The organism is Paenibacillus sp. BC26 (genome assembly GCF_900116125.1).
Lineage (GTDB): Bacteria > Bacillota > Bacilli > Paenibacillales > Paenibacillaceae > Paenibacillus_Z > Paenibacillus_Z lignilyticus.
The window spans coordinates 403700-519042 of sequence record NZ_FPAD01000001.1 but is presented as its reverse complement, the minus strand read 5'-3'; the positions used below and the strand labels follow the sequence as shown (position 1 = coordinate 519042).

83 protein-coding genes and 1 riboswitch (2 of these 84 running past the window's edge) are annotated in these 115343 nt (G+C 51.9%); of the genes, 13 read left to right on the top strand and 70 right to left on the bottom strand.

Annotated features, from left to right (window positions below; all coding sequences use genetic code 11):
- Positions 1-1087, bottom strand: the 5' portion of a protein-coding gene (locus tag BM412_RS02195; RefSeq protein WP_091213304.1) for a sn-glycerol-1-phosphate dehydrogenase. The gene continues 59 nt to the left of window position 1, outside the view; the window shows 1087 of its 1146 coding nt (coding positions 1-1087); the start codon lies at positions 1085-1087; its stop codon lies beyond the left edge, outside the window.
- A 180-nt stretch (positions 1088-1267) separates the two neighbouring features.
- Here BM412_RS02195 and BM412_RS02190 point away from each other — a divergent pair, with 180 nt between their 5' ends.
- Together BM412_RS02190 and BM412_RS02185 are read left to right on the top strand one after the other, a co-directional pair.
- Positions 1268-2356: a glycosyltransferase family 4 protein gene (locus tag BM412_RS02190; protein WP_091213302.1), complete on the top strand. Its 1089-nt coding sequence runs from the start codon at positions 1268-1270 to the stop codon at positions 2354-2356.
- A gap of 104 nt (positions 2357-2460) precedes the next feature.
- Positions 2461-3177, top strand: coding sequence for a glycosyltransferase (locus tag BM412_RS02185; RefSeq protein WP_091213299.1), 717 nt, complete (start codon positions 2461-2463; stop codon positions 3175-3177).
- An 80-nt stretch (positions 3178-3257) separates the two neighbouring features.
- Here BM412_RS02185 and BM412_RS02180 read toward each other — a convergent pair whose 3' ends face one another.
- The gene (locus BM412_RS02180) at positions 3258-3989 is read right to left on the bottom strand and encodes a Stf0 family sulfotransferase (RefSeq protein WP_091213297.1); all 732 of its coding nucleotides are present in this window, start codon (positions 3987-3989) and stop codon (positions 3258-3260) included.
- Positions 3990-4449: 460 nt separating this feature from the next.
- Here BM412_RS02180 and BM412_RS02175 point away from each other — a divergent pair, with 460 nt between their 5' ends.
- A complete protein-coding gene (locus BM412_RS02175) occupies positions 4450-5337 on the top strand; it encodes a helix-turn-helix domain-containing protein (RefSeq protein ID WP_177245616.1) in 888 nt (295 codons plus the stop codon).
- A gap of 394 nt (positions 5338-5731) precedes the next feature.
- On the opposite strand, the gene BM412_RS02170 is transcribed toward BM412_RS02175, so the two are convergent.
- A complete protein-coding gene (locus BM412_RS02170; RefSeq protein ID WP_091213290.1) occupies positions 5732-8362 on the bottom strand; it encodes a GH116 family glycosyl-hydrolase in 2631 nt (876 codons plus the stop codon).
- A 187-nt stretch (positions 8363-8549) separates the two neighbouring features.
- Here BM412_RS02170 and BM412_RS02165 point away from each other — a divergent pair, with 187 nt between their 5' ends.
- On the top strand, positions 8550-8999 hold the full coding sequence (locus BM412_RS02165) for a hypothetical protein (protein WP_091213287.1): 450 nt from the start codon (positions 8550-8552) through the stop codon (positions 8997-8999).
- 87 nt (positions 9000-9086) lie between these two features.
- On the opposite strand, the gene BM412_RS02160 is transcribed toward BM412_RS02165, so the two are convergent.
- The 12 genes from BM412_RS02160 to BM412_RS02105 all read right to left on the bottom strand — a co-directional run bounded on the left by BM412_RS02160 (position 9087) and on the right by BM412_RS02105 (position 31059).
- Positions 9087-11054 (bottom strand): D-apionate lactonase family protein, encoded by a 1968-nt coding sequence (locus tag BM412_RS02160; protein ID WP_091213285.1) that lies wholly within the window; start codon positions 11052-11054, stop codon positions 9087-9089.
- A 19-nt stretch (positions 11055-11073) separates the two neighbouring features.
- Entirely contained in the window at positions 11074-12702 is a 1629-nt protein-coding gene (locus BM412_RS02155; protein WP_091213281.1) for a DUF5060 domain-containing protein, read from the bottom strand.
- A gap of 96 nt (positions 12703-12798) precedes the next feature.
- Positions 12799-14370, bottom strand: a complete 1572-nt coding sequence (locus BM412_RS02150; protein ID WP_091213278.1) for an ABC transporter substrate-binding protein — start codon at positions 14368-14370, stop codon at positions 12799-12801.
- 13 nt (positions 14371-14383) lie between these two features.
- Positions 14384-15319 carry a carbohydrate ABC transporter permease gene (locus tag BM412_RS02145; protein WP_091213275.1) on the bottom strand — a complete coding sequence of 312 codons (936 nt, stop codon included), beginning with the start codon at positions 15317-15319 and terminating at the stop codon, positions 14384-14386.
- Positions 15320-15332: 13 nt separating this feature from the next.
- Complete coding sequence (locus BM412_RS02140; RefSeq protein WP_091213272.1) at positions 15333-16286, bottom strand: ABC transporter permease; 954 nt, start codon at positions 16284-16286, stop codon at positions 15333-15335.
- Between the two features lie 711 nt (positions 16287-16997).
- A complete protein-coding gene (locus BM412_RS02135; RefSeq protein ID WP_091213271.1) occupies positions 16998-18593 on the bottom strand; it encodes a response regulator in 1596 nt (531 codons plus the stop codon).
- 1 nt (position 18594) lies between these two features.
- Positions 18595-20313 (bottom strand): sensor histidine kinase, encoded by a 1719-nt coding sequence (locus tag BM412_RS02130; protein ID WP_091213268.1) that lies wholly within the window; start codon positions 20311-20313, stop codon positions 18595-18597.
- Between the two features lie 79 nt (positions 20314-20392).
- Entirely contained in the window at positions 20393-26110 is a 5718-nt protein-coding gene (locus BM412_RS02125) for an S-layer homology domain-containing protein (RefSeq protein WP_177245615.1), read from the bottom strand.
- Between the two features lie 120 nt (positions 26111-26230).
- Positions 26231-27391, bottom strand: a complete 1161-nt coding sequence (locus BM412_RS02120; RefSeq protein WP_091213262.1) for a peptidyl-prolyl cis-trans isomerase — start codon at positions 27389-27391, stop codon at positions 26231-26233.
- An 81-nt stretch (positions 27392-27472) separates the two neighbouring features.
- Positions 27473-29920, bottom strand: a complete 2448-nt coding sequence (locus BM412_RS02115) for a right-handed parallel beta-helix repeat-containing protein (RefSeq protein WP_091213260.1) — start codon at positions 29918-29920, stop codon at positions 27473-27475.
- A 182-nt stretch (positions 29921-30102) separates the two neighbouring features.
- The gene (gene pcp, locus BM412_RS02110) at positions 30103-30753 is read right to left on the bottom strand and encodes a pyroglutamyl-peptidase I (RefSeq protein WP_091213257.1); all 651 of its coding nucleotides are present in this window, start codon (positions 30751-30753) and stop codon (positions 30103-30105) included.
- Between the two features lie 36 nt (positions 30754-30789).
- Complete coding sequence (locus tag BM412_RS02105) at positions 30790-31059, bottom strand: zinc ribbon domain-containing protein (RefSeq protein WP_177245614.1); 270 nt, start codon at positions 31057-31059, stop codon at positions 30790-30792.
- 231 nt (positions 31060-31290) lie between these two features.
- On the opposite strand from BM412_RS02105, the gene BM412_RS02100 reads away from it, so the two are divergent.
- Positions 31291-31770 (top strand): hypothetical protein, encoded by a 480-nt coding sequence (locus BM412_RS02100; RefSeq protein ID WP_091213252.1) that lies wholly within the window; start codon positions 31291-31293, stop codon positions 31768-31770.
- 75 nt (positions 31771-31845) lie between these two features.
- Here the strand turns inward: BM412_RS02100 and BM412_RS02095 are convergent, their stop codons facing one another.
- The 9 genes from BM412_RS02095 to BM412_RS32825 all read right to left on the bottom strand — a co-directional run bounded on the left by BM412_RS02095 (position 31846) and on the right by BM412_RS32825 (position 43629).
- A complete protein-coding gene (locus BM412_RS02095) occupies positions 31846-33327 on the bottom strand; it encodes an aldehyde dehydrogenase family protein (RefSeq protein ID WP_091213249.1) in 1482 nt (493 codons plus the stop codon).
- Between the two features lie 163 nt (positions 33328-33490).
- Positions 33491-34354, bottom strand: coding sequence for a formylglycine-generating enzyme family protein (locus BM412_RS02090; protein ID WP_091213247.1), 864 nt, complete (start codon positions 34352-34354; stop codon positions 33491-33493).
- A 101-nt stretch (positions 34355-34455) separates the two neighbouring features.
- Positions 34456-35094 (bottom strand): glycoside hydrolase family 11 protein, encoded by a 639-nt coding sequence (locus tag BM412_RS02085; RefSeq protein WP_091213245.1) that lies wholly within the window; start codon positions 35092-35094, stop codon positions 34456-34458.
- A gap of 394 nt (positions 35095-35488) precedes the next feature.
- A complete protein-coding gene (locus BM412_RS02080) occupies positions 35489-36997 on the bottom strand; it encodes an ABC transporter substrate-binding protein (RefSeq protein WP_091213242.1) in 1509 nt (502 codons plus the stop codon).
- Positions 36998-37093: 96 nt separating this feature from the next.
- Entirely contained in the window at positions 37094-38023 is a 930-nt protein-coding gene (locus tag BM412_RS02075) for a carbohydrate ABC transporter permease (protein WP_256256084.1), read from the bottom strand.
- 15 nt (positions 38024-38038) lie between these two features.
- Positions 38039-39031, bottom strand: coding sequence for an ABC transporter permease (locus tag BM412_RS02070; RefSeq protein WP_256256083.1), 993 nt, complete (start codon positions 39029-39031; stop codon positions 38039-38041).
- Positions 39032-39159: 128 nt separating this feature from the next.
- Positions 39160-40779 carry a response regulator gene (locus BM412_RS02065; RefSeq protein ID WP_091213240.1) on the bottom strand — a complete coding sequence of 540 codons (1620 nt, stop codon included), beginning with the start codon at positions 40777-40779 and terminating at the stop codon, positions 39160-39162.
- 30 nt (positions 40780-40809) lie between these two features.
- Complete coding sequence (locus BM412_RS02060; RefSeq protein WP_091213237.1) at positions 40810-42582, bottom strand: cache domain-containing sensor histidine kinase; 1773 nt, start codon at positions 42580-42582, stop codon at positions 40810-40812.
- Positions 42583-42714: 132 nt separating this feature from the next.
- On the bottom strand, positions 42715-43629 hold the full coding sequence (locus BM412_RS32825; protein ID WP_091213234.1) for a YfiT family bacillithiol transferase: 915 nt from the start codon (positions 43627-43629) through the stop codon (positions 42715-42717).
- Between the two features lie 183 nt (positions 43630-43812).
- On the opposite strand from BM412_RS32825, the gene BM412_RS02050 reads away from it, so the two are divergent.
- Positions 43813-44241, top strand: coding sequence for a hypothetical protein (locus tag BM412_RS02050; RefSeq protein WP_091213232.1), 429 nt, complete (start codon positions 43813-43815; stop codon positions 44239-44241).
- A 79-nt stretch (positions 44242-44320) separates the two neighbouring features.
- Here BM412_RS02050 and BM412_RS32740 read toward each other — a convergent pair whose 3' ends face one another.
- The 12 genes from BM412_RS32740 to BM412_RS01990 all read right to left on the bottom strand — a co-directional run bounded on the left by BM412_RS32740 (position 44321) and on the right by BM412_RS01990 (position 59121).
- A complete protein-coding gene (locus BM412_RS32740; RefSeq protein WP_091213229.1) occupies positions 44321-46801 on the bottom strand; it encodes a carbohydrate-binding protein in 2481 nt (826 codons plus the stop codon).
- 343 nt (positions 46802-47144) lie between these two features.
- Positions 47145-47567: a GNAT family N-acetyltransferase gene (locus BM412_RS02040; RefSeq protein ID WP_091213226.1), complete on the bottom strand. Its 423-nt coding sequence runs from the start codon at positions 47565-47567 to the stop codon at positions 47145-47147.
- 66 nt (positions 47568-47633) lie between these two features.
- On the bottom strand, positions 47634-49205 hold the full coding sequence (locus tag BM412_RS02035) for an ABC-F family ATP-binding cassette domain-containing protein (RefSeq protein ID WP_091213224.1): 1572 nt from the start codon (positions 49203-49205) through the stop codon (positions 47634-47636).
- A 59-nt stretch (positions 49206-49264) separates the two neighbouring features.
- On the bottom strand, positions 49265-49594 hold the full coding sequence (locus tag BM412_RS02030) for a hypothetical protein (protein WP_091213221.1): 330 nt from the start codon (positions 49592-49594) through the stop codon (positions 49265-49267).
- Between the two features lie 776 nt (positions 49595-50370).
- The gene (locus tag BM412_RS02025) at positions 50371-51168 is read right to left on the bottom strand and encodes a glycosyltransferase family 2 protein (protein WP_091213219.1); all 798 of its coding nucleotides are present in this window, start codon (positions 51166-51168) and stop codon (positions 50371-50373) included.
- A 97-nt stretch (positions 51169-51265) separates the two neighbouring features.
- On the bottom strand, positions 51266-52216 hold the full coding sequence (locus BM412_RS02020; RefSeq protein WP_091213217.1) for an NAD-dependent epimerase/dehydratase family protein: 951 nt from the start codon (positions 52214-52216) through the stop codon (positions 51266-51268).
- Positions 52213-53055, bottom strand: coding sequence for a dTDP-4-dehydrorhamnose reductase family protein (locus BM412_RS02015; protein WP_091213214.1), 843 nt, complete (start codon positions 53053-53055; stop codon positions 52213-52215). Before BM412_RS02015 ends, BM412_RS02020 begins: the two co-directional genes overlap by 4 nt.
- Positions 53052-54035 carry a polysaccharide biosynthesis protein gene (locus BM412_RS02010; RefSeq protein WP_091213212.1) on the bottom strand — a complete coding sequence of 328 codons (984 nt, stop codon included), beginning with the start codon at positions 54033-54035 and terminating at the stop codon, positions 53052-53054. Before BM412_RS02010 ends, BM412_RS02015 begins: the two co-directional genes overlap by 4 nt.
- Complete coding sequence (gene wecB, locus BM412_RS02005) at positions 54025-55122, bottom strand: non-hydrolyzing UDP-N-acetylglucosamine 2-epimerase (protein WP_091213210.1); 1098 nt, start codon at positions 55120-55122, stop codon at positions 54025-54027. The genes BM412_RS02010 and wecB overlap by 11 nt, the downstream gene beginning before the upstream one ends.
- A gap of 39 nt (positions 55123-55161) precedes the next feature.
- Positions 55162-56682, bottom strand: a complete 1521-nt coding sequence (locus tag BM412_RS02000; RefSeq protein ID WP_091213207.1) for a glycosyltransferase family 4 protein — start codon at positions 56680-56682, stop codon at positions 55162-55164.
- A gap of 163 nt (positions 56683-56845) precedes the next feature.
- A complete protein-coding gene (locus BM412_RS01995) occupies positions 56846-57991 on the bottom strand; it encodes a CgeB family protein (RefSeq protein WP_091213205.1) in 1146 nt (381 codons plus the stop codon).
- Positions 57992-58026: 35 nt separating this feature from the next.
- Positions 58027-59121 (bottom strand): CgeB family protein, encoded by a 1095-nt coding sequence (locus BM412_RS01990; protein ID WP_256256082.1) that lies wholly within the window; start codon positions 59119-59121, stop codon positions 58027-58029.
- 202 nt (positions 59122-59323) lie between these two features.
- Here BM412_RS01990 and BM412_RS01985 point away from each other — a divergent pair, with 202 nt between their 5' ends.
- Positions 59324-59530, top strand: coding sequence for a cold-shock protein (locus tag BM412_RS01985; RefSeq protein WP_091220103.1), 207 nt, complete (start codon positions 59324-59326; stop codon positions 59528-59530).
- A 676-nt stretch (positions 59531-60206) separates the two neighbouring features.
- Here BM412_RS01985 and BM412_RS01980 read toward each other — a convergent pair.
- From BM412_RS01980 to BM412_RS01955, 6 genes are all read right to left on the bottom strand, one after another.
- Complete coding sequence (locus BM412_RS01980) at positions 60207-62195, bottom strand: methyl-accepting chemotaxis protein (protein ID WP_091213202.1); 1989 nt, start codon at positions 62193-62195, stop codon at positions 60207-60209.
- Between the two features lie 230 nt (positions 62196-62425).
- Complete coding sequence (locus BM412_RS01975) at positions 62426-64012, bottom strand: DUF3502 domain-containing protein (RefSeq protein WP_091213199.1); 1587 nt, start codon at positions 64010-64012, stop codon at positions 62426-62428.
- Between the two features lie 98 nt (positions 64013-64110).
- Positions 64111-65001 (bottom strand): carbohydrate ABC transporter permease, encoded by an 891-nt coding sequence (locus tag BM412_RS01970; protein WP_091213196.1) that lies wholly within the window; start codon positions 64999-65001, stop codon positions 64111-64113.
- Positions 65002-65016: 15 nt separating this feature from the next.
- The gene (locus BM412_RS01965) at positions 65017-65952 is read right to left on the bottom strand and encodes an ABC transporter permease (protein WP_091213193.1); all 936 of its coding nucleotides are present in this window, start codon (positions 65950-65952) and stop codon (positions 65017-65019) included.
- Between the two features lie 242 nt (positions 65953-66194).
- On the bottom strand, positions 66195-68543 hold the full coding sequence (locus BM412_RS01960) for an AraC family transcriptional regulator (protein ID WP_091213190.1): 2349 nt from the start codon (positions 68541-68543) through the stop codon (positions 66195-66197).
- Positions 68544-68561: 18 nt separating this feature from the next.
- Positions 68562-69722, bottom strand: a complete 1161-nt coding sequence (locus BM412_RS01955) for a GntR family transcriptional regulator (RefSeq protein WP_256256081.1) — start codon at positions 69720-69722, stop codon at positions 68562-68564.
- 226 nt (positions 69723-69948) lie between these two features.
- A riboswitch (cyclic di-GMP riboswitch) is annotated at positions 69949-70049 on the top strand.
- On the opposite strand from BM412_RS01955, the gene BM412_RS31750 reads away from it, so the two are divergent.
- Positions 70023-72389, top strand: a complete 2367-nt coding sequence (locus tag BM412_RS31750) for a putative bifunctional diguanylate cyclase/phosphodiesterase (protein ID WP_177245613.1) — start codon at positions 70023-70025, stop codon at positions 72387-72389. Its footprint overlaps the riboswitch before it by 27 nt.
- 57 nt (positions 72390-72446) lie before the next feature.
- Here the strand turns inward: BM412_RS31750 and BM412_RS01940 are convergent, their stop codons facing one another.
- The 10 genes from BM412_RS01940 to BM412_RS32820 form a co-directional block, all read right to left on the bottom strand.
- Positions 72447-72755, bottom strand: a complete 309-nt coding sequence (locus tag BM412_RS01940) for a hypothetical protein (RefSeq protein ID WP_091213184.1) — start codon at positions 72753-72755, stop codon at positions 72447-72449.
- On the bottom strand, positions 72752-73072 hold the full coding sequence (locus BM412_RS01935) for a hypothetical protein (RefSeq protein WP_091213183.1): 321 nt from the start codon (positions 73070-73072) through the stop codon (positions 72752-72754). The genes BM412_RS01940 and BM412_RS01935 overlap by 4 nt, the downstream gene beginning before the upstream one ends.
- Positions 73069-73425 carry an alpha-helical endospore appendage domain-containing protein gene (locus BM412_RS01930; protein ID WP_091220098.1) on the bottom strand — a complete coding sequence of 119 codons (357 nt, stop codon included), beginning with the start codon at positions 73423-73425 and terminating at the stop codon, positions 73069-73071. Before BM412_RS01930 ends, BM412_RS01935 begins: the two co-directional genes overlap by 4 nt.
- A 25-nt stretch (positions 73426-73450) precedes the next feature.
- On the bottom strand, positions 73451-73738 hold the full coding sequence (locus tag BM412_RS01925; RefSeq protein WP_091213180.1) for a nucleoside-diphosphate sugar epimerase: 288 nt from the start codon (positions 73736-73738) through the stop codon (positions 73451-73453).
- A 100-nt stretch (positions 73739-73838) separates the two neighbouring features.
- Positions 73839-75200: a glycosyltransferase family 2 protein gene (locus BM412_RS01920; RefSeq protein ID WP_091213177.1), complete on the bottom strand. Its 1362-nt coding sequence runs from the start codon at positions 75198-75200 to the stop codon at positions 73839-73841.
- 21 nt (positions 75201-75221) lie between these two features.
- On the bottom strand, positions 75222-76436 hold the full coding sequence (locus BM412_RS01915) for a GT-D fold domain-containing protein (RefSeq protein ID WP_256256080.1): 1215 nt from the start codon (positions 76434-76436) through the stop codon (positions 75222-75224).
- Complete coding sequence (locus BM412_RS01910; protein ID WP_091213174.1) at positions 76433-77158, bottom strand: sugar phosphate nucleotidyltransferase; 726 nt, start codon at positions 77156-77158, stop codon at positions 76433-76435. The genes BM412_RS01915 and BM412_RS01910 overlap by 4 nt, the downstream gene beginning before the upstream one ends.
- A gap of 31 nt (positions 77159-77189) precedes the next feature.
- Positions 77190-77942 (bottom strand): glycosyltransferase family 2 protein, encoded by a 753-nt coding sequence (locus tag BM412_RS01905; protein ID WP_091213171.1) that lies wholly within the window; start codon positions 77940-77942, stop codon positions 77190-77192.
- Positions 77939-79036, bottom strand: coding sequence for a glycosyltransferase family 2 protein (locus BM412_RS01900; RefSeq protein WP_091213169.1), 1098 nt, complete (start codon positions 79034-79036; stop codon positions 77939-77941). The genes BM412_RS01905 and BM412_RS01900 overlap by 4 nt, the downstream gene beginning before the upstream one ends.
- A gap of 4 nt (positions 79037-79040) precedes the next feature.
- Positions 79041-80342 carry a glycosyltransferase family 2 protein gene (locus tag BM412_RS32820; protein ID WP_371264695.1) on the bottom strand — a complete coding sequence of 434 codons (1302 nt, stop codon included), beginning with the start codon at positions 80340-80342 and terminating at the stop codon, positions 79041-79043.
- 170 nt (positions 80343-80512) lie between these two features.
- Between BM412_RS32820 and BM412_RS01890 the strand changes: the two genes are divergently transcribed.
- Together BM412_RS01890 and BM412_RS32015 are read left to right on the top strand one after the other, a co-directional pair.
- A complete protein-coding gene (locus tag BM412_RS01890; RefSeq protein ID WP_177245612.1) occupies positions 80513-80986 on the top strand; it encodes a DL-endopeptidase inhibitor IseA family protein in 474 nt (157 codons plus the stop codon).
- A gap of 128 nt (positions 80987-81114) precedes the next feature.
- Positions 81115-81279 (top strand): hypothetical protein, encoded by a 165-nt coding sequence (locus BM412_RS32015; RefSeq protein ID WP_177245611.1) that lies wholly within the window; start codon positions 81115-81117, stop codon positions 81277-81279.
- A gap of 727 nt (positions 81280-82006) precedes the next feature.
- On the opposite strand, the gene BM412_RS01885 is transcribed toward BM412_RS32015, so the two are convergent.
- From BM412_RS01885 to BM412_RS01840, 10 genes are all read right to left on the bottom strand, one after another.
- The gene (locus tag BM412_RS01885) at positions 82007-83182 is read right to left on the bottom strand and encodes a trans-sulfuration enzyme family protein (protein ID WP_091213163.1); all 1176 of its coding nucleotides are present in this window, start codon (positions 83180-83182) and stop codon (positions 82007-82009) included.
- Complete coding sequence (locus tag BM412_RS01880; protein WP_091213160.1) at positions 83179-84006, bottom strand: carbohydrate ABC transporter permease; 828 nt, start codon at positions 84004-84006, stop codon at positions 83179-83181. Before BM412_RS01880 ends, BM412_RS01885 begins: the two co-directional genes overlap by 4 nt.
- On the bottom strand, positions 84006-84887 hold the full coding sequence (locus tag BM412_RS01875; RefSeq protein WP_091213158.1) for a carbohydrate ABC transporter permease: 882 nt from the start codon (positions 84885-84887) through the stop codon (positions 84006-84008). Before BM412_RS01875 ends, BM412_RS01880 begins: the two co-directional genes overlap by 1 nt.
- Positions 84888-84949: 62 nt before the next feature.
- Complete coding sequence (locus BM412_RS01870; protein ID WP_256256079.1) at positions 84950-86137, bottom strand: ABC transporter substrate-binding protein; 1188 nt, start codon at positions 86135-86137, stop codon at positions 84950-84952.
- 266 nt (positions 86138-86403) lie between these two features.
- Positions 86404-87084, bottom strand: a complete 681-nt coding sequence (locus tag BM412_RS01865) for a FadR/GntR family transcriptional regulator (RefSeq protein WP_091213152.1) — start codon at positions 87082-87084, stop codon at positions 86404-86406.
- A 144-nt stretch (positions 87085-87228) separates the two neighbouring features.
- Positions 87229-93069 carry a WIAG-tail domain gene (locus tag BM412_RS01860; RefSeq protein WP_177245610.1) on the bottom strand — a complete coding sequence of 1947 codons (5841 nt, stop codon included), beginning with the start codon at positions 93067-93069 and terminating at the stop codon, positions 87229-87231.
- A gap of 280 nt (positions 93070-93349) precedes the next feature.
- Entirely contained in the window at positions 93350-99388 is a 6039-nt protein-coding gene (locus BM412_RS01855; protein WP_143111547.1) for a hypothetical protein, read from the bottom strand.
- Positions 99389-99985: 597 nt separating this feature from the next.
- Positions 99986-100909, bottom strand: a complete 924-nt coding sequence (locus BM412_RS01850; RefSeq protein WP_091213145.1) for a copper amine oxidase N-terminal domain-containing protein — start codon at positions 100907-100909, stop codon at positions 99986-99988.
- A 487-nt stretch (positions 100910-101396) separates the two neighbouring features.
- The gene (locus BM412_RS01845) at positions 101397-102587 is read right to left on the bottom strand and encodes a glycosyltransferase family 4 protein (RefSeq protein ID WP_091220090.1); all 1191 of its coding nucleotides are present in this window, start codon (positions 102585-102587) and stop codon (positions 101397-101399) included.
- A 108-nt stretch (positions 102588-102695) separates the two neighbouring features.
- On the bottom strand, positions 102696-102986 hold the full coding sequence (locus BM412_RS01840; protein ID WP_091213143.1) for a hypothetical protein: 291 nt from the start codon (positions 102984-102986) through the stop codon (positions 102696-102698).
- Positions 102987-103140: 154 nt separating this feature from the next.
- On the opposite strand from BM412_RS01840, the gene asd reads away from it, so the two are divergent.
- On the top strand, positions 103141-103929 hold the full coding sequence (gene asd / locus BM412_RS01835; protein ID WP_091213140.1) for an archaetidylserine decarboxylase: 789 nt from the start codon (positions 103141-103143) through the stop codon (positions 103927-103929).
- 294 nt (positions 103930-104223) lie between these two features.
- Here the strand turns inward: asd and BM412_RS01830 are convergent, their stop codons facing one another.
- A complete protein-coding gene (locus BM412_RS01830) occupies positions 104224-105726 on the bottom strand; it encodes a MocR-like pyridoxine biosynthesis transcription factor PdxR (protein ID WP_091213137.1) in 1503 nt (500 codons plus the stop codon).
- 163 nt (positions 105727-105889) lie between these two features.
- On the opposite strand from BM412_RS01830, the gene BM412_RS01825 reads away from it, so the two are divergent.
- Positions 105890-106528, top strand: a complete 639-nt coding sequence (locus BM412_RS01825) for a pyridoxamine 5'-phosphate oxidase family protein (RefSeq protein WP_091213134.1) — start codon at positions 105890-105892, stop codon at positions 106526-106528.
- Between the two features lie 21 nt (positions 106529-106549).
- Here the strand turns inward: BM412_RS01825 and BM412_RS01820 are convergent, their stop codons facing one another.
- A complete protein-coding gene (locus tag BM412_RS01820) occupies positions 106550-107335 on the bottom strand; it encodes a helix-turn-helix domain-containing protein (RefSeq protein ID WP_091213131.1) in 786 nt (261 codons plus the stop codon).
- A 226-nt stretch (positions 107336-107561) separates the two neighbouring features.
- On the opposite strand from BM412_RS01820, the gene BM412_RS01815 reads away from it, so the two are divergent.
- Positions 107562-108866 (top strand): aminotransferase class I/II-fold pyridoxal phosphate-dependent enzyme, encoded by a 1305-nt coding sequence (locus tag BM412_RS01815; protein ID WP_091213128.1) that lies wholly within the window; start codon positions 107562-107564, stop codon positions 108864-108866.
- Positions 108867-108974: 108 nt separating this feature from the next.
- Here BM412_RS01815 and glgD read toward each other — a convergent pair whose 3' ends face one another.
- The 6 genes from glgD to BM412_RS01785 form a co-directional block, all read right to left on the bottom strand.
- Positions 108975-110045 carry a glucose-1-phosphate adenylyltransferase subunit GlgD gene (glgD, locus tag BM412_RS01810; protein WP_091213126.1) on the bottom strand — a complete coding sequence of 357 codons (1071 nt, stop codon included), beginning with the start codon at positions 110043-110045 and terminating at the stop codon, positions 108975-108977.
- Complete coding sequence (locus tag BM412_RS01805) at positions 110021-111184, bottom strand: glucose-1-phosphate adenylyltransferase (RefSeq protein WP_091213123.1); 1164 nt, start codon at positions 111182-111184, stop codon at positions 110021-110023. Before BM412_RS01805 ends, glgD begins: the two co-directional genes overlap by 25 nt.
- A 644-nt stretch (positions 111185-111828) precedes the next feature.
- Entirely contained in the window at positions 111829-113073 is a 1245-nt protein-coding gene (locus BM412_RS01800; protein ID WP_177245608.1) for an ABC transporter permease, read from the bottom strand.
- Entirely contained in the window at positions 113057-113833 is a 777-nt protein-coding gene (locus BM412_RS01795; RefSeq protein WP_091220088.1) for an ABC transporter ATP-binding protein, read from the bottom strand. The genes BM412_RS01800 and BM412_RS01795 overlap by 17 nt, the downstream gene beginning before the upstream one ends.
- Positions 113834-113949: 116 nt before the next feature.
- On the bottom strand, positions 113950-115170 hold the full coding sequence (locus BM412_RS01790) for an S-layer homology domain-containing protein (protein WP_091213118.1): 1221 nt from the start codon (positions 115168-115170) through the stop codon (positions 113950-113952).
- A 152-nt stretch (positions 115171-115322) separates the two neighbouring features.
- Positions 115323-115343: the 3' portion of a phytanoyl-CoA dioxygenase family protein gene (locus BM412_RS01785; protein WP_091213115.1), read on the bottom strand. It continues 819 nt past the right edge of the window; only the last 21 of its 840 coding nucleotides appear in the window; its start codon lies beyond the right edge, outside the window; its stop codon occupies positions 115323-115325.

Genomic DNA, 115343 nt, shown 5'->3' with positions numbered 1-115343 from the left:
GCAGCTTGTGCGCTTCCTGCATCGCTTCGGCGATGAGCGCCTCGGACAGGCCGATCTCGTCCGGATCGGCAGGTCCGCCGGCTGCGCGGAGCCAGTCCCGCAGCTGATCGGCATGCGGGAGCGCGCCGTAGATGGCGGGGTACTCCACCGCCAACTGCTCGCGGTACAGATCGGCGAGCAGCACCGACGCTACGCCGACTTTGGCCCCATGCAGCAGCTGTCTGCGACCTTCGCGAATGTACGCCATCTCAAAGTGATGCGACAAATGATGCTCGCCCCCGGAAGCCGGGCGGGAATGACCTACAAGCAGCATCGACCAGCCGGACAGCAGCAGCGCCTCCATCAGCACGCCAACGCCCGTGAGCGAACCTGTCGCGATCTCATTCACATTCTCGATGCACTTCATGAGCGCTTGCTCGGTGAGCTCATAAGCCAGCGGGCAGAACGGCTCGCCAGCCAGCTCATGCGAGAAGCGCCAATCGGCAAGCGACGTAAACTTGCCGAGCATGTCGGCGAAGCCCGCTGCCGTCAGACGCTGCGGTGCAGCGGCAAGGACATCCAGATCCGCGAAGACGGCGCATGGAGCAACTGCCGGAACCGTTATTTTCACGCCATCGACAATGATCGGCGCGCCAACGGAGGTAAACCCATCCACTGACGCCGCTGTTGGAACCGACACGAAATCGCGCCCCGTCTGATAACACACGAACCGCACGATATCATGGATCGTGCCTGAACCAACGGCTAGAATCGCCTGCACATGAGGCGGTGTTTCCAGCATCAATTGCACAATGGTCCGCTCATCCGCAATCACATCCCCTTGGACATTCGGCTTCAGCACGCAAACCCGATAGGCCGCCCCTGCTTCCTTCAGATGCGCAGCAAGCGCTTGTCCCGCTGCTTCCCACGTATTCGCATCGACGACAAGTACAACCTCGCCATATCCTCGCTCTCGCACAAAAGGAGCCACTTGCCGCAAAGCGCCCGAATCCAGCACACCTTCCATCACGATCGGGGCAAACACAACCCCTTCCGATTTCACGTTGGCTGCCGCGTTTACTTCATCTAAGGCCAATTGGATATTCATACTCACCGTTCCTCTCGCATTCATTCCTGCATCTGCCTTGAAACTTCGTCCTCTTCAGTATACATCGTTGCATGCCAAACGCACCAAAAGGTTCTCGATGAGCAACAATACCCACACGCGCCTCTACTCTTCCACATATTGTAATCATAAGTGTTTGCTAGATGGGGAGGTTCGCAAGTAATGAAGCTGCTGTTCACGTATTTTATTCCTAGCGGCGGGATCGAAACGCTGAATCGGCTGCGTTATCATGCGCTTCGCGCGGTCGGCATCGAGGCGCACGCACTCTATTTGTGGGATGGCGCTGGTAGGCAGAATATGATAGGTATTCCTCATTATATAACCAACAGTAATGAGGAAATTCAAGCGATTCTGGCTGCACAACAGTTTGATGCCATTATTGTAACCTGTGACCATCTGATGCTGGAGCGCCTATACGGACTTGGTTACCGAGGTACCATGATCTATGAAGCGCAAGGACTTGGCACGAAAGAGCAGGCGCTGGCTACGTTCGCTTTTGCCTCGGGGTACATTCGCACTTATGCCAGAGCGGCCATCAGTCCGCCAACCTCGCATCTAATGGGGCTTTTTCAAACCTACCTTGGCGACCTCCCCCGGTTCTATGTGCAAAATATGATCGATACGAACAGCTTCATCCATCATCATGTGCCTCTATTGAATCCTACCGGTACGCCGATTCTCGGCTGGATCGGGCGTCTGGAGCACAACAAAAACTGGCCGCTTTACTTGTCCATCAGCGGTGAATTGGTCAAGCAACGACCGAATGTGCAGCTATGGATGTTTGAGGATGCTACGATTTCGGAGCCCGGCGAGCGGGAGAAATTCTATGCCAAACTGTATGAACTCAATCTGCAGAACAATATTACGATACGCTCCAACATGCCGCACAGCCACATGCCCCATTACTTATCCGCAATCGGAGATTCCGGCGGCATGCTGCTTTCCACCTCCACTACCGAAGGCTTTGGTTATGCTGTCGCTGAAGCGATGAGCTGCCGCTGTCCCGTGCTTTCCACCGATTCCGACGGCGTCCGCTGCTTCATTATGCACAATCAGACAGGAAAGTTTTTCACAAGCCATACCCTAGAAGAGGCTGTTCACGAAGCAAAGGATCTGATGGACAACAGGCCGCTCAGGGAGCTTATCATCGGGAACGCTCAGGACCATGTCCAAACTGCCTTCTCCCCAAACCGATATGTGGCTGATTTGATCAATATCTTTATTGCACTCCGGTTAATGCTGCATGCCTGATCCGCAAAAATGGTTTTCTGCCTAAGAACACCTGCTGTGTCTGCATTCGCCCTGTCCCCATATAGTAAGGATAGATATGAAACTGTCGAGGTGAAAGAAAGAACATGCTGCCAAAAGTGTCGATCATCATCCCCTTCTATAACGATCCTTATGTTGATCAAGCCATCGTCAGTGCGCTCTATCAAACCTATCCGAATATCGAAATCATCGTCGTTGATGACGGCTCGACCCGGCATCAGAACATGATAGCCCCCTATCGCAGCCGTATTCATTATCTTGGCAAAAGAAACGGCGGAACGGGCAGTGCGCTGAACTACGGCATTACGATGGCCACCGGTAAATACGTCGCGTGGCTCAGTTCCGACGATCGATTCACACCTGATAAAGTAGAGCGGCAAGTGGCCTATATGGAACAAACGCAGGCGCGCATCTGCCATACCGATTACCATGTCATAAATGAACACGGCACGATAACGGAATATACGGCCGCGGTCAAATATCCATCAGCCAAAGCGTTCATTAACGGCATTCGGCATGGTTGTCCGGTCAACGGATGTACGATTATGATGACCAAAGAGCTGTTCCAGGGTTTAGGAGGCTTTAACGAGGGTCTGCCATATACCCATGACTACGACATGTGGATCCGCGTATTGCTTTCTCGAGTTGATTTTCATTATCTCAATGAGCCGCTTACGTTGTACCGCCGCCATTCCCAGATGGGAACCGTCCGAAACTTCAATACGGTCATGCACGAAGCCAACGGTGTCAATGCCAAATACGCTCATTTGCTCGATCAATTGCTCGTCACGCTGCCCGGTTAACGGATTTCGCGCAAAAAGAGAATGCCTGCTGATCCTGTTGTCAGCGCCTGGGCATTCTCTTTTTTTTGACGGTCTCCTACTTACCAAGCGCGATTCGTCCAACCATTCTGTCTTTCCTCACGGAAGCGCTGCACCCACTGCTCGGCAATGTCATCTGCAATCGGATCGAAATGTGGAGGAGCAACAACAACACCTTCCGTTGCAATGCCGAGATAGGTCAGGATCTCCAGTACGGTTCCCTCGTAATTCCGGATAAAATCCTCATAAACGATGGTCATCGGGGTGATTCCGCCTTCAACGAAGAACTCTTCCATCGCTGCTTCGCGCAGAACCGATTCCGCTACCAAGTGATTAATCGCATCGAAGTTAAATTCGTTGGAAATATCGACATCGCTAGGTTTTTCCCCATGCCCGCGGTGCCATTCATCCGATACGATCGCACGCCACCAGGATACGGCAAGGCGCACTTTGTTCCGCCTTGTCATGTAGATATATTTGCAGTTTGGAAAAGCGCTCTCCCACACTGCCGGCCGCGGTACATCGTCTGCCAGATTATAGGCTTTCCTGAAACACGTCATCCACTTGTCGAATTGAGGGAAGCAAATGGAATCTTTGAGGCCGAAAACACCGTTTGGGGTGGTCCCTTCCTTCAGCTTCTGCTCGATCTCTTGCAGTCCTGTCGTATCGGGATCGTTAAAATGCATCCATTCTCTGGGGACTCCGGCTACTCCTGTCGATTCCAGTGCTTTTGCTAGCAGAGTACTTCCGGTTCGTTGGGAGAAAAAGATCGTATACGATTGAGTTGGTTTCATAAACGTTTCCTGCTTTCGTGATAGATTATTTGTAGGGATGAAGTAATTTGCACGCAAAAAAGCCGCAGATGAACGAATGTCCATCTACGGCTTCAGGCAGCACGAGTACGCAGCTGGGGCTGCGCGTCCGATAAGGCCAAGCGTTTATGATGAATGTTCATGACAGGGTGCATGGCAGCTGGGCCGGCAACACAAACAGACCGCTGACGAGCAGCTGTACGTTCGCGTGTGGTAGCTATCATGCCTATTCAGATATCGATTAACCGATAACTGCTGTCAAGAACTGGGTCATCTTTGCACGCTCCATCCTCTTCCAAATTTATCTCAGTGTAATCTCTGTTTGATGTGACCGTCAAGAAAAATTTTACTTATCAAGAAACTAAACCCAACGAAGAGGATTCTGTCTGCCGGAACTGCTATGATAGAGTGGACGGACTATTTTACACTAGGCAGGTTTCCTATGAATTCAACTCAGCTTGATCTTGTTCCCTATATACGCTCTGCGTCGAATGCCATACGCAAGCCCTTCATCCTCGGCGAGCGCACCTTGCTGGACTACGCGATTCTTTATGTGCAAGAAGGAACGATGCGCGTGACCCTTACTCGTGAGAAGAAGGTGTATACGATAACAAACGGGCAGTTCTGCATGCTGCAGCCCGGTGATCTTCATATTCTCGAGGGGACTACGGATACCATTTCCCCTTATGTCCACATGGACCTGTTCTATAACCCGCATCGCGAACGCAGCTTCGTGACGATGCCCGGTCAAATTCAATTGGCGGGGCAAGAGGAGCTGATGCAGCCGCGGATTTCCGAATTGGAGGGCTTTAAGCAGGTACCGTTCCTCTTCACTCCCAAAAATAAATCGGCGTTCGTCGAAACGATGCTTGCGCTCATCGAAGCTTGGAATGACGGAGCTTGCGGCCTGCATAATCGCATGAAGGCGCATGGTGCTGCCTTGCAATTGATTTTTCAGCTGCTTGAGCCTTATGTCGAGGAGGAGCGGGCGCCGAACAAGAGCCATTCGCTGCTCGGCTGGGTCACATCCTATTTTGCGCTGCATATTTCTGAGCCGCTGCGTGTAGCCGACATGGCCAAAAGGGCGAACCTATCCGTGCCGCGCTTCAACGTCGTATTCCGCGAGACATTCGGCGTTTCGCCCTATCACTATTTTCTAACGCTCCGGCTCAAGCACGCGAAGGAGCTGCTTCGCACCAGCATGCTGACTATGCACGAAATCGCCGATTATTGCGGCTTTACGGACAATCACCATTTTGCCAATACGTTCAAGCGCACGACGGGACTAACTCCCGGCCAATACCGGGCCGGGATGAACGAGAGCGAGTAGAGTCGGCGGCTAATGTGGGGGCGGGTTAGTGCGTGGCGCATGGAGATGCGCCACGAAGAAACAGCAAAAGAGAGGTACTTCGTACCTCTCTTTTGCTGTTTCGACCGTAACTCAGCTCATGTAGATCCCCGGGTACTCTTCTTTCGTGGAATCCACAGGAGTTCAGCTCATGTAGATCCCTGGGAGCTACTCTTGCGCCGAAATCAACTGTTTCCCACCAATGTGTTGCTCCATGAGCTACTCATCCGCCAAATCCATCGATATCCCACCACTGTATTGCCCTCAGAGCTACTCTCGCGCAGAAGTCATCAGTTTCCGACTAATGTGTTACTCCCAGGGCTACTCATCCGCCGAATTCAACTGTTTTCCACCAATGTGCGGCTCCCAGCATCACTTATTCTGCTTTGCTTAATACCACTCGGATCGAGCGATCAGGCGAGAGCACTGCGCTGCCGTTAATTAGGCTAAGCTGTTCTCCGCTGCGCTCGAATTGCAGCTCTTCGTTGCCGAGATGAAGGGCTTGGACTCGGCTTAGGAGTGCTTCGCCCAGCTGCAGGCGCAGCAATGCGAATTCTCCGTAGAGCACGTTGATCTCAAGCGTATCTTCGCCGAGTTTTACCGTTCCCCATGCGCCGTCGAGCGCCCAGAACGCTTGATAATTTTCCGCACTTAATCCCGCCACCGCTCCACCCACAACCTTCGGCTCGAAACCAAGCAGCCCCTGTCCTTTGTGGTAATGGAATCCGCTGTACGCATGCAGCAGCGAATAGCTGGCCATCGAGCGGGCGTAGTTGCTGCCGCATTCGATTTCGTTCCACGGATTACGGCGATTCCCGTCGTAGCGGCGGCGAATGGCTTCGACTATGGATAAGCCTTCCTCGTACAAGCCCTCTTGAATCATGTGCACCGCAGCTTGATATTCGAAGCCGGTCATCGTCTCCGAATTATAAGTAAGCGGAACGGCTGGTTTCAGCCTGCCCTCCGGCCAGGTGCAAATGAGCAATCCACCTTCATCACCAAGTGAATACAACCGCCACGGATTGGCTTCTTTTCTCATCTCGCTCTTGAAGTTATAGCGATAGAGCGATTCCAGCGCTGTTCGTGTCTGCGCCGCATCAAAGATCTCCCCTAGTCCGCACAAGTTAGCATGCCACTGCGCAACAACCTGATCGATGCTGCAGCCTTCGCCGATTTGGTATTTGATCTCGCCTGCCTCTGCATTCCAGTAGGCGTTCTCTACGCCAAACTGCGATTTCCCTTCGGAATAGCGCGTAAGGAGCGACAAATCTTGTAATTGGACCTGCTGCGTATAATATTCTCCGTTGAACAGCTCGCGGTCGGTATATGCTTTTCCACGTTCGAACAGCCCGCGGTAGAGCTCCGCCGTTTCCGGCTCGCCCAGATAATCCGCGATCTCCGCTCCCGCCTTCAATGCGGCCAGATAGAATCCGTTCAGCCATGAATTCGGCCCGAACAGCTCCATATCGAGCGTATGATGCTGCCGCCCTTCGAGTACGCCATCTTGATTGGCATCCCATTTGTCCTCGTTGGAGTCGGACCACGCGAACGAAATCATCGATTTCGCCGCTTCCCAATGGCCTTTCAGCCACTCGTCGTCCCCACTAATCTTCCAATCCCGGTAAAGTTTAATGATCCCGCCGAATTGACCGTCAGCGCATGCGTGAAAATTCGAGCGCTCGCGGCCCACCGGCAGCATAAGCCGGAACTGCATCCGGCCGTCCTCGCGGCGATTATAGGTAAAGTCCAGATCGCGCATGCTGCGCTCCAGCTGCGGGAACAAATACGGCAGCGCGTAAGCGTAATTCCAAACATGCGTACAGGAGCCTTCGCAGCAGCCAACATCCTCGATGCAGCCCTCGAAGCCGTAGAAAGAACCGTCCTCAAGCCGCAGACAGGTAGGCGATTTCAGCACGGATAAATTCGCCGCGACCGCATCCATTACAGCCTGCGGAAGTGTGGATCCATACAGCGCATCACGGAAAAGCCGCGTTTCCCGCTCCAGACGATCCCACTCTGCGAACGCGTATGCGCTGCTGGCGAGCGAGTCTTCGAATCGAACGGCGTAGTGATTTTTCCAGATCGTGCGTTTGCCGTCTTTCTCCGGATTCCAATGGTTGAACATAAACGGGCTGCTCCACGCGAGCATGAACCTCACACTGCGCGACTCGCCTGCCGGAACGTGGATCGAAGCTGCCAACGAAGCCATATCTTGATTGCGGAATTTCTCATCCGGCTCATATTCGCGATTGTTGAAAGGTCCAAATGTAGTGAAGTCCCGCCAAAACATTTCCAGCGAGTCGCACCATCCGCCGCGATACCAGTACAGTTGATAGCTGCCATCCGCTTGATCCGTAGCCATTGTCAGTTCGCCATACTCCGGATTGTCGTGCTTCTCCGTTTGTGTAGCCATATGTATTCGCTTTAAGCCTTTGTCGTTCACATAACGATGTAGACTTGGCGAGGTTTTCATCATATTGGCCGACGATAAGTTGACGGTATAAGTTAACGCCTGCTCGGTCGTATTCGATACGGTAATTGTAAAGAACGCCGCAGGTAAGCTTGAGTCGTCTTCGTTCGAAGGAATAAACGGATTATAAGCGCTCATTCGCACCTGCCCTGGGAACGCCGGATCCTGAAACTCGATATCCGCCATCGGGAACGTACCCGTGAAAACAGTCTTCTCAAAATGCGGCATTCCCCCAAGCGTCCCTGCATGCGGACCGAATCCATATCCGGAATGCAGCGCGCCTCCGCGAACCGGTTCCCCCATATAGGGAGGATGCAGCTCCCCTTGTAAAATCCGAGCGTCAAGCACGCGCTCGCCGTCCTCCGCTTTGATTGCAAAATGGCTCAGCGCATTCATGCTGCGCTTGTTAGGCCGATTGAGAATCTCCCAATCCATCAATCTACCATTGCCTGCTACGCCGATGCAGCCTGTACCAATGCCGCCAATCGGAAATGAAATCGCATTCAGTCGTTCGTCCTCATATACAAATGAATTCACTATTATCGCTCCCTTCTACTTCACATTGTAGTACGAAGCCGGTGAGGAAGCATTGTAAAAGGGCTTTCTTTTATTGTAAATTCCGATTGTTTATTTACTTACGCATCGTCCCTCAACAACAACCAATCAACTGTTATAATGGTTATAACTGGAAACCAAAGGAGTGAGGAAAATCGCACGTTGGTTCTTGAGCGCGCTTATCATTGTGTGCAGCGTTGTCGTTCTTAGTGGATGTACGAAGCCGTCAGCTATTTATGGGGGTATCGACAAAACAGACTTCCCCGAATTGACCGAGGCCAATCTCGAATATGTCCATGAGTATAGAGGGCATGGCGATAATTGGAGTGCTGTTCTGTTCGTTTACAAGCAAAAAGGCGCAGTTAAATTCAAGATGAAAGAGGTACTCGTGTACAACGGAGAAGCTCCGAGACCTACCGGCCAGCTATCTACTGAATATACATTCGGTGATGCTGTCGGCGGCTCCGGGACAATCATCTCCGAGGCGCCGGAGAAGGGGATTTATGTGATGCTTCCTTCAATGGGGACGGCAGCGTTCGCACCAAATACATCCGCCAAACTGCTGGTCAAATGGAGCACTCATTCCGAGTATTTCGAGTTAAAGCCTGTGTCCGATTAGCACTGGCAGCACATAATTATCCCTATAACAAAAACAAGGATGCAGCCCCTGGCTTGCATCCTTGTTTTCATACCTTGATTACATAACCTACCGCACCACGACAACCGCGAACGGCAGCAGCTCGAGCTCCAAAGATCCGTCATCCTGCACCACCGGCGCCGGATACACTACCGGTGCAAGCGGCCGGACTGCTCGTTCATCCAGCGCGAGCAGTTCTGTCGGCTGTAAAGTAACAGCCGACTCCACACGCACGCGTATGGTTTCGTTTGTATAATTCGCCGCGAGCAGCGTCACGGCGCCGTCACTCGCTCTTACTGCGAGTGCGTCACAGCTTAATCGGTCAGCTACTGTGCAATCCAGCACTTCTTCGCCTTGCAGCTTGGCCGAAGCTGCCAATACGTGATAGAGCGGATACTTCTCTTCCCCGCCATCGCACATAACCCCAAGCGGGCCAGCCGTCTCCAGGTAGCAAACGCGCTCCGCACCGGCTTCCGATAAGCTCCGCAAACTGCCGAGCGTCCACGCCGCGCCGAACAACGACCATTGACGGGCATCGGTATGATTAGTGCGGTCCTCCGACCTGCGCCTGCCTTCCTCGCTGGTCGTGTTCGGGTTCAAACGCGGCTTAAATGTAATGGGGCCGATGCTAAGCGGTACATCGGGTACAATGCTTCGCGCACTGCGAACCGTATCCGCCTGTGCGGAAACCGTTTCGGCGAGCGAAGCGATATCGAAGGCATGCACCTGCGGATTAATCGTGTACATGGCCGCTTCCATCGGAGCAAGCGGCAGCTCCGCGCGGTTCAGCTCCGTAAAGTAAGCACGAGTACCTCCGCCCACGCGAAAGGACAGCCCCGCCGAATCGCGCATCTTCATCAGCTCATCGGACAGCTCATGTTGGCTCACGAATCCGGCCTCCGGGAATACAAATACCGTATCCACGGCAGCCCCCACTTGGGCAATCGCTTGAACCAGCACCTTCAGCAAACGCTGCCCATTGATAGGGCTCTGGCCTTCCCATTCCCCCGGTACGATCACTTCCAGCTCTACCCCTGCACCTAGCGCACTTGCAGCCGCCGCCGTATTCACGAGCTCCCGCTCCCACCCCGGATCAGCCAATCGAATAACTGCTCGCAGGAAGCTGAGCGCAAGCGGGCGAAGCGCCTCGATCTCAGACATCGCAAGCGGGCGGCCAGGCGTCATCCCTAAACCGATACCCGGAACCTGCCCGACCTCATGATCACGGAGTTCCACTCTTATCGCTTGTACATCTGATATCTCCGCTGAATTTTGCTTCGAACCCTCTACCAAATTCCCGCCAATCTCGTCCGCTCTATCGCCAATCAACCTAAGCGTCACAGATTGCTGAACCCGCTCTCCACTTACCACTTCCACGGGGTAGGGGATGCTAAGCGGCGTGCAGTATGTTTTGTAAGAAGCATCCGTCCAATTGCGCTGATCTTCCATTTCGAACAAATCGCCGCTAAATTGCAGCTCTGCGACCAGCTTTGGCGCTAGCTCATGGCGAATCGCCGTCATGCCGAGGAATGGCTGATGCGGCGAAATCCGATCCGGGAACACGCCTGCAATGATCCGCGACCCCGTCCCATCTTCCGTCTCTACCTCCACCTTACAGCCCGCCAGGTCGGAAGGATGCAAGATACAGAAGCCAATCCGGTTGCGCAAGAAATTCGAACGCGCCTCGCCGTCGAACGTAAAGCGAATGGTTCCATCCTCCGAGCCGGTGATGGCCCCCTCCCACGCAAAATCGATCTCGCCTTGCCGATGCTCTGCCACGAAACGCACCTCAAACTCATCGATGCGATCCGTAACCACACGAAACTCCCGAAAAACCGGCTTAATCGTCCCCCAGTTCCGATCCCGGACGGCGGCGTAGATGCCGCGTACGACTTCCTGCTCGCCATAGCGAATATAACGCAGTCCGCCTTCTTCCAGCACAGCGGTCAGCGGACCTGCCTGGAGCAGCCGCCGCTCCGGCAGCGGTTCACCAGAGCCGTACCGCAAAGTTGCTAAATCTCTTGCCTGACTTACCATAACTCATGCTCCCCCGTTGTTAGACTTGCTTCTTCAGACACAGCACCCAATCACTGTCGTGCTCATCACTCGTATTCGTCGCATCCACTGCAGGCGTTGCAAAATAAAACGTATCGCAGTTCGCCGGCTCCGAACGCTGGCCTGTACGAGGATTTAACCAATAGAAGCTGTAACGGCTAGGCTCATCAAGCGCCAGCTCACAGCTTCCTGCCACCGGGAAGTAGACTGCCGCCACGGCAAGATCGCCATTCGCCATGCTGAGCGGCGCTGTTCCCATATCGTCATCCCCGGAACGACTCCGCAGCAGCTCCGGCTGCCGAACCATTTCCGTATATCGGACATCCTCCGTCATAAACGTACGATAGATCGGCAAGTACGCCGAACCGATCGAATCCGTCTCCAGCGTCATGTTCGGCCCCCACGTGTTATTGAACCCATGCACAACCGGGAAACCGCTAAACCCGGCCCTCCATTGCCCCCGCCGCGTATGGTGATGATCGAACAGCTCATGCACGTCGATCGTGAATGCGCTTCCCGATTTCTCATAACCAAACTCGCTGCACATGACCGCCTTCGCCGACGAACCGGCATGGAAGCGAATCTGTTGATCAATCCACATACAGAGCGCCGGATTGTGATTGAATTTCTGCACTTCCAAGATCCAATCCGACTGCACGAGATACACGTCAAGCTCCTCGCAATCCCCCAGCCGCTCATGCAGCGCTACCTTCTGATACCATTGATGGGCGCCGATCGGATGCTTATAGGGGTCGCTGGATTTAATTAGCTTCGCCAGCTTCTTGAACCAGCGATCTGCTTCTTTATGATAAGCGGCTTTGCCCGGATAGAACTCATATTCATTGGACGGACACCATACGAAGAGCGACGGATATGCCGCATATCGCGCGATGAGATAGTTGACCCACAGCTCCTCATGCTCCGGCAGAAACTGCCCGCGATCGTTAAACGGAAATTCCAGCATCCACGCTTCCAAAATAAACTCCGTACCTATTCCCCGTTCCGCAAGCATCGCCATAACCTCATCGACAGCCTGAAAATAGCCCACATTCAGCTTCGTGAAATCCGGCCACTGCGCACTGCCGCCCCAAGGCCAGCAGTCTCGTGTCTGCCACGTATTGCGAATGTCGGGATGGTGAGGACTGACCTGCGCTCTGGCACGTATATAATTCACGCCTTGCGCTTGTCTGTGATCCAAGATCGCCGCCACATCAACACCGTTGTAGTGGGCTCCAAACAAATTATATTGGGTATCCCCAAGAAGGAAGGCAGGCTCATCATTATCGAAGACAAACTTCCAGTCCCGCTCCGGCGCCGTACGCAGAAAGCCGCGGATAGACTCCGGCGATTCTTCTATCTGAACATCGAACCTCTGATTAAGCCCTTCATGTTGAGGGTGCGAGTTCGCCTCGCACGTCCAGCTTCCGGCAAGCTGGGGCATCCAGCGAACCTTATAGCGATGCTGTCCTTGTTCATTTCGTCCATCATAGAAGCCTTCCACGACCTGCTCCGATTGCCCGCTTTCATGCACGAAACGAGCCGAAACATTGCAGTCCCAGAACGGATTGCCAATGGTCTCCCCGGTTTCCAAGCTAATCTCGAGCAGCCGACCTGTCTGACCTGTTCTCATCGCGACTACCTGCCTTCTCTAGTATTCTACGATTTTCCAATCGTGCATGTATTCGTGTTTCATGCCCATAATCCTGCTGCGCGCCTGCCTCTTTCCCTATTTCCCATGCGCCACCCACACATTAAGCTGTCTCTGCTTCTCCGCGATAATTTTGTCCAGTCCGTTTGCTTTCAGCTTCTTCACGAGCTCCGGCACATATTTGTCCGGATCCAGCGAACCGGAGCTGAGGCCAATGAAATATTGGTTCATTGTCGTCAAACAGGCGCTGATTTCATTCTGTACCGGCGTTGGGTCGAAGCTGAAGCCAAGCGCTTTGGATATAATCGCACTTTCGTTAAACGATATCAGCTTCTTCCATTTGTCCGGATCCTCCGATTTGAACAGATAGCTGTTGAACTGATTGCCGAAGATCCACTGATCGCCCTGCGCGCTGTAACCGACCGTTGTGGCATCCACCCCTTGCGGAAAATCGATGACGTTATCGGAAACCTTCACGTAATGCTTGCCTTCCACGCCCCAGTCGATCAAGTTCAGCAAATACTTGTCGGAGTACAGCAGATTGAGGAACATCATGACCCGCTCCGGATCAGCGGAAGTATTAGGAATTGTGAGTAATGCACCCGTTACATCCCCTGTGGATGTGTACGGTTTGCTGAAGTCGATTTGCACGAGATCGCGGCCTGTCATGATGGTTTTCTCTTTGTCGATGCCCGGCTTAGCGCCATTCATCATCGTCGCCACTTTGCCGTTCTTCATCAGCTCTTCCCGCGTCACTTGGGTGGTTGCCGCATCCTTCACGATGTAGCCGGCGGTATACCATTCTCTGGCTTGCTTGACGATCTCGAGGTACTTCGGGCTTTGGAACATGTCGATGACTTTCAAATCATTCGCTTCTTTATCCAGCACGCCAAAATAGTTCCCAATCGGCTCGAACTTCGACAGAATCGCCCATTCCATATCATTAATCCCGGCAAAAGGGACAAGCTCCCGTTCATTCTCCTTGATGATTTTGAACCAGCGGCCAAAATCATGATAGGTCTGAATTTCATTCGCATTAAATCCGTATTTGTCCATGATGTCCTTGCGAATAAGGAGCGCTTGGTTCGATGCATATTCCTTGTTCGAAGGGACCCCGTACAGCTTGCCGTTTACTTTGGCTCCGGTTTGATACACCATGTTTAAATTCGGCTTGATCGCTTGCCCGTATTTCTCGATCAGATCATCGACAGGCAGCAGCATCCCCTTCACGGCAGCATCGGGATAACCAAGCCAGTTGGCCATGTAGAAAAGATCGAACTTCTCGCCGGAGGTGATCATCAGGTTGGTTTTATTCTGGTAGTTGTTCCAATCGATGAAATTCAGCTTAACCGTTGCATTGATTTTGTCCTTCAAGTAGGCGTTGATCGCTTCCTCCACAACCGGAATATCCTCCGTTGTCGCACCCGGCACATAGATACTAATCTCGTAGGGATCAAGCTCGATCGCGCCAGGCGCTGCCCGATCCACTTCAGCCGCAGAGCCGGATGAGCTGTTCTTAGCCCTATTGCTCGCTCCCTCTGAGGACGACATACTCCCGCCGCTGCCGCTGGTACAAGCAGACAACAACACGACAACCGCGGCAATCATCGAGAGAACTAAGCTTGCTTTTCTCCTTAAACGCCCCTTCATGATTGAGCCCTCCTTAACCTTTCACTGCCCCAACCGTGAGCCCTTTCACGAGATACTTCTGGAAAAATGGATAGGCAAATAGGATGGGTCCGATGCCTGCTATGGCCATCGCCATTCGAACGGATTCACCCGGAAAATCCACCTGAGCTTGAGCAGCAGCCTGATTGTTTTGAAGCAAATACTGCAAATTAAGCAAGGTGCGATTCATTAAATATTGCAGACTGATAAACTGATCCCGGCTCTGAAAGATCATGCTGTTATTCCAATCGTTCCAATAGGCCAGCGTATAAAATAACCCGATGGTCGTCAGCACGGGCAGCGAGAGCGGAATGACAATTTGGACAAACACACGAATCTCGTTCGCACCGTCGATCTGAGCGGATTCATAGATTTCAACCGGAATAGAAGACTGATAGAACGTACGGATAAGCATGACATAGAAGGCATTCATGAGCAGTCCCGGCAGGATGAGCGCCCAGATCGTATTGCCAAGCTTGAGGTATTTCGAGAATACGATGTACCACGGCACCAAACCGCCGTTAAAGAGGAGCGTGAAGAATGCATAGAATGCGAATATATTGCGGTACTTGAAATCAGGTTTAGACAGCGGGAATGCGAAGCTTGCCGTCATGAGCAGGCCGACAGCCGTGCCCAATACCGTGGCCGTAATCGTCGCCCCGTATGCCCGCGCAATGGTAATCCCGTCACGGAACAAATAGAGATAGGCTTCCACGCTCCACCTGCTCGGATAGAACGAATAGCCATGCAGCGTAATCGACTGTTCATCCGAGAAGGATACGATTAGTACTAGCAACACCGGTATCAGACAAAGCAGCGAATACCCGGCGAAAAGAATAACGATCAACAGGTTCGTCCACTGAGAAACGCTGTTCGCGTGGTAGGATTTTCTCGAAATCGTATGAACAGCTGCCGATGTCACGACCTTCATCGGACACTCCCCCTTAGAATAACGCGTTCTCTTTGCTCACCTTACGGATGATTGTATTCGACAGCAGTACAAGCAAGAAACCAATCGCGGCTTGATAGAGTCCGACCGCAGCAGCCATTCCGATATCGTTGTGCAGCCTCAGCACATTGTAAACCTGCGTATCAATGACGAGTGTGGTCGGGTAAAGCGGGCCTGATGCCAGCGGGACTAAGTAGAACAGACCAAAGTCTGCGAAGAAGATTTTGCCGATGCCGAGTACGGTTAGGATGATGATTACGGGTTTAAGAAGAGGCAGTGTGATGGATGTGAACTGCTGCCATTTGCTTGCGCCTTCCATAACCGCAGCCTCGTAGTAACTGGTTTCGATGCCAATGATGGCGGCCATGTAGATGATCGTGCTGTAGCCAAGATTTTTCCAGAGGTAGACGAGGGTTAGGATATACGGCCAATATCGAGGGTCGTTATACCATTCGATCGCATCGAAGCCGAGCGGTTTCAGCAGGTGATTGTTGATGAAGCCATGCTCGATGCTGAGGAAAGCAAAACCCAGATAGCTGACCACGACAAACGAAAGCACATAGGGGAAGAACATCATGCTTTGAAACAGCGTGACGAGGAACCTTCGCCGAAGCTCACCCAGCAATGCAGCGAACGCGATGGCAATGACGGTGCCAAGTACGATAAAGAGCAGATTATACAGCACGGTGTTTCTCGTAATCAGGAAGGTATCGGTGGAGCTGAACAAATAGTCGAAGTTTTTGAAGCCGTTCCATGGACTGTTCCAGATGCCTTTTGTGAAATTGACCTGCTTGAAGGCGATCACGATCCCGAACATGGGGAGGTAATTGTTGATGAACAGATAAAGTGTGCCGGGCAGCAGCAGCAGGAAAAGCAGCTTATTTCGGCGCCACTCATGACGGAGGGCTCGTCTGCGACTGCTCCACGCCGTTGCACCTCGTCCACTCATCGCAATCCGCTCCATTCCCTTGTCCTTGCTATTAATTATAGCCACGCATGAAGGAGCAACAATGGAATAAACCGATCGAAATTACAGTATGACGACCAGACTCACACCTATAGTTCTTCCAAAAACTAATGCGGTGTTTATGCTGACCACTCGCTTTACCGTACACTCAGCCGCAGCATGCTGGGCGTTCGATTTTGATGCTGAGAGTTTCATTTCCGTACTCTCAGCCCTCACTAAGCCGCTCAGGTTGGTTCTTCCGATGCTGAGCGTTCGATTTCAGTACTCTCAGCTCTCACCGAGCCGCTCAGATTGGCGCTTTCGATGCTGAGCGTTCAATTTTCGTACTCTCAGCCCTCACTAAGCCGCTCAGGTTGGCGTTTCCAATGCTGAGCGTTCGTTTTCCGTACTCTCAGCCCCATTCTGGTTCTGTATTGCTGCTGAGAGTTTCATTTCCGTACTCTGAGTCCTCTCTAAGCCGCTCAGATTGGCGTTTCCGATGCTGAGCGTTCGATTTCAGTACTCTCAGCTTTCTTTTCGGTTCGGCTTTACTGTTGAGAGTTTCATTTCCATACTCTCAGCCCTCACCAAGCCTCCTAATAAGCTGCTCTCGAAGCTGAGAGACGGATTTTCCGTCTTTTAACTTCGTTTCTGCTCCGTTTTCCGGCTGAAAGTCGGTTTTCCCGACTCTCAGCTTCCACTTTACCGCACGGGTCATACCTGATACTTCTTCCGAAACTCTTGCGGCGATAGGCCGACCACTCGCTTGAATAAGCTGGTGAAGTAGGGGATGTTCGAATAGCCTACTTTGTAGCCGACATCGCTGATCTTCGTGTTCGTGGAGATGAGCAGGCTGCGGGCATGAGCGATTTTCTGCTGGATGATGTAGTCCTGCAGCGACTGGCCGGTTTCCTTGCGGAACATGCGAGAGACGTAGTCGGAATTGAGATACACGTATGCGGCGATATCCTCGCGCATAAACTCCTTGTCGACATTGTCCGCGACGAACTGCTTCACCTTCTCGATGACCGCCGAATGATCGCCGCCATGGTTGCGCACCGCGCGGACTGCTTCCGGGATGACGCGATTGACCCATACGCGGAACTGCGCCAGCGTCCTGGTCGCCTGCGGCAGATCGAGCCCTTGCTGCCACTCGAACGAATTATGTACGGATAAGCCAAGCTTGTGAAAAAGATGATAGATCATGTTCACAACCGAATGATAGATGGCGTGGAGCGTCTCCGCGGACAATCGTTTCTCGGCGCCAAGCCCGCTAATATAGTGTTCCACCCGCTGCAGCAATTCCTCCGACTTGCCGGTTTCTAGCAGCACGCGCCAGGAATCGATCGGCGGCGGCGTGTTTTTGCCGAAATCCTCGAATGGCTCCTCCTGGACGCGCAAGCAAGCACGCGATTGTGTCACATTGCTGCGGAAGGCACGCATCAGTGTCAAATAGAGGTAGGGCAGCGCCGTGAGCGTTGTTGGCCTGCCGATATAACACGATAAACTGCAGAATAGATAATGATCGCAAGCTTCAATGAAGCTGCGGCAGCGCTCCTCCAATGCTTCAAACGGATGCTCTGAACCGTAGAACAGCACCAGCGTGTTCCGATGGCGATCCCGAAATACGATCCCATTCCGATCGGTCAGCAGCATTTCCTCGGCCGCATTGCGCAGTGCATAGTTCATAATCTCCTCGTCTTTGCCACTAAGCTCCTTATACCATTCCTCCACGCCTATTAGCAGCGGCAGCACCTGATTGCCGGGTTGCAGCGGAATGTCATAGGCGCTCATCAGCTCCTGCGTCTCTTCGGCGGAAGGGAAGAACCGCTCCTCCACAAGATTTTGCCAGAACCGCTCGACCAGAACCGGCTTCTGCTCTTCCCATAATCGATAGTATTTCTTGTAAGCTTCGTTGTAGCGTTTGGTCTCCAGATCGAGGGTCAGCTTCTCTACCAGCTTCCTTATCACCTGATAGAGCTCCGCATAATCGACCGGCTTCAGCAAATATTGTGCCAGTCCATAGTGCAAGCCCTGCCGGACATATTGAAAATCCGAGTGGCAGGTCAGGAAAACCGTCTCGATCTCCGGATGCGTACTTCTCACCCATTCAAGCAAATCAATGCCTGAAGCACCCGGCATCTCAATATCGCTGATCAGCACCTTTACTTCCTTCGACTCGATGATCCGCTTGGCCTCCGACACAGAGTACGCCTCATAAACGCCGCTGAACCCGAGCTCCGTCCAAGCGAGATTGGACACAAGCGCTTTGACCGCATACATTTCGTCATCCACGATGAGTACATCCATGTCACTTGGCCTCCTTAAGCATCATCTCCGCAGCCGGAAGCAGCAGCCGCACCAGCGCGCCGCCCTCAGCCGCATTCTCGAACGCGACTTCCGCGCCCGTACTATACTTAATGGCAATACGCTCCATCATATTGCGGATACCGATATGCGCTCCAGGCAATTCCTCTCCTCGCTGCCAGCTGTCGACTTGCGCAGTCGTGAAGCCGATGCCGTTGTCCTGCACCGTTATCTCAAGCCGCTGATCCTCTCGCATGGCCACTTTAATTCGAATGATAAACATGCCGGACTCCATCTTGAAGCCATGAATGACCGCATTCTCCACCACAGGCTGCACAATTAACGGAGGAATGAGCAATCTTCCGCATCGATCATCGATGATGTATTCATAATCAAGCCGATTAGGGAAACGCAGCTTCTGAATTTCCAAATAGTGCCGGATATGGCCAAGCTCCTGATCAATGGTGACCAGTTCCCCGTTATTGCGGGTAATGAAACGCAGAAAATCCACGATGTGCGCAAGCAGCTTCTGCACAAGTTGATACTCTCGCAGCCCCGCCAGACTGTACGAGATATTCAGGGCATTCATGAAGAAATGCGGGTTAATCTGCGCCTGTAAATGCTTGAACCGTGCTTCCTGCGCCTGCAGCTGCTTCTCGTACGCCTCCATTTTCAGCGCATGGATTTCCTCTGCCATCTGATTAAAGGTCACATTAAGAGTAGCGAATTCACGCGTCCTCGGATCTTCCGGCAGCCGGATCGCCCAGTCTCCTTTCTTGATTTTGTGCATGCCTTTGATGAGCTGTTTCATCGGCTTAAGCAGAATTTGTTGAATGAACAGCACGTAGAAGACGGTGATAAGCACGGTTACCCACGGAATCAAATTAATCAATCGCTGAAAATTAGGCAGGTTCGCAAGCAGCCGTTTCTCCGGTATCGTATACACCACGGATAACGCCGCCTGATTCAAATGCTTCCCAACCAGTTGAAAAGGAGCGCTGCCTCGCTTCGTCCCCTGAACCGTTTGGAACATGTTGCTCTGGATGCCGACATCACGGATCGCACGCAGATCGTCTTGAGCGAAGCCAGTCTTAACCAGCAACCCCCAATCATCGGTAAGCAAATTAATGCCCTGCTTCTGCACCTCGTTCCACACCGGCATATTCTCCACCAAGCTGCCTGCGCTCATCGCCGCGCCAACCGTCACCTGCGAATTGTATTTCACGTAACGGAACATATAGCGTTCTTGCCCAACCTGATAGGGGAACCATTTCCTCATATCCGGTACTCCATTTTGCGCAAGCTTCACGATAGTATCGTTGATTTGCGACTGCGGCTTACCCTGCGCGGCAATGCATATCAGTCCCTCGTCGGCGGCCGAATACACGAACAGCGCATCAACACCATGCATAATGTTGAGCTGCACCTTTAGTTTGGTAATAATCCGTTGTTTGGCAAAATAAGTTTCTTCCGTCTCGTTCATCAGCGAGAGCACCTGAATATCCGGATCCTGTAACACAAGTCCATATAAGTAATTGTTGGCTTCCTCGAACTGATTCTCGAGATCCGCCACATACTTCGTTAGCAGATTTCGATTGGCATCCGCGATTTGAGAGCGAACGACATCGATCGCATAGTTATTATTAGTGATGAGCAGTAATGTCAGCAGCATGGCCACGACGACAAATCCGGATAAAATTTGGAAACTGAGCGACTTGACCAACGTTACTCACTCCCTTGTGATATGGAAAATCGCCCGCCCTCCGAATCAGAGGACGGGCGAGCCCAATTACGCCGACATGCTAGCGCTGCATACGAAGCAGCAAATTATAGATTGCTTGTGCCGCCTCGGCTCGTTTCGTCAACAGCTCCGGCGCGAACTTCCCTGCCCCGACCCCCGACATCAAGCCTTCATGGATCGCGCCTTTCACGGCATCCATCGCCCAAGGCGAGACAGCGCCTTCATCGGTCAAAACAGTATCGCCGCCTGCTGCTGCATCGCCCGATATATATTGGAATGCACGGACAAGCATTATTGCGATTTCTTCTCTGTTAATCGGTGCATCCGGCGCAAAGGTATCGCTCGTTCGGCCATTGATAAGTCCTGCACCGTAGGCGGCTGACACAGCCTCTGCATACCATGCATCGGCCGGTACATCGCTGAACGGCTCCGATTCCGCTGCCGCTTTAAGTCCGAGAGCACGAATGAGCATGCCTGCGAACTCCGCTCTGGTCACCTGCTGATTCGGCGCGAAGCTCGAATCGGTGATCCCCTTCACGATATGCTTCGCCGCCAATTGCCGAATCGCTTCGAATGCCCAGTGGCCGGCTGCCACATCGTTGAATGTCTTCGCATATTCCAGCACTGCGTATGTGCTGAAATGAGGCAGCTCGGCTATGATTCGTTTGCTTTGTTTGTCTACTTGGCCGCTTACATATTCCCACGCTTTCGTAGCTGTGTTGAAAGTATATACACCAAGCAGATTTGCATCCGTGCCTTCACCATAAGGAAGCGCAACTTGAATCGGCGTATCGAATGCCGTGAGTGTATGCGGCTGCCCATCCTTCGTCACAAGCGCAAGCTCGAAGCGAACAAACTGTCCTGCAGCCTTCAGCACGCCGGATTCGTTGTTCCCGCTGTTAAGCAGTGCTTTGCTGTCTTCCTCGGATACCGATTTGATGGTCAGGGAAATATGAGCATCCTTCAGCGAGTCCGCATCCACAAGCGCCGACAGCTGCTTCAGGACATCCGGGCTAATCGTCATCGATACGCCTCCGGCATCCAGCACCAATTCATTGCCATCCAACAGCATTGCAGCGTTCCCCGGAAGCTGTACCTCGCTTTTGCCTGCAGGAAGCTTCACTTCAACGAGACCATTTGCGTCCGGCTTAAAGGAAGCAGCATCCAGCTTCAGCACTTCGTTAGGAACAACTACCGTGAAGCCGGGAGATGTTGGCGGGTTATCGGTTTGTTGCGACAAATCGTAGAGCAAATGTCTGTTGCCTGCGAGTGCAAGCTCCCCGCTCGCCGGTTTCGACATACTGATCAGCTCCGTCTTAGGCGTCACGTTCACTCCGTTCACCTTGATATAGACGGTTTTGTCCTCATTGCTGTAGTTGACGATGCTCAGCAGCTGCTTGCCGCTTAGTTCCGTCGTTCTCCATTCCACTTCATTTACCGGCTGATCTGTAGCTGCATCGTAGACGATGACATCAGCGAGACCCAGCTGATCCTGAAGCCCGAAGAATGTTCCGCGCAGATCCTCCAGCTTCGGATTCGCAGCGATAATCGTCGTGTTGACGCTGTTCAGCACCGCATCGCGGTCATCTGCCGGCAGCGGCTGATTATGCTCATCGCCTTTAATCAGATTTTCCTCAGTACCAATCAAGACTACATGCCCGCCGCCGGCTTCCCAGCTCTTGATGTTGGCCAGCGTTTCCGCGGACAGATTATTGACTTCCGGCAGCACGATGAGCTTGTAGCCGTCCAGTCCGCCCATTGCGCCGGTATTGATTTGATTCTCCGTCACATAGCCGACCTTCTGTCCGTTATAGCTCAGCGCGGAGTATGCTTTGGTCAGATTGCTGTAATACTCGCTGTTATACAGTCTTGGCGTCATGGAATAGAGCACGCCGACCTTCGCTTTCTCGTTCTGGAATGCCGTTACTTCATGGACGAGACGGTTGAGGTCCAGTGACGCATGGCCAACCTCGGCAATCGCATCCGGGCGGTTCAAAATGCTGCCCTGCAGGTAATCCGTCGTATAGCTGCGCTGCCAAACCCAGATCACGGAGGCTCCCGTTCCGTGAAGTCCGCCATCCCAGATCCAATTGGATACCCATTTAGCCAGATCAGCATCGTATTTGGTTTCGCCGTCGCTAATGATATGGTTCTCGGAGTTGAAGGTTGGCTGCTCCTTCATTGACGTAATCATATCGAGCATCCCCGTTGCTTCGGCGAATTTGCTCGGGCCTGAGCCGTATTCCGGTCCGCCGTCTATTCCCGTATAGCCGGAGAACTGCGCCATTTGCTCAAGATCCTTGCCGCCGCGCAGCATGAGATCATTGTTCATGACGCCAAAACCCATCAGCTTCACATGAACAGGCAGGTCCGGCGCGTATTTGTGTACCTCGTCCGCAAGCATTTGGTGGAATGCGGTCAATCGCCCTGTTTTGTACGTTAAGTAATCGAAGTAATAGGCGTTGCCCGTCACGCTGTTCATATTCGGAATTGGCACTTCATCGAAGCTGGCATAGTCCGTTCCATAGCTCGCGTTCAATGCCTCAACCGATGCATAGATCGTAGGCAGATACGTATGCCACTTCACTAAGTTATAAGGACCGTTGTTGGTGATATACTCCGACTCATTCGAGAGATTAATCGCCTGCAGCGCCGGAGAATCTTTGATTTTGCCCATAAGAATGTCGACATGCGCCTTATAGAGCTCTTGAACGCGCGGGTTCTCGATATCGGCTTTCAAGAATCCATAGTTATCAGGAAGTTTCGTATCCGGGTAATCTTGATAGATCCAATCCGGGAAGCCTTGCAGACCAAGCTCCACGTTCACTGCGATGTTATGGTCTGCTGCTCTTTGGAGCGCCGGTACTACCGTATTGTCGAGGTACGTCTCATCGACAATATAATAGTTGTCGCCTTGGACGCCTTCTTCAAGTCCGTTGTTGACCATCAGGTTCGTGTCGGTCCCGTCTTTGACAAGGGTATAGTCGTCGATCCATACCGTGCCCGGCGAGTGAGCGAATATGCCGACTTGAAGCTGGTGTTCATCCGACCCGGTGGTGAAGCTGAACTCGTTGAGTGTCCAGTCTTCTGAATTCGCAATGGATGATGTCGTCCAGCCGTTATGATTTGAGAATATATTGGCACCCGGATTCCCGGCAGTCTTGACCCAAGCAGAGATATGATAGGTCGTATTCGGCTCCAGAATCGGGTTTTGGAAGACTATGCTATCATTAGCTTCTCCAAGCTGCATTTTGATCGACTTACTTCCGCTGTGAGCAGTAGTGTTGTCGGGCTCAAATGTCGTTGGGCTGCCATTTGGCGAATACGTCGACCAGCCAAACAACCCGGGTTTCTTGAAGATTTCGAGCGGGTAAACGTTAAAATCGATCATATTCGTGCCAAGATCCTGAAAGATCGGCACGTCCTCCACCGCTTGCTCGAACATCCCGTATCCGCTGAAGATCAGCGGCTTATTCGCGCCTTGCGTCGTATTGCCGAGAATGGAGTAGCCGTCGATGGACGTACGCCCTGTTTGATAACGGGATACCGGTCCCTTCGGCGTTGCCGTGCCTGCGATATAAGCATCTAAGCTGCTCTCTGCCTGAGCATCCAGCGCATAAAGGGTATCCGCGATATATTCCGCTCTTGCGAGACTATCATTGTCGAGATCTTCCAAGCCGTAAGCAACCGTCTTCTCGATCGTCGCCAGATTTACTCTCTCATAATCGGTTGAGAAGCCCTGCCCTGCTGCCTGCTCCAGTTTCGCTCTCAACCTTGGAATGACGACACTCTCGATATCCCCGAGCATTGCCCTTACTTGCTCTGCCGACTTCAAAGCTTTGACGCTCAGCTTCGGCGTTTGGGTTAGATTATCGTCATGAAGAGCGGCGGCAATATCTATGGAATTCTCGATGGTTACCGTGAAGGTTTTCTTATACAGATGGTGTGCCGGAATGCGAACGGATTGACCGCTTAAATTTGCCGCAGGCAGATCCAGAGTGAGTGTACGCTCCGTATTGCCTGTGTTCATGGCATAAAGCGTGTATTGCGCGGCTTCGCCTGAAATGACCTTCGTATTACCGGAAAGCCAGGACGTCCACGTTTGATTTTGCGGCAGCAGCTCCAGCTTTCCGAACTGCGTGACGTCTTTGCCCGAACCTATTCCTCCCGTCCATTCCAGGTAACCGTCTCGTCCGCCAAGGTCTCTATCATTTACAAGCATCGTGAATGGCACTTGGTTGCCGGCAGTCGGCGGGCTCGAGAGAACAGCTCCCCATGGGATGGCAAACTCATAATAGGTATGATTTTCGTTTCTCTCCGTATCTTCATCTTGCACGCGACCGGCATTCATCTGAATCGAGCTTGCCGGAAGAATGGCCAATCCATCCGAGTATCGCTGAATATCTGTCGTGCCGTCCTTACCCAGCGCTGCGCCGTATTCGACGCGTGAAGCACCTTCGCCAAAGGCGAACTGCACGCCATCGGCATCCCAATTGCTTCCGCCCGGCAGCGGGCTGTGAATATCATCTGTTACATCAACTGCAAGAAAAAAGGTCGTGTCATTGTAAGCATAGTAAGCTTTGGCCGATACATCCTTGCTGCCCGTCCAGTCCTTCACTTTGTTCTGGGCGGCATTACTGGGAAGCACAATGCCCGTATAGCTCTGCCATTTGTTGAAATCGCCGTCAAGCGAAGGCCTTGCCGCATATTGCACCGGAACAAGTTTGCCATCGGAGAGCGCACGCGAAAGCTCATCTCCTGAGAGAGTCGCATCCGCGTCCGGTTTCGGAACCCGGAAGCCCGCACTCACAACAGGCGTACCTTGCGCAGTGCCTGCTGCCGCAACCGGTGTAACCTCGAAGAAAATATAGGTATCGCTATCCGAAGCAACCGGTGTGTATGTTTTCCCCGTTGCTCCCTCGATAACCGCTTTATCCGAACCGTCCGCAGCTGCGCCACGATACCACTTATAGACCGACGCACCTTCTGCATCCAGCTCAGGATCGGTATAGGTGTAAACGCCGGTCAGCACCTGTGCTCCGCCAACGACGCTGAGGCCTGTCGCAACCGGAGCCATATTTTCCGGCGTGCTGACGTTAATCGTATCGATGCGGAATGTGCCTGCCTCATTCTTGTACGTGGCAATCTCCAGCTGCTTGATATCCGTGCTCGGGGCCAAGAACGCAACGTCCGTCCCCTTATCGATACCCGCCCCATCGACGGTTACCGAAAATTCCTGCGTCAGCACATTGACCAGCACATGAATGCTGTACCATTGACCGGCCTCGTATTCCTGCAGATTGTTCCAGCCCGAAGCGGTGCGCACGGCAAGGAATTTACTTCCGTTATTCTCCCAATCATCCGCGAACAACAGCCCTAGCAGCTGTTCGCCCTTACTATCTTTCAAAACCAGAAAATCAGACGGCTTGCCCGTTTGCTCCGCCATCACGTTCATATCAATGGAGATGAGACCTTTAAGCGGTGTTTCGAATGTATACGAAGCCGTCTGATCCTCTTCGCCGCTGCCTTCTTGCGTGAGCGTTAAGCTTTTGCCGGAATCGGTTTCTTTGACACCAATCGTACTGCCTAAATCAACACCGGACAGAGACCAGCCTGAGGGCGCGCTATCAACGGCCGTGCTTTCAAAATTCTCTGCATACAGCACCTTATCCGCTGCATAAGCAACGGGCGCCAGCACAGAAGGGAGCATCGCGAAAAGCATGGCCGACAGCGTCATCAACGTGAAGCTCTTTCTTAGCTTGCCAAATCGAATGTTCACCAGCGTAATACCTCTCCTCATAAATGGATTTGCTTTTATTGTAGAGTGGCTGTCCAATATTCCTCTATATGTTAAACCGACCTTATTTATGGAAAAGCCGACTTCACGGGGCGAATCGCCCTATTCATCCATCGTGACCTGCTTCATATTGTCTTCGTTGATGTCGATCTGAGCCGATTGCAGCCATTTGGCCATCCACTCGTCATAGCGCTGCTCCATCAAGCTGTTCATGACCTGCCCTTTCACCTCGTTAAGCGGCGCATAACCGAGCGACTTCATTTCCGTACATGCGTAGATCCCCACCGACGGCTCATCCTCAATAATGCCAGTCACCTCTCCACTGCCAAGCTGATTGATGGATTCGAACAAATTGGGATGGAGGATACTGTCGGTTCGCGGTGTTCGATAGTCGTACACGGTCTCCGAAACGACAAGGATATCATCCTTCGCTGCCGCAAGCTCGTTGTAGATGGTATCGAAATCGGTGCCGGAGTGGAGCCTCTTCTGAATCGCCTCAAGCTTCGCAAGTGCAGCTTCGCCGTTCTTCTTCCGTTCTTCCTGATTGGCAAAATGAGCTTCGATCGCTCTAACCGTCCTCGAATCATGCAGCGAGAACAGCGCTTTGTTCTGCTCGTAATAGACTTCCGCATCCTGATCCGTAAGCTTAAACGCCGCCGCCAGCTTCTCTTTCAAATCTCTTCTCAGCACCTGCGACCGTTCATCGATATAACGCTGCTCGTCATACGTAATAGGCCCGTAAATAACCTCGTTCCTCTTCACCTTCTCTTGACGCTCCGCATTCGTTTCGTCCAATTCCCGCAGCAATCCGCGATAGCTGATAACTTTCAGGATCCCGTATTGCACGGCTGCCAGCTCCTGCGCCTTGCGCTTGATGCTGCCCTCCAACGCTTGTTGCTTCAGCTTCTCAATCGGCACTTCCCCGCCATAATTTGTCGTCCAGAAGTTCTCATTGTCCTCGGCACCATACTTATCCAGAAAATAGTTATGAACCACGCTGCGCCCGGCTTCGAGGTCATGCTTCAACTCGCCGTATGCGATCGGTTCGCCATTGACCGTTGCAATCGGATCATAGAGACGAAGTCCGCCGTTGGCCGGAGAGACTCTCCAGATTACGATCGCTGCCATAATCACTACCGCGACGGAAACCGCAGCCATCAGGATAGGCATTCTTCTGAAGCTGCTTTGAGTTCGAGCCGGCATCGATTTCCTTACAGGTGCAGGGGTAGGAGTAGGTATTGGCTTGCGCATGGGCTTTGACATGATTGGCCTCCGTTCACATCAGGTTAAAGCGTAAAGAATAAGAGGCCGTTGGCGGCAGCCTCTTATTCCTCCGTGCCAATACTAAGGCTGAACGATCGTGTACGGACCCGTCAGCGACCACGTCGTACTGCCGCTCTCAAAGCCGGCATTGCCTACTTTGTTCGTTCCGCCCGATATACCGAGAAACGCATCGTCGATATACGTCGTGCCGGCAACCGTGCCGAGATCAATAAACTGCACGATCAAGGAAGTGTTGGCTCCCGTATTGAACGAAGGCGTGCTGATTTCCGTCCACGTTCCGCTGGAGACGTATTCGGAGGATTCGGCTAGCACGGTCCACGAGCTGTTGTAGACGACGATTTTGCCATGCTGGCCTGCTCCTTTTACCCATGCCTTAAATACATAGGAGCTGCTCGTTGCTACACCGGAAACCGTCTGATATGCACCTGTCCCTGCTTGCGTGCCTGTATTCAGCTGCTTCATCGCCCAAGTTCCCGCATGTGTATTGGCAGGACTGGAGGTCGTGCCTTGTACGATGGTGTACGGACTTGCCATCGTCCACGTCGTATTGCCGCTTTCAAAGCCGGGATTCACCAGCTTGTTAGTACCGCCCGAAATACCGAGGAACGTATCGTCGATATAGGTTGATCCCGAAGCGGAGCCCAGATCAATGAACTGTACGATCAGAGAGGTGTTCGTGCCCGTGTTGAACGACGGCGTGCTGATTTCCGTCCATGTTCCGTTCGATACATATTCCGTTGACTCTGCGACAACGGTCCAAGAGCTGTTATAAACCACCAGCTTGCCGTGCTGCCCCGCACCTTTTACCCACGCTTTCGCTACGTATGTGCTGCTTGTTGCCACACCGGTAACGGTTTGGTAAGCACCGGTTCCCGATTGCGTACCCGTATTCTGCTGCTTCAGTGCCCAGGTTCCGCTGTGCGTGTCTCCGCCTGTAGGCGGCTGCGTTGTCGTCGGTGCTTCATAAGCTCCGATATCCGGTGCCCCGTTGTAGAGCGAATTGCCCCAATAATCCTTGCCGCCATTGTTCGAGATGACGGTACCGGCATTGATGAGCGGCGAAGCGGCTTGCAGCTTGAAGCCATCCACCGATGTAATGGTTGTACCTGCGCTGCTCGGATTCACGAAGAGCGGATCGCCCGTGACGGAATTGGTTCCTTTGTTGAGCGCGTTCTGCGTACCGCCGTAGCTGTTATTGCTGAATGTGAGTCCGGTCGTTTGGTAGTTGGTGTAGCTAGTATTCGTGGCATTGGTGTAGAAGACGTTATTCTTGAAAGAACCGCTCGTCAGCTTCGATTTGCTAAAGCCTGCGCCGTTGGTCTGGTAGAAGATGTTGTTGTAGTAATCGGAGTTGGCATTGAAGAAACCTTGATCAGCGTAAGCTTGGTTGCCGCCGTCGTTGTAGCTGATGTTGTAGCAAAGTGTTTGTCCTGAGGAGCCGCCGAGCACGAAGCCGCCTTCATTATCCCGGCTGTAATTGTATTGATAGACGCCGCCTACCGTTTGATTATCGAAATCCCACGGCTGGCCGTCCCATGTGATGCGATTCGTGTTCGCTGCGTAGTTGTACTGGACAACCTGGTCGATGTCCACAATCCCCCAGATCGCGCAAACGGCCAAACCATGATACCCGAGTACGCCCGTGCCCCTCGTTGCAGCGCCGCTGTTGTTCCCAATGTTCGTCACCGAGTTGTATTCAATCAATGGCGAAGTCGCATTCCAATATTCGATACCATCGGTACCGATATTATTGACGCTGTTATTGCGGATAACAAGATTACTGCCGACTTGCGTGGTCAGAATCCCGTTGACGGTGCTGTCGTGGATGTAGTTGTTCTCGATTGTCACATTGTTCGAGGGCGTGCCGGTCTGATAGATTGCGCCTACCATATATTGATTGTTCGCGGCCGCATCCAGTGAGGTTCCTCTTGGCGATCCGACATTCTGATGATTGCTAAAGCCTTCGATGTAGTAGATTTCGTTGTTCTTGATGTTGATGTTGCTGGAGGAGCCCGTCAGCTTAATGCCGTCCCGATTGCCTTCAACGCCATCAAAAATCGTCGATCCATCATAGTTCGTAATCGCAAGGCCATCGATTGTGACGTAGTTGGAGCCGTTGATGAGCAGTGTGGCATCAATTCCGCCGCCGTTAAGAAGCGGCTTGCTGCCTGTGCCGTAAGCACCGAACTTAATCGGATTGCCGCTTGCTCCGGAGTTGTGCGCGATTAGCTGGCCCGACCAGGTATCACCTGATTTGAACAGGATTTGATCGCCTGCTCCGAAGTTGGTGCCGTTAACTTTAGCCAGCGTTTTCCATGGTGTTGTGCTGCTTGTGCCGTTGTTGGAGTCGCTGCCTGACGAGCTGACGTAGTACGTTGTGTTGGCAGCGCTTACAATCGTGGCGGCGCCAAACATGCCAAAGGTGAGTGAGGAGAATAGGGTGAGAGAAGCGACAGTAGAGATGAACTTCTTGCTTCTGCTGATCGGCGGGGTAGTCAATTTGGACATTGTTACCTTCCTCTCGAGTGGTAGTCGACTTGGAACACGAATCGTGCGGCCGCCTCACCCCTTTCGCTTTAGAGCTATGTTGTTTTTCCCTTTCGTCTGTATTCTAGGCTTTTGCAGAAACGTGGACAATATAAAAAAACGACCGTTTTTTCGATTTTGCTATAGAAATCTTGATTGTTTCGTCAGTGCAGCTGACCCTCAGACGCAACGATATCGCGATCATGCTGAACACTGGCAATTACGGCGATTTCGATCGCTTCTACCATGGTTTCCAGGCTCATGCTCGGCAGCTGTGGTTTCTGCGCGGTTTGGATGGGTAGGTATGGAATATGAATGAAGCCGCCTCTTATCCCCGGAAATTCCGTCGCAATCATATGCTGAAGCCCATAGAAGAGATGATTGCATACGAATGTTCCCGCGGTATGGGATACGGAAGCCGGAATGCCTGCTTTGCGCAGTTGCGCGGTAATGGTCTTAATCGGCAGAGAGGACCAATACGCTGCCGGACCCTGTTCGAAGATCGGCTCATCCATTGGCTGATTTCCCTCATTATCCGGGATACGGGCATCGTTCAAGTTAATTGCCACTCGCTCTAAGGCGATGTCGCTGCGGCCGCCGGCTTGCCCGACACAGATGACCACTTCCGGCTGCACCTCTAGGATCGCCTGCCTTAGCACTTCTATGGATGTTGTGAACACCGTCGGAATCTGTCTGGCCTCCACTTGGAGTTCTGAAAAAGCCTTTCGTCGGTGAACGTCGCTGACCACCTCCCAAGCGGGATTGATCGTTTCTCCGCCAAACGGGTCAAAGCCGGTTAACAGTATTTTGTTCATGTCGTTTCGCTCCTCCCACGGGATGCTGAATAGCCGTTAATCCTTCAGTCTCAAGCCGCAGCTTGGACATTCCGGCTCATGCTGGATGATCTTCTCGCCGCAAGCGGGGCATTCCTCGTAAAGGTCTTGCGGTGCGCCCGGCTGAGTCGATAGAAGCTGCTCGGCAACAGCGCGTTTGTTAGTTTTTCCTTCTCTCTTCGTATCATATAAGTAGTCTCGAATATCCTGAATGTTCTTCGCCATGTTCGACGAATCCAGTGCGGACTGAATGACCGCGTGTAGGATGAAAAATAAAAAGGCTATCATAATGATCCATAATATAATCGCTCCAACCATTGTAATTCTCCTTTTCGCTTCTCATCGCATTAATAGTAGTTCCCTTCCCTTTCTTCTCTATCGCCAGCACGATTACCTCCCTGGCTTTTCCAATTGAGTCTTTCGTCCTTTAACCGGATTCCAGGCACGATAAATGCGCCATAGACTAGTCCAATTCCTATCAAAACTCATAGAATAATAGTGTGGATTGGAGGTGATTACATGCCCATTCAATTTCTGGATTCTCGTATTTCCGTTCACAGTAACGATTTTGGCGGATCAGAGCCATTAGACAATTTGCCTATTTTGATCGGAGACATCGGCCTGCAAGTTTTGGGCGCAATACCCTTAAACACGTCCAACGTCCGCGTCGCATTGACAGGGACGGCAGTCATCGATTTCGCACCGGCAGTAGAACCTGAAGAGGGAATTCTAGATCCAACTGTCGTGACTCTTACCATAGAACGCGGCGGCGATGGCACTGCCGGAACAGGTGTCATGATCCTCAATCAGCAGTTTAATATTTATCGTTGGAGTACCTTGTTCCCGATCAGCGTATCTGCTGGCGACTTCCCCCCGGCTGCCGACGTTTTAGGCCAACAAATTCGTTACACGCTGTTTATTGCGACGGACGGTTATTTCTCTCTCGTTCTCGCCGGCCCTGCCGTATTCAACGGCATCGCTTCGGCTGGATCGACTTAGAGCTCTTCAAATGAAGAAAAGGCCAATGATCGGAAGCGATGCTTCGCGTTCATTGGCCCTTTTTTCAGTTTATTGTTATTGCATATTAATCCAAACGCTTTTGACTTCGGTGTAGTTGCGAAGCGCGTAGTCGCCCATTTCGCGCCCGATGCCAGACTGCTTATAGCCGCCGAAGGGAGAAGCGGCGTCAAACATATTGTAGCAATTCACCCACACCGTGCCTGCACGAAGCCGGTTGGCTACATAGTGCGCGTTTTTAAGGTTCTCCGTCCACAGGCCAGCGGCAAGTCCGTATTCGCTGTTATTGGCGCGATCGATCACATCATCGATGGATTCAAACGGAATCGCACACACGACCGGACCAAAGATCTCTTCGCGGGCAATGGTCATCGATTCGTCAACGTCGGCAAAGATCGTCGGTTTGACGTAATAGCCGGCATCAAATCGGTCCTCCCCACCGCAAACAAGTTCCGCGCCTTCAACACGTCCTTGACGAATATAGCCGAGCACTTTTTGCTGCTGCTCCAGCGACACAAGCGGACCCATTTCCGTGTCAGAATGAATACCGGGTCCCTGTTTAATTTTGGCTGCATAGGACGCCATGTCCGCAACCACGTTGTCATACGCTTTTTTCTGAACGTACACGCGGCTTCCGGCGCAGCACACCTGTCCTTGGTTAAACATCACGCCAGCGAGCGCACCGGGGATCGCGCGGGAGAGATCCGCATCCGGCAATATAATGTTCGGTGATTTGCCCCCAAGCTCAAGGGTTACACGTTTAACGTGGTCCGCCGCTTGACGCGCGATGAGTTTGCCGACTTCCGTCGATCCGGTAAAGGCAATTTTATTCACATCGGGGTGATTGACAAGCGCCTGGCCTGCCGTTTCACCAAAGCCCGGGACAATGTTAACGACACCATCCGGAAAGCCGGCTTCTTGAATGAGCCTTGCCAAATAAAGCGCGGACAGCGGTGTTTGTTCTGCGGGCTTTAACACGACGGTACAGCCTGTGGCAAGGGCGGGACCCAGTTTCCATGCCGCCATTAATAACGGGAAGTTCCACGGAATGATTTGTCCGACAACGCCGACAGGCTCGTGCCTGGTGTAGTTGAAATACTCACCGGCAACGGGAATAGTTTGTCCGGTAATTTTGGTTGCCCATCCGCCGTAGTAGCGGAAATGATCTATTGCAAGCGGAAGATCGGCTGCTCGCGTTTCGCGGATCGGTTTACCGTTATCGAGCGACTCGAGCTGCGCAATCTCTTCGCGGTTTGCTTCAATTAAATCGGCGAGTTTAAATAAGAGACGACCGCGCTCAGAGGCGCTCATTGTACGCCAAGGACCACTTTCAAAGGCGTTTCTTGCTGCGGCAACGGCGCGGTTAATATCCTCTTCTTTGCCTTCGTGCACCTGCGCAAGCGGCTTTCCGGTTGCCGGATTATAGCTTACGAACGTTTTGCCTTCAGCTGAAGGTATAAATTGACCATTGATAAACAGCTGCTGCGGCTTCTTGAGTTGATTTTCAATCGATTGGTTTACTTTAACTTCCTGTGCCATTCGTTGACATCCCTCCATTATGATTGTTTTATTTTCGCTACAATTCCTAATATATGGGGGAATGTCCAATTTAATAACTGCGCATATATTGCGGCCTGCGAACCAGGAAAGCACAGCAACCGTCGCCTACTTATTAGAAAAAGCTAAAGGAATCCAAACTCGCTTACGATTTCGCAGGCGACTCGCTGCGAATGACTCGGAACCCTTGATCGGGGCCGAAGCCGTTCGCCTCGAACTTGCCGCGAAAAGATACCGCATTGTTGCTGACGTCGCCGATCCAGCCTCCGCCCTTTACTACCCGATAAGAGCCGCTTTCAACATTCGAGTCCGCGTACCACTCCCAGCACCATTCCCTTACATTCCCTGACATATCGTACAGTTCCAGCTCATTGGGCTGCTTGGTGCCGATCGTCTTCGTTTGATTATGATTGTTTTCTATGGCTGGCCAGTTCCAGTCCCCGGATAGAATTTTATCTCCGGCATTCATCCAATTCCAGGCTACTTCATTTGCTTGGTTGCTTCCGCTGTAGGCGTAGCTCTTGCTCAACTGGCCTCCTCCCGCGGCATATTCCCATTCCGCTTCTGTCGGCAACCGGTACCCGTTGGCACCTTCATTGATTGTTACAGTCCATTTGACAACATCGTGTTCATTCGAATTATGCGGGTCTTTATTGCTCTTATCTATCGTGTAATACTCTTGTAAGCCCTCTTGGAAACTCCTTTTATTACAATACGCGACAGCGTCATACCAGCTGACCGTTTCGACAGGCAGCTCGTTGCTTTTGAATTGCGAAGGATTGCCTCCCATAATTTCGATCCATTCTCGCTGCGTGACCTCATATTTGCTCATATAAAAACTTGGAATAGTCATTCCTTTGTTGTAGAAGCTGGATGTTGAGTTTATAAACGCTCCGCCTTTGACTAGCACAAAGCGATCAGGCTTTTCTTGCATATCCGCCTTTTCTTGCGTACAAGCGCTGACGACAACCATGATTGCCATGTGCAGGATCACTACTGGCTTTCTCATTGATAGTTCCCCTTTAGGTTTGAAATAGATAAGGCCGCCGGTTACGAGACCGGGGGCCTTAAACAATATCAATGATTCATTCGGATACGGTTAAGCGACTGTTACCACACCGTTACGTTAGAGCTTCCACTGCTTTGATAGCCCTCTGTCGCCAACACCTGGTACGACCAGCTGCTGCCCAGATTCATGCCTTTACTCTTCCATGCGTTAACGTGATTGCCAAACGTGATCGAGACGTTGCTGCCGGTCGCTCTCTTCGACTGCCTTACGCTCCAGTACTGAGTGAACGTTGCAGTGCCGTCGATGGAAGGCGCGTTGACCCGCTGCGTCGTGTAGATGTCGTACGTTCCGCCATCGCTAGTGACGGTGCCTTTGAACGTTCCGGTAGGTCTATATGTGCCCCACGAATCGACGACGTAGTATTCGATGAGCGAGTTCCTCGTCCATCCGTAAAGCGTCAAATACGCATTGCCCGATGGCGAGAATACGCCGGCATTGTAGCTGATCGTCCGCGTCGGCGAACCGGTATTCCAGCCTTTTCCGACAACGAAGTTGCCGGTATTTGACCAGTTGACGCTGTAATTGCCGCCGGATCCGTTCGTGGCATTAACCGTCCCGCCGCCGTCAGTCCAGTTCTGCCAATAGTCCGTCGCCGCCGCATTCGAGGTTGCCGCAAACATGCCGAAGCCCATGGAAGCCGCTAGTACTGCCGTAAACAATTTCTTTTTGGATTTAAACATCATATACCTCCTGAAATTAGTAAATTTGTAACTACTTGTTCAAGCGTTACGGATTCATTCCTTTCTGCAAAAGCTTCAGATCCCACCTCCTTCTTGCTAAATTATAGAATGTAAGCGTATTCACAAACAACTTGGGAAACTATAGATAAACCCCTGTATTTTTAACTTATTTTTACATGCTAGCGAGGCTTCACCAGGCTAAAGTCGACAAAAAAAACCAGCTACTCGCTCCATAGATACGGAACGTAAGTGCCAGTGCCCCCGATATCGATACGTGTATAATGTTCGTTCCCATGCTGGACGATAGGACACGGCGTAATAAGTTCACGACATAGAACCTAAACAGAAACCCGCCAAGCCGAAGGCCTAGCGGGTTTCAACTCCAGCAACTCTCTTACTTCGCAGCAAGGAATGCGTTCAATTGCTTTTGCTTCTCTTTGAGCACTTTATCGAGCCCGTTCGCTTTCTCTTTCTTCTGGAACTCGGCCGCTTTCGAAGGATCGATCGCGCCTGTTTCCAGACCGGCGATGTATTTGCTGCGTACGGTAACGAGGGCCGCTACTTGCGATTTCACCGGCTGCGCATTAAAGGTGAATCCTAGCGCCGGCGACAGTTTCGCGCCTTTGTTGAACGTTTTGAACTGTGCCCATTTGTCCGGAGCTTCCGTATTCCAAACATAGTTCAAGAATTGGTTACCGAACATCCAAGTCGCACCCGGATTGTAGTTCGCCGCATTCGGACCTGGCTTAATGATTTCGCTCGATACTTTCTCGTAATGCTCGCCTTGAATACCGAAGTTGAGCAGGTTATTCAAGTATTTGTCGGAGTGAAGCAGGTTGATGAACATCATCGCACGTGCCGGATTCTTGGAAGTCGTGGAAATCCCCAGCATGGAGCCCGCGGTTTCGCCCGTCGATACGGTGCGCTCCGTCATGTTGATCTGCTGCAGTTTACCTGCCAGATTCGCTGCAATCGCCATCTCGGCATCTTTGCCCGGCTTCAAGGAAGCAACGATCATGAACACATTGCCCTTCTTCAACGCATCCTGTCCGGACAATTGCGTTGTTGCCGCATCTTTGTTGATGTAGCCTTTCTTGTAGAAGCTGCGGGTCAAGCTCAACTGATCCATATACTTCTTATCGTCGAAGCGCGTAATCACCTTCGTGCTTGTGCCGTCTTTGCGAATCAGACCTTCAATTGTCGTATCGCCGAGGTAATCCTGCTGAATGAAATAGTGCGAGTTGAAGGTTTCGCCGTCACGCAGGAACAGCGGCGTCATGCTTGGCTTTTTCGCTTTCACTTTCGCCAAGATCGGAGCAAGGTCATTTACCGTTTTCACTGCATTCAGCTGAGCGGTCAAGCCGAGCTGACTCGCAATATCTTTACGGTAGATAACGCCGCCTTGCGCAGCCAGCTCTTTGTTAGTCGGCACGCCATAGTTATGACCGTTCACTTTGGCTCCTGCCAGGAATGCCGGATCGAGCGACTTCGTGATGTCTTTTCCGTATTTGCTAAGCAAATTGCCGGCCGGACCTTTCGCATCGTCGAGCGCAAGGAACACTTTCTTCGCCACGTCGTTCGCATGGCCGTTCCATTGTGCCGTGAAGATGACGTCCATCGGCTCGCGGCTTGCTTTCAGCAGATTCATCTTGCTGTCCCATTGGCCCCAGTCGATCGGAATGAGATCAATCGTCGCATTGATTTTGTCTGTCAGATACCTGCTCATTTTCGCTTCGATCTGGGCCTCATCTTTGGCAGGGGAACCCGGATAATACAAGGTAAGCTTGTAAGGTGCCAGCGTGCTGCTACCAGCGGCGCTGGCAACCGGTACCACGGATAAAACAAGGCTTCCGCCCAAAATCAGAGAGATGCTTTTTCCCAGCTTGCTTTTTTCTTTGAACATGCGGTAGTGCCTCCCTTTATAAGATGATGTGCGCTGTATACTCAACCGGTTGAACCGGAACGAGCCAAATTAATAGAACCGCCTGCTCCCATTTCCCTATCCCTTAATCGCACCAACGGTCAATCCCTTGATGAAGTAACGCTGGAAGAACGGGTAAGCAAACACGATCGGACCGATACCGACAACCGCCATCGCCATCGTCACCGTTTCTGTGGGCAATTGGTAATCCGGATTCTGAGCCAAAATCGCCGAGTACGCCGACGAGTTGGCACTTAAGAAGGTGATATCAAGCAGCGCCTGATACATACGGAACTGAATCGTGTACAACGTGTCATGATTGATGAACAATAAGCTTAGGAACCAATCATTCCAATAGCTCAGCGTACAGAACAAGCCAACCGTCGCCAATACGGGCAAGGAAAGCGGGAGTACGATTTGAGCGAAAATCCGCCATTCGCCTGAACCGTCAATCTTCGCTGATTCGAGCAGGGCAGGCGGAACTGAGTTCGTAAAGAAGGTGCGCAGCACGAGTACGAAGAACGGCTGAACGAACATCGGAATCATGAGCGCCCAGATGTTATCCCGCATGTGAAGCCCTTGAGCGTACAGTAAATAGAAAGGTACCAATCCGCTATTGAAGAGCAGCGTGAAGAACATGATGAAGGAAAATATTTTTCTATGCTTGAAGTCCGGTCTGGAAATCGGATACGCGAACAGCGACATCATCGTGAGCGCAATTAAAGTGCCGACCACCGTAACGAACAACGAAGTGCCATACGATCTTACGATGCTCTGCCAATCGCTCAGCAGAAAATCATAGGCGGATGCACTGAACTTCTCCGGCCAGAACTTATAGCCGTTAACGAGAACCAGATTCTCGTCGGAGAAGGAAACGGCAATGACGAGCAGCAGCGGCAGAACGCATAACAGCGTGTAAATCCAGAAGAATCCGTTGATAAAGAAATTCGAAAGGTTCGATATTTCATGAAGTCCCTTTTTCCGTTTGGTCACCATCGTCATCGCCATGCGTATGAATCCTCCTTAGAACAAGGCATCGTCTCTGCTGATCCGACGAATGACCAGATTTGATAGCAGCACCAGTACGAATCCGACCACTGCTTGGTACAAGCCCGCCGCAGAGGACATCCCGATATCCCCGCTTACGATAAAGCCTTGATACACGTAAGTATCAATGACGAGCGTCGTGTCGTAGAGAATGCCTGAATTCCGAGTCACTTGGAAGAACAACCCGAAATCCGAGTAGAAAATACGACCGATCTGGAGAAAGGTGAGGATGATAATGACCGGCCGGATCAGCGGCAGCGTAATACTGAAAATTTGGCGCCATTTGGAAGCTCCGTCGATCGTCGCCGCTTCATAATACTCGTTGTCGATCCCGATAATGGCCGCGAGGAAGATGACCGCATAATAGCCGATCCCTTTCCAAGTATTAATGATGGGCAGAATGAACGGCCACCACTTGGACTCCGTATACCAATCGATTGGCTCGATCCCAAGCGCAGGAAGCACGATTTTGTTAAAGATACCGATATCCGGATTCAAGAAAGCGTATACAAGATAGGAAATAACAACCATCGACAGAAAGTAAGGCAGGAACATCGCCGTTTGGTGGAGCTTCGCCAACCGTCGGTTTCGCATGGCGTTGAAGAGAAGCGCGAGCGTTACGCCGATTACCAGGTTCAAGACGATAAAGACCGCGTTATAGGCTAGGGTGTTTCGGGTGATGGTCCAAGCATCGGTCGTACTAAACAGATAATTGAAGTTTTCCCACCCTACCCACTTGCTCTCCAGAAAACTTCGAATGAAGCTCGTCGACGTATACTCGATTTGTTTAAAAGCGATTAAAGAGCCGATCATCGGAAGGTAATTGTTCATCAACAACACGAGCAGCGCGGGAGCCATCATAATATAGAAAGCTCCGAATCTTTTCCAGTAGCCGATATTTTGCTTGGTTCGTGTTTTAGGCGCCTTCGCCTTCGCTACGACTTCCGCGGCTTCCGTTGAAGGAGTCATCCCCATAACCATCCTTTCGTTCTCTTGTACATTCATTGTAAGGGCTGGGAACCGACTCCATCTATCTACTGTGATGACGCACATAGCACTCTAGTGACATTTGGGGGAATAGAATGCGAGGTGGGGAACTAGCGGAGGTTCTGATGCTTCTTGCGATAATCTTGAGGGGATAATCCGGTCATCTTCTTGAACAGCTTGGCAAAATAAGAAAAGTGAACATAGCCGACTTCCTCTGCGATGTTGCTGACTTTATCATTCGTCTCCACCAGGAAATGCTTCGCTCGTTCGATGCGCAGCTCCGTCATATAGTCCGACAGGGAGACCCCCGTTTCCTTGCGGAATAAGCGTGACAAATAAGCCGGATTGCGATAGACATGCGCAGCGATGTCGTCACGCGTCAGTTCGGTATGAACATGCTCCTGAATGAATCCCTTCACCTTCGCAATGACGGCTGATGCATCGCGAGGACGCTCTGCCAGCGCTTGTCCCATCTTGGTTACCATTCTCCCGGAACATATCATCAGCTGCTGCGAATTCCGCGCGGCTTGAATGTCCTTCAATTCATGAACCGTATACACATCGTAGATCGAGAACCCTTTGAGATAAGCTGAGCGATACAGCATATTCAGGAACCCATAGTGAAACAGCTCCAGCGCTTCACGGCTTGCTTGCTCAACCTGCCAGCGCTTTAACGTCTCTTCCAATTGGATGACGAGCTGTTCATGTCCGCCATTATCGAGGAGTGCCCCCCAGTCGGTGAAAGAAGGAATGGGAATCCCCGTATCCGTACCGACAGCTTCATTTCCCGCTTGTGTTGTCGCATCCTGCACGGATTGCGGCGCGGATACATTGGCTCGTTCCAAGTGCTGCAATCGTTCAAGCGCGCCTGCCAGTCCGCCGATAGCTGCCGCCTCTCCCACATAACAGGAAACTCTGCAGTGAAAATAGTTCTGGCATGCCCGCACGTACTCGGCGCATCGCTGAAGCAACAGATCGCGATCGGCGATTTCGCTGTCGTCCAAATAAAGAAGGGTTATATTGAGTTCATTTCGATCCTGCAGCACCGTGCCCGGCCAGTTCCCTAAGATGATCTCCGCGGCAGATTTGCGCAGCGCATACTCCATGATGCTCTCATCCCGCGCATCCAGCTCAATATCCCATTGCTCGATGCTGAGCAGGACCGGCAGAACTTTGCTGCTTGCAGTCAGCGGGATTTGATAGGATTCCAACTGCCGATGGAGCCGTTCCGGGGACAGCCTCACTCGGCCTGCCAGCAGCTCTTGCCAGAAACGCTCCACCAATATCGGAAGCTGGCTCGTCCACTGTCTGCGGTTCGCATCCACCAATTGTTCGATTTGCTGTCTCTCTCTTCGCATCCCGATCTCGGTGATTGCCCGTTTCACAATCGCCTTCAGATCATCGTGATCGACCGGCTTTAATATGTAGTCAAAGCAGCCGTTATGCATAGCCTCCTGCGCATAATCGAATCTGGCATGTCCCGTGAGGAATATCGTCAGCGTCTGCGGCTTGTTGTCCCGAATCCAGCGCAGAAGCTCAAGTCCGTTCATGCCGGGCATTTCGATATCCGAGATGACCAAGTCCACAGGCTGCTCCTGCAGCACCCGAATGGATTGAGTCACATCCTCTGCTTCCCATATGGACTGGATCGGTAAGTCACTCCAGTCGATCCCTTGTGCGATTCCTTTCAGCGCATAGATTTCATCATCCACAACAAGCATGCTGACCATTATTTTCGCCCTCCTTCATATGTCTGACCGTTAATCATGGCCTTCGAACGTATTAGGCCTCTCTATGGGGAGACGCATTTGCACGATAGCCCCTCCGGGCTTCCCGTTCATGAACGTAATGCCGCCTTCATGGCCGTATAACATTCGGAAGCGGCGCAGAATGTTCCAGATTCCCAAGTGATGCTCGCCGGAACCTTCAAGCTCAACGCCGGTTTGCAGCCCCTCGAGAACGGCTTCCGGAAACCCCGGACCATTGTCAATGATGGTTAGTTTAATGAACCTGCTAGCGTCCTCTTCATCCTGCTCCGAGTAAATGCCGATGCGGAAAGGCATGCCGTCTTGAACCTTCTTATTAAACCCGTGAATGACCGAGTTCTCGACAAAAGGCTGCAGCAATAAAGGGGCAATCGGCACCGTTGCATGCTCCGGAATCATTTGGATTTCGTACTCCAGCTTCGCCACATAGCGGATTTTCTGGATCTCCAGATAATGCTCGATATGCCGAATCTCATCTTCAAGCGAAACTACGGCGCGATGGCCGAGCATGACGAAACGGAAGTAGTCCGCTAGGTGCAAGCTCATTTTCTGAACCAGCTTGTAATCCTTCAAGGCGGCCAAATTATAAATAATGTTCAAGCTGTTCATGTAGAAATGAGGATTAATCTGGATCTGCAGATGCTTGTACTCCGCCTTCTGAACACGGATCTGCTCCTCGTAGACGTCAATCTTAAGCTTCTCGATTTGCTCGGCCATCTGGTTGAATGTCCCTGACATAAAGGCGAATTCACTGTTATCGGTGTTAACCGGCATCCTGACGTTGAACTGGCCTTGGCCCAGCTTCCGCATCCCCCGTACCAGTGCAACTAGCGGCTTAAACATGACGCGCTGGAGGAATAGCAAATAGAAGGATAAGACGATGGCCACGGTTAGCGGAATCCAGATATAGAGCATTTTTTGGAAATAGGGGAGATTTTTCAAAATATACGTTTCCGGAATTACGATCATATAGTGGATATCCGATATGGCCGAAGGCTGCGTGATGACGAGAAAATGATTCTGATTCCAAGTCGTTCTGTTTTGCTTGGTCATCTCCACAATATCCATCTGCACGATGGATTCCTTTACTACAGGCAACGGGGAGTTCGTTAAAGGGTTGCCCGCAGGATCGACGACGAACGCAGCGCCATCGGGTCCAACGTCAAATTTGCTTAAGACCTCGTTTAATCGATCGACCTGCACGAGTGCGCCAATGTAAACGCCTGAGCCCAGATCGACGGTTTTGATGAGATAATTGGTGTCGTTCGGAATGGAGAAACGCTCCCAGCGCTGCGTTTCTTCCGGTAAATCCTTGGAGGCTAGTTTCGTGGTATAGTCCTGTAGGGCGGACTGCACTTCCGCGAAATGGAAGCTGTATTGCGTAGCGAAGAACATATCGTCGTCCTTGCGGGAATAAACGAAGAACGTGTCCACTTTATTGTAGTAGCCGGTATCGAGCAGGAACCGTCTCGTCAGCTCCATCTTCACCATCGTATAGTCCGAGTCTTCTTCGGCCAGAGACAGCTCCTGCAGCGATTGAATGTTGGGGTCGCCCTGCATGCGATACAAATAACGCATCGTTTCCTGCAGGATCGCGTCGTTATTTTGCACCTGCTGCTCCATTAAATTGTTGTAGTGCAGCGAGATTTGATCACGCACGACTTTAGTCGCATAGATATTATTGTAGACAAGGAAGAGCACCATCGGCGCGGTCATGAGGAGAAAGCCGAATACGATCTTGAAACGAACGGATTGCCAAAATGGCATAGGATTCCACCCTCGCTTGATAGCATTCAATCCACTATCAGCATACCTTACACGAATGAAAGCGGCAACAAAATATCCCGATTTTCGCGGTGTACTCCCATTCTATATACCCAGTGTTAGGATAGTCCGTTTCTAGGTCTCGTTTCCTGCACCGCCGCGTTCCTCTATGAATCGAATAAGCAGCTCTCGATCTTCTTCAAAACATAACGCCAGCTCCCTGATCTCATCCGCCGACTTCCAAGCGATATCATAGATCAGTCCGTCGGGATCTTGGATACAACGATCGCCTCCAACAATGTCGCCTCGGAAGTAGGCGATTCTATCATGTTTCAATAGGAGTTGATCCCCCAATCGAATGCGATAGCCCGTTTCCTCGAACACCTCGCGGATGCAGCAGTCCTCATAGGATTCGTTCGTTTCCCGTCCTCCTGACGGCACGGACCATCTTTTCTCCTCATGCGGTTTCCCTTGCAGCACCATGAGAAGCTCGCCGGATGCATTGAAACAGATCGCGGCTGACCCGCTCCAGCTCAAGCGAAACCACAGCGATTCGATCTGCGCCGCATGATGGCGGTTATGCCAAACAAACCGCTGCAGCGCTGTATCCAGCGTGATGCTCCCAAGCGCCAGCGTTCGTAGCTTTCTGCTGAATTGCTCTGGTTTCAACCCTTGAAGCAACGTCACAAAACGCCGATGCAGCAGCTCCAATAAATCAAGCGCATCCTCGATCGGCGCCTCTCTATAATCATGCAGCTCCGCCCATAAATCCTCCCGATACGTCGCGCCGAGCGGCTCTTCCTCCGTTAATGCGCGCTTGAACCTCAAATACGCATTCATATCATTGTCGGCCAGATGATGCACGATTTGCCTTGCGGACCAGCCGCCTTCGCGGTATGGAGTGTCCAGTAGTTCCGAGCCGAGGCTTCGAACCAGCTTCCTCAATGCCTTGGTAATATTGGGAATCTCCTTGATGAGGGCTGCTCGTTCTTCATGTGTAGTAATCGGCGCCGCTTGAAACGGTCCGATTGGGAAGCGAATGTCGTCCATGGGTTTGGTTACCGCCTTTCCTGAGGATTACGATTCTATCACCGTCACAATCATCTCAACTATATTCGAGCAATTATAATCGAGCAACGATAAAATGAATCCTTTTCACGCTCCTGCAGGCATGCATCCCGACCCTTTTCTAGCAATGCCGCATATTTTAGTAGAAAAGGAATAGGTGATACTGTGGGACAACTTATCGATGCACGAACATCCAGCAATATTCCCGTCGTTCTCACGGAGTTTGATACTTTCCCGCTCGATACCCCCGTCGTCGTCGGACAGGTAGGACTGAACATTCCACACAATACCCCGGGAATTATCCGGGTTCAGTTGACGGGGATGGCGGGCGTCGCGCTTCCGACGGATTTTCCGCAAGGTTTCCTACTGGAGCTTTACATGGTACGAGGTCTTACGATCGTCGATTCGCTTATCTACAAATCCCAGCACTCGTTCGATTCCGGCATACACACGGTCGGATTCTCTGCTTCCGATTACAATATTCCTGCTCCTGTATCAGGGCTGCAACTCTACACGTTATTCGCAATCGCTCGCTCAGAAGGAATCGCTCGCGTCGGTCCGGAGAACTTGAACGCTTCCGCTTATTTCGGATAACCAACGGCAAAGGAAAGGCAGTCGATCGGTGTTGATCGACTGCCTTCGCATTACATATCGTTGCAAGGTCCTCCGATTGCTAGAACCCTGTATTCCCGTTTAACACCGGCACGACCAACGGATTTGCATTCGTGTAGTTCGCCAGCGCATTGCCGGAAGCAACGTTGAAGTTGAATTGCGTTCGACCGCCGCTGTCCCCATAGGACGTGTTGTCGATATGAATGCCTTCGGTCTCACCATTGGTTATATTGTTGAGCTCGATTCGTACATTAAGCATCGGGTTCACGTAGAGCCAGAACTGAATCCCTGCATGATTGTGGCCGGTATGACCCGCTTTGTTAATCGTATTCCGTTGGAATTTGAGGCCGTTGATCGTATACGAAGGCTTCGTCGGTTCAACCGGCTCCGTCGTGACGATCATGCCTGCATTAAACGTACTGTCGATGTAGTTATCGCGATAGATCAAGCTGTTGCCGCCAACGTCGGACATCCCGCGTCCCCAGTAGCTGGCGATAATCGTGTTGAATTGCGCGATGTTGTTGTTTGCGACGCCCGGGAAGTTCATCAGGTTCACCTGCGCAACTCCATCATCGCCAAGTCCACGCATGAAGTTATTCTGCGCTACGTTGCCGGCGTTCCCGTCATCGCCCCAATGGATCCCGTCGAAGTACGTATTATACAGCCGCACATTCTGAATGGTGGAGTTCGACCAATCCGTCCAGCCCTCCAAGCAGCCCATATGCTCTGCCCACAGATTTTGCAGCACATTGTTAGAACCCGTACCCGGATTAGTGAGCACGATAATGCCATAATGCGCATCCCGCTGCGTATCCACGCTGCTGATACGAAGATCGGAGATCGTCGTATTATTGTTAAGCGTGAATCCTACCTCGCCGCCCCAAATTCCATTGGTAACCGTGCTATGCAAATGGGAATACCAGATGCCGGCACCTTTCAGGCTAACACCTGAAGGGACGGCGATTTTATCGCTTTGGTTATAGGTTCCGGGAGGGAACCAGACGTTCTTGCCAGCGGAAGCAGCGGCGTTAACCGCACTTTGAATCGCTGCCGTATCATCCGCGACCCCATTGCCGACCGCATTGTATGGCGCCGATTTGACGGAGATATAATTCGCCGGCATCGCAATCGGAGCCGCCGCCGTTTCCAGATCAATCAGATCGATCCCATACCAAGCGAGGCCGTTGCCGGAATCCTTTTGCAGCTTGATCGTATCCCCGGCATTGATATCAATGGCGAAATCCTTATCGTCAAAGCTCCGTACATACGAGTTTCCCGGCGCTGTATCATAATTGAACGTAGAGGTGAGCGATAAATCTTGACGTTTCACGCCGTTGACATAGAGGGCCAGCGTCCCGCTCGTATTCTGCGGAATGCTGTACCGCACTATCATCCGATTCGCATCGCGAACATTCGTCCACTGGACAGACTCTCCCGTTGCATCGAGGTGTACATAGCTTTTGCCCGAAGCGGCTAACTTTTTCTTAGCTGTATCATTATTCGTAGTCGCGCCGCCGCCAAGTGTAGCACTTTCCGCCTCATAGGTTGTAAAAGGCATCGTTGCACCGCGCGAATTATTGTTCGTCAAGCGAATCCAATTGATATTCGCGATACCGGAGCCCGACACCCCTTTCACATATAGATTATGCGTGCCTGTTGCTGAGCCCGCGATCGGCCAGGTTTGCGTCTCGAACGTATTCCAGCTGTCCGTATTGGCCACTGTAAATGTGCTGATTACCGGACCGGTCAGGCTGTCGAGACGAACCTCGAACTTATTGCCCGTCGCTGTTGCCGCAACGCGAGCCTCAAGCGTCTTGTAACCGCCGCTTAAATTCACATTGTTATACACCATATAATCGTTCGTATCCAAGCTGCCCACCTGCTGGCCGCCGCCGGTATCTGTCGTTGTTGCCGCCGTTACCCCGGACATCGAGTTATAGCTCTCCGCCTCGATCTTGATGGCCGTTGTCATCGTCACGACCGGCGACCAATTCGTTTCATCAAAGTTCATATTGCCGTTCGCATTGATGACAAAATACAGCGCATCCCCAGCCTCGACATGAATATTCGATACCCCGCTTGGCGTGACATCGGCTGCCGACGTCACGGTAGCGCTCCAGAGCTGCGTCGTATTTTTGAAAATCTTCGCGACAACGCCGTTACTGCTGGCATTCACTTTAAGCACATTGCCCGTAATATCAACGTTGCCTGCCTGCGGCGCAACCCATTTCTTCACCGCATCATAGGTGCTCTCCGGGTGAAAGAAGGAATCCCTTACATACGGATAACCGGAAGTTTCCTTCCACTTGGCCGGGGCCGTCGCATCATAGACGCTGAGATAGGAATACGTGCTTCCTGTCTTCTTCATATTGAACCAATTGCCCGCGCCTTGCGTTGTACCAAAGGAGGAAAATGCGCTGTACGCAACCGTTTCGGGAATCGGGGCCGCTTCGGATTTCCCCTCATTCACAAGCAAACTGCCGGCAATGAGCGCAAATGCCATGGCACCATAGACGCCTTGCTTCAACTTTCTTCTGAACATCGCTGCATGTCTCCTTTTCACATGGTTTCGTAAGCCAACGATTCGTTACGTTCATCAAAGCCGATCACATTTCTCCACACCACCTCCATCTCAAACGGATTAGGCAAGATGAATCTGGATGTCGATGACTGCAAAACTGAAGCGCTTTCACGAAACTGCGAGAGGAAATCAGGTCTACTTAAGACCAGCATCTTAAAGGTACCATAATGGACTAAGCAATTTTTAAACATGTTATTAGCAAAATATGGACTTTCTATCGAGCACAGAATGGATGGACAGAAGAAGACCGGGTGCTCCTCTTGAGAGGTACCCGGTCTTTGTTATGCTGGACGTTGGCTATTAGCTAGCTTAGGTCCTTCTTCAAATAATAATGCTCGAAACCGCCGGCATTGGGGATCACGCCATAGGTTTCGTAGCCCTGCTTCTTATAGAAGTCCAGCGCTTGGAAGCTGAGTGTATCCAGTTTGCTGAAATCGCACTTTTTCTCCCTGGCAATCCGCTCCGCTTCATCAAGCAGCTTCGTTCCGTAGCCGCCATGACGCAGCTGCTCATCTACATACAGGTAGTGGATCTCCAACCAATTCCAGCATATCTCACCGACTAAGCCGCCATGGATATGACCGTCAGCATCCTTCAAGAACACGTTCACCTCTTGATACCTGCCTCGCAATTCCTGCGGAAAATGCTTCTGATTAAATGCGGCCATCTGGTTTCTTACATAGCTTTTGTCATCTGCATTCGACTCTGTTGAGATGGATAATTCCATTGTGATGCGATCCCCTTAATTAGAAGGCCGGAATCACTTCATGGAGTGTCCGGCCCTCTCATATGGTTATAGATTCTGCATGCTGATTCCTGCTGACGGATCGAACGTTAGCATCTTCGTACCGATCTTATCGATAAAGAACCGGTCATGGCTGACTGTAATGACCGCCCCCGGGAAATGGATCAATGCCTGTTCCATCACCTGAATGCTCGTGAGGTCCAGATGGTTCGTCGGCTCATCCAAGATGATGACGGCCGCTCCGGAGAGCAGGCATTTGGCCAGTGCAACGCGGGCTTTCTGTCCGCCGGATAGATTGCCGATGAACTTGCTTAGATCCATCTCCGAGAACTGCAGCATCGAGAGGAATTTGTTGACCTTCTTGCGCGGAGCATCCAAGCCCAATCCGTAAGTGTTCACGGCGTGGCTGACCGTATCCTTCGGATCGAGTTCTTCCCACATTCGGTTGAAGTACGCGTAGCTGACGCCCTTCTCCCACGTTACCTCGCCGGATTCAGGTTTCTCCTGACCTGTGAGCACCTTAATCATCGTGGACTTCCCGCTGCCGTTCGGACCCACGATGACCAACCGATCTTCTTTCTGTATATCGAAGCTGACATGCTCGAAAATCTGCCGTCCCTCGTAGGATTGGCCAATATTTTTCACTTCGCACAGCTTGTCCGGAAAACGCAGCTTCTCGTAAATATCCGTAATCAGCACGTTAACCGGATGCGGCTCGATCCGTTTCTTGTTATCCGCCAGCTGACGGGAGAGGCGGTCCTTCGACGATTTGCGGCTTGCCCGGCTGTCGATCGCTTCGGATTCCATCAGGAGCAGCTCTTCCTCCCACTCGAACTGCCGGTCGAGCTCCTTCTTGCGCATCTTTTTCTTGCGAATATAATCCGTGTAGTTGCCTTCGTATTCTTGGAAATGATAGTTTTCGATCTCAATCGTACGCGTTACCACTTTATCGATAAATTGCCGATCATGCGAGATGAGGATCATGGCGCCTTTGAAGCGATACAACCACTGCTCCAGCCACGTAATTCCTTCTATATCCAAGTAGTTTGTCGGTTCGTCGAGCAGTACGACATCGGGCTGCTCTATGAGCATCTTGGCAAGTGCCGCACGGTTGCGCCAGCCTCCGGACAGTTCATCAACCGGCTGATGGCGCGACCTGTCGTTGAAGCCAAGCTTCGTCAGCACCGTGTTAATTTCAACAGACACATTCCAGCCGTCCAGATGCTCCATTTGTTCGAACAGCTCCGCCTGTCTCGCAAGCAGCTGCTCCATTTCGCCATCATCGGTGACAAAACCAAGCTTCTCCCCGACCTCCTGCAGCTCACGCTCGATCAGAGCGACCTGCTCGAAGCAATTTTCGAGCTCCTGTTGAACGGACAAGCTGCCATGCATTTCGGAGAATTGCGAGAAATAGCCGATTCGCACCCGCGGATCAATTTCCACATTTCCGAATGAAGGCTCTTCTTGTCCCATAATGAGCTTGAATACCGTCGACTTCCCCGCACCATTGCGCCCAATTAGGCCGATTCGTTCTCCTTGCGTGACTTTAAAATAAATATTACGAAAGATCAGCGTCTCTTCATATTTCTTCGTTACATCTTCCAGTCGTATTACGCTCATGACAATACCCCTTCTGATTCAGACAGTCTTAGGTGATTATAACACTTGTTGGCACAGAATTAACCCGAAACCCGCACAACAGTCGCGCCCGCATGACCTACCAGTTGAATGAGCCACAAGGTCACGCCCACATGAACCATACACAGGCACCAGAATATAGCTTTGCTCTTGCGATAAATCAGAAACACGCTAAAGCATATGGCCAATGAAATGAAGACCGCAATTATATACGAAATCACAATGAATAGAATTGGGCTAATTTCAATATGTATACTCTCCATAAACCGGGCATAGCTGAGCGAGGCGAACACACCCGCAAACAACCAATAGAGTAGAAACAGATACATGTAGAACACGATGGCAGCAGGGATTAGCACCAGCTTCTTCATAACGCTCTCCTCATTTTCGACCTGACTCCTCTCCAATACTATCATAGAGCTGTGATTACTAGGCTGCAGTTCTTTCCCTTTATTACAAAAAAAACAAAAGACAGCGGCAAAGTCACGCTTCTGACTTCATCGCGGCCTCTGTTTTAGCGCTGCTGAAGAGAATGTTGCTGAATCGGCAACATCTGCTAGTTTTAGCCCTCAATCCTGGAGAAATGTTGCGCGTTATGCAGCATTTCCCCCCGCAAGAGGCGGTAACGCCTTGTTTGGCTGGCAAATGTTGCATTTACGGCAACATTTGCTCGATTCGGATCGATTCCACCGGAAAATGCTGCGCTTCGTGCAGCATTTTCCGGACGCCGAGTCACATTCAGCACGTGGAAGGATGAACGGTAGCACCGAGCTGGAGCGACTTTCCCGTTGATATACGGGCGGCCCGTAGACACTTTGCCTTCATCGCTGTTTTCGACTAAACACGCTAACGAATCGTAAAAGCCTTATTTAGCGAAATATAGCCCGAAATTTATTCTAACGAATCGTAGAGACGTTATTTCGGGTATTTGGAGCAAATGAGGGCATGAAAACATGAAATAAGACCTGTAGGATTCGTTAGATGTTCAAATCGTCTCATTTCGCTCAAATAAGACCTCTGGGATTCGTTAGCGCTGAAAACCAAGCTGCTGTGGAATTATTCGGCGGCGGCAAAAGTTACAACGAGTGTCGATAACGGCAGTTTCATTAAGATTGGGGATCCGCCAATGTCCACTGGCCGAAAAGCTCTAGCCGCGAGCCGACTTCCGTTTCTGATTCGCCCGCGTACGATCAACCGCTGTCGGCGTTTTCGCCTTCCGAGGAGGGCCGAAGCCGAGCTGCGTAATATACGCGCGCCAACGTTTCTCGTATTGGGCGAACGTTGACTTCACCTCTACCGCAATCGCATCACGGTGGCGGACGGTTCCCATTTCCTCGTGACGGCGGTAGGCGCTGAGCGGCTCCGGGATGAGCAGAAACGGAATACCGGTCAGCAGCACGCGGTACCAGTAATCCAGATCATGCGTATACTTCAGCCCTTCATGAAACGGGCCGGTAATCCGGTAGAGCGCCTTGCTCATCATGACCGTGCAGCCGTTGATGGGGTTGCTCGTTTGCAGCGCGCGATAGAACGCGCCTTTCTCGTAGCCCGGCGGGATAAGGTCGAGCTCCGTCATCTTGCCGCGGCCGTCGATGATGTCGAAGCCGGTGTGGCTGATGAGCGCTTCCTGCTCTTCCATCGCCTCGACTTGACGTCTGATTTTGTCCGGATAGAAGCGGTCGTCGGAGCTCAGCCAGGCTACATATTTACCGCTGGCAAGACGGAACCCCGCGTTCAGCGCGCTCGCCGTGCCGCCGTTCACCTTACCGGCATAATGAATTCGTCCCTCATACGGACGCAGCTTCTCTGCATGTTTCGTCGAGCCGTCATCCACGACAATAATTTCGATATTGTCATAGGTCTGCGCGAGTGCACTCTCGATGGCTTCCGTCACATAGGGGTCGTTATAAAAGGGGATGACGATACTCACCCTCGGGTTTCCCATCCTACCTGCCTCCTGCTGCTTCTTCTCTATTGTTGTACTTCAGCTCAAGCCCCAGCTTCAGTTTCAGTTTCAGTTCAAGCTTCGGCTCCGGCTTGCTTCAGCGCTGCCGCGCCGCTTCCAGCGTTTCGCGCAGCGACTGCTCCAGCGTAATAAGTGGCGTCCAGCCAAGGGCGATGATGCCTTCGCAATTCACGGGATCCGGCGAGGCGGCTTGCGACTCGCCAATCTCCCACTGCAGCGGATGCTGCGCCAGCGCATCGAACGCATCCGCGATCTCGCCGAGCGTGCGCATCACGCCGGACGCAACCGGATAGATGCGGCCGCTCTCTCCGGCGCGCAGCAGCAGCTCATACGCGCGAATCGCATCGCGCACATCGAGCAGATCGCGCTGCTCGCTGCGCGATGATAGCCGGAACGGCGCCGGCGCAGCAGCGCCGCTCGCTGCTGCTTGCTCCGCCTTGGCCGCGTAGCGCGCGAGCAGTGCGCACAAGCCGCCGGATCGGCCGGGACCGATCAGATTCGACGGCTCGGCGATCACGACCTCCATGCCGTAGAGCGATGTCCAGCTCTGCGCAATCAGCACCTGCATCGTCTTGCTCAAGCTGTACGGGTGCTGCGGCTGCGGCCGCTCAGCACCACCCTGGCCCGCTGCAACGAGCGGGAACCGCAGCATCGAGCCGGCTACTACGACCCGGCAAGGAGTCCCTGCCCGCCGCACGCCTTCAAGCACATGTACGGTGCCCATCACATTACTTTGCAGCACGGCTGTGGGGTCATTCCATGAGGCACCAACCGCATTGGCGCCTGCCAAATGCAGCACATATTCCGGCTTGGCTTGCTCGATAAGCGCAAGCACCTCAGATTGCGCTGCCAGATCACAAGCCAGAGCCGCATGGACGGCGTTCAGCCACGCCCGCTCTTCTGCATCTTGCTGCGGCAGACGGCGAACAACCGCCGTCACCTCCCAGCCCGCCGCGCTGAAGTACCGGCAGGCATGCTCGCCGCAGAAGCCGCCGGCCCCTGTTACCAGCAGGCGCGGGCGGCTCAACCTTCACTCATCCAGTTCGCAAGCTCCTCCAGCATCGGTACATAACTAGGTGCAACGTAACCCCAATCACTGCGCGTGGCTGCAAGCGTCCGGTCTAGATACAGCCGGTCATCCGGTACGATTTTGATCCCGCTTACCTGGAGAGTGGATTGAAACAAATGCAGCAGCGTGAGCTTGCTTATCGTTTCGGCAGCTGTCAAATGAACCAATCCCCCAATCGTCGGATTTGCAATGGCATAATCCACTGCTTTGGCCAGCTCAAGCGTGGTGACCCCGTTCCACCACACTCTCGCATAGCCGCTGACGGTTCCCTTTTGCTCGAGAAACCATTTGAGCAGTCCGATCCCATTCGGCCTGATCTCAGGCCCGATAATGGAAGTCCGAATCGTGAGATGGCGGGAGCCAGGCGCTTCGCCGAGCGCCTTGGATCTCCCATACACGGAGGTGCCGTCCGGCACATCCTGCTCCGTATAACCGCCTCTCGATCCGCTGAACACGCAATCGGAGCTAATATGAATGACGCGCGCAGGTGTGTCCAGATGGTCCGCCAGATGCCGCAGCCAGTGAGGCAGAAACCCATTCACCTGATAAGCGGCAAGCGGATGCTGCTCAGCATCCTGATTCAGCACGCCTACCGCATTGACGATAACATCCGGCTGGACGGCATGCACAAGTGCAGCCACAGCCTCACTGTCCGAAGCATCAAGGCGCAGCCCGTTAGTTCCCTCCTCTGCCGCTCGAGTCGTGTACACGACATCCATTTCAGGATGCAGCTGTGCAAAATACCGGATCAGAACATGACCTGCCATGCCGCTTCCTCCGATAATGAGCAGCTTCATGACAGAAACCCGCCCCGGTTCAGCATGGAACGAATTTCTTCCTTGGTCAGCAAGGACTGGCTGGAGCTGTAGCTCTCGAAATCGACGCTCGGATAGCTGCTGTAATGCTGACGAAGCCCCGGAATATCAAGCGTTGGCAGAATGACCAAATACTCTTCGTCATACACGACCGTAGTCGTGCTTTCATGGTCAGTCAGCAGAATCTCATGTATTTTCTCCCCTGGCCGAATCCCCGTTGTCACCATCGTCGCGGGAATACCCAAATCCTCGATCAGTACGGCAGCCAAGTCTACAATCCGGCAGGTTGGCATCGTCATCACGAAGATTTCCCCGCCAATGCTTTCCTCCGAAGCTTTGAACAATAGCGTGATTGCATCCTGCAAGGTCAGGAAGAATCGCGTCATGTTCATATCCGTAATCCGCACTTGCCCCTTTTCTCTGATCTGATTCATAAACAGATGCACAACGCTTCCGTTCGTGCCGAGTACATTCCCGCCGCGTACGCAGACAAATGTCGTTTTGGAATGCAGCAGATTCGCGTACACGATCAACTTCTCGCCAATCGCTTTGGTCATTCCATAGAAATTCGACGGGTTCGCCGCCTTGTCCGTGGAGATGTAGACCACTCGTTTTACCCCGTTTGCGATGGCGGCTTCGATGACATTCTGCGTTCCGATCACGTTCGTTTTGAGCGCCTCATACGGCTGATCCTCACAAACGGGCACATGCTTCAGCGCTGCCAAATGAAACACATAATCGACCCGCTCGCACGCACGCATCAACGCTTCTTTATCCCGAATATCTCCGATGCAGAAGGACAGACGCGAATCCTCAAACGCGCGGCTCATCGCCACCTGGCTGGACTCGTTACGGGAAAACACAATAATTTGTTTGGGCTGCTGAGGCAGCAGCTGGCGGATCAGTTCGTAGCCCCAGGACCCTGTTCCCCCGGTGACCAGTATGCGCTGATTAGTAAACATTCCATTTCCCTCCAAGCACAAATTTAACCACTTTATCCGACACATCTTTGGCCAAGTACCCGTCCGGACACTCCCAAGCCGCAGGCAGCGAAGTCATGATGACCGCAGCCTCTTCGATTCGCTCCGCCTTTAAGCCGCACACCACGTTGCTGCCGCAATCAACGGTTTCCGGACGCTCCGTCGTTTGCCGGATGGTGATGGTTGGCACTCCGAACAGGCAGCATTCTTCCTGCACGGTACCGCTGTCCGTGATGGCGCAGAAGGCATGCTGCTCCAGCCGAACAAAGTCGAAGAACCCCAGCGGCTCATAGAACACGACCCGCTCATCCATCTCCACGCTCACCGAACCGCTGTCGATCCGCGATCTCGTCCGTGGATGAACACTGCAGATGACACGCTTGTCAAAGCGCGCCGCTACGCGATTAAGCCCCTCCAATATGCCGGTCAGCCGCTCCGGCACATCGACGTTTTCCGCGCGGTGCGCTGTCACGAGCACGTAACTGCCAGCCTGCAGACTGAAGCGTTCCAGCACATCGCTGGCATCAATCTGCGGCTTATAGTGCTCAATCACCTCATGGATCGGATTGCCTGTCAGCACGATTCGATTGCTGGGAAACCCTTCTCTCAGCAAGTTGTTCTTGCTGTAAGACGTGTACGGCATGTTAATACTTGCGATGGCATCGATAATCCGGCGGTTCTTCTCCTCCGGGACCGACAGATCGTAACAGCGATTTCCCGCTTCCATGTGTACAACCGGAATGCCCATCCGTTCCGCGATAATTGCGCAGAGTGCGCTGTTCGTATCGCCAAGCAGCAGCACCACATCCGGTTCATGGGCGATCAGAATGCGTTCCACCTCCGCAAACATGACGGACAATTGCCCGCCGAGCGTCTGCCGTGTCTCCGTGAACAGATAGTCCGGCTGCCTGAGTCCCATTTCCTGAAAGAACACATCGCTAAGCGACGGCGAAAAGTTCTGTCTTGTATGCACGAGCACATGCTTCTCGGCCAGCGCATCCAGCTTCTGAATGATAAGACTCAGTCGTATAATTTCCGGGCGCGTGCCCAAAATCGTTACAACGCGCATGAAACGTCCCTCCTTCGTCGTTCAACCTCGGGCGAGCGGCTACCGTTTCTTCTTAGCGCCTCTTGCCCGGTTCCTCTGGCGCCCCGGCTGCCTTCGGCGCTTCAAGCTGCCTTGCTTGTGAATGCCGCGACCTCGCCGGTTCTTCCCGACGCGGCCGGACAGCCGTTTGCGGCCCTTTCTTCTGCTTCTGTACGCCGTGCCAATCGGCGCGCCTTTCGGCCATGCGGCAATGTAAACATCCGGAACCTCGCGAATCTCTTCCATTCGATGACCTGCTCTGTGGAAGGAGCGCGTCGATCGAAAAGGCCGGAGAACGCCATTGTCAAACTTGTAGATCGTCGGGGCACTCCCTTTGAGCACCGTCGGCGGGTAATATCCGCGAAGGGCCAGCGTAGCAATAAACCTGCGCAGCCGATCGCGATACGCGTTAACCCCGTACACTTCATGCGCGACTTGCACATTGCGTGCGCCGATCGCTTGCATCATGGCTTCATTCGCTAGCAGCGATGACACACGTTGCGTCAGCCCTTCCGTATCGCCCATCGGCACCACATAGGCTTCATTTCCGGTAGCTCGGCCTATTTCAGAGAGTCCGCCGGAACCGTACACGACGACCGGCTTTCCGAACACCATGCCCTCGAGCGCCGTCATGCCGAACCCTTCCACCGTCAAACTGGGTACAACGAGTACGTCCATGGCCGGATAAACCGTCTCTACCTGCTCCTCGAACCGAATCCAGCGAAATCGCTCCATCAATCCGCGGTCTCTGGCAATCCCGATGCATTTGTCAAAATAGCCCTGATCTACGGGGTTACCGACGATGAGATACATCGCATGAGGATGCTGCTCGGCCGAGTTGACGGCCATTTGCATGAAATGCTCGAGTCCCTTCAATTCGAAGATCGACGATGAAATGTAGCCGACCAATCGCTGTTCGTCCGCAATCGCCAGCTGCCTGCGCCGATTGATCCGATGCTGCTGCCAGCTCTCCGGATTCAGCTCGCTTTGGTGCCAGGAAGGCGGTATCAGCGTTGATTTGGGAATCATGCCCGGGGTTCGAAGCGGTGCCAGTGTCGTCTCCGAGATGCCGACGATGTAGTCGGAATACTGCTCGATTATGGAAGCTGCGAGCGCTGTGTGAGGCGTTTCACGAATGGCTTCCATCACCGTCCAGACGACCGGAATACCCAGCATCTTGCCGGCGATGGCAGGCATCGGATGAACGCACGTATTGGCAATGATGATACTCGGCCGTTCATGGTGGATAAGCTGGATCAACTGCAGCCATAGCGGGTCCTGTTGGTGTGTGCCTATCTCATTGGTCATATGAGAGAGTCCTAGATACAGAGGCACGATGAGTGGAATTTGATGCACGATGACCGTAATTCCGAGCTTGCGAGCATTTACGGCAATAATGCCCTCATTGGGAACGACGAGCGTGCAGGCGAAGGAGGGCAACAGCTCCCTGACCATAAACAGCAGCAGTTTCTCAGCGCCTGTGACGTATTGAGGGCTGCAAATATGCGAGAATACTAGCATTTTTGGTTTGCTAAGCTTCAATTGGTTGACTCCCCTCCACCTGTTTCATCGCAGCTATCAAAACCCTAGTTGTACAATATATTGTGACGGCTACTTGCGCGGCACGACATTTAGACCTTTCCAAACGCACAAAAAACGTCGATTCTATCTCCGCTGCTTACTGTGATGGACAGCTGTCCCCCTCTTAACCGGGAAACAATATCGCAAGCAGCCTCTCAATCCGTTTGCCATACGTATGCTCTCGCATCGTCCGGTACATGCCGCGCATGGCGATCGCTTTCCGTTCTTCCTCGTGCGCCAAATAATATTGAATTTTGTCTATCATCTCTTGCGGCGAAGAGTAGGTGACGATGTCTACATCCGGGGTATAAAAGGATACGAGATCGCTGCGCACATCCGTCAGCTGCAGTGCTGCACAGGCAGCAATCTCAAAGGTCCGCGGGTTCGGGGAAATCGCGCCAATGCCCGCACTGTTGTTGTTGAACGTTTCATCATCGTGGGCACGGTGCATGTTAATGACGATTTTGGCGCCGTTGTACATATTTGCGGTTTCATCGGGACCCATCCAACGGCCAAGCTCGATCTTGCTCTTCATCAGTTGAAAATCCTTCAACCGCTCCCACCAGATGCCGGAAATATGCGTATCCTTCGTAGCAAGAAATTTCGTCACTTCGTTAAAAAACTCAACGCGCCGCCAATAAGCCGAGCCGATGAAGCAAATGTCATGACGCTGCGACCTCAAGGGATTGCGCGGTCTGAATGAAGCCGGATCCGCTCCGAGCGGCAAATAGTAGACGTTCGGACAGCCTAAGCGGCGGTAATAATCGACGCAAACCAGCTCCAGCGTGAACACTTCATCATAATGAGGCGCAATGCCTGAGGTGATGTCCGTATAGTACGGATCATCCGTGAACCAAATGGCGGTACGAATGCCGGCTGCCCGCATGGCATCGGCTTGCGCGACATTGAATTGCAGACCATCGAGGACAATGACAATATCCGGTCTGATCCGCATTGCAATATCTGCTACCGGCTGTAAGGTGTCGGTAATCGTCAGTTGGGTCACCTGCGCTCGAAGTGCATTCGCAATCGCTTCATCAAGCGGCGAATACGGAAAACCTTTGCCGGTCGCGACAAACAGCACATGCGCCTGTCTAACCGCGAAAGTCTGGGTTTGTGCCGTATTTTGCAAGACCGACTCGCATTGACCGTACCAATGGCCATGCTGCCAGCCAAGCCGGAACCCGTCTACTCTGCCTCGCGCTTCACCCCTAAGGCCCCGAGCCACTTTCCCTTTGCGAATTCGGCGTCTTCGTCTTTTGGTCGCCATTTCATTCACTCCTCTCTGCCTTCTTCTGCTCCGTATCACCACATCAACACCTCGGCAACCCGCTGCAAACGTTGAACGAAGGTATGGTCCTTCAAGGTCCGGTACAATCCTCGTATCGCCATTTGCCTGCGCTGTTCTTCATGTTTTAAGTAGTAGTCCAGCTTCATAATCAGCTCCTCCGGTGAGCTGAATGTGTCGAGTTCAACGCCGGGCACATAGTAGTTAGGCAAGTCTTCCCGTACATCCGTCAGCTGCAGCGTCCCGCATGCCGCAATCTCGTACGTGCGCGGATTAATGGATCTTCCCGGCAAGTTCAGCTCGTTCTTATTGTCCTTGCCCCGCTCCGTAGTCCGGTGCATATTAATGACAATCTTGGCACCGTTGTAGTAGCGGATCGATTCATCGACCGGCAGCCAGCCCATGCGGATGAATTTCTGCAGCTGCTTATAGTGGCGCAGCCGATCCCAAAGACCGCCTGCGATAAACACTTTGCGGTTCTTCAAGTAGGGAGCGATGGCATCAAAGAGCTCCACGCGGTTCCAGAATGCTTGCCCGATAAAACAAATATCGCTGCGATGTACCGCCTCCACTTTCATAGGCTTAAACCAATTGGGATCGACAGCCAGCGGCATGTAGGCCACCTCCGCGCAGCCAAGTCCTCTGTACAACTCCACCGTGCTCAGCTCGTGCGTAAGGACAACATCGTAATGAGGCGCGATCGTCACCGTATCTGCCGTCACATAGGGATCATCCGCGAACCATATGGCCGTACGAATGCCCATTGCCCGCACCGCATCGACCTGCTGCAAATGATCGTCCGGGAACACATGCAGTCCGTTCAGCACCAGCATCCAATCCGGCCTAATGAAAGAAGCTTGCTCCGCCATGAACTTGGCATCTGCCACATGCACCTCGCGCACAGTATGGCGAAGCGCTTCAACGATGCCCTGGTCGATTGCTTCGAAGCCCTGCGGAATATACAGCACGCAGACATTCCGTTTGGGGAATGCTGCGGCCGGATGCATTCGCTTGTAAATGAAGTCGCAAGCGCCATCCCGCTGGCCATTGCTGTATCCAGCGGCGAATCCTTTTCTTGCTGCTTGGGCGTAAATTTTTCGCTTCGCCTGCACGCGCTCCACCCCTGATTTTCGAGTATTCTGTCTCCATATATATGCGAATGACAGGCAAGGCTCTTGGTCACTTGTCCGCTTGGCTTACAAAATTGGCGTTTGACCCCTAAGGCAGATTGCCTTGAAAAAAGTAGTATATTTCTGCCAGTACAGTCACATATTAAAAGAGGTTACGGCATGAACAATGAAGGAGGGCTTGATTATTCATTTCTCAAAGAAAGTGGTTGAACCGATTCCGGAAGAGCAAACGTCCATTTGGACATGCAGTAACGACGACTGCAGCTGCTGGATGCGAAATGATTTCTCATTCGGCGAATTCCCCAGCTGCCCCATCTGTCACTCCAGCATGACCAGCGAAATCAAATGCCTGCCCGTCCTCACCAACGGCACGAAACGCAGCTTCCAGTAGATGAATGGTTTGAGGTGACCTCTGGTCAACTCAGCATTCATCTCATTCAGAAAGCTGCTGGACCTATGGGGCAGCAACAGATAAACAGCATGAAGAGGCTGACTCTTAATCATCCAAGATGATTAAAGGTCAGCCTCTTCATGTTGCAGTTTCGACGGATGAGGATGTGCGGGGTTAGTGCCATCGCCGAAACACCAGTAATCTCGTCTTTCCGGGGAGCTGTTGGCGGATATGCCGCTTTACCAGGTCGGACTAATAGTGTGGTTTCAGCGCTGAGAGTTCAGTTTCCGCACTCTCAGCCTCCAACGCAGCAGGAAAGGGGTTAGTTTGACCGCTGAAAGTCGGTTTTACCGACTCTCAGCTTCATTTCGGCGCGGTTTCGGCGATGAGAGTCGGATTTCCCTACTCTAAGCGTCCGACACAGCAGGAAAGAGGTTTGTTGGACCGCTGAGGGTTCGATTTTTGAACTCTCAGCTTCATTTCGGCGTGATTTCGACGGTGAGAGTTCAATTTCCGTACTCTCAGCATCCGACGCACAGGAAAGGGGTTAGTTTGATCGCTGAGAGTTCGATTTTAGAACTCTCAGTTTCATTTCGGCGCTTTTTCAGCCAGCCCCCTCATAAATAAAAGAGTGCCAATAAAGCCCCCCACGGGGGCTTTATTGGCACTCTCCATCCTAAACCGTAAACCTCGCCGCCGACTTGGATAACTGCTGCGACAGACCGGAGAGGCTTTGCGAGCTCATGGCCGTCTGCTCGGAGCTGGCCGAAGCTTCTTCGCTGACTGCCGCGATGTTCTCGATGGCTTCCAGCACTTCTCTTGTTTGGCGCGACTGCTCCTCGCTGGCAGCGGCGATATCGGTCACCTGCGACGTAACCTCGCCTACTTTCTGCGTGATGTGCACCAGCGACTCGCCGGTTTGTTTCGCGAACAGAACCGAATCGAGCGCCGCTTGCGAGCTCTCCGAGGTAAAGGTTTGCATCTCTTCGATGATGCAGGTAATTTGCTTGGCTGCCTCGCTGCTGCGCTCGGCCAGCTTGCGAACTTCCTCCGCCACAACGGAGAATCCTTTGCCGTTCTCTCCGGCTCGAGCCGCTTCGATCGCCGCATTCAAAGCGAGCAAATTGGTTTGCTGCGCAATCTCATCAATAACGCCGATAATTTCACCGATCTTCGACGACGCTTCCTGCAAGGTGCTCATTTTGTCGCTGAGCACATCCATGCTTTGAATCGAGAGCTGCACGATTCGATCGCTCTCCTCCGCTACATTTCGCGTATCGCCGCACAGATTCGCTGCACCTTCGGCACTAATGGCAACGGTATCGATTGCGACCGACAGCTCCTGCATCAGCTCATTAATCGATTGGGCCGATTTCGCCTGTTCGCTGCTGCCTCTGGCGATCTCATCCGTGCTTTTCGTAATATCGATGGAAGCGACGGAAACGGAATTTGCCGACTCCTTCATATGAGCAATGACGCTGCGCAGGCTCGCTACCATATCGTTAAACGAACGGGAGAACTGGCCTACCTCGTCCCTTGAATTAAACTCACTGTTTACGGTCAAATCCCCTCTTGCCACCTTAGCCGAAATATCCGCCAACTGACGGAGCGAGCCGCGTGTGGAAATACAGAATCCGATGGTCAGATACGTCGCAAGCAGCAGGAGCAGCGAAATAAAGAGCATGCTCTGCAACCGTTCGGACGTGAATCCGTCCACCCGCTTATGGAGCAAGTCATCAAGCACTGCCGAGGAGGTCTCGTACAGCGAGAAAGCCGCCGAAATCGCTTCATCGCTCAAATCATCCTTACTGCCGGCACCCACGGGTACCCGATCCGCTTCCATAAACCGTTCATTCATCTGCTCCACGAATTTGTTGAAAGAGGCTGCCGATTCCGTTGCTACGCGGGTCATATCTTCCCTCAAGCCGGGATTGTAGGCGTAAACCGTCTGCAAATTTTTCTCGATTTCCGCCAGATTGCTCTCGATCTGAGTCAAATTGCGATCCAATCGCCGCTTTGTCGCTTGCGACATCACACCGTCATAAATGGCCCGGTTCGCAATGACAGCCGAGGAGCTAAGCAAATCGGTCATATACGGAAGCTTCACTAAGCTAATATCCATGATATAGTAGGAATCCAAATCCGGGTCCAAGACCAAATTCGAATGATCGCCCACCAGCGTAATTAAGTCCAAATGATCCTGTACCAGCACGTCATATTGCTTATACTTGTCATCCAAGATACCCGCTTTAGGCAAGGTGCTCTTGAAATGCTGCCAGTCGGCCAGAAGCTTCTTCCAACTCGCTTCCGTGCCCAGTTTCGACCCATATTTGTCTTCGAGCGTCTGCTGCTGCTTCATCGCCATCGCCATCAAGTTCTGGCTCTCCGCAATCGCCGCCTCACTTCCGATTTCCCCTAATTGCAGGGAAGTCGTCTGCTCGCGCAAGCTCAGTGCAATCCGAAGCATGTTCTTCATGCCTGCATTGTACTGATTCCCGATTAATTCCTTCTTGCCGAATTCAATGCCGACTTTCTTCTCCGAAATGTAGAAGTACATCAATAATGCGACAGGGATGATGAGAACGACGCCAATAATGATAAATTTCTGTGCGTAGTTCAGCCGATTCATCAGTTTAATAGCAGGATTAAAGATAGTGGTAATCATGGTGTTTCCTCCCCGTTAATCGTAGTCATCCCAAGCGAGCACTTCATTAGTACGATACATTTTCGACAAAATTCAGCATTTACCTCCTCGTTTCGACACTAAACTACGTAAATTTTCCATAAATTCGGCCGGATTTTCCATGCTGCCTGCAAAGAAACGCGTTCCGTTTCGAAGAAACATAAAGAGCCGCCGATTCCTTCCCTTCAGGAAAGAACCGCCGGCTCCATCAATTATTTCGATGCTTTCCAGGCATCGATCTGGGTTTGCATCTCCGCCAAAATCTTATCCAAGCCTGCCTTCTTCAGCTTCTCGTTCATCTTCGTAAGCGTCGTATCCGGATCGGCAATACCGGTGATGAGTCCGGCATAGAACTCATCCACTACGGAAGCCGTTTGCGCAAGCTCGCTCTTCACATTGCTCGGGTCAAAGGAGAAGCCAAGCAGCTTGGAAGGAATCGCGGCTGCATTCTTGTCCGGGCCGGCAGGGAACCACTTCGGCTGCGTCGGGCTGGTGCGGTAGGAGTTGAACATATTGCCGTACTCCCAGCCGGAATCCATCCAATAGCCGGTGTTGTCGATCTTCTGAATCAGATCATCCTCAACCTTCGTATAGTGTTTGCCTTCGATACCGAAGCTCATCAGATTGAACAGCTGCGGATCGGAATAAAGCAGGTTGTAGAACATCATCGCTCTGGCCGGGTCCTTGGACGTACGGGAGATTGCCGTCATTGTAGCAATGATGGAGCCTGTGCTCATATAAGGCTTGGAGAACTCAACAGCCGCCACGTTCGCCGCATCCCCGCCGCCGAATTTGGCCGCTTGGTTAGCCGCCGTATCCGGGTTGATAACGGTGAATGTGGAAGTCACATATTTACCCGCCAACTCATCGGAGTTCGTATCTTTCAATGTGGACGCATCTTTACGGATGATGCCTTTCTCAAACCACTCGTGCATGAGCTTCAAGAAGTTCGTGAATTCAGGCGTTTCATATAGGTTCACCACTTTGGTGCTGTCACCGTTAATATAGACGACGCCCGGGTTTTTCTGCGAGAAATATTCAATGCCAAGCGCGCTGCCGTAGTTACCCATGACATCGGTGTCGCCTTTCAAGCTGAACGGGAATTTATCCGGCTCGCCGGCTTTGACCTTCTCGAAGAACGGTGTTAAATCCTGAAGGGTTTTGAATTGATCCGCTGTAAAGCCATATTTATCGAGGAACGTCTTGTTAATCAGAACGCCCGGTGTTCTTGCCAGTACTTGCGTATTGATGATGGCATAAAGCTTGCCTTTTACTTTGGCCGCATCCCATGCAGCTTCCGGCACCTGCTTCAGAATGTCCGGTCCGTACTGCGGAAGCAGATCCGTAATGTCGAGGAACGCGCCTTTATTCACATTTTGCAAATAATCATTCGTCCAGTTGGAGGTGAAGATCAGATCGGCTTTCTCACCGGAAGCGGCAATCGCCTGCATTTTCTGATCATAAGTCCCCCAATCGACAAGCTGAATGTTCAGCGTCGCATTGATTTTCTCCTGCGTAATCTTGCTCATTTCATCCTGGACGAGCTTCGCATCCGGGAAAACGCTTTGCGGCAAATACCATGTAATCTCGTAGGGATCGAGCTTGGATGCATCCGTTGCACCCGTGTTCTCCGCCGCATTGTTCGCCGCTGCGGTGTTGTCTGCCTTGGTATTTCCGTTATTCGCGGACGAGTTCGCCTCGTTCTCTGTGTTACCGCTGCCGCAGCCGCTGAGCAGCATGCTAACGGAAAGAACCGCTGTCAGCGTTGCCGTAACAAACTTGAACCCTCTTCTTCTCATTGAAATAACCCTCCTATGATTACTATTTATTATCATCCGAGAACGGACCGATAATCCAGTACAACTTTTCAAGCCGAGCCTGAAACATTCATGAGCTGTTAGCCTTTCACTGCACCAACCGTTAACCCCTTGACCAAATATTTCTGGAAGAACGGAAACGCGAACAGCATCGGCCCAGCCGCGAGAATCGCAATTGCCATGCGGGATGATTCCGTCGGAATCGCGCTCAGATCAACGCTGATGCCGGCCTGCACGTTCTTAGTCAGAAACTCGATATTGGTCATGATGCGGTTCAAGAAGAACTGCAGCGGGATCAGCTTCTCGTTCTGAATGTAGAGCATGGCCAGCCACCAATCATTCCAGAACGCCAGCGCGTAGAACAACCCGATCGTCGCAAGCGCCGGCTTCGATAATGGAAGTATGATTCGCACGAAAATGCTCAGCTCCGTTGCGCCGTCGATCTTCGCGGATTCGATGATTTCAAAAGGCAGTCCCTGCATAAAACCCTTCATCAGCATCGCGAACCAAGCACTGACGCCATACGGTAGAATTAAAGCCCAGATCGTATCCTGCAGATGCAGCACATTCGTCATGATCATGTAGGAGGGGACAAGTCCCGCATTGAAGAGCAGCGTGAAGAACACGAAGAAGGTCGTTGCCTTGCTGTACCTGTAATCCTTACGCGTCATGACGTATGCAATCGAGGACGTAAGGAGCAGGGCGATTGCGGTTCCGACCACCGTGACGACAATCGTAATGAAATACGATTGCAGCAGCAGCTTCGGATTCTGAAGCAAATAAGAGTAGGCGGTAAACGTCAACCGCTTCGGAATGAGCTGGTAACCGTACCTGGCAATGTCGGCGTCATAGGAGAGCGAGACCGATACCACGTACAGCAATGGAAAAATAATCAGAATCGACAGCAGGGTCAGAACCAGTACGATCAGTACATGATTGCCGCCCGGCCTGCCCGCTCTAGCTGCGTGCATTTGCGCTCACCTCCATTAGAACAACGCGTTGTCCTTGCTGTATTTTCGAACGAGCAGATTCGTTGTCAGCACTAAGATGAGTCCGACAACCGCTTGATACAAACTTGCCGCCGAGGCCATTCCGAGATCCCCGACGACGCGCAGCGACCGATACACGTACGTGTCCATTACATCAGTGGTCGAGTAGAGCATCCCTGCGTCCCTCGGTATGAAGTAGAACAAGCCGAAGTCAGAGTAGAAAATACGTCCGATGTTCAACATGGTCAGCATCGTGATGAGCGGCGTAATTAATGGAATCGAGATGTTGCGAATCTGCTGCAAGCGGGAGGCTCCGTCAATCGAAGCAGCTTCATAATAGCTCGAATCAATCGCGAGCAAGCCGGTGAAGAAAATAATCGCGGTGTAGCCGACGTTCTTCCACAGGTAAGTCAGCGTCAGAATGAGCGGCCAATAAGACGGATTGCCGTACCAATCTACAGCCGTGCCATGGAATTGCTCCACTACCTTATTGATGACGCCGTAAGTTGGGTTAAGCAGAATGTAGGTGACAAACCCGACGACGACCCACGAGAGAAAGTAAGGGAAGAACAGGATCGTTTGAAAAATTTTCACGAGCCTTCTGCCCATTTCCGCCATCAGCAGTCCTACAATAACGGAGCAGATCGTCCCGACGACGATGAATACCCCATTCAACAGGAGCGTATTACGCGTGATCCGCATCGCATCCTGGGAGTTGAAGAAGAACTTAAAATTGTTTAAGCCCGACCAGGCGCTGCCCCAAATGCCGTCGGCATAATTGATGTCTTTAAATGCGATCACGATGCCAAAGAGCGGCAGGTAATAGAAAATAAAGACGACGATGATCGCGGGCAGGCTGATCATTAATAAGCTTCTGCCTTTCGTGAAATGCTTCCATTCCTTCTTTAATGCCGAAGTGATTCCTCTGCTCATGTGCTCCTCCTTTGTGCCGTTTTGCGACTTCGTTGTTTACGATTCTGAGCATACGGCGCAATGGGTCATCGGCGAAACTGCTCATTTTTGCAGCGTCAAAAAAGCACTGTACGATAATAAAATGCGCCGAAAATCCACTGTACAAAATCAAAAAAAGACCGCCGATACTGGGATCGGCGGCCTTTTGACATCTCAACTTCCACAACGGCGGGGGCAGCATCCCAGACAGCGGGGAAATGGTTTCACCCTTTCCCTCGCCCGGCGATATACTCCCGCGGCGTCAAGCCAAACTTCGCTTTGAACAATTTATAGAAATAGCTTTCATTCTCGATGCCGACCCTGCGCATAATTTCTTGAATGCTCAGCTTCGAGTTCTCCATCCACTCCACCGCTTTCGCAAGTCGGACCTGATTGATGTATTCCGGTATCGACATGCCGAAATGCTCCTTCGATATCTTGCTCAGCTTATAAGCGGAGAGCCGCATCATGCCTGAAATATCGGTCGCCGAGAGAGAGGAGTCAAAATAATTCGAATCGATGAACGCTTTGATCGTATCAGCCGCCACCTGATTGCCTTCCTCAGCAGCCGATTTGCGCTCACTCGTCATCGTCAGAACCGCTTCAAGCAGCTGCTCCTCGAACTGTTCCGCCGTCTCCTCCTCATACAGCTCCCGATTTAGCAGCTTCGCATGGATATGAATCGGCTCCTTGAGCGTGCGGTTCATTTCGTATACAGCCTTCTTCAAATGATGCACGACCTGCATGCTGGCAAGCATAATGTCGCTGTACTCCAGCTTGCGGATATTCCGGAACAGCTCGCGGAACTTCTCTTCCGTTCGCATGGGATCGCCTTTCTTGACGACCTCGATGAACTTGCCCGTAAGCTCCATCACCTGCTCCATAGCGATACTGCTCGCCTGTTCATCGATTTCCGCTTGCGTGATGACCGCCATATGGCCTTGCACATAACGATAGGAGCTGTTCGTGAACGTGTGGCTGTACGCCGCCGCAATCGCTTGATAATGTTCAATCGGCTCGCTGATCGCGACAGAGAAGGAAATTTTGTAATGTTCCTTAATGTAGCGCTGCGCTTCCACCAACAATTCCTCGACTGATGCAGCCTGCAGGGCGGAATCGATATTGAGCAGGATCGTAAACGAATCATCCTTCATATCTACCGTTTGATGTGCGAATGAACGGCTAATGACCTCCGTCGTTATATTGGCTATCGCAAAACGCAGAAGCTCCCGCTCCACCAAGCTTTTCGTCATGAAGAGCTTGTAGTTGTCGATACGCAGCACGCAGATTACAAACGGCTTCTCTTGCGACAAAGCAGGATGGAGGGAATGAAGCGCCTCCCCGAATGCCGTGCCGCTCATACTGAAGCTGTCGACAAGCAACCGCTTGAGGAAATAAAGCTTCATAATGCCCGTATTATTGTTTTTCTCCAAATGGTACTCGTACAGCTGCTCTCTTGATTTCCGATACACCTCGGTTAAATAGGAGAATTCATCCTTTGCCCCCGGAGTTACGGAGCCGCCAAGGGAGGTCTGTTCCATCAGCCTTCTCACCGGCTTGTAGATCCCTCTAGAAACAGACAAGGTCAGCAGCAGCGCGCCGGCAAAGATGGCCATCGTAATGAGCAGAATCGTATCGAGCAGCTGCTTCAAGTTCGCGTATGCTTCTTTGTACGGTTTCGCATCCAGCAGTGTCCAGCCGGTCTTCTCCAGACGAATATAGGAGATGATATATTTCTCGCCGCCAATGCTCTGATCGAAGAAACCCGACGGCTGCGCAGACTGGGCTTCTGTGCCGCTCGCTTGGTCCACATAAGCTTGCCTGATCGTATTCGCGAAGGTCGAGCCTTGCACCGGATTACCCGGATCGGTCTCGATCAGCCCATTGCCGCTGTCCAAGATGTAGAGCTCGCTTCGCGCGCCGGCCTCAATCCGGTTAATGGCACGAATGTTATCGACGAGCCAATCCAGCTTAATGTTCAGAATGATGGCGCCATCCATTCGGTTATCGCGATCCGTCGTCTCATACATCACATAGCTTAATACCGTATTCGCAGCAGTTCCTCCTGCGCCTAGGTCATCGGATTCCGCACTGCGGCGCACAATTGCACGGAGCACCGGAATGGTCGTATAGCTTTGCAGCACCTTATCGAGCTCTGCGTCCTTATGATACAAATCGCCATATGTCGAGTAATAGAGCTTCTTATGATTGTTATAGATGTAGATGGACTGAATGAACGGATTGTTCGCCACAATGGTCGCGTTTAGTTTATTGATGACATTCAAATGCTCGTACGTTTCCTCATCGTTCAAATACATAAGCGCCTTCACGTCATTGCTGCCATAGGTGGAAAGGGTAATATTGCGAATCATCGTATCGAGATAATCGATGTTGTATTTCATCTGCGAGAGTACCTTCTGGCTGTTCTCGTATTCGCTCTTGAACACCTTCTTCTCTACATTCACATAGACCAGGGCTGAGAATGAAACGACGATTAGCAAAATAATGCCTGCAATCCATAAGAAGATGCGCAGCAAATATTTCTTTTCTTGAAACAGACGAATGAGGCTCATAAGCAAGTACCACCCTTGTTATTCAATCTTTGCTTCCCTAACCGAGCTGCCGTAATGAATGTCCGCTTTGCAAATATGTCCGGCAACCGCGATCGGCTGCTTGCCTTCTGCCGCATGCAATAATTGAAGGGCAGCGCTGCGTCCCATCTCATAGAAAGGCTGGTTCGCACCTGTGATATCCAGTCGAAGTTTCCCGTTCAACCCCTGCGCATCATAAGTAACCAGGGACATGTCGTCCGGGACGCGCCTGCCAAGCCGCTCAAGTGCAGCAAGCGCAGCTTCGGCAATCTGATCATTCGCCGCAAAAACAGCCGTATACCGCATCGTCCCCAGCGCATACGCAAGCCGAGAAACAAACGCTTCGATTTCACTCTCGAAATTCTCGAACCGAGTTGGGATGCTCAAGTCGTAATCCGCTTCGAAAGGAACACCTGCTTCGATGAAAGCTTGTCTCATGCCAAGCAGCCGTTCATAGAACGTGCTGAGATCCGAATTGCGTACGAACGCAATCCGCCGATGCCCCTTGGCAAGCAGCAACTTCGTGAGCGAATAAGCGCCCGCAGCGTTATCGCTCGTCACAAAGGGGATATCGCTGTCCCAAACCCGCCGATCTAAGAAAATAACCGGGATCCCGCTTGCCGATAACCGCTCGTAGAGCTGCCGACTGCGCAGCTCGTCCTGTCCCCCGTGGATCGGACTGAGAATAATCCCCTCCACTTGCCTTTCAATCGCGCTCGCAACGAACGACTCCAGCTTATCAAAGCTGCGGTTATCGCTGCTGCTCATCAGCTGATAGCCCTTCGGCTGCAGCGCATCCTCGATCCCGCGCAGGGCGGCTCCCCATAACGGGTTGTCGATGCCGATAACAGATGCGGCGATTAGCCCGCTCCCGCTCATCGATTGAGACACGGAACTCAGCCCGCCATCTGCGAGATAAGTACCTCGGCGGTTGTCCCGTGTTAGAAGTCCTTCCCCGCAGAGCTCCTTAATTGCCTTCTCGATCGTATTAACGCTGGATTGATAGGACTCCGCCAAATTGCGGCTGGACGGCAATCGCGAAGATCCCTGCCACTCGCCTATATGTATGCGCTTTCGAATATCTTCCTTAATACGGTGATACGGGTAGGTAGACAACCAATTCACCTTCATCTCTGCTAGATTAGCTTGACTATATGACATGTGTATCATCTGTGTCAATCCATAGCCTGCTCTTGAATTCCATTGTGATTATAGTCCTAATTATATAAGTCTTTAGTCCTTTATTTAATAACACCGCTCACCGCACAGGCTCATAAATACCAACTCTATCCTTTTAAATAGGTTCCATAGACCCATTCACGCGACTGAGATATTATGGAAAATAAGATTAGAACTATATTCCTACATATTTCGTCAAAATTGAATCGTTTCTCATAGGCAAACCCTTCGAAAGCAGGGGGCGCAAAGTCATTGGGTCTAAGTCTTTTCTCCTAACAAGGAATGGGATACGACAGCCAGACTGCCGAAGTTAATCTGCTGACCTTGGTGCCTCCAAGCGGGAAGATGCGTATCGGTCTATTGCCGCCATCTTGCTCTGAAGGGCCGGTTTTTTTTTTTGTATACCAATATGGACACAGAAAGGATGTGATCGGCTTGGCCACCTCATACGAGCAGTTTAGTTCGAAGCTACTGACCTACACGTTAATGTTTCTTATCCTGTCCTCGCTCCCTATCTATGTAACCGTTCTCTCGCTTGAGCTGATAACCTTTCAAGTTTTCATACGATTCGTCTCTTCCGTCATTCCGCTTGGTTTTGTGCTCTATTTCGTTTACCGGCAGACCTACAAGACGCTGAAAGGGAAATTAATTATTTCCGCCTATTCATTCCTGCTCTGCTCCATCGTCATGTGCTTTATACCCACGCCGAATTCCGGTACCGTGGTCTTCCTCTTCGCGCTTCTCTCCCTCATCTATCTGGACCGCTATGTAACGCTGTTGGCAAGCGGATATGGCATTGTGCTACTCATCGTCCATCAATTGTTTAACCCCTATATGCTCAAAATGGACCTGATCTCCCGAGTCGTACAGTTCACCCTGTTCACCATGTGCTGCATCACTTGTGTCAGCGTATGCATCATCGGACGCCGAATCATCGCGCATGCACAGCGAAGCGAGAAGAAAGCGCTGGATAATGAGAACCGGTACCGGCAAATTTTCGAGCTGTCTCCCGAAGCCAATATCGTTCAAATCGATAATAAGATTGTTCATATGAATCGGTCGGGGCTGGCGATGCTCGGCGCGAAGCATCTGGATGAATTAATCGGCGTTGATGTATTTGACTTGGCTCTGCCGGAGTATCACGACCTGATCCGCGCGAAAGCGGCTGACCTTATTGCAGGCAAAACCATCTTGGATTATACGGAGCTTCGTATTTACAAGGTCAATGGAGAAGTGATCGAGGTGGAAACCAATTCGATATCGACTTTGTTCAATAATCGCCCGGCCATCCTCTCGAACTTCCGTAATATTTCGGAAACGAAGAACGCCCGTGAAACCATTAATTATATGGCTTATCACGATCAATTGACCGATCTGCCGAATCGCTATCAATTCATTATGAAGATAGAAGCAGAGCTTCGGAATGCCGCTAATCATCCATGCAGCTTCGCGGTCTTGTTTCTTGATATGGACCGATTCAAATCCATCAACGATACGTTCGGGCACCCCCATGGGGACCGTCTGCTTAAGAACTTCGCGAAGCGGCTTCAGGCATCGCTGGAGCCTTCATCCTTTGCGGCCAGACTTGCCGGTGACGAGTTTGTCATCCTGCTTCCGAATAGCAGCGCAGAAACGTTAGGGGCGCTGATTGAGCCCCTGCTGGAACGGCTCTCGGAGCCTTTCATCCTCAAAGGGCAAGAGATTAGCGTTACGACGAGCATCGGGATTGCAATGTATCCCAAAGACGGTCAGGATGCCGATACGCTGCTGATTCACGCGGATGCGGCTATGTATGCGGCTAAGAGGCAGGGGAGAAACAACTACGCCTTCTACAGCACGGAGATGAACGAGGTTAATTTGCGGAAAATGATGCTGGAGCAGGACTTGCGCAAAGCACTCCAGCAAGACGAACTTCATTTGGTCTATCAGGGCAAGAAGGATTTGTCAGCCGACCGCTTGAGCGGCTTCGAGGCTCTCCTGCGTTGGACGCATCCGAAGTTCGGTGCCGTTTCTCCGGCGGAATTCATACCGCTTGCCGAAGAAACCGGGCTTATCGTTCCGATAGGCGAGTGGGTAGTGCGGCAGGTGTGCGATCAAATCAATTCTTGGAAGCAAGCGGGCTTGTCCCCCTTGCCGGTGTCCGTCAACTTATCGGTGCGCCAATTCAAGCAGGACAACCTGATTGAGATGCTGAAGACGATCCTGCTGTCCACCGGGATCGAGCCGCGCCTCATTGATCTGGAAATTACAGAAAGCGTTGCTTCATCGAATTTCGAAGCCCCGCTTATAGACAAGCTGCACGAAATGAAGGCGCTCGGTGTTTCCATTTCCATTGATGATTTCGGGACCGGATACTCGTCGCTTAGCTATCTGCGCCTTTTCCCGGTAGATACCCTTAAGATGGACAAATGCTTCATTCGCAACATCGATCACAATCAAGATGATTTGGCGATCGTCACGGCGATTATCGGCATGGCTCATAGTCTCAAGCTTCAAGTGCTCGCCGAAGGGGTCGAGAACGAGACTCAGCTGGCCCTCTTGAAGGAACAGCGCTGCGACGGGGCACAAGGCTATCTCATCGGCTATCCCGTTGCGGCATCCGAAGTAGCCCTGCTGCTTGCTCCGGCCCATGCGCTTAGCAATTCGTAGGGGAGTACAAGCCCGATCCTATGATGGCCCGAACTCCCTCCAAGCTGCTGATCGCCATTAGGTTTGCTGTTCATAGGCAAGCTGATGGCCATCCTCGAAACCTTTGGCAAAGCCGAGATTATAGCCTTGATTATAAGCATTATCGAAGGCTCGATTATAACCCGGACTGCTTAATCCCCGCTTCCTTCCACGCTTCTGCTTGCGCACGGAAGACTTGCCGGTCCCAGACTTTGTCCGTTTACGCTTCGTTGTAGAGGCGACCTTCTTCAAGCTGCCTGCTGCATGGCTTGAAGTCTTGTTCGGCGTGACCCGTGGTGCGATTGGCAATTTACTGCTTTTCTTCCCGCTTATTCCCGCTACAATCACTTTCCGGTTCCTCCTTTACCTTCCCGTATTGGATGCGAACCAACCTGTACGACTGCACTCAGCCATGGCATAGCAGAGCGGTTGGCTCTGCTTCGTCTTTGGCTTTGACTGCTCTCCATGGCGCTTACCATCGTCGTAAGCGTCAACTGCATCGCCTCGAGCCGCTTCATGTTGCGCTGTATGGCTTCCGCCAGCCCCGGCGCCCGCTCGGCTTCTGCGGCGACGCTGTTCAGAATGCGAGCGACGGCTTGTTGGCTGCGGGAGAGAGACGCGAGCAGCTCAATCCGTACCTCCCGCTCCTTCAAGCTCCAATTCATCGCTGTTTATCTCCCATATCGAACGGTCCGCCCAGCATATTCTCGATGCCGTTCATCGGTCCCGCCCCCATTCCCATATCATCCACCTGGCGCAGCGCCGCTTTCAGTACATTGGTCATCCCATGATTGAGCTTCGCGAGTCCGTCAATCACTTCCACAAGCTGATCGTGGACCATCATCGAGGATTTCCATTGGTCTTGATGCTCTGTAAATGCGTCCGGCGTGATATGATTGCACAGCCAAGCGCGAACCTTCTCCGCTTCGACGGCCTTTGCCTCCAGAATCATCGCCACATTCCATTGCAGCTTAGCGGAGGCATCCAGCATTCGGATATATGCGGTTTCACGACTCATAACCAGCACGCTTCCTTTCCTCCGCCTATTCTTCGTCCTCGACGTCCATCTCTTTCATCACGACCGAAATCGTCAGGGCAAGCGACTCCTGCAGCTCTGCAATGCTGTTCAAATAAGCCACTACACTCCTGGTCATCACTTGGGAATTATCCATCAGCTCGCTGACCCCGCCGAAGCTTGGGTGCGTATCCGGCAATGCGTGCACAATCTGTGCCATCCGGACTGCGACATGACGCTTCGCCTCCAAGACGCGCGCCAGCTGCTCATGGGAATGTGACATATGCTCAATCATTTCCGTTACGATATGCTGCAAGGCGCAGTCCCTCCTTTACCTATCGCAATATCAGGAATCGGTCTCTTTGTTAACATATGCGGCGCCCTCTCCGCTTGGCACAGCCAAGACAGCCAAGGCGCTACAACTGATCGGCAACCTGAACGGGCGCGATAATCGGCAAGCCCTCCGGGAGCATGCCGAGCTGCTCCTCCGTCACCAGTCCTGCAGGCTTCAACTGCAAGCACCACGCCTCTGCTGCTTTCGCGCTGGCCACGCGCCGCCGAACGCCGTTCTCGACCACATAGAAGCTGCCGTCCACGCCTGCAGCCGTAACCCCTTGCAACGTCGGCGCGCCATCGAGGCTTCTACCGAGCCAGCCTGCTTCCACCGCTTCGGCCGCAATGCTCTCCCCAATCGGCCAGCGGCGCAAATCCACTTGCGAGAGCCGAACAACAGGCAGTGAAACTTGGCCTACTATTGGACGGCGCATCCCGCCTTCCACCCAGAAGAGCGCGCCCGTCACACCGCGAACGACGACGTATTGAGGAAATAAAGCCGACTCCCCTTGCGCCAAATTCACCGAAGCATGCACAGCCTGAACTTGATGGACAAGGTCATGAGGGTTGCCCCATTTCTCCACATATACCTGCAGATTATGGTCGTTGACCTCAACGAACTTCTCTCCAAGCGCCTTCATGCTTACGCTGCCGAAATGATGGATGAACGAATCGCGCGCGATAGCGAGCGCATACCCTTGCAAACGAACGCGGATATTGTAATCGTCATCCTCATAGTTGCCGATTCGGTAGCCCTCGTCCAGATAGCCGGTTCGATCCCACAGCTCGCGTCGAAACAGCAGACAGAAGCCCGTTAATCGGTCGGTTCGCTGCCATTTAGCCGGGTTTGGAATATTATATAGTCTTGCGAATGGAGCAATCCCCTTCACGCTTCTGTAGGGAACTTCAATACGCTGATCACCGCTGATGTAGTTCGTCACGGGCCCAACCATGCCGATTGCGGGATCACTGTTTAAGCAAGCCATCATATTGTCGAGCCAACGCTCCGTCACGATCGTATCGTTGTTGAGCATCATCAAATATGAGCCTTTTGCCATCATCATGCCGATATTTGTCGCGCCGGCGAACCCGCGATTGGTCTCCAGCAGCCGATACCGCACCCGGTTGCCGAGCCCGCGCAGATAAGCAGCCGTGCCGTCCGTCGACGCATTGTCCACGATGATGATTTCATAGGCGCTGCCCGTGTGATGCTCGATGCTGGTTATGCATTTCTTCAAGAAATCCACTTTGTTGTAGCTTGGAATGATGATGCTGGTGCCTTCAAAATAAGTACCGAAGCCAAAGTACCCCGTGCGGACGCCTTCCTGATAGCCGGCTTCCATTCCGATTGGAAACCGGCTGGATTTCTTCGTCTTGCGAGCCGCAGAGGTACTCGTAGCCGTCGATTTCTTCCGCTTGCGATGCGCATGCGCTTGCCTTCTCATTCGCTCTGCCCTCTCCTGTCTTTAATGCGTAAGCGCGATTTGACCCTTCACAAGGGCATCTGCCATATGGCCAAAATCAAGCGCTGTCTTGCCCCGCTCGTGCGCGATCCGAGTGCAGATCATCACGGCTGCAATTCCCGCGGATACGAGCGCCAAATCAAATACCACATGCCGACTCTCCAAGATGACGCGTTCCACATCGCGCACTCCCCGTACCGGGCTGATGAGCCCCGACACGATGAATCCCCGTTCCGAGAGCATATGCGCCAGCGCCGGAGCTGCATTGCCGATGACGAGCAGCTGCTTGCCGGCGAGCAGGCTGCCGAGCAAGCCGGTTTGGGAAAGCCCGTAATTGACCGTCGAGTTCGTCATCCGAAGCGTCCCGGGGTCAAGATGATGCGCGCGAAACACCGGATGCAGCAGCGGGTGAAAATGTTTCCTGCGCGCCAGCGGCACACCGACGATATGCGCATGGCGTATGGCGTGCAAGAGCTGATCGCGCGCCAGCAGATCCGGCGGATTCACGCCGGCGTAAGGCAGAAAGGTGCCTTCCCGCTGGATCGTAGCGGTGTCGTAGACGACATCCTGCGCCAGCGTAAGCAGCTCTCCGTCACCAAGCCTAACGACCGCGCACGGTCTGCGATCATGAATGGCCTGTTCCATCTCGGCATACACCTCGTGAACATCCATTAGAGGCAGACATCTCGGCCGCAATTGCTCGGCACCGAGGGCAATGACGTCTTGTAGACGTACCTCGGGGAGAAGCAGATTCATCGGCAGCACTTGCTCCAGCAGCAGCTCGCCCCCCTCATACTTGCCAAGCTCATAGCCAGCCGTAAAAGCATTGTCATGGAATTGCCCATGCTCCATGCCAGGTTGCAGCGCGCTGTCACGCTGTCTCCGGCGGCGACCCCGCTTCTTGACCAAGGACGACTTCCGCCCTCTTGTCCTTTTCTTCGGTCCGCTCGCGCTTGATTTTCTCGACTGCCCGGCATTTGCGGCTCCGCCCCTGCCTCCGGTTGCCGCCGGAGCCGCCCGTTGCTTCACACTCTTCGGCGGCGCAACGCCTCCCGATGTCTTAGCCGCTGCGAGAGCATGGACCTGCTGCGGCTGTGGTTGCGGCTTCTGTGCCGGCACGCTCCGTTTGGCGGCGACCCGCCCCTGATCTTGCCGACTGCTGCTTGTGAGCATCACGCTCTTGTGGGTCCCCTCCACCTTACGCGGCAACGCCTTCATGGCCCATCATCCCCGCTGAACTTTATCGAAGCTTCAAGAAGCGATTGAAAGGTACCGGCATCTGTCCACCAACCGGTAATATACCGGTGCGCCAGCTTCCCCATGCTCGCGTAAACGTTGTTCACATCGGTAATTTCCAGTTCCCCGCGCAGCGATGGCGTCTGTGCCGCAATGAAATGAAAGACCTCGCCGTCAAACATATAGATCCCGGTTACGCAGCTGTCGGTTAAAGGCTTCTTCGGCTTCTCATCGATGTGTATAATCCGCCCATCCTCATCGAATACCGGTACTCCGTAGCGTTCAGGGTCAGGCACTTGCTTAAGCAGCACCATCGCACCTTCAGCCTGCTGCATGAACGCTTCCAGATGAGGGGCCAGCGACTCTTCGAACAAATTGTCACCGAGCAGCACGATAAATTTGGCATCCTCGCCTACGAAGGAGCGCGCCAGCTCAAGCGCCTGGGCAATGCCTCCGGCTTCTTCCTGGATGCGGTAAGTAAGCGACACTCCGTACTCTACACCGCTTCCGAGAAAAGACGTAAACATCCCGGCAGAGGCTCGGCTGGTAATGAGCAAAATATCCGTAATTCCGGCTTCTTGCAGACTGTTAATGCTATAGCAAATCATCGGGAGCCTTCCGACCGGCAGCAAATGTTTGTTTAAGAGCTTCGTCAGCGGCATAAGGCGCGTTCCCGTACCACCGGCCAAGATAACAGCTTTCAAATAAATAACCTCCTTTGCTTTGCCTTTGCGCTCAAAACATGAACTTAGCGGGGTCTACTTTCCACTTGGAGATAAAATGCTGCCGATTGCGCTCGACGAGCTGCTGCAACTCTTGGGGATTGCTGCGTTTGAAGCTCGCGCTCCCGCGATGATGAACGAACACATCCCTGCACATGAGCAGACAGTACCCGTGCATGCGAGCCCGGAAGCAATAATCATCGTCCTCGTAGTGACCCGGCGTGAACCTCTCGTCAAGCTCGCCGATCCGTTCATAGAGCGAACGCTTGAACAGCATACAGAAGCCGACCAGCCGCATAATGGGCTCACTGCGCTTCGCTTCCTGCAGGAGCGCGGTTGCAGCTTGCCCGTGAAACTCTTCCATGGAGCTGAACGGATAATCAACCTGCTGTCTGCCGCTGATGTAATTCGTTACCGGGCCAACCATGCCGATATCTGCGCGTGCCGTCAGCGCCCTGATCAGTGCAGGCAGCCATCCGGCTGAGACGGTCACATCGTTGTTTAGCAGCATCAGATATTCGCCGCGTGCCATACGCAATCCACGGTTGCAGGCAAAGGGAAATCCGGTGTTTCTGGCCAGTGACAGGCAGGGAATCCCTTCGCGGATACACCATTTGCATGTGCCGTCCGCAGAGCCGTTGTCGACGACAATGATTTCATAAGGCGTCTCATTCGAGTCGGTATACCGGCGTATGGCTTCAATGGCATCCTGCAGAAGCGATAAACCGTTATAGCTCGGTATAATAATGCTCGTCATGCCTTTCATGTAGCTGTTCCTCCCGCAGCGGCACGCCGCCGAACCTGATCTGGAAATGTCAGTCTTGGACCTTTCGATCTCATTGCTGTCTGCAGTGCTTCGATGTGGTCGCCAACGGACAGCTCCTTGGAGACTACCGCAACCGGTCCTCTTACGGAGGCCGTTTTGTTCTTGCGCGACTTATTCAGCGAGCAGCTTCGGAATAACAGCTTGTGCTGAATGGCGGCCATGTGCGCCATTGGCGGGACCGCAAGCGTCGATACGCCGACGGTTTCCATCCCATGCCGCGACCAAGCATGCGGCAGCAGTTCAACCGAGTTTGCCAGCAGCTCAGAGCGGCCGAGCGACCAGTTCATGAACGCCCGAACCCGCGCAGCTTCCTCCCAAGTCTTGAACACCCCAAGTGAAGGCGTCTGATCCTCCACTACAATGTCCGCGCCGGTCTCAGCAATGGAGAGCATGAGCGCCAGCTGCTCTGCTGCGATTAACGATTGTCCGTCAGCAAACAGGACAATATCGGACCTTGTCATTCGCGCTCCGATCGCCCGCCCGACATCCGCGCCGAGCGTCTCTCCGATTTGCATAATCGTAATCTCCGGTAGCGCGCGAAGCTCGGCAAACTCGCCTTCGCTGCCCCCCTCCAGCACGACGATCACTTCCTGGAGCGGCAGCCGCAGCAGCTGCTTGATCGCGGACGGATTCATTCCCGGGACGGCGAGGACGACGGCCGCGACAGACTTGCTCATTGCGATCGGCTGCCACATGCCCCGCGGCAAATCCAGGGCAGCGGCGAAACCGTCGGCATACGCTCTGCCTTCGGCTAGCCGTTTAACTCGCAGCGCATCGGTGTGGTTTCGGCCTGCGCAGCGCATCGTCCAGCGCTCATTCATTCGCAGCTTCGCTTCCGTGGTGCCGGCCAGCGTGATATGCCCGTTCTTACGGAGAAGCGCAGCTTCGGCATAGCCGGCATTAAAGGCGTTCCTCAGCTTGCCGGTATAGCTTCCGGCAGCGCGCTCTTGGCCTGTTCGAGCCGCACGCGAGCGATGCGTGCGGGTCCTAGTAGTCGCTCTTTTGCCCGAGCGGCCTGACTTCCTGGATTGCATACGTTCACCTCGCCAAATAACGTTTTCGCTCCAAATCCGTGTATCCGCCGCGATCGTTGGTCTGCTTCGTCAGCCAATCGATGGCCTCCAAGTGATCGCCTACAATAAGCAGCTCAAGCGGATTCGTCCGTTCTCTCTGTTTGCGGGGCAAGTTGAGTTTCCCCACATTAATGCGTTTTACTGCTTGCACGATTAGTCCGTGCTGGACCGCCCTGGCATGCGCAAGCGGCGGTATGGCGAGTGCATCGGCCCCGATTCTCGATAGGGCGGCGCGGCTTATGGCATGGGGGACGGCTGTCATCGAGGTGCCTTTCAGATCCGGGCGCCTCAGAATCGTATTCAATGCATGTTTCGCAAGGACGACGCTGTGGACGGATGATTTGTTCGTTGGGCCGGAGTAATCGTTTAGTGCTACATCCACTCCGCCGTGCAGGACCGATTGGACGAAGGCTCTCAGCCCCGACGCCTTGATGATCATATCCCCGTCGAGAAAGAGCAGCACCTGTCCGCTGGCGGCAGCAGCCCCGACACTTCGCCCGACGTCATGGCCAAGCGGCTCCGCAAACGTAATAACCTTTGCTCCCTTGCGCCTTGCGATCGCTGCCGAGCCGTCAGTTGATCCGTTGATGACGACGATCACTTCCACGCTGGAATGTACCTTCTTCGCTTCTTGAATCACTTTGCCAATGGTACGACGCTCATTCATGACCGGGATGATGACCGACACGACCGGATTGGCCGGTGTTGCAGATACCGTCAATATGGGCTCGAGCTTTGGTTGTGGCAGTGGAGGTGGATAGGATTGCATTTGTGGCTGCGAGTATGCGTGCAGTTGAGGCTGTAGCTGTGGCTGGAGAACCGGCATTGGCTGCGGGTCAGTTATTCGGAATGCCTGCTCCCTGACGGCTTCAACTGCCGGAGACTGCTTCTGTTTCTGCTTCTGCGGGGCCGCTTTCGAGACGATCATTCTGGACTTAGTCGTCAACGCCGTGACTTTCGCAGGGGCCGCATGTTGAACGATCACCTGCTGCTTCGCTGCCCGTTTATCCGGTACGGCTTTCTTCGCTCTTGGCTTCCTGCTTGCACGCGGGACGGATTTTGCTTCGATGGCTGGTTTTCTTTTTCGGGAAGGCGCCGGTTGGCTTGGAGGTGATGCTGCTGCGATTGGAGGTGCGGCGGAGGTCTCGCTCCACACTGTGCGATTGGCGCGGCTCGCGGCTGCCTTCGATAACCCGGCATAAACTCTATCATTTAGGAGCGGCTGCTTCCGAATCTGCTGGACGACTCTTCCGCTGCTAGGCTTCATGAACTCGTTCACCTCCATATCCGTCTTTTTACCAGTTAGTTTATGGACGATAGAGTGCAAGAGGAACGGCTGTTGTACGTTAAGGCAGGAGCCTCGCTGATTTTACGCGTTTTTCACGTCACTGAATCTACCTAATTACATATGCTGTTGGCATAGAGGAGGTGATGCCAATGGTAGAAAGCTTACAGCTTCGACAAGCGCTTCGTGTCTTCCTAAACAAAGCCGAAGCGGCTTGGTTTGATGTGTACGGCTCCAGTTTTGATAGAAGAGAGATTAACGTCGGCGGAACTGAATATATCCAGCTGCCCTTGCGCTACAGTACCAGGGCCAAAATTTACGCCTATTTTCGCAAGTATTGGGGCATAACCTTCAGCCGTATTCAGCTGCGCAGCTTGAAGTCCATCGTCCATAACGGAAGGGTATATGTTATATTGGGCGATCCCGGTCCCATCCCGAACTTCGTCGAATCCGTGCGCATTCTGAGCATTACGAAGACAAGGATCCGGGTCCGTGCCATGTTATCCGGTGATCCTGACGGCAATGTGCCCATTTACTACACCATTGCCCGTACTTCTAGCGGGTACAAGATCATCAGCCGTTCCGGCAAACGCTATGATTACCGGTTCACAATCAACAAGCTGTAATCGGGCGCCGGGCAGCCGCACAAAAAAAAGGGACTGTCCGCTAGTCATCGGTTGATGACGGGATAGCCCCTTTTTGCTGTGGGTTATTACAAAGACAGACGCGAGTCCGCCGGTTCTTGGAGGGCTGTATGCTCTTGGTGAGCCGGATTCTTGGTGAGACGACTGCTCAAGGCGAACCGCCCACACTTGGCGAGCCGACTGCTCTTGGCGGGCCGACTGCTCTTGGCGGGCCTCCCGCACTTGGCGAGCCGGACTTCAGGTCCGAGACAGCCGCGCTGTCGCCATTTTTTTAACGAATCGTGGAGGTCTTATTTAAGCGAAAACAGCCGCTTTTCAATTCTAACGAATCGTAGAAGCCTTATTTAGGGTAAATTGAGCCGAAAATGGCAGTCTAACACGAAATAAGGCCTGTACGATTCGTTAGATTTTCAAAACCCGTAAATTGGTTCAAATAAGACCTCTACGATTCGTTAGCGGTTGGCGAGGTGCTTGAGTTGGTTGGTTGGTTGGTTGGCAGTTAGCATGACTTGGGTGCCGGGTTGGTTCGTTGGTGGTTGGCGAGACTCAAGGGCTGGGAAGGTTGATTCGCGATTGGCGAGACTCGGGAGCTGGGATGGTTGGTTGGCAGTTGGCGAAACTTGGGAGCTAGGATTGTTGGTTGGCAGTTGGCGAAACTTGGGAGCTAGGATTGTTGGTTGGCAGTTGGCGGGACTCGGGAGCCGAGGTGGTTAGTTGGCCGTTAACCGGACTCGAGAGCCGGGGGTCGTTAGTTGGCCTCCGGTAGCGCGTCTCATGAGCTAGGGTGGTTCATTAGCGGATGGCGAAGAGCGTGAGGTGGTTGGTTCTTTGGCGTTTGACGGGACTCGAGGGCCGAGGTGATTTGTTAGCTAGTAGCAGTTAGCGCGTGAGTTTGGCGAGGAACGCGAGCTGGCGCGGTTGGTGTTGTGGTGGCAAAGTCGTAAAAAAGGCTGAGCATCGGAAACTCCGATGCTCAGCCCTTTTTTGCAGTGTTGCAAACGCCTATAGGGAATTCCAGGCGAGATCAATATCCGCCATCAGATCCTTCGGATCCTCCATCCCCACATACAGTCTAACGACTGTAGCGGATTGTCCATCCTTGCCAGGTGGAAGTGGATTCACCGTCACGAGGCTTTCGAAACCGCCCCAGCTGACCGCGATCTTGAAATATTGCAGCTTGGTAGCCCAAGCTCTCATCTTCGCAAGCGGCTCATCCGTCACGAAGGAGAATAAGCTGCTGTAGCCTTTCATCTGGCTTTTGCCCAGCTCATATTGCGGATGCGAAGACAAGCCCGGATGATTGACGTGGTTTACATACGCTTTGCGGCTCATATACTCCGCCAGCAGCAATCCGCTCTCCTCGTGCCTTTGCATACGCAGCGGAAGGGTACGCAGCCCCTTGGAAACGAGCGCAGCCGTCTGCGGCGTCATAAGACCGCCAAGCAGCATATATTCGCCATATCCGACCTTGTCGATCAGTTCATTCGAGCCAAGTATGACGCCGCCGACACAGTCGCTATGACCGCTAATGTACTTCGTAATGGAATGGACGACCAGATCCACCCCAAGGTCAAGCGGATTCTGGAAGCAAGGTGAAGCCCACGTATTATCAATAATGGTCCGTGCACCAATGAGCTTGGCATAAGCCGCGCATTCACGCAGATTTTGCAGCTCGAACAGTCCTGAGGTTGGACTCTCCAGATAAAGCAGCTTCGTATTCGGACGAACCGCCGCTCTGAAGCTGTCAATGGAGGTTCCATCCACAAACGTCGTTTCTACGCCGAATTTCACCATGTAGCTGCCCAGAAATTCTCTGGTTGGGCCGTAAGCTTGGTCCACACAGATAACGTGATCACCTTGCTGAACCGAAGACAAAATGGCCGATGAAATGGCAGCCATGCCGGATGCGAAGCATTTCGCTTTGTCCGCGCCTTCGAGTTCCGCAAGCTTTTGCTCCAGGTATGTTACCGTCGGATTGTTGCCGCGTGAATAGATATGATTGTCGAGCAGTGCTTGAAAAGCAGTATCGAATTCTTCGTACGTCTCGAAAGCAAACAAGCTGTTCTGGTAAATCGGCATATGGATCGCGCCATGATGCCTCGAATCGAGTTGATCGTAAGAGACTTGAGTAAATTGTTTTTCTCTCGCTGTAACGGCATCTTGCCCCGGTTTACTCATCCTTTTTCTGCTCCTTGTGTTAAACCTTCAACGATGAACCGCTGTGCAAAGGCGAAAATCAAAATCGTTGGAATGATCGACAACACCACTCCTGCGGACATTGAGCCCCAATCCACGTCGAATTTAAGAATAAATGAATTCATGGCGACCGGAATCGTCTTGAGTGAATCGTTATCAATAAACAAAGCCGCCAGGAACAACTCGTTCCAGTTCTGTACGAAGGCGAAAATAAAAGTAGATGCAATCCCCGGCAGCATGACCGGAATAATAATCCGAATCAATGCCGACCAGCGCGAGCAGCCATCAATCATAGCCGCTTCTTCAAGACTGCCGGGAATACGTTGGAAGAAGCCGCGCAACATAATGGTCGAGAACGGGATAAGCCCGACCGTATACATCAAGACCAGCGCAATCCGGTGGTTGAGCAGGTTCATCTGGCTCATCATCAGATAAAGCGGTGCAAGCGCGATAAATCCGGGCAGCATCTGTGTGATGAAGAACGCAAGCATAATTTGGCGATGACCTCTAAAGGTAAAACGGGCAAGCACGTATGCGCTCAATACCGCAATAACCAATACAACCAATGCAGCCGAGATTGCAATCAGAAAGCTGTTGCCGATGTAGATATGGAACTTGGATATTTTAAAAATATTAATAAAGTTATCCAGCGTAAACGTAGTCGGCCAATATTTAATCGGATAAGAGAAAATATCCTTCTGTGGTTTGAGTGACGTGATGACGATCCAATAAAGCGGGAAAACCATCACGATTAAGTAAAGGGATAAGTAGACGAATCGGAATAGGCTCAGAAGGCGCTGCTTCATTAGAAATCACCTACTTTCTCAGCCTTTGTGACTGTTAGGAAGAAGATTGTGTAAAGCAACAGGATAATTATCATAATAATACCGATCGCCGATGCGGCACCGTAGTCTCCGCCATAGAGAATTTTGTCCAGCATAAGCGAGGACAGAATATGTGTAGTTCCTGCAGGACCACCGTTGGTTAAACCGTAAATAATCGTCGGATCATTAAATATCCAAATCGCACGCAGCAGCGTTGTCGCGATAATTGTCGGCATAATGTAAGGCAATGTTACGTTCAGCAGCTTCCGCATACCCGTGGCACCGTCCATATCCGCGGCTTCGTAAAGTTCACCGGGAACGGATTGCAGGGCAGCCAGCAGCATGATTGCGAAGAAAGCTACACCGTACCAGACGTTGGCGACAATAACGGATACCATCGCCCATTTGGGATCGGATAGAAAACCAATGCGTTCATGAATAATTCCGAATTTGAGAAGCAAATCGTTGACAACACCGATTTGGGAGTTGAACATCCATTTCCAAATTAAGCCGATCAGGAAGCCGGATAATGCCCAGGAGTAGAAAGCGAAACCTTGATAAATCCCTCTGCCTCTGAATTGTTTCTTCATCGCCAGAGCTAGAAGGAGCCCTAAAATAAATTGTAAAATGAGGGAACAGAATACCCAGTAGGCACTGTTCTTCATGGCCATCAGAAATTTAGGATCTTTGAAAGCCGCTTTGAAGTTCGATAAACCGACGAAATGCACATTACGTAAATCAAACAGCTTGTAATCCTGGAAAGCCATTAGAATCCCTTTAAGAAACGGATAATACGTAAACACTAACACGAGACACAAAGCGGGAAGCAGCCCCGATAGTATAAAGATGCGTTGATTTTTCATAAGACACCGCCTTGCTCTTTGAATTTAGTAAGGGCGGCTTGTCGCCGCCCTCCTGATAAGCATTATTTTGTCAGTTTAGCCTTTTCATCTACCCAATACTTGTCCCACTTCTTCAGCGTATCATCGAGATTCGCTTGACCAAGCAGAAGCGCTTGCGTAGTTTCCATTGCAACTTGTCCCCATTGTGCATTACCTGCGTACTGGAATGCCGGTTTGAAGTTTACGAACGTATCCGGTTGGTTGGACATGTCGAGCAATGTTTTGTAAGGACCTGTTTTGAAGAATTCATCTTCCGTAGCACTGGAATGAACCGGAATAAGTCCGAAGTCTTTCGAGAATTGCGTGTTCTCAGCCGGGCTCGACAAGAATTCGATCAGCTTCCAAGCTGCTTCTTTGTGCTCGGAGTTAGCTGCGATACCCCAGCCTGCTCCACCTGCTGCGAACAATGCTTTGCCTGTTGGGCCTGTTTGCAATGGTGCTGTTGCCCATGTGCCTTCTTCCATTTTCTCAGCAAGCGACTGAATAACGTCCGGATCTTGAAGCAGCATGCCCGTTACGCCGGAAGTAAACGCCTGTACTTGCTCTTGGAAGCCCCAGTTAACGGAATCCGGTGGCGATGCATCCTTGTAAAGCTTCAGGTAAAGCTCCATTGCTGCTTTCGCTTCAGGCGTCGAGTAGATGGTTGCGCCGTCTGTTGTGAACATCGAGTCTTCAACATTTACTTTCGCACCGTTAAAAGCTTGAATCATAGCATCTGTTGTACCTGTCGAACCTGAACCACCGCGGAAGGAGAAACCGAAACGGTTCTTAGCGGGATCTGTCAGCTTCTTCGCTGTTTCGTAGAGCTCATCCCATGTTTTTGGCGGTGTTAGGCCCATTTCTTTGAACCAATCCGCACGGTAGAACAATTGTCTTTCGTATAGACCGTTTGGAATGAAGTATAATTTATCGCCTACGGAACCAACGGACTTGGATACCGCTGTCAATGTTCCGAAATCAGCCCATTTATCTGTGTAAGCATTAAGCGGCTCAACGAAGCCGTTATTCACCATTTCAGCAACGTTCAGGTCACGAACCTCAAGGATGTCGATATCCTCTTTGGCACCGAGCATCGTTCTGATCTTGTTGTCGGCTTGGTCGAACGGAGGGGAAATGAATTCGACTTCAATGTTCGGATTCGCTGCTTCAAACTTGTCAATCGAAGCTTGAATCAGTTTCGTTCTGTTCGGACTTGTTAAACTTTCAATCATGCGTAGCTTTACTTTCTCGTCACTTGCACCTGCGTTTGCATTTGCGTTGGAGTTACTAGCCGTGCCATCATTCGAGTTGTTACCGCATCCTGCCAAAAGACCAACTGATACAATACCACAAAGCAGTGTAGTAAGAAGCTTGTTGCGACTTGTCATTGATGTCATCCCCCTATTTAATTTCATGTGTCAGACCGTCATACAGTCATCCTGTCTGATAGGTTGATTATAGTGAAAGCGCTTAATCGTTGTCAAGGAAAAAATTGCGCTTACTTGGCGCTTTTTATTTTCTCCTCAATGCAGTCCATCAGCTTGCTGAATTCTTCCAATGCCGTCTTCGTATTATGTTCCGCAATGCCTTTAAACATTGTAATATGGAACGGATACGTCTCATCAAAGAGCTGTTTGTCGCCAAGCGGATCGTTGAAAAACTTCTCATATAAACCTGAAATGGAATCTAGCACGGTCTCCAGAACCGGATTATTCGCAGCTTTAATAATGTGACGATGAAAAGCTAAATCGACCTGCGAAGTGTCTTTATTGCTTTCTTTCAAAATGCGGTATTCTTCCAGGCACTCTTCTACTTCGGCAATTTGTTTGCCGGTAATCCGTTTGGATGCCAGCGCGACAGACTGTCCTTCCAGCGCTCTGCGCACTTCCAGAATGGAAAGCAGAAAATTCTTCTCCCGTTCGATCTTTACTTTCCCTGTAAAGCGGAACGTGTTGACGTCTTTAACAAAAATACCTTTGCCATTGTGAACCTGGATAATATCCATGGCTTCCAAATAGCGAAGCGCTTCGCGCAGTGAGGAGCGGCCGACACCGAACATTTGCGTCATTTCTTCTACAGAGGGTAGCTTATCGCCTTCGGAGAGTTCCTTCTCTTCTATGAAGTTCTGAATCTCTTGCGATACTTGTTCATGTACTAGTATTTTTTGAATTTTCTTCATCGCTCGCTGTTCGTCCTTTCACCTTGCTACCTGTCTGATAGGTATATCCTACGCGAGAATTGAGAGCGCTGTCAACTGGAATATACTTTACGGCCAAATAGCCGGAGCTCCCCAAGGAGGCTCCGGCTATTGATTTCTGCGTGTTTATTGGCCGATTGCGATCCAGTTCACCAGACCGATCGGCTCTGGGCTGATTCGGGTCCGAACGATTGTCAGTTGAACCGCTTCGGCTATTTTTTCCTTGATGACGGCGTAGCAGGAAGGCTGATCCGTCGTCGCAACGAACACATACGAGTCGCTGCTGAACGGCTGGTCGAAGTCAATGGTGATGTCAAGCTGCTCGCCTTGGCCTTGGAAGCTATACGGCGCAAGCCCGAACTGCTGGACAACGGCCGTTTGCCGTTTGACCGTCGTAACCGGTGTGAAATCCAGCTTATCGCTGCTAATGCTGCCCTCTTGCAGCAGGTTGCCTTCCACGGCGGCTTCCGGAGCCGAAGCTGCCTGAACCGGGAATGCATCTTCAGCGAAATGGGCTGCCGTGATGCTGCCGAGGGCGATTTTGACACCTGTTACGGCGCCGTCCGCCAGCTGCTCCGAGTTCACTGCGCCTTCAGCCAGCTTCTCTGTTGATACGGATCCATCCGCCAATTTAGCTGCACTTACAGCGCCGAGGGCAATATGGCCTTCCTCGATGCAGCCGTTTGACAACGTCTGCTGAGTCGGCGCAAGCACCCCGGGTGCAAGCTTATCGGCCGTAATTGCCCCTTCAGCGATCGCTTCTGTGCCAACCGCTCCGACGGCCAGCTTCTCCGTCGTCACCGAACCGTTGCATAAAGCAACACTTTCGATGGAGCCCGGGATGAGATGGGAGGTCGTAATGGACTTAGCTGCGATCTTGCTCAGCGTAACCGAACCGGCTTGCAGCTGGTTCTCGCCCACTGCGCCGTTCGCCAGCTTCGTGCCGCTGACAGCGCCGTCGCTGATTGCCTCGCTGCCCACGGAACCTGCGGCATAATGCGCTGAACCTATGGCTTTGTGCGCAATAATGTTCGCTGTCACTGCTCCATGCTGCAAGTGGTTTTCGCTCACTGCGCCGTTTGCGAGTTTCGTGCTCGTAACTGAACTGTCGCCGAGTACTTCCGTGCTTACCGACCCGAGCGCCAGCTTCGCACTTGTTACCGCATGCTCGCCGAGCGTTTCCGTAACGACTGCTCCGCCGGCTAGTTTCTCGCTGGTTACGGCTGCGTCGACGATCGCTTCCGTGCCGACCGCTCCGCTTGCCAGCTTCTCACTTGTTACCGCGCTGTCGCTCAGTGCTTCCGTGCCTACTGCGTTACTCGCCAGTTTCGCGCTAGTTACGGCGTGGTCGCTCAGCGCTTCCGAGCCGACTGCTCCGCTCGAGAGCTTCTCACTCGTCACCGCTCCGTCGCACAGCACTTTCGTGCTTACCGCTCCGCCTGCCAGCTTATCACCTGTGACTGCGCTGTCTCTAAGTGCTGCCGTGCTAACCGATCCGAGTGCCAGCTTCGCGCTTGTTACCGCGCTGTCGATCAGCGCTTCTGTACCAACCGCGCCGCTCGAGAGCTTCTCACTTGTCACCGAACCGTCGCTCAGCGCTTCTGTGTCGACTGCCCCGCTCGACAGCTTCGCGCTGGTTACCGCACTGTCGCTGAGTGCTTGTGTGCCGACTGCTCCGCTTGCCAGCTTCGCACTTGTTACCGCGCTATCGCCGAGTGCTGTCGTACCGACCGAACCGCCGGACAATTTCGCGCTTGTTATCACGTTATCGCCGAGTGCTTCCGTGCCTACTGATCCGCTTGCCAGCTTCACTCTCGTCACCGAGCTGTCGCTGAGCGCTTCCGTGCCAACTGCCCCGCTTGCCAGCTTCGCGCTTGTCACTGAGCCGTCAATCAGCGCATCTGCACCGACCGAGTCGCTTGCCAGCTTCGCGCTTGTCACCGCGTTGTCGCCGAGGGCTTCCGTACCTACTGAGCCGCTCGACAGCTTCGCGCTGGTTACCGCGTTGTTGCCCAGCGCTTCGGCGCTAACCGCTCCTTTGGCCAGCTTCGCACCCGTTACCGCGTTATCGGCGAGCACATCCGTGCCAACCGCACCGGCCGCCAGCTTCGTGTTGGTTACCGCGTTGTCGCCCAGCGCTTCAGCATCTACTGCTCCGCTTGCAAGCTTATCGCTTGTCACCGAGCCATCGATCAGCGCTTCCGTGCCGACCGAGCTGACCGCCAGCTTCGCACTTGTTACCGCTCCGTCGCTGATCGCTTGCGTACTTACCGCACTTATTCCGAGTTTCTCACTTGTCACCGAGCTATCGCTGAGCGCTTCCGTGCTTACTGCTCCCAGTGCCAGCTTAGCGGTTGTAACCGCCCCGTCACCCAGCACCTTCGTGCCTACCGCACCGTTCGCCAGCTTCACACCCGTCACCGAGCTGTCGATGAGCGCTTCCGTGCTCACCGCTCCGCTCGAGAGCTTCGCGCTTGTGACCACGCCATCGCCGATCGCATCTGTGCCGACGGCACCGCTCGAAAATTTCGCGCTGGTTACTACGCCGTCTCCGAGCGCTTTCGACCCTACTGCTCCGAGCGCCAGCTTCTCGCTCGTAACAACGCTGTTGCCAATCGCGTCTGTGTTCACTGCGCCAAACGCAAGCTTCACGCTCGTTACCGCTCCGTCGCTCAGCGCTTTCGCACCAACCGCTCCTTTTGCCAGCTTCTCGCTCGTAACCGCGCTGTCGTTCAGCGCCTCCGTACCAACCGCTCCGCTAGCTAAGTGCGAGCTTTCGACCGCGCCTTTATTTAACGCATCCGAGCCGACTGCGCCGTTTGCCAGCTTCGAGCTGATAACCGCGCCTTCGCCCAGCGCCTCGCTACCGACAGCACCTGCCGTCAGATGCGCGCTTGCGACCGATTTCGGCGCAATTTTGCTAAGCGTTACCGCGCCTGGCTGCAAATGCGCTTCGCCAACCGCCGAAGCGCCAAGCGCTTCGGATCCAACCGCTCCGCTTGCAATCTTCGTGCCGCTAACTGCTCCATCGCTCAACGTATCGTTGCTGATGGTGCCTCGTTTGATTTTGATTCCATGGATGATGCCATCCGGTGCTTTATCAAACGTATAAAACTCCGATGCCAAATGCGCTTGGGAGATCGACCCTTTGCGGATGTGATACCCTTGAATGGCTTCTGCCTTCAAGTGTTTGCCCGCAATGGTCTCCAGTTGGATGTGATCGCCATGCACGGAGAGCGAAGACAGCTTCGAGCTTGTTACCGCTTCGTCACACAGCTGATCGGTACCAACGGATTCTTCGGACAAATGAAGCTGCAGGACGCTGTCGATCTTCAAATGCGTGCTGCCTACCGAGGATTCTGCGATATGGTTGGAATCAATCGCCGATGCCGCTACGTGCTGGCCATGAATCGCCGAAGGCTCAATGGCACGGGAGCTTACGGCCTCATTTTGCAAATGATAGCCCGCTACGCTTCCTTCGCTCAGCTTCGCTGCCGTAACCGAATCATTGCTCAAATGAACATCGCGAACGCTCTCCGGTGCAAGATGCGCGCCGTATACGGATTGCTCCGCCAAGTGCTTGCTGCCGACCGACTCGCTGCCCAGATGGCCGCCGTTTATCGAGCCCAGCGCAAGCTTATCGCCCGTAACTGCCCCTTGTGCCAGCGCGTCGCTGCCGACAACGCCTGCCGACAGATGACGTTCGCTGATAATGCCCTTCGCCAGATGCTCGGTATCAATCGCGCCTTTGGCCAGATGCTTACGTGTGACGGAGCCAAAAGCCAACTGCTCGCCTGTCACCGAACCGTTCACCAGCTTCGCTGTCGTTACGCTGCTGTCAGCCAGCTTGCTTGATGTTACCGCGCAGTCGGTCAGCTTATCGGTCGAGACACTCTCCGGCGACAGCTTGAGGGAATTGACGATATGATCTGCCAAATGATGCGAGTGAATCGAGCCCGCTGCCAAATGCCGCTCCGATACGGAGCCGGTTGCCAGCTTGATGGATTTCACCGCGCCATCTTGAAGCGCGTTTGTTTCAATCGCGCCTTCGCTGATGTGATACGCTTCGATAAGCCCAGGCTGCAAATGCAGCGAGGAGACCGCTTCCGGCGAGATGGCTTCTTCCGTTACCGTTCCCGGCGAGAGATGGAAGGCGCGAACCGCTTCCGGACCGATTTTGTCAAACGTCACGGACTCATCCGCCAGATGCTTCGTCTGAATAGACAGCTCTGCGAGCTTAGCGCTGCTTACGCTGCCATCGATAAGCTTCTGCTCGCTGACCGATGCATCCTGCAGCTGCACTTGACCGATAGCAGCTGCGCTGACGTGAACCTGCTTCACCGATTGCGCTGCCAGCTTCTTATCCGTTACGGAACCGTTGGTCAGATGTCCGGTTGCCACACTGTCATCAATCAATTGCTTCGAACCGACCGAGTTCTCCGCCAGATGGCGTTCTTCAATCGTGTCGGATAACATTTTGTCGCCGCTGATGCTGAGTCTGCTTAGGTGTTTGCCGTGAACCGCATCGTCAGTCAGCTTGCTGGCCGTAATGCTGTGATCGGCGATCTTGGATGCCGTAACCGCATGATCGACGAGCTTAATCGTGGAAATCGACAGGTCTGCGATTTTGGGAGATGAGATCGAATAATCCTGCACATGCTCCGTGCCGATTTCGGCGGGAGCGATATGCTGCGACTTCACCGCGCCGTCTTGCAGCTCCTTCGAGCTGACAGCTCCTTGCGCAATGGATTCGGACGTTACGGAACCGGCCTTCAGCTCTCTGGTACCGACTGCCCCTTCAACCATATGGTTAGCTGTAATTTCGCCCAATGCCAAATGTTTGCCCAGCAGAACGCCTGGTGCCACATGCTCCGCCAGCAGCAGTCCGGGCTGAAGATGCGAGGAATCGATCGCTCCAATGCTGATCTTCTCGCCTGTGATCGAAGCGTCGCGCAGCTTCGAGCGGGTGATGGAGCCTTCCGCAAGCTTGGAGGTTGAGATGGCTTCGTTGGCAATATTTTCGGTGCGGATCGCCGCACTTTTGATTTTGCTTGAAGTGATGGTTTGATCCTCGAGCAGCTCCGATGTCACAATGAGCGGCTTCAAATGTTTCGCTTCAATGGATCCTTCCGCGAGCTTATCGGCGCTAATTGTCCGGTCAGCCAGCTTCTCCGACGTAATGCTGTTGTCGCGCAGCTTGTCGCCTGTAATGGAGCGGTCGCGAATTTTCGTGCCTGAGATGGCATTCTTCGTTAAATGGTCGCCCGTAATGGACTCCGATGCGATTTTGGACGAAATGATGGCACCATTGGCAATTTTAATACTTTCCACCGCGAAATCGGCGATCGTGTTCGTAATGACTGCGCTCTGTTTAATCCGGTCGGAGTCAACAGCGCCGAATGCCAATTTATGCGAAGTGATCGCATTGTCTGCAATGTCGTCGGTGTGTATGAAAGGGAGCGGTGAATCCGGCATACGTTTCTCTGCCACAAGCGCCTCTTTGCGCAAGAGTTCTTGTTTCAACAGTTCTTCCATCTGCTCCAAATGGAGCCGTTCTGCTTCTTCATTCTCGCGGGCCAGCCGCTCGATTTCCGCTGCTATTGCCTGTAATTCCTCATCCGTTTGTGTAAGTGGGATTAGTGCGACCGGCTCTTCCGAGACAGCCACAATCAGCTCCTGCTGCGGCGCTTGTTGCTCCGCCGTTTCCGAAGCTTCCTGCGCGATGGTCACTTCAACCTCTTGCTGAGGCTGTTGTTCCGGCTCCACTTGCAGCGTATCCGCTTCTGGGGATTCCAGTACAGGTGTCGCTGCATTCACTTGAACCGTTTTCTCTTCCGGTTTCGTCGGTGAAGCCGGCTTTTTCTTCTTCAATTCTTCGAGCCACTTCAACTCCGAAGCGTTCGGATTATCCACATAAAATAACGGCTTCCGCCCTTTGGGGCCTTTTCCTTTGCTGCTCTTCGCCATAGCCCTCTCCTTCTTCCACCTCAATGTCATAGGTATCATATGCATTCACCCATAGGCTGGTCACACGAAGGAAGGTCAAATTATTTGTAAACGACCACGGGAGCCTTGATAACGTTCGGATTAATTCGTTGTTCGGAATCCTTGGGACATGGTTGGCGGGTGAGCTCCGTATGTCGTTAAACGAGGAGGGCATTCGCGAAAAGGCTGCTCCCATGAGGGAGCAGCCTTGTCCAAATTCTTTGCACGAAGTACATAAAAAGCGCTTGCTGCATGCGTACACTTATTGCACGCGATGAACGCCTATCGTTTGCTGCACATCGCCGGCAATCGTGATCGTCACATTCGCGGTCTTGACTGTACCATTATTGTAGAAGGCTTTGAACGTGAACGTCAGCGGCCCATCGCCCAGTTCCTCGAAGCTCTCCTCCCACATCTCCCCTGTCCAAGTCGTCTTTGCTGCATTGGTCGGACTAAGAGTAACCGTCATCCCGTTCATCGTAACCTTCACTTGATCGGCGATCGTCGCGGTTCCGGTAGCCGTCGTTGTGGCAGACAACATGAATTTCTCCCCTGCCCAATAGACCGAGTAAGCGCGGGGACTGTTCTCATTCCCGCTGATTTCGCGATTGCTCGCCTTGCGACGCTCCTCCCATAGCTCTGTATGCTTCACTTGCCCGCTGACTGACAGCGGCAGCACGGTGATGGATTTGCGGACGATAATAGGAGGAGCTTTGCCATCGGCAACGGTAAGCTGAATGGTATAAACGCCTGGCAGTACACCTCTGATACTCGGACCGGTTGTGGTGTAAGGATAGTCTCCGTTGTAATTGTATGTCCGACTAACTCCCGCAGGATCCGTTATTGTGTACTGTACGTCCAAGTGATCCTTGTCCGGATCCGCAATCACATGCGTAAGTGTCATGCTGTCTCCTTCAAAGACAGGTTTAGGCTGCCAGTCAAAATCCCCGGTAGGAGGCTTGTTCGTTTCGATATAGAAATACTTAGGCGAGCTGTACGTGCTCCAATCATAGCCATCGAACACACGGACAATTACGTACAGATTGACCTTCTCCGGAAGATTGGTCGATGGAGTCCAGATTACGCCTGAACTTGGGATCACTCCGGATTCTTGAACCAATATTCCGCCATATCGGTAGATCTTCATCTGAAACTGGGTTTGCCCGTCGGAGTCTGCATCGAAATACGTCCAAGTCAAATTCGGCCGCAAGACGTCCAGCTTCGTTGGCGTGTTCTGATCGCTGCTCGTGGGATTTGCCACATTCGCACTAGGGAGCTGATTTGAGATATTTACCTGCAAACTGAACTGTGCTGCAGCTCCGGCCGTATCCTCTACCAATTGGCGAATCATGAACGTTCCTAAGCTGCTGAACGACTTATTCCAATTCGTCCGGGAGCCGCTTACTAAGGTTTCGGCACTGCCTGTAGTCACATTCTTCAAATAATACTCATGGAGCAGCTCCGTTCGATTGCCATCCTCCGTATCGCTTGCATACGAATCGAAGTTAATGGCTACCCCACGAAAGGTATTGATATGACTACTTGTGAAACCGGGGTTCGGCGGAGAGTTCGGCGAAGCAGGTTTAGTTATCGGCAGCGTAACGATCGTCCATTCCGACCAAGCATCGTATTCGTCGCGCACGGCCATCCCGACTTCGTAAGTACCGATCTCCTGAGTCGATACAAGCTTCGCAGCGGTGTAGGTACCGCTCGGCGTGATGTAATAAAACTTCTTCTCCATCACGCCTTTAGTCGCTTTATAATCGATACCGGTTGCTTCCGTGGAATAGTCCGTGCTGCTCAAGTAACGATCCGGATCATAACTCTTATCGGTCCAAATCACTTTACCGTCTGTCGATGCTATAGCGAGCGCGTAATTTGCTATTGGCCGCCGATGAACGGTAATCTTCTGGGTGAATTCATTCGAAGACTTCCGATACGAATCAAACGTATGATCCGGGTAGAGATAGCTTGGATTCGGATCATCCTTCGCTTTCAGCTTCACCAGATAGTCCCCTACCTTATCAAAGGTCAGCTGCGCATTGTGGAAAGTCTTATTATTCAAGACAGATGCACCTTGGTGCTGAATAAAACGCGGTGTATGCTGCACCGTCCAATCGTAGAGACCTCCTGCGGCAGGATCATTCTCGGGATCGGTGAACTGAATGTTGTTGTACTGGACCTGAGCCTTGGCTTCTCCTTCGTCCCAAATCGCATATTGGTCTGACCATACGTCATTTGTGGCGATGGGCTTATAGGCGAGTGTGCCGAAGGTGGTGTATGCCTTGTTCGAGAAATACCCGTAACGCCCGCTGGAATAAATAGCGTCATCCACTTCAAACAGCGGTGTATTATCCAAAAATACCGCAATATGCTCGCCGCTGGCCTGAAGTTTGACCGCGTACGACTTCCGGCTAAGCAAGGCATAGTTCTGTGAGCGGAGCACCGTCCGAACGCCATTCTTGTACATGACAAGCTCGACTTTGTTAGCGTCCGTTTCCAGCGCGTAACCATTTTGCCGATCCTGCATGCGGAATGAGAATCCAAGCCATTCATGATCATAATCCACATCATCCATCTTGAAGCTGAATTTATATTCCGTATCAGATTGAGAGGTTGGCGAGTAAAACTGGCCGTTCGTGAACGAACGAATTACCGCCGGACTGGTCGTTGGCTTGCCGACAGAGACTGTCATGCGCATTGTACTGGCATTCGAATTGCCATTGTAGTTAGGGACAGCCTGAGACAGCGATAAGTAGACGCCATCTCCCACATATTCACCGTATTCCGCATCCGAATAGTTACATCCCTTTTGAATGCTTCCCACTGGATTACCTGTGGCATCATATACCGTATTCGTACCAAATCTGGTGTAATACAACGGATAATCATCACATGTTGATCCGTCGCCGAGTGAATTACTTGTTCGATAGCCGTCAATCGTAAACGATTGCCTGCCCTTCGGAATGATGTTACCTCCAAAATCGGTTGAAAACTGCGTCATTGAACCGGAATAGCCAAAATCGCCATAGTGATAGAGGGTTAAGTCATCGCCTGCCTGTGCATCAACCAATTTCTTAAGCGTTCCGGTCCCGGAATTCAGCACGTAAACAGCTTCATATGTATTCGGCCAAACATTGCCTTCGGCCACGTGATCATAATACACCTTGGCGTAGAGCTCCTTCTTCGTCGGATTAAAAAAGAACCCGCCTTTAATTTCAGGATAATAGTAGGCGGATGAGAACGATTTCGCGTTCGTAATCCCCAGGTTGCTGCCAGACAATGTATCTCCGATATACCTCCTCCAAGCTAGGGAGTAGTCCGCATTATATTTGGTTACGTTTAGTTCGTAGACACTCCCGCTATAGGTTAGCGCTTCATATCGATAGATAGCACCTGTTGCATCTCTCATTTCTTCAAGAAATCCGTAACCCCATTGCTTCTTCTCTGCTTCTGTCGCACTCGCGTACCTATCTTTGTAATACTGCGAATGGGGTGCCGGCATATTAAAAGTAGACGGTATCTTCGTCAACTTAAAGTCTGGCGATAAGTAGTACATACTTTGATAAGACTCACCGATTTTAAGTGTTGCAGAATAACCCGCATACGAATCACTATTATTCGCTACAAGTAAATTCCGCCCCTCTGAGCCGATGATTTGTATTGAAGGAACGTTATAGATCCCGCTATCCGACAAGGCTTGCTTAAACTCAGGGAAATCAAATGAACTGTAACGTTCTTCACCTGTTTGGGCATCGTAGACCCCAATATCATAAAAGTCCCTTGTTTTACCGCTAACGTACCCTTTCCAATAACGCTTCACAAACAAATATCCATCTGACATTTCATAATCTGTCAATTGGGATAGAGACAAGGTCACACCCGTATAAGGTACGTCATTATACACGACATCTGCAGTTCTGGACTTATCTGCTTTCAGGATAAACTTATAAGGGTGCTGACCGCTCTCATATTTTTGTTTAACTGACGGACCGTCGAAGTAGTCAACGACATTTGATAATTTCGATGAATCAAGAGCGTAAATGCGGTCATTGTACGTGTAGGTCCCAATTTGTCTATCATAATCGTAATAATAGGTTGTATCATGATGATCAAAATAAATGAGCTTCTTGGACGACCGAATTGTTGGAAACTCGTAGTTATACCAACTCAACATATTATTCTTTTCATCCAGCAAATTGGCTACAACATTGGACTTTAAAGTAGAACGCCAAGGAGACAATTCGTTCGATCCGTATCCGTTGTCTTGTAATGGGTATGCATCCCACCTTAGCATACGAGTGCTGAAGCGAGTGACATCGTAAACGTAGGTATCCGCCTTTTGATTTCCGAAGTTTCGTCCTTCCCCGCTCACGAGATTGGCTCCTTCAGCTCTCCACAGGTTTTTCTTATTGTTTACAAGGGTATTCGTGCCTGGCACATAGATCGGCCAATTTAGCATGTCAGTCAGGTTTAGTCGCGTATAAGGATCAAGGTCTGGCTGCGGGTTATTCCCTTCCATCTCAAATGACACTTCCGGCGCATTATTGACGACGTCGAGCATCACTGTTGATTGTGCATCGGATAAAGTATCATCCCATGCGCCGTACTCTTCCGTAACTTTCAGATAAAACAGGTATTTGCCGACCTTTGTAGGCGTAAGCTGCATGTTGGCCATCGTACCGGTGGATTCAATCCAAGCCTCATCTGAAAATCCGTTATTATTGGCATCATACTTATATTTATAAGCAGTGGCCGTAATCGCATCGCCGTCCTGGCTCGTCGATTGGTTGACGATATCGAGCTGCGTTCCACGGACCGATAGCGGCGGCACGATAAGCTTCGCGATTGGCGGCAGATCTGGTTTTACGATGATTGTACAGGTTGCCGGCGAGAGAGACTTTAGTCCCTCACTATCGTAGACATGCAAGGAAACCGTAATCGTTATATCCGACGCAGTCGGGTTCGTATAGCTTGTCTGCTTATTGGTCCACTCATCTCTCGCGTGATTTATTGTGCGGCCCATTGGACTGCTACTCCCCGTACTGTTTATCGCACCGGCAGCCAGTGGATGATTTGCAATGACAGATGGCGGGCATTCGATGACAGGTATCGGATTTTTCGGTACGACCTCAATAAAGGTACAAGCTTTTGTCGTTGCCCCATAATCATCTCTCATTTGCCCGCAGACAAAATGGTAGCCAAGTGAATCCATTGGCAGACCATGCTGTCCATCCAGGTATTCGACGCTCTTGGATGGGATGGATTGGATAAAGGCATTCCCGGCGCCATAATCAAACCCCATAAATGTCAGCAGGTCACCATCCGGATCGTTTGGGGTAGGTACCGATGGATCATCAATATAGATGAGATCGAGCGTTTTACCTTCTATTACCTTATTTAGCGGTACTTTTCGATTGCTCGGATCAACGAATCCGATTTTGAATTCCGGCGGGCGATTATCTCCGGGTGGCCGAACGATCGGCTTCTCGTAGAAGAAGCTGACAAACGCTTCCGGTAAAGCTGCAGTAAGCGACACACCAGCGCTCGAACCAGACGTAACCGTGTTGGAGAAAGCGACATAGGAAGTGTTTCTACCTTGCACGATGCCATAGTCGGAATTAGCTCCTATAGCCCGCGAGTGAGGCAGAGTCGTAATTGGGATCAACTCCGCCTCCCCCTGCTGCGCATAAGCCCCAGTAGGACCGTTGCGGACCATATGCCGCACATGGATTTTGCCAGCGCTCACAACATCGTAGAGGTAGTAGAGATGGAGCGTATCAAAATTGCCAAGGAACGGACTAATCGAATAATCGCCACTTATGTAAGGTGGGTTCAGATCCGGCGCTGTTCCGCCGGTCGTTTTCTTGTAGCCTGCATAATTAAATCCTGTTGCAGTTGGATGAGCAGGTGCATAGTTCGAATTCTTGATAAGAGTATCCGTACGATCATGGAAGACGGAATCCAGACTTTGTCCTTCAGTAGAATAGTGTTTAATGATAGCTTGTCCTTGACCTTCGGACTTTTTTGTATAATACAGGTTGAGGTAATAAGTATCGTAGGTAGCATCATAGACGATTGTCGGAGGGGTGGTAGCAGTAATTGTTCCCCCGGATGGTGGTGCCTCGGTACTTTTCTTATAGCCAACATAAGAATAATCGAGATTAGTTGCAGGAATGGTTGTGTTCGAGCTGCTTGTCAAATTAGTTGATTGATCAGGGAAAGAACTGTCGATATTGGTGCCATCTGTTGTATAGTGATGAACTTCCAGACGGCCATTAAGTTCGAATGTAAACAGCACAGGAAAAAAATACCGGTAACCTTTCACGTTTTCCGAGCAGTTAGAACAAACATTATCCTGAATTTTGATATCATACGGGTTGGTACTCGTTAAATCACCAGTTAAGGTAACCGAAAGTGAAACCCCACTAGTTCCCATTGGAGACATAGAGGAAGTTATTGGATTTGATGGGTTATTTCCAATCCACTCTCTATACGTTCTCCACGAGACTCCTGCCCTTGATTCTGTAAAAAAAAACTGCTCTCTAGATGAACCAGTAAATCTACTAACATTTACAGATTTGATTGATCTACCGGGGAAAGAAAATGAGTAAGAATTGGTTATTGAAACACCAACTGCATCTTTCGCATCAGGTTTCCAGTTACCACCAGTAGAGTCAGACCAGATATCCTCATAAACAAAACCTACAGCATAACGTTTATTAGAATTGAGAAAATCACCGCTTGGATAACTTTCCTTCTCCCTGACTGGTGTAATACTAGAGTTAGCACTGTCAGCAGACACTTGACTAATAAAATTGTTTGGTATTAATGCAATCAGCAGAGAAATGATTCCAACTAATTCAATAGTTTGTTTAAGACGTTTATTCAATACAACTTACCTCCAGGGATTTTTAATAAGAATCACACTGCTTTTTCCATCACCAAAATAAATAACATCACTTAGATCGATATAATCAAATTTGCTATTTTTAAAATCAACATTCTCATCTAATTTCGATGAATCGTTAAAATAAATGTGAGTACCCTTAACAGGTATCCTCGTAAGATAAGTTAGTCCGTAGCTAACAACAGGCTTTAAACCTTTGGACAAAAAGTAATAATTAGCATTTAAAGTAGCACCGGTCTTCTTAATGGTTTGAAAATACAATTTATTATTTTGATCGTTAACAATATCGAACCTATAATACGTATTCATTCCATTCATAAAAGGAAAATCATTTAGATTCACGACAGTAGCATTTGTGTAAGTTCCAAAGCCACCGTCCATAAGGTACGCTGGTCCATTCTTGTAATAGTCTCTAAAAAGCTTAAAATCAACAGGCTTAACTACATCGCTAAGTAATGGGACATCCTTACTCCCAATCCAAACAAATCGATTAACCGCGTCCCACTCCACCACAACCCCAAGCCCCTCACTGACAACCCTAATCGGCACCAGCGTACGCCCCTTCTCCACCCTAGCCGGCTGTTGAAGCGTTACTCTCTTCCCATTCATAACCGCTGCTTTCGATCCGATTGTGAGCTGAATCTCTCTATCTCCTTTGCTTATGTAAATCACTTTTCCTTCAACGGCTACATTCGCCTGAAGCTTCTCAGATACATAACGAATCGGAATGATTACTGTACCCTCTATCATTTTGGGTGGCACATCAAAACCTATTTTTCTGGCGTTGTACAGCACCTCAACGGGCAGGTCCGGCGTCACGATCTTCACCGCCGATTTTGGATTTCCACTCGCAGCACCGATTGGCAAAACCATCGATAACACCATTACGAATACGACAACTAGCTTTTTCATCTATTAACATCTCCTTGTGGCTCTAGTGAATCTCACTACTCGTTCTCAAAGCTATATCCTGCTCTATCCTCCGGCGGTATCCGCGTACTTTCATTACTAGCCTGCACAATTCCCATCACGCCTAATGAAATAACCATCAACATAATTAACACTACGAGCGAATAAAACATCTTCATTCCAAACACTCCTCTAAGTTGAATTTGACTACGCCGCTTCATTGGAACTAACATATTCTACCACTATTCAACATAAGTCGACGATAAAAATCTATCATTATCTACCATATAAACCATGCAAAAAAAACACCTGCTCGCAAGCTGAATAATCAGCCGCAAGCAGGTGCTTCCTGCATGTCGTCTCTATACTTTTGGTACGTTGCGTACTTCGTCGCTGCCTACCAACATCTATCTTTTGCTACTTCCTATCTTACTGGGGAGTTCGACATTTTTCAACCTTAATTTTACAGTTTTATTTTCATCGTCTAAATTTACTCCGAACGCCCCTCAGCATCGCTTTCCATCTGTGAATCTCGGAACAGCTCCAACCAGCGCTCCGCCGAGTGCTGCCATGTAAAATGCTGCTCCACCCGCTCCCGGCTCTTACGCCCCATCCGAATACGCAGTTGATCATCGCGCAGGAGCTCCAGCAGCCGCTCCCGCATTTCATCCACCACATCATCGGGATTGACCAGATAGCCGGTTACGCCATCCTCGATAATTTCCTTCATTCCTCCTGCCCGCGTCGCGACGACTGGCAAACCGCAGGACATTGCCTCCACGTTCACAAGGCCGAAAGCCTCCCGCTTCCCGGACGGCACTACAGCGACATCGGCGGCGAGGAACCAGCTCGGCACTTCGGAATAAGGTACATAAGGCACGAATTTCACATGACCTTTCAGCTTCCGGCCGAGCTGTCGGAGTTGTTTCACATAAGCAGTAGTACGCTTCGAACCGTAGAACGCACCGCCTACAATAACAAGCAGCGCTGAAGGATGCTCCTGCACAAGCTTCGGCATCAGCTTCAGCAAGTGGTGAACCCCTTTGATTGCAAGCAGCCTGCCCATAAACACGATGACACTTCTGCCCGACCAACCGCGTTCATTCCGCAACTGAGCCCTTCGAGAAGCCCCCATTACGGAGTACTGCGATGGAAAACGTTCCGTATCGACGCCGGGATAAACGACATGCAGCTTATCCGCGCACTCCGGCACGCGAGCGGCAACGTCCTCTTTCAAATACTCGCTATTCACGATAATGCGATCAGCAGCTCGGAAACTCCGAGTAAGGAGCGCGCTGCTAATGGCCTGTTTACGGATAAAAGTCGAGGAATGCAGGTTCAGCCATATTTTGCTCTGCGGCCGCAGTCTTCTAAGCTTTAAGGCATAATGCGGCCTATTCTCGATTTGCAGCAAATCCGGCTGGTGAGTGCGGATGGATTGCCCAACCCGCTTCAAATACAGCCGTTTATTATGAGCCGGGTATCGAACCACGGACGCGCCGCCAAGCATCGTCCTATTCTCCAGCTTCCGGCTTGATCTCCCATAGATACAGGCTTCCACACGAGGAACAAGCAGCGGCACAAGCTTCTCTACAACACGCTCCACGGAACTGCTGCTCTGAGAAGGCAGCACATACGTACCCGGTGTCACAAATGCGATTTTGGCTCTAGCTTTAGCCATGAACGAAGCCCGCCTCTCTTTCAACAGCTTGCTTCTCCTATCATACGTACAAGGTTCGCTCGCTGACTCCGACAGAGGCCCCATTCCAACGATTCCGCTGCATCCAACTTAACGTTGTCTGCTCCACACCTGCTGAAGCAGCATACATAATCCATACGGCCCCAAATAAGCACCGCTCACCAGAAAAATCGGACTCAGCAGCACCTCATGCACCTGCGTCATAAATACGGTATCGTCAAGCAGCGTTCGCGCCACGCTGTTCGCAGCAATGCTGAAGAAGCCCAGATAGGCTAAGACCGCCAGCCCGTCAATGATTTTACGAAAAACATCGTACTTGACCCGCAGTACTGCTAATACAAATCCACCAATAATCGCTCCAACGAGCACCAGTCCTGTCATACGATCACCTCATATGACAGTATTTGCATACCTATTCCGCTCCTAAACATGCTTCCGGTGAACTCTATTGATAAATGAGTCGCGATATGTCAAACTAGTCGAAGACCACCATGATAAACCCCCGTTTATTCCAGAGAGGACGTGAACTACCGGCATGACCAATTGGCTGCTCCGATCCATGACTGAGCTTAGCTCGCGCAAATGGATTTCGCAAATAACCGGTCGATTTGCACAGTCGCCCGCAAGCCGGCGCTTTATTCCAAGATTCGCCCGCATGTACGGGATCGCTATAGAGGAAGCCGAGAAACAGCTGCATGACTATTCTACGTTAAATGAGTTTTTCACAAGGCGCTTGAAGCCCGGCGCGCGCGTAATTGATGCAGACCCAGCTGCGCTTGTCAGCCCGGTTGATGCACTTATTACAGGCTGCGGTCCGATAGAGCAAGGCACGATTCTTAATGTTAAAGGCCAGGATTACACCATCGAAGAACTGCTCAACCGCTCTCCCCGTATGGAGAATTACAAGAATGGCTACTACATGGTGCTTTACCTCAGTCCAACCGATTATCACCGCATACATACGCCAATTGCAGGCACCATTGTAGAACGCGAGCATGTACTCGGCAAAGTCTATCCCGTCAACGATTTCGGCCTCCGCCATATGCGCCGCGTGCTGAGCCGCAATGAAAGGCTCATTACCTATATGCGTCATGCCAATGCAGAGACCGCCATCGTGAAAGTTGGCGCAATGAATGTCAGCAGTATCAAATATGTGCTGCCTCTTCAGGAACGAATGGACAAAGGCGCAGATCTCGCCTACTTCGAGTTCGGTTCCACCGTCGTGCTGTTGACCGAGGATGATAGCTTCATCCCGCGTGCGGATCTCAAGACAGGTCTTAAAGTTCGCATGGGCGAGAAGCTTGGCACCCTTGCCACTTCATAGAAACAAAGCGACAGGACCTGTTCCTGTCGTCAGGCTGTCGAGAAATTCTCGACAGCTTTTTTTATGCTTCATGAACAGAATTTTAACGGTTGCTAGCGTGGCTATTTTATAAAAACTAAGCCTATCAACACGCTAACGGTTGTGACAGAGGCTATCTGCAGCAAACCCGCCGATTGCAAGTGGAAAACGTTCAAATAAGCTCCCTGGCAACCGTTAGCCTATAAAACAAGTCTATTTAGGCTAAATAACCACTGTCGCAACCGTTAGAGCTCGAATGCGCGGCCAAACATTCGCTCATCGCGGAAACAGCGACAATGCGACCTGCTCAATACGCTGTGCTCCGGCTGCGATCTGCTCCTCTGTCAAATGCGAGAAACCAAACAGCACCGATTTATAAGGCTCATCGCCTTCCCAGGACGAGTCGCCGACAGACCAAAGTATGCCAGCCGCCTCACACGCAGCTTTAAGGCGGGCATAGCTTGCCCCATCGCCCCGCCACTCGGCATACACATGAAGTCCCGCATCCGCAGGAACGAACCTGAACCACCTGGTCAGGCGCGGCTCAAAATGCTCGCGAAAAGCAAGCAGCCGACGTCCGATGACCCGCTTCATCCGCCGCAGATGACGGGAATAACAGCCGCTCAGGATAAAATGCGCAAGCGCACGCTGTTCCACAAGCGCGGATGGATGCGGCTCCAGCAGCGCTTTGGCGAGGCGAAACGGCTCCGCCAAGGACGCGGGCAGCACTACATATCCGATGCGCAACTCGACGAACATCGTCTTCGAGAAGGTTCCCATGTAGACGACACGATCCTCCCGATCTAGCGCCTTCAGCGGCTCTACCGGCCTGCCTCCCCAGCGCAGCTCACTGTCGTAATCATCTTCAATAATGACGGCGCCTTGCGCCCCCGCCCATTTGAGCAGCCCCACTCTTCGTTTGGCCGACAGCACCGCTCCTGTAGGAAATTGACGGGTTGGCGTCACAACAAGCAGCTTGGACGGCCAATCCTGCGGCACAATGCCTTCGTTATCCACGGGCGCCGTAAGAATCGTACCGCCGGCAGCAGCGACTGCTCTGCGAATGCCATTAAAGCTCGGATTCTCCACCACCACGGGCGAGTCGGGACGGACGAGCAGCATGGACAACAACGCGATCGCATGCATGGAACCGTTCGTAATGTAAATTTGCGATGCGTCCGCGCGTATTCCGCGTTCCCGCCGCAGATCCTTCGCAATCGCTTCGCGCAGAGGCAGATAACCTTCGATTTCACTGCTTATCGCTGGGAATGCAGCCATCATCTCGCGAATCTCGGCGTGCATGGCTGCTTTCCATTCCTCCACCGGAAATTGTGACGAATCCACATGGCCAATCCGAAAGCTGATTACCTCCGCGCCGGTTGCTTCCGCGACAGGGTGATTCTCGATGGTCGTGAACAACCTCTTCGATGAAATCAACTGCTCCGCCCAATCCGATAATGCGATATTCGCACTCACAGACGTCCCGGCTCCGGCCACGCCATCTCCAAGAGCAGCAGCGGAAGAAGCTGCGCTCACAAAAGTGCCGCTCCCGCCTTCGGCCCACGCATAACCTTCCGCAACCAGCATGTCATACGCCTGATTCACGGAGCCCCGCGACACGCCATACAGCTCAGCCAGCTTCCTGCTGGATGGCAGCCGCGTTCCTCCCGCCAAGGTTCCGCTCATGATCCCTTCACGCAGCGCATGGAACAATGCCTCTGTCTTGCGTCCGAGTTCTTCGTAGTACCGCTCATAGGGAATCCGAAAATCCATGTCCATAACGCTGCCAGCCCCCGTCTATTTCTCACCCGATAATTGGTCTAATGAAAATAGACTAAATTGGATCTTTTTAATTGTCAATAATCGCAGTATGCTCATACCTATTAAGTCCGGCGCGCAGGCAACTTTTTGCAAGGTACAAAGTAATGGAGGGGGATTCACGATGCGCAGGAAAGAATTTGCGATGAACGAAGAAGAGAATAACGAGGAAATCGAAAGCTTTCTAAACGAGATGAGCTTCGGATTTCTGGGGAGCGTAACGGCAAGCGGCGAGCCAAGCATGACTCCGCTGAATTTCGTCTATGTGAATGGAAGCATTTATTTTCACGGAAGCAGAGCCGGGGAGAAGATGACGCAATTAAAGGCCAACGAACGCGTCAGCTTCATGGTCGCCAAAGAATATGCCATCATTCCTTCGTATTTCACCGATCCATTGATGGCTTGTCCGGCAACGGCTTTCTTCAAATCGGTTCGCGTGGATGGCTGTGCAGCCGTTGTCGATGATCCCAATGAGAAAGCAGCGGCTCTTGAAGCGCTAATGCGCAAGCTGCAGCCGGAAGGCGGATACAAAACCATCGATGCAAGCGACCCCGACTATATCCCTCGCCTGAAGGGAGTAGCCGTCGTACGTATCGATGCTGACCGGATGACAGGGAAGTTCAAATTCGGTCAGAACCTGAAGCCAGCCGAGAAAACAACCATCACAGACCAACTGGCGCAACGCGACCTGCCGATGGATGCGGAGACGATTGCCATGATGAATCGCTACTGCCCTCATGCACGGCAAGCTACGGGCGACTAATTCGCGAATAAGAAAAAGAGCCTATCGGATTTCCGATGGGCTCTTCCCTGTATACTGCTTGAACTGCCTGCTGAAGAAGAAAATATCGCGATACCCGAGCGCATCGGCGACTTCCGTCACATTCATGCCGGCATGCATGAGCAAATGCTGCGCCCGATCGATGCGCGTGCGAATCATATAATTCTGCACCGACGAGCCGATCAGTTCCTTAAACTTAATCGAAAAATATCTCGGCGACAGCTGCGCGCGCTGTGCCAAATCCTCCACCCGATGCGCGATCCCGGGGTTTTGCCGAATATAGTTGGCCACCTCATGAATGGCTTCCGTCAATTGGTTGCTGACCTTCCGCTCTACGGGACCTTCCAGATCCTCACGCAGCAAGTAGATCATAAGCTGCTTTAAGATCAACTGCGCCTCTTCCTCCGCAGCGAAGGTTTTCACAAGAAACAGACGTACATAACGGGACAGCAAATGCTCGAAATCTACCGTTTCCTGGAGCATCCGATAAGATTGCGGAACGATACCGACATTCTCTGAAACGTCAAAATGAATATAAGTCAGCACAAGCGGCTTCTGCGGGTTATGCGTCGCACTGGTATAATCCCCCGGCTTAAACAGAAAGCAGCTCCCTTTACTGACTGAGAAGGGGACGCCGTTTAATTTCACTTCTCCGCTCCCGCTCCATACATAGAAAAGATCGTAATTCGCCAGCGGTTTTTCGCGCTTTTGCCACTTCCAGCCCGGCTCGCAGACGATTTTGGCCAACGCGGGTTTTAATTGAAAAGATGTCGGCGCACAGTGCAGCATCTCAGCTTCCTCCGTTTGCAAAAAACAATATCGTTGTCATCATACAATACTGCGATTCCTTTGCCAATATGGACACCCTGCAGGATGGACGACCCTCATGAAATAATTGTTGCAAAAATGTGATTGTAACATGGCCTTCCACTCCCAAACAGTGATATAATATCTCCTAAACGGTTTCCAATGGAAACCAAACGAGAATGAAACGCCGGAAGGATGAATGAAGTCGATGAACCCACTTGCCCAGCAATTGAACGCGACGATTGAGCGAGAGAATGGTCATGTATTCGCCATGTTGTCAACACTCGGTAAAGCTATTTATTTCCCGAAGGAAGGCATTTTGAGCCAATCTGCCGAAGCAAAAGCGAAGGCGAAGAAGTACAATGCAACAATTGGCATTGCCATTGAGAACGGCCAGCCTATGCATTTGAAGGTCATTCAAGACACGCTCTCCGCTTATAATCCGAAGGATCTCTATGAATATGCACCGCCGGCCGGCAAGCCGGAGCTGCGTGCCGCATGGCGCAGCAAAATGCTGAAGGAGAACCCTTCGCTTGCTAATAAAAATTACGGCAATCCTGTTGTAACGAACGCCTTGACGCATGGCCTCAGCATTGTAGCGGATCTGTTCGCAGATGCGGGAGACGCCGTCATTATTCCGAACAAGAACTGGGAAAATTACGAGCTGACCTTCGGTATTCGCCGAGGTGCCGAAATCGTCCAATATCCACTCTACAACGAAGAGAACCGCTTCAACAGCGATGGACTTCGCGAAGCATTGCTTGCTCAGAAGAGCAAAGGCAAAGCGATCGTGGTGCTCAACTTCCCGAATAACCCGACTGGCTACACGCCGGGTGCGCAGGAAGGCATTGAAATCGTTGCTGCCATCCGCGATGCGGCTGAAGCCGGCATCAACGTTGTAGTCGTTACCGACGATGCTTACTTCGGTCTGTTCTTTGAAGGCTCCATGCACGAATCGCTGTTTGGTCAATTGTCCGATCTGCACCCTCGCGTGCTGCCGATCAAAGTCGACGGTGCGACGAAGGAAGAATACGTATGGGGCTTCCGCGTAGGTTTCATTACGTATGCAGGTGAATCCGATGCCTTGCTTGCTGCCCTTGAGCAGAAGACACTCGGCATTATCCGTGCAACGATTTCCAGCGGCCCGCATCCTTCCCAAACCTTCGTGCTTCACGCGCTGCAATCGAAGGACTTCGAACCGCAGAAGGAAGAGAAGTACGCGATTATGAAAGGCCGTGCCAACCGCGTGAAGGAGCTACTCGACAGCGGCCGCTACGGCGATGTCTGGTCTTACTATCCGTTCAACTCCGGTTACTTCATGTGCCTCAAGCTGAACAACGCGGAAGCCGAAACCGTCCGCACTCGTCTGCTCGACGCTTACGAAATCGGCACAATCGCACTTGGCGAAACCGATCTTCGCGTAGCCTTCTCTTGTATTGAAGAGGAGAATCTCGAGGAGCTGTTCGATACCATTTACAAAGCCGTACAAGATGTCGCGGTTGCCAGCAAATAAATAGACGCTCCTATTCGTTTACGATAAACAGAAAAGGCAGTGAGAGAAGGTCATGATAATGACCTTTTCCTCACTGCCTTTATTTCATGCCAGCGCCAGCCGGACCTTTTAAGCATACCGCTTCGCTGACGTCATGCGGACCTCTTTATCCAGGATCACATGATCCACGAATCCTTCATCCTCGATAACACTGTTGCACATCACAATACTGTCGCGGATGACCGCACCTTTACGCACATGAACCCCTTCGAACAAAATGCTGTTGATCACAGTGCCCTCAATGATACAGCCATTCGCAATAATCGAATTGCTTGCCCTTGAGCCTTCAACATACCTCGCAGGCGGCTCGTCATTCAGCTTCGTTAGGATGTTCCCCCGCTGGGCAAACAATCCTTTTCGAATACCGGGACGCAGCAGCTGCATGCTGTTCTCGTAATAGCTGGCCAGCGTATTAACCACGCCTAAACAGCCTTCATGTACATAGCTCTGAATATGCAGTTCATCGACTCCGCCCATGATGGCATGCTCCACGAGATGATCTTGCCCTCGCGCCAACGAGGTATCGACCAAATCAAGCAGCAGCTCCTTGCGCATGATATACATCTCCATAGAGATCAAATCATTGTCCGCATCGTCCGCCATCTTCTCGATCGAGGTGATGCGGCCGCTTATATCCGTCTTGACCTTCCTTGCTTTGCCGCCCAGCAGATCACTCATTTGCTTGCAAATGATCGTAATATCCGCCCCGCTTGCCTGATGAGCAGCGATTGCCGGCTTAAAATCCACGTTACAAATCATATAACCGCGTGTAATCACGACAAATTCGCATGAATGATGCATAAAGTAATCCCGATTTTGATAAAAATGGTACAGGTCGCCGCGTTTCGTTTCATGGGCATGCTCCATAATGAACGGAGGAATAATGGATAACCCGCTATCCCGCTGCTGAAGATCCCAGTGTTGACCCGAGCCGAGATGATCCATCAAGTCGCGATATTTCGTATGGGCGAATATGCCGACCTTCGTTATGCCGGAGTTGGCCATACTCGATAGTGCAAAATCGATCAGCCGATATTGGCCGCCGAAAGGAACAGACGCTAAGCAACGACTCGCCGTAAGAGACCCCATTTCATCCGGTGCATGGATGAGATTGATTATGCCGAGAATATTTGCTTGCACAGCTGCTCTACCTCCGATATAGATTGATTCACAACCGTTACCTCACTGAATTCCGGGCTTCCGATCGAAGCACCATCAGGGATAATCGTTCCCTCAGCCACGATTGCCTTATAGATGCTGACGCCCTTGCCAATTCGTACACCCGGCATAATAACCGAATTGTGGATTCGGCTGTCCGGCCCAACATGAACGTCACAGAAGAGTACGGAACCTACTACGGTCCCTTCCACAATGCAGCCTTCCGTAACCAGCGAATTCGATATTTTTGCCCCTGCTGCCATAAACTGTGCCGGACGATTCGGCTGAACCGAATAAATCGGCCACTGATAATCGTTCAAATTAAGTGAAGGCGTCTTCGCTAACAGATCCATATTCGCTTCCCATAAGCTCTCAAGCGTGCCGACATCCTTCCAATACCCGTCAAATGTATAGGCGTCCATCTTCATCCCATCATCGAGCATGGCCGGAATAACGTCCTTACCAAAATCATTACCCGAAAGTTCATTCGCTTCATCGCGAATCAAATACTGCTTCAGTGCCTGCCACGAAAATATATAAACGCCCATTGAAGCAAGATTGCTCGTAGGTACTTTCGGCTTCTCAACGAACGAAGTAATCGCCCCTGAATCGTCGACATGCATAATGCCGAAACGACTCGCCTCTTTCAGGTCTACCTGAAGACAAGCGATGGTAACATCGGCTCCACGCCTCTCATGCTGCTCCAGCATCCGATTATAATCCATTTTATAGATATGATCGCCTGAGATAACAAGCACATATTCAGGCTCATACTGTTCGATAAATCCGATATTTTGATAGATTGCATTCGCCGTGCCTTTATACCATTTACCGCCTTTTTGTTTCATATAAGGAGGAAGAATAGACATGCCGCCGTCGCGCCTATCAAGCCCCCAAGGGCTCCCGTTGCCCAAATAACCATTCAGTACAAGAGGCTGATACTGCGTTAGCACACCAACTGTGTCAATGCCCGAATGTACACAGTTGCTTAACGTGAAGTCAATGATTCTATACTTCCCTCCGAAATGAACTGCAGGCTTCGCCAACTCCTGTGTAAGTACGCCTAATCGCTTTCCTTCGCCTCCAGCAAGAAGCATAGCCACCATTCTTTTTTTGCTCATCAACAACATCTTCTCCTTCTCTAATCAAGCTTACGTACCACCGATAATGCCGCCACAGCGTTCAGAGTCAACAATAATATATATCCTTATTTACATATACAATTTTCCATATATTTGAAAATGAAAAATTGCATTAAAATCCAGCTTTAAATTATTAAACTAGGACTAATTGGTCATTTGATAGGTTCGAGAATTGCTCTCAATTCGTTATTCAGTATACCTTCCAGCCATAAAGTTTGAATCCTACTTCCAGCACATTCGTGCCCTACGATTCGACAGTGCCGCTTCTCAGATATGTCGAACCGCAATAGCCCCATTCTTTCAATGGATAAAATAATTTATGTACGAATGCATTATTTATTCTTTTCTGTCCATTTTTTCACAGAACGTCCATAAAAATTGTTGTTTCTTTTTCTTCTACCATAAAACTGTCATTTTCCTGAAAATCGCTTCAAGCATGTACGTTGTCGAAAAGAATTTGCATGATCGCACTGCAATTTCGCTTGAATGTCCGGATGAAGCGTTGCCACAAATACCAGTCTCCTTTTAACGACGCTTTCCGGACGATTTGTCGTAAACTTTCATAGAAAAAGAAGCAACCTTAGTCCTATTGATAATGGACCGAGATTGCTTCTTACGTTGCACTAATCTTCATCCGGATCAAAAACGAGCTTGCGCTTCACTCCACCCGGCCTCAGCGCCAGGACATAGAGCAGCGACAACACAAGTGCGGTCAACGCCTGTACCGTGAACCCTTGCGAGGGCAGCAGCAGTATCTGCGGAAGCCAGATAATAATGGCGCACAGAAGCGCAGCCAGACGATCGACGCGCACAACGGCATCATAGCGGGTCTGCTCCGGCAGTGGATAGACATGCCGCCAGACCGAATGCCGGTGCGCCTGCGTAAGCGCGCTTAATTGAACCCCGCTCAGCCAGACGAACAGAATACAGACACCGGCCGATCCCCAGCCTGACCACAGGCCGGAATAGGCAGATAACATCCCCGTAAACACACCGAGCCCAGTTAAACGCAGTAATATGCCGCCAAGCTCGGTACGTATCAGTGTAAAGGAATACAGATAGACAAATGCATTTTCCCTCCGGTACCGTATCCGACCGGCAATCCACGATGCATAACGGCGCGACTTGACCGCGGCCGATTCAGTGGGTACATCCGTGAAGGCCCCGAAGAAGACATCATACCTGCGCCGCGTGCGTTTCTCTTCTTCAATAAGCAGCAGCCACGGAATCGGATAACGCGGCATACGCAGGTAAAGCAGTCCGAAGAGGAAACAAACAACGGCGAGATAAATCGCCGTCTTCCATATCTCGGTATGCAGCAGCGCCGCTACGCCTACCGCGGTTGCGGACCAGCGGAGCAGCCGAATGCTGCGCCTGCTTCCTGCATGGACAAGCTGGCGCTCGCGCCAAGCTGCCCCCATGTGCAGCAGCTTTAACAGCAGCGCCGCAGCTACGATTACTATGCTGCTTGTCTGACCATGCGCCGCAATATAAAGCGGTATATAGATGCCGCACATCAACAGAACCGCAGCCAGGATGCCCATGCCATTATAACGAAAGGACCGTCGCAGATAAGACGGCAGCTGCGCTTCACGCGGCACCAGAAATACCACGTCTGCCTCGCGCAGCCATGTCCGCAAGGGACTCCAGCAAATGAGCGGCGTCAGCACGGCTACGCCAACAAGCGTGATCGGGAAGGCGGCCGGCATATTCCGCAGCAGCATCCCATATCCGGCTAAACCGGCCAGCAGCAGCATGATCGTTACACCCGGCAGCCCGCTCTGAACAATGTAGCGAAAATAAGGCAGTGCTCCTCGCCAGAATGTACTTGAACGCGTACGCCATAAGGAATCAACCGATCGCTCCATTAGACCCTCCACCTGCCACGAGCCGGTAGAAGGCTTCTTCCAGCGAACCGGCTCTGCTCTCACGCGGCATCCCGGCTGCCTCGCACACATCCTGCAGCGTGCCTTGCGCAACAACAACGCCTTGATGCAGCACGATAAACCGGCTGCAATACGATTCTACCGTCGATAAGATATGGGAGCTCATAAACACGGAGGAGCCCTCTTTCGTTACCTCGACCAGTTTATCCAGCAGGGAACGAATGCCGAGCGGATCGAGGCCAAGGAACGGTTCATCAATGACATACAGCGCGGGCCTGGCGAGCAGCGCATTCATGATCATGACCTTTTGCCGCATTCCCTTGGACAAGTGGGCGGCGAAAGCGCTTCGCTTCGGCGTCATATAGAACTCATCGAGCAAGCTCTCTGTCCGCTGCTTATATAAGGATTCATCTACATTGTAGGCCATGCCCGTCAATGCCAAATGCTCCTCAACCGTCAGCTCGTCGAAGAGCAGCGGCGACTCCGGCACATAGGCCAGCGAGCTGCGATAGGCCTCCGAATTCTCCGCCAACGTGTGTCCGCTAATGCGAATCTCCCCGGTATGCGGCTGCATTAGCCCGAGAATATGCTTGATGGCCGTACTTTTGCCCGCACCGTTCAGTCCGATGAGTCCAACCATTTCACCCGCTCCAACTTCAAAAGACAAGTCGTGGAGCACCGGCCTGCGGGGGCTGTATCCGCCTGTTAACCCTTTTACCTCTAAGACTGGCTTCATCGTAATCACCTCTACATTCTCACCCTGATACTACCAAATTTTCGGCAAAATGAAAAATCGCAAGCAAAAAGGCCCCATGCCTGCAGCGATGCAGGTCATGGAGCCCTCTAAGTGCTCGAATATTATAGTACTTTGATGGAATAAACGAGGTTATTAAGGACAGTCAGTTCAACCGCATGACCGGCTACCAGCAATGCTGCGTTGCCAACGATCGCTACGTCAGGAGCCGTGTTAAACACATACGCTTGTGTAGTGCCGTTCTCTGTGCGCGTGATCGAAATCGTTGCGATTTTACCTTGCGCATTCAAGGAATAGGAGTTGAACAAGCCAACTTGAGTTGTAACGGCAGGCTGCTCAGAAGCCAGCTTCGTCACTTCGATGAACACGACTTTGTTTTGGTACGTACGAACAAGAACTTCGTCGCCGGCTTTCAGTGCCGATACCGCAACCTTCACGTTATTACGGAAAATGAAGACGTTCGGGTCAAGCGCAAGTGCCACTTCGGTGTTGTTTGGTTTCACAACTACGATGGCGTTGCTTGCAGGATCCGCTTTCAACTTGCCTGTGATGGCTTGTGCATCTTGATCCGGAAGCTGCTCATCCGTACGGTCAAGCAGGGCAGCAAGCTCTGCGCGTGTTACCGGTTGGTTTGGACGGAAAGTGTTATCCTCGTAACCCGTGATAAGACCTTTCTCGATGGCTACTTGGACATAACCAACGGAACCTGCAGGAATTTTATTCTCGTCGCGGAAGTTAAGGTCAGAGTTTACTTTCGCTTTCGCTTCTGCTTCCAAGCCCAATGCTTTCACAAGCAATGTTGCCGCGAACAAACGAGTTGCCGGCTTGTCCGGTTGGATCGAATCGTCTGTCTCGCTGAACAAGTCTTTCTCAAGCGCTACAGCCACGTATCCAACTGCCCATGGGTATTTCTTGGCCAGCACGTCTGCGTCTTTGAAGTTCAGCTTCGTGCTCATCTCAGCTTGCGATTCCGCTTGCTCTTTCAAGCCCATCAAACGAACAGCCGCTACGATGGATTCGATGCGCGTAATCTTCTGCTGAGGCTTGAACGTGCCGTCATCATAGCCGTTGAACACGCCTTTGGATGCCAGACGGATAATGTACTCAAGCGCCCACTTCAGCTCTTTCTCATCCTTGAACTGAAGGTTGATGCCGCGCTTATCATTATCTTTCTTATTATCGTTCTTTCCGTTGTTGCTTTGATGATTGCCTTTATCGTCATGTCCTTTGTCGTTACCGTGAGCAAAAGCGCTGCCTGCGCCACCTGCCAGGGTTAGTAACGCCACTGATGTAATTGCCGCCTTTTTCAAAATGGCTTTTTTCATGGTGCTGCCACTCTCCTCGCGAATGCGGTCCGTGCCGCTTTTTTACTTTCGCTCATATCGTTCGGGGAGTGGCACGACATTTAAGGGGGTCATGGTCAAAATAAAGTTCGTCCGTTCGTCAAAAACCGAGGTTTGACGCGGAAAAATCAATCTTATTTTTCTTCGGAAGCCGA

Coding starts and splice junctions, on each gene's coding strand:
- BM412_RS02190 (WP_091213302.1), top strand. CDS start 1,268: ATGAAGCTGCTGTTCACGTATTTTATTCCTAGCGGCGGGATCGAAACG.
- BM412_RS02185 (WP_091213299.1), top strand. CDS start 2,461: ATGCTGCCAAAAGTGTCGATCATCATCCCCTTCTATAACGATCCTTAT.
- BM412_RS02180 (WP_091213297.1), bottom strand. CDS start 3,989: ATGAAACCAACTCAATCGTATACGATCTTTTTCTCCCAACGAACCGGA.
- BM412_RS02175 (WP_177245616.1), top strand. CDS start 4,450: ATGAATTCAACTCAGCTTGATCTTGTTCCCTATATACGCTCTGCGTCG.
- BM412_RS02160 (WP_091213285.1), bottom strand. CDS start 11,054: ATGGTAAGTCAGGCAAGAGATTTAGCAACTTTGCGGTACGGCTCTGGT.
- BM412_RS02155 (WP_091213281.1), bottom strand. CDS start 12,702: ATGAGAACAGGTCAGACAGGTCGGCTGCTCGAGATTAGCTTGGAAACC.
- BM412_RS02150 (WP_091213278.1), bottom strand. CDS start 14,370: ATGAAGGGGCGTTTAAGGAGAAAAGCAAGCTTAGTTCTCTCGATGATT.
- BM412_RS02145 (WP_091213275.1), bottom strand. CDS start 15,319: ATGAAGGTCGTGACATCGGCAGCTGTTCATACGATTTCGAGAAAATCC.
- BM412_RS02140 (WP_091213272.1), bottom strand. CDS start 16,286: ATGAGTGGACGAGGTGCAACGGCGTGGAGCAGTCGCAGACGAGCCCTC.
- BM412_RS02135 (WP_091213271.1), bottom strand. CDS start 18,593: ATGGATGTACTCATCGTGGATGACGAAATGTATGCGGTCAAAGCGCTT.
- BM412_RS02120 (WP_091213262.1), bottom strand. CDS start 27,391: ATGTCAAAGCCCATGCGCAAGCCAATACCTACTCCTACCCCTGCACCT.
- BM412_RS02115 (WP_091213260.1), bottom strand. CDS start 29,920: ATGTCCAAATTGACTACCCCGCCGATCAGCAGAAGCAAGAAGTTCATC.
- pcp (WP_091213257.1), bottom strand. CDS start 30,753: ATGAACAAAATACTGTTAACCGGCTTTGACCCGTTTGGCGGAGAAACG.
- BM412_RS02105 (WP_177245614.1), bottom strand. CDS start 31,059: ATGATAGCCTTTTTATTTTTCATCCTACACGCGGTCATTCAGTCCGCA.
- BM412_RS02100 (WP_091213252.1), top strand. CDS start 31,291: ATGCCCATTCAATTTCTGGATTCTCGTATTTCCGTTCACAGTAACGAT.
- BM412_RS02095 (WP_091213249.1), bottom strand. CDS start 33,327: ATGGCACAGGAAGTTAAAGTAAACCAATCGATTGAAAATCAACTCAAG.
- BM412_RS02090 (WP_091213247.1), bottom strand. CDS start 34,354: ATGAGAAAGCCAGTAGTGATCCTGCACATGGCAATCATGGTTGTCGTC.
- BM412_RS02085 (WP_091213245.1), bottom strand. CDS start 35,094: ATGTTTAAATCCAAAAAGAAATTGTTTACGGCAGTACTAGCGGCTTCC.
- BM412_RS02080 (WP_091213242.1), bottom strand. CDS start 36,997: ATGTTCAAAGAAAAAAGCAAGCTGGGAAAAAGCATCTCTCTGATTTTG.
- BM412_RS02075 (WP_256256084.1), bottom strand. CDS start 38,023: ATGGCGATGACGATGGTGACCAAACGGAAAAAGGGACTTCATGAAATA.
- BM412_RS02070 (WP_256256083.1), bottom strand. CDS start 39,031: ATGACTCCTTCAACGGAAGCCGCGGAAGTCGTAGCGAAGGCGAAGGCG.
- BM412_RS02065 (WP_091213240.1), bottom strand. CDS start 40,779: ATGGTCAGCATGCTTGTTGTGGATGATGAAATCTATGCGCTGAAAGGA.
- BM412_RS02060 (WP_091213237.1), bottom strand. CDS start 42,582: ATGCCATTTTGGCAATCCGTTCGTTTCAAGATCGTATTCGGCTTTCTC.
- BM412_RS32825 (WP_091213234.1), bottom strand. CDS start 43,629: ATGGACGACATTCGCTTCCCAATCGGACCGTTTCAAGCGGCGCCGATT.
- BM412_RS32740 (WP_091213229.1), bottom strand. CDS start 46,801: ATGTTCAGAAGAAAGTTGAAGCAAGGCGTCTATGGTGCCATGGCATTT.
- BM412_RS02040 (WP_091213226.1), bottom strand. CDS start 47,567: ATGGAATTATCCATCTCAACAGAGTCGAATGCAGATGACAAAAGCTAT.
- BM412_RS02035 (WP_091213224.1), bottom strand. CDS start 49,205: ATGAGCGTAATACGACTGGAAGATGTAACGAAGAAATATGAAGAGACG.
- BM412_RS02030 (WP_091213221.1), bottom strand. CDS start 49,594: ATGAAGAAGCTGGTGCTAATCCCTGCTGCCATCGTGTTCTACATGTAT.
- BM412_RS02025 (WP_091213219.1), bottom strand. CDS start 51,168: ATGGGAAACCCGAGGGTGAGTATCGTCATCCCCTTTTATAACGACCCC.
- BM412_RS02015 (WP_091213214.1), bottom strand. CDS start 53,055: ATGAAGCTGCTCATTATCGGAGGAAGCGGCATGGCAGGTCATGTTCTG.
- BM412_RS02010 (WP_091213212.1), bottom strand. CDS start 54,035: ATGTTTACTAATCAGCGCATACTGGTCACCGGGGGAACAGGGTCCTGG.
- wecB (WP_091213210.1), bottom strand. CDS start 55,122: ATGCGCGTTGTAACGATTTTGGGCACGCGCCCGGAAATTATACGACTG.
- BM412_RS01995 (WP_091213205.1), bottom strand. CDS start 57,991: ATGGCGACCAAAAGACGAAGACGCCGAATTCGCAAAGGGAAAGTGGCT.
- BM412_RS01980 (WP_091213202.1), bottom strand. CDS start 62,195: ATGATTACCACTATCTTTAATCCTGCTATTAAACTGATGAATCGGCTG.
- BM412_RS01975 (WP_091213199.1), bottom strand. CDS start 64,012: ATGAGAAGAAGAGGGTTCAAGTTTGTTACGGCAACGCTGACAGCGGTT.
- BM412_RS01970 (WP_091213196.1), bottom strand. CDS start 65,001: ATGCACGCAGCTAGAGCGGGCAGGCCGGGCGGCAATCATGTACTGATC.
- BM412_RS01965 (WP_091213193.1), bottom strand. CDS start 65,952: ATGAGCAGAGGAATCACTTCGGCATTAAAGAAGGAATGGAAGCATTTC.
- BM412_RS01960 (WP_091213190.1), bottom strand. CDS start 68,543: ATGAGCCTCATTCGTCTGTTTCAAGAAAAGAAATATTTGCTGCGCATC.
- BM412_RS01955 (WP_256256081.1), bottom strand. CDS start 69,722: ATGTCATATAGTCAAGCTAATCTAGCAGAGATGAAGGTGAATTGGTTG.
- BM412_RS31750 (WP_177245613.1), top strand. CDS start 70,023: ATGGGATACGACAGCCAGACTGCCGAAGTTAATCTGCTGACCTTGGTG.
- BM412_RS01935 (WP_091213183.1), bottom strand. CDS start 73,072: ATGAATTGGAGCTTGAAGGAGCGGGAGGTACGGATTGAGCTGCTCGCG.
- BM412_RS01930 (WP_091220098.1), bottom strand. CDS start 73,425: ATGAGTCGTGAAACCGCATATATCCGAATGCTGGATGCCTCCGCTAAG.
- BM412_RS01920 (WP_091213177.1), bottom strand. CDS start 75,200: ATGAGAAGGCAAGCGCATGCGCATCGCAAGCGGAAGAAATCGACGGCT.
- BM412_RS01915 (WP_256256080.1), bottom strand. CDS start 76,436: ATGAAGGCGTTGCCGCGTAAGGTGGAGGGGACCCACAAGAGCGTGATG.
- BM412_RS01905 (WP_091213171.1), bottom strand. CDS start 77,942: ATGAAAGGCATGACGAGCATTATTATACCGAGCTATAACGGTTTATCG.
- BM412_RS01900 (WP_091213169.1), bottom strand. CDS start 79,036: ATGCAATCCAGGAAGTCAGGCCGCTCGGGCAAAAGAGCGACTACTAGG.
- BM412_RS32820 (WP_371264695.1), bottom strand. CDS start 80,342: ATGAAGCCTAGCAGCGGAAGAGTCGTCCAGCAGATTCGGAAGCAGCCG.
- BM412_RS01890 (WP_177245612.1), top strand. CDS start 80,513: ATGGTAGAAAGCTTACAGCTTCGACAAGCGCTTCGTGTCTTCCTAAAC.
- BM412_RS32015 (WP_177245611.1), top strand. CDS start 81,115: ATGCTCTTGGTGAGCCGGATTCTTGGTGAGACGACTGCTCAAGGCGAA.
- BM412_RS01885 (WP_091213163.1), bottom strand. CDS start 83,182: ATGAGTAAACCGGGGCAAGATGCCGTTACAGCGAGAGAAAAACAATTT.
- BM412_RS01880 (WP_091213160.1), bottom strand. CDS start 84,006: ATGAAGCAGCGCCTTCTGAGCCTATTCCGATTCGTCTACTTATCCCTT.
- BM412_RS01875 (WP_091213158.1), bottom strand. CDS start 84,887: ATGAAAAATCAACGCATCTTTATACTATCGGGGCTGCTTCCCGCTTTG.
- BM412_RS01870 (WP_256256079.1), bottom strand. CDS start 86,137: ATGATTGAAAGTTTAACAAGTCCGAACAGAACGAAACTGATTCAAGCT.
- BM412_RS01865 (WP_091213152.1), bottom strand. CDS start 87,084: ATGAAGAAAATTCAAAAAATACTAGTACATGAACAAGTATCGCAAGAG.
- BM412_RS01860 (WP_177245610.1), bottom strand. CDS start 93,069: ATGGCGAAGAGCAGCAAAGGAAAAGGCCCCAAAGGGCGGAAGCCGTTA.
- BM412_RS01850 (WP_091213145.1), bottom strand. CDS start 100,909: ATGAAAAAGCTAGTTGTCGTATTCGTAATGGTGTTATCGATGGTTTTG.
- BM412_RS01845 (WP_091220090.1), bottom strand. CDS start 102,587: ATGGCTAAAGCTAGAGCCAAAATCGCATTTGTGACACCGGGTACGTAT.
- BM412_RS01840 (WP_091213143.1), bottom strand. CDS start 102,986: ATGACAGGACTGGTGCTCGTTGGAGCGATTATTGGTGGATTTGTATTA.
- asd (WP_091213140.1), top strand. CDS start 103,141: ATGACCAATTGGCTGCTCCGATCCATGACTGAGCTTAGCTCGCGCAAA.
- BM412_RS01830 (WP_091213137.1), bottom strand. CDS start 105,726: ATGGACATGGATTTTCGGATTCCCTATGAGCGGTACTACGAAGAACTC.
- BM412_RS01825 (WP_091213134.1), top strand. CDS start 105,890: ATGCGCAGGAAAGAATTTGCGATGAACGAAGAAGAGAATAACGAGGAA.
- BM412_RS01820 (WP_091213131.1), bottom strand. CDS start 107,335: ATGCTGCACTGTGCGCCGACATCTTTTCAATTAAAACCCGCGTTGGCC.
- BM412_RS01815 (WP_091213128.1), top strand. CDS start 107,562: ATGAACCCACTTGCCCAGCAATTGAACGCGACGATTGAGCGAGAGAAT.
- BM412_RS01805 (WP_091213123.1), bottom strand. CDS start 111,184: ATGAGCAAAAAAAGAATGGTGGCTATGCTTCTTGCTGGAGGCGAAGGA.
- BM412_RS01800 (WP_177245608.1), bottom strand. CDS start 113,073: ATGGAGCGATCGGTTGATTCCTTATGGCGTACGCGTTCAAGTACATTC.
- BM412_RS01790 (WP_091213118.1), bottom strand. CDS start 115,170: ATGAAAAAAGCCATTTTGAAAAAGGCGGCAATTACATCAGTGGCGTTA.